Origin of the sequence: Pseudalkalibacillus hwajinpoensis, from assembly GCF_039851965.1 — a bacterium.
GTDB lineage: Bacteria > Bacillota > Bacilli > Bacillales > Guptibacillaceae > Guptibacillus > Guptibacillus hwajinpoensis_E.
In genome coordinates this window covers 690,373-805,715 of record NZ_CP156674.1, presented here as the reverse complement: position 1 = coordinate 805,715, position 115,343 = coordinate 690,373, and the positions used below count along the sequence as shown (strand labels likewise).

The 115,343-nt window shown below is 41.0% G+C and carries 117 protein-coding genes, 1 pseudogene, 1 riboswitch and 1 other annotated feature (1 of these 120 running past the window's edge); of the genes and pseudogenes, 76 read left to right on the top strand and 42 right to left on the bottom strand.

Annotation, left to right across the window (positions count from 1 at the left end; genetic code table 11):
- Position 1 precedes the first annotated feature (1 nt).
- On the top strand, positions 2-142 hold the full coding sequence (locus ABFG93_RS04090) for a hypothetical protein (RefSeq protein ID WP_347550865.1): 141 nt from the start codon (positions 2-4) through the stop codon (positions 140-142).
- 346 nt (positions 143-488) lie between these two features.
- Here ABFG93_RS04090 and ABFG93_RS04085 read toward each other — a convergent pair whose 3' ends face one another.
- The gene (locus ABFG93_RS04085) at positions 489-1,247 is read right to left on the bottom strand and encodes a DUF3891 family protein (RefSeq protein ID WP_347550863.1); all 759 of its coding nucleotides are present in this window, start codon (positions 1,245-1,247) and stop codon (positions 489-491) included.
- 220 nt (positions 1,248-1,467) lie between these two features.
- Positions 1,468-1,932, bottom strand: coding sequence for a protease complex subunit PrcB family protein (locus ABFG93_RS04080; RefSeq protein ID WP_347550862.1), 465 nt, complete (start codon positions 1,930-1,932; stop codon positions 1,468-1,470).
- Positions 1,933-2,133: 201 nt separating this feature from the next.
- Here ABFG93_RS04080 and ABFG93_RS04075 point away from each other — a divergent pair, with 201 nt between their 5' ends.
- From ABFG93_RS04075 to ABFG93_RS04050, 6 genes are all read left to right on the top strand, one after another.
- On the top strand, positions 2,134-2,352 hold the full coding sequence (locus ABFG93_RS04075; protein ID WP_347550860.1) for a hypothetical protein: 219 nt from the start codon (positions 2,134-2,136) through the stop codon (positions 2,350-2,352).
- A 224-nt stretch (positions 2,353-2,576) separates the two neighbouring features.
- Positions 2,577-3,095, top strand: a complete 519-nt coding sequence (locus tag ABFG93_RS04070) for a hypothetical protein (protein ID WP_347550858.1) — start codon at positions 2,577-2,579, stop codon at positions 3,093-3,095.
- A gap of 441 nt (positions 3,096-3,536) precedes the next feature.
- Positions 3,537-3,728, top strand: a complete 192-nt coding sequence (locus tag ABFG93_RS04065; RefSeq protein ID WP_347548066.1) for a hypothetical protein — start codon at positions 3,537-3,539, stop codon at positions 3,726-3,728.
- Positions 3,695-4,891, top strand: coding sequence for a group II intron reverse transcriptase/maturase (ltrA, locus tag ABFG93_RS04060; protein ID WP_347550857.1), 1,197 nt, complete (start codon positions 3,695-3,697; stop codon positions 4,889-4,891). Before ABFG93_RS04065 ends, ltrA begins: the two co-directional genes overlap by 34 nt.
- 646 nt (positions 4,892-5,537) lie before the next feature.
- Positions 5,538-6,002, top strand: coding sequence for a pyridoxamine 5'-phosphate oxidase family protein (locus ABFG93_RS04055; RefSeq protein ID WP_347550855.1), 465 nt, complete (start codon positions 5,538-5,540; stop codon positions 6,000-6,002).
- A gap of 102 nt (positions 6,003-6,104) precedes the next feature.
- Positions 6,105-6,731 (top strand): TVP38/TMEM64 family protein, encoded by a 627-nt coding sequence (locus ABFG93_RS04050; protein ID WP_347550853.1) that lies wholly within the window; start codon positions 6,105-6,107, stop codon positions 6,729-6,731.
- Between the two features lie 155 nt (positions 6,732-6,886).
- Here the strand turns inward: ABFG93_RS04050 and cotJC are convergent, their stop codons facing one another.
- From cotJC to ABFG93_RS04030, 4 genes are all read right to left on the bottom strand, one after another.
- A complete protein-coding gene (gene cotJC / locus ABFG93_RS04045; protein WP_347550852.1) occupies positions 6,887-7,456 on the bottom strand; it encodes a spore coat protein CotJC in 570 nt (189 codons plus the stop codon).
- Between the two features lie 21 nt (positions 7,457-7,477).
- On the bottom strand, positions 7,478-7,744 hold the full coding sequence (locus ABFG93_RS04040; RefSeq protein ID WP_347550850.1) for a spore coat protein CotJB: 267 nt from the start codon (positions 7,742-7,744) through the stop codon (positions 7,478-7,480).
- 2 nt (positions 7,745-7,746) lie between these two features.
- The gene (locus ABFG93_RS04035; protein ID WP_347550848.1) at positions 7,747-7,956 is read right to left on the bottom strand and encodes a spore coat associated protein CotJA; all 210 of its coding nucleotides are present in this window, start codon (positions 7,954-7,956) and stop codon (positions 7,747-7,749) included.
- A 110-nt stretch (positions 7,957-8,066) separates the two neighbouring features.
- Positions 8,067-8,261 carry a hypothetical protein gene (locus tag ABFG93_RS04030; protein ID WP_347550846.1) on the bottom strand — a complete coding sequence of 65 codons (195 nt, stop codon included), beginning with the start codon at positions 8,259-8,261 and terminating at the stop codon, positions 8,067-8,069.
- A gap of 196 nt (positions 8,262-8,457) precedes the next feature.
- On the opposite strand from ABFG93_RS04030, the gene addB reads away from it, so the two are divergent.
- The 8 genes from addB (at position 8,458) to ABFG93_RS03990 (ending at position 25,039) form a co-directional block, all read left to right on the top strand.
- On the top strand, positions 8,458-11,964 hold the full coding sequence (gene addB, locus ABFG93_RS04025) for a helicase-exonuclease AddAB subunit AddB (RefSeq protein ID WP_347550844.1): 3,507 nt from the start codon (positions 8,458-8,460) through the stop codon (positions 11,962-11,964).
- The gene (addA, locus tag ABFG93_RS04020) at positions 11,945-15,670 is read left to right on the top strand and encodes a helicase-exonuclease AddAB subunit AddA (protein WP_347550842.1); all 3,726 of its coding nucleotides are present in this window, start codon (positions 11,945-11,947) and stop codon (positions 15,668-15,670) included. Before addB ends, addA begins: the two co-directional genes overlap by 20 nt.
- Positions 15,671-15,746: 76 nt before the next feature.
- Positions 15,747-16,907 carry an exonuclease SbcCD subunit D gene (locus ABFG93_RS04015; RefSeq protein WP_347550840.1) on the top strand — a complete coding sequence of 387 codons (1,161 nt, stop codon included), beginning with the start codon at positions 15,747-15,749 and terminating at the stop codon, positions 16,905-16,907.
- A gap of 18 nt (positions 16,908-16,925) precedes the next feature.
- Positions 16,926-20,282: an SMC family ATPase gene (locus ABFG93_RS04010; protein WP_347550839.1), complete on the top strand. Its 3,357-nt coding sequence runs from the start codon at positions 16,926-16,928 to the stop codon at positions 20,280-20,282.
- 484 nt (positions 20,283-20,766) lie between these two features.
- On the top strand, positions 20,767-21,417 hold the full coding sequence (locus tag ABFG93_RS04005; protein WP_347550837.1) for a hypothetical protein: 651 nt from the start codon (positions 20,767-20,769) through the stop codon (positions 21,415-21,417).
- A gap of 23 nt (positions 21,418-21,440) precedes the next feature.
- Positions 21,441-22,592 carry an efflux RND transporter periplasmic adaptor subunit gene (locus tag ABFG93_RS04000; RefSeq protein ID WP_347550835.1) on the top strand — a complete coding sequence of 384 codons (1,152 nt, stop codon included), beginning with the start codon at positions 21,441-21,443 and terminating at the stop codon, positions 22,590-22,592.
- A gap of 85 nt (positions 22,593-22,677) precedes the next feature.
- Positions 22,678-23,550: a fumarylacetoacetate hydrolase family protein gene (locus tag ABFG93_RS03995; protein ID WP_347550833.1), complete on the top strand. Its 873-nt coding sequence runs from the start codon at positions 22,678-22,680 to the stop codon at positions 23,548-23,550.
- Between the two features lie 64 nt (positions 23,551-23,614).
- A complete protein-coding gene (locus ABFG93_RS03990) occupies positions 23,615-25,039 on the top strand; it encodes an NAD-dependent succinate-semialdehyde dehydrogenase (protein ID WP_347550832.1) in 1,425 nt (474 codons plus the stop codon).
- 52 nt (positions 25,040-25,091) lie between these two features.
- On the opposite strand, the gene ABFG93_RS03985 is transcribed toward ABFG93_RS03990, so the two are convergent.
- Entirely contained in the window at positions 25,092-26,291 is a 1,200-nt protein-coding gene (locus ABFG93_RS03985) for an ornithine--oxo-acid transaminase (RefSeq protein ID WP_347550830.1), read from the bottom strand.
- Between the two features lie 162 nt (positions 26,292-26,453).
- On the opposite strand from ABFG93_RS03985, the gene ABFG93_RS03980 reads away from it, so the two are divergent.
- The 6 genes from ABFG93_RS03980 to asnB all read left to right on the top strand — a co-directional run bounded on the left by ABFG93_RS03980 (position 26,454) and on the right by asnB (position 34,432).
- On the top strand, positions 26,454-26,804 hold the full coding sequence (locus ABFG93_RS03980; RefSeq protein ID WP_347550828.1) for a DUF1516 family protein: 351 nt from the start codon (positions 26,454-26,456) through the stop codon (positions 26,802-26,804).
- A 322-nt stretch (positions 26,805-27,126) separates the two neighbouring features.
- Positions 27,127-27,273, top strand: coding sequence for a hypothetical protein (locus tag ABFG93_RS03975; protein WP_347550826.1), 147 nt, complete (start codon positions 27,127-27,129; stop codon positions 27,271-27,273).
- Positions 27,274-27,284: 11 nt separating this feature from the next.
- Positions 27,285-29,984: an EAL domain-containing protein gene (locus tag ABFG93_RS03970; protein WP_347550825.1), complete on the top strand. Its 2,700-nt coding sequence runs from the start codon at positions 27,285-27,287 to the stop codon at positions 29,982-29,984.
- Between the two features lie 139 nt (positions 29,985-30,123).
- Entirely contained in the window at positions 30,124-31,467 is a 1,344-nt protein-coding gene (locus ABFG93_RS03965; RefSeq protein ID WP_347550823.1) for an FAD-dependent oxidoreductase, read from the top strand.
- 1 nt (position 31,468) lies between these two features.
- A complete protein-coding gene (locus ABFG93_RS03960; RefSeq protein WP_347550821.1) occupies positions 31,469-32,467 on the top strand; it encodes a class I SAM-dependent methyltransferase in 999 nt (332 codons plus the stop codon).
- A 117-nt stretch (positions 32,468-32,584) separates the two neighbouring features.
- Positions 32,585-34,432 (top strand): asparagine synthase (glutamine-hydrolyzing), encoded by a 1,848-nt coding sequence (gene asnB, locus ABFG93_RS03955; protein WP_347550819.1) that lies wholly within the window; start codon positions 32,585-32,587, stop codon positions 34,430-34,432.
- Between the two features lie 140 nt (positions 34,433-34,572).
- Here asnB and ABFG93_RS03950 read toward each other — a convergent pair whose 3' ends face one another.
- From ABFG93_RS03950 to ABFG93_RS03940, 3 genes are all read right to left on the bottom strand, one after another.
- Positions 34,573-35,976 (bottom strand): ammonium transporter, encoded by a 1,404-nt coding sequence (locus ABFG93_RS03950; protein ID WP_431522043.1) that lies wholly within the window; start codon positions 35,974-35,976, stop codon positions 34,573-34,575.
- A 23-nt stretch (positions 35,977-35,999) separates the two neighbouring features.
- On the bottom strand, positions 36,000-36,341 hold the full coding sequence (locus tag ABFG93_RS03945) for a P-II family nitrogen regulator (RefSeq protein ID WP_347550817.1): 342 nt from the start codon (positions 36,339-36,341) through the stop codon (positions 36,000-36,002).
- A 242-nt stretch (positions 36,342-36,583) separates the two neighbouring features.
- Entirely contained in the window at positions 36,584-38,323 is a 1,740-nt protein-coding gene (locus tag ABFG93_RS03940; protein ID WP_347550815.1) for an alpha-glycosidase, read from the bottom strand.
- Positions 38,324-38,628: 305 nt separating this feature from the next.
- Between ABFG93_RS03940 and ABFG93_RS03935 the strand changes: the two genes are divergently transcribed.
- From ABFG93_RS03935 to ABFG93_RS03920, 4 genes are all read left to right on the top strand, one after another.
- Positions 38,629-39,912, top strand: coding sequence for an extracellular solute-binding protein (locus ABFG93_RS03935; RefSeq protein ID WP_347550814.1), 1,284 nt, complete (start codon positions 38,629-38,631; stop codon positions 39,910-39,912).
- Between the two features lie 96 nt (positions 39,913-40,008).
- On the top strand, positions 40,009-41,292 hold the full coding sequence (locus tag ABFG93_RS03930) for a carbohydrate ABC transporter permease (RefSeq protein ID WP_347550812.1): 1,284 nt from the start codon (positions 40,009-40,011) through the stop codon (positions 41,290-41,292).
- A 1-nt stretch (position 41,293) separates the two neighbouring features.
- Positions 41,294-42,136, top strand: coding sequence for a sugar ABC transporter permease (locus tag ABFG93_RS03925; protein WP_347550810.1), 843 nt, complete (start codon positions 41,294-41,296; stop codon positions 42,134-42,136).
- Positions 42,137-42,359: 223 nt separating this feature from the next.
- Positions 42,360-43,400: a LacI family DNA-binding transcriptional regulator gene (locus tag ABFG93_RS03920; RefSeq protein WP_347550809.1), complete on the top strand. Its 1,041-nt coding sequence runs from the start codon at positions 42,360-42,362 to the stop codon at positions 43,398-43,400.
- Positions 43,401-43,418: 18 nt separating this feature from the next.
- Here the strand turns inward: ABFG93_RS03920 and ligD (ABFG93_RS03915) are convergent, their stop codons facing one another.
- The 4 genes from ligD (ABFG93_RS03915) to ABFG93_RS03900 all read right to left on the bottom strand — a co-directional run bounded on the left by ligD (ABFG93_RS03915) (position 43,419) and on the right by ABFG93_RS03900 (position 46,995).
- A complete protein-coding gene (ligD, locus tag ABFG93_RS03915) occupies positions 43,419-44,309 on the bottom strand; it encodes a non-homologous end-joining DNA ligase (RefSeq protein ID WP_347550807.1) in 891 nt (296 codons plus the stop codon).
- Complete coding sequence (gene ligD, locus ABFG93_RS03910; RefSeq protein ID WP_347550805.1) at positions 44,276-45,178, bottom strand: non-homologous end-joining DNA ligase; 903 nt, start codon at positions 45,176-45,178, stop codon at positions 44,276-44,278. Before ligD (ABFG93_RS03910) ends, ligD (ABFG93_RS03915) begins: the two co-directional genes overlap by 34 nt.
- Entirely contained in the window at positions 45,175-45,996 is an 822-nt protein-coding gene (locus ABFG93_RS03905; protein ID WP_347550804.1) for a Ku protein, read from the bottom strand. Before ABFG93_RS03905 ends, ligD (ABFG93_RS03910) begins: the two co-directional genes overlap by 4 nt.
- A 129-nt stretch (positions 45,997-46,125) precedes the next feature.
- Positions 46,126-46,995, bottom strand: a complete 870-nt coding sequence (locus ABFG93_RS03900) for an SDR family oxidoreductase (protein WP_347550802.1) — start codon at positions 46,993-46,995, stop codon at positions 46,126-46,128.
- 145 nt (positions 46,996-47,140) lie between these two features.
- Here ABFG93_RS03900 and ABFG93_RS03895 point away from each other — a divergent pair, with 145 nt between their 5' ends.
- The 5 genes from ABFG93_RS03895 (at position 47,141) to ABFG93_RS03875 (ending at position 52,077) form a co-directional block, all read left to right on the top strand.
- Positions 47,141-48,301, top strand: coding sequence for a histidine kinase N-terminal domain-containing protein (locus ABFG93_RS03895; RefSeq protein ID WP_347550800.1), 1,161 nt, complete (start codon positions 47,141-47,143; stop codon positions 48,299-48,301).
- A gap of 38 nt (positions 48,302-48,339) precedes the next feature.
- A riboswitch (TPP riboswitch) is annotated at positions 48,340-48,442 on the top strand.
- 135 nt (positions 48,443-48,577) lie between these two features.
- Positions 48,578-49,270 carry a thiaminase II gene (tenA, locus tag ABFG93_RS03890; protein ID WP_347550798.1) on the top strand — a complete coding sequence of 231 codons (693 nt, stop codon included), beginning with the start codon at positions 48,578-48,580 and terminating at the stop codon, positions 49,268-49,270.
- Entirely contained in the window at positions 49,267-49,845 is a 579-nt protein-coding gene (locus tag ABFG93_RS03885) for an ECF transporter S component (protein ID WP_347550796.1), read from the top strand. The genes tenA and ABFG93_RS03885 overlap by 4 nt, the downstream gene beginning before the upstream one ends.
- A gap of 11 nt (positions 49,846-49,856) precedes the next feature.
- Positions 49,857-51,305: an ABC transporter ATP-binding protein gene (locus tag ABFG93_RS03880; protein ID WP_347550795.1), complete on the top strand. Its 1,449-nt coding sequence runs from the start codon at positions 49,857-49,859 to the stop codon at positions 51,303-51,305.
- Positions 51,283-52,077: an energy-coupling factor transporter transmembrane component T family protein gene (locus ABFG93_RS03875; RefSeq protein WP_347550793.1), complete on the top strand. Its 795-nt coding sequence runs from the start codon at positions 51,283-51,285 to the stop codon at positions 52,075-52,077. Before ABFG93_RS03880 ends, ABFG93_RS03875 begins: the two co-directional genes overlap by 23 nt.
- Positions 52,078-52,149: 72 nt before the next feature.
- Here ABFG93_RS03875 and ABFG93_RS03870 read toward each other — a convergent pair whose 3' ends face one another.
- Complete coding sequence (locus ABFG93_RS03870; RefSeq protein WP_347550792.1) at positions 52,150-52,281, bottom strand: hypothetical protein; 132 nt, start codon at positions 52,279-52,281, stop codon at positions 52,150-52,152.
- 87 nt (positions 52,282-52,368) lie between these two features.
- Positions 52,369-53,223: a DegV family protein gene (locus ABFG93_RS03865; RefSeq protein WP_347550790.1), complete on the bottom strand. Its 855-nt coding sequence runs from the start codon at positions 53,221-53,223 to the stop codon at positions 52,369-52,371.
- A gap of 317 nt (positions 53,224-53,540) precedes the next feature.
- Between ABFG93_RS03865 and ABFG93_RS03860 the strand changes: the two genes are divergently transcribed.
- Positions 53,541-54,350 (top strand): YitT family protein, encoded by an 810-nt coding sequence (locus tag ABFG93_RS03860; protein ID WP_347552751.1) that lies wholly within the window; start codon positions 53,541-53,543, stop codon positions 54,348-54,350.
- A gap of 615 nt (positions 54,351-54,965) precedes the next feature.
- Here ABFG93_RS03860 and ABFG93_RS03855 read toward each other — a convergent pair.
- Entirely contained in the window at positions 54,966-55,226 is a 261-nt protein-coding gene (locus ABFG93_RS03855; RefSeq protein ID WP_347550788.1) for a NifU N-terminal domain-containing protein, read from the bottom strand.
- 65 nt (positions 55,227-55,291) lie between these two features.
- Positions 55,292-55,750 (bottom strand): GNAT family N-acetyltransferase, encoded by a 459-nt coding sequence (locus tag ABFG93_RS03850; RefSeq protein ID WP_347550786.1) that lies wholly within the window; start codon positions 55,748-55,750, stop codon positions 55,292-55,294.
- A 147-nt stretch (positions 55,751-55,897) separates the two neighbouring features.
- On the opposite strand from ABFG93_RS03850, the gene ABFG93_RS03845 reads away from it, so the two are divergent.
- Together ABFG93_RS03845 and ABFG93_RS03840 are read left to right on the top strand one after the other, a co-directional pair.
- Positions 55,898-56,566: a diphthine--ammonia ligase gene (locus ABFG93_RS03845; protein WP_347550784.1), complete on the top strand. Its 669-nt coding sequence runs from the start codon at positions 55,898-55,900 to the stop codon at positions 56,564-56,566.
- Between the two features lie 46 nt (positions 56,567-56,612).
- A complete protein-coding gene (locus ABFG93_RS03840) occupies positions 56,613-57,194 on the top strand; it encodes an SGNH/GDSL hydrolase family protein (protein WP_347550782.1) in 582 nt (193 codons plus the stop codon).
- A 41-nt stretch (positions 57,195-57,235) separates the two neighbouring features.
- Here ABFG93_RS03840 and ABFG93_RS03835 read toward each other — a convergent pair whose 3' ends face one another.
- The 3 genes from ABFG93_RS03835 to ABFG93_RS03825 all read right to left on the bottom strand — a co-directional run bounded on the left by ABFG93_RS03835 (position 57,236) and on the right by ABFG93_RS03825 (position 58,539).
- Positions 57,236-57,454 (bottom strand): DUF3813 domain-containing protein, encoded by a 219-nt coding sequence (locus tag ABFG93_RS03835; RefSeq protein ID WP_347550781.1) that lies wholly within the window; start codon positions 57,452-57,454, stop codon positions 57,236-57,238.
- Between the two features lie 2 nt (positions 57,455-57,456).
- Positions 57,457-57,597 (bottom strand): hypothetical protein, encoded by a 141-nt coding sequence (locus ABFG93_RS03830; RefSeq protein ID WP_347550779.1) that lies wholly within the window; start codon positions 57,595-57,597, stop codon positions 57,457-57,459.
- Between the two features lie 102 nt (positions 57,598-57,699).
- Positions 57,700-58,539: a Cof-type HAD-IIB family hydrolase gene (locus ABFG93_RS03825; RefSeq protein WP_347550777.1), complete on the bottom strand. Its 840-nt coding sequence runs from the start codon at positions 58,537-58,539 to the stop codon at positions 57,700-57,702.
- A gap of 246 nt (positions 58,540-58,785) precedes the next feature.
- On the opposite strand from ABFG93_RS03825, the gene ABFG93_RS03820 reads away from it, so the two are divergent.
- The 3 genes from ABFG93_RS03820 to ABFG93_RS03810 all read left to right on the top strand — a co-directional run bounded on the left by ABFG93_RS03820 (position 58,786) and on the right by ABFG93_RS03810 (position 60,508).
- Positions 58,786-59,106 (top strand): hypothetical protein, encoded by a 321-nt coding sequence (locus ABFG93_RS03820; RefSeq protein WP_347550776.1) that lies wholly within the window; start codon positions 58,786-58,788, stop codon positions 59,104-59,106.
- A gap of 241 nt (positions 59,107-59,347) precedes the next feature.
- Positions 59,348-60,115, top strand: coding sequence for an esterase (gene yjfP / locus ABFG93_RS03815; protein ID WP_347550774.1), 768 nt, complete (start codon positions 59,348-59,350; stop codon positions 60,113-60,115).
- Positions 60,116-60,211: 96 nt separating this feature from the next.
- Positions 60,212-60,508, top strand: a complete 297-nt coding sequence (locus ABFG93_RS03810; protein ID WP_347552750.1) for a metal-sulfur cluster assembly factor — start codon at positions 60,212-60,214, stop codon at positions 60,506-60,508.
- A 91-nt stretch (positions 60,509-60,599) separates the two neighbouring features.
- On the opposite strand, the gene ABFG93_RS03805 is transcribed toward ABFG93_RS03810, so the two are convergent.
- On the bottom strand, positions 60,600-62,267 hold the full coding sequence (locus ABFG93_RS03805; protein WP_347550772.1) for a LysM peptidoglycan-binding domain-containing protein: 1,668 nt from the start codon (positions 62,265-62,267) through the stop codon (positions 60,600-60,602).
- A 127-nt stretch (positions 62,268-62,394) separates the two neighbouring features.
- Here ABFG93_RS03805 and ABFG93_RS03800 point away from each other — a divergent pair, with 127 nt between their 5' ends.
- Genes ABFG93_RS03800 through ABFG93_RS03785 form a run of 4 tightly spaced genes read left to right on the top strand, consistent with a single transcriptional unit; the run spans position 62,395 to position 64,844 of the window.
- A complete protein-coding gene (locus tag ABFG93_RS03800; protein ID WP_347550770.1) occupies positions 62,395-63,654 on the top strand; it encodes a molybdopterin molybdotransferase MoeA in 1,260 nt (419 codons plus the stop codon).
- Positions 63,651-64,151 carry a molybdopterin-guanine dinucleotide biosynthesis protein B gene (mobB, locus tag ABFG93_RS03795; protein ID WP_347550768.1) on the top strand — a complete coding sequence of 167 codons (501 nt, stop codon included), beginning with the start codon at positions 63,651-63,653 and terminating at the stop codon, positions 64,149-64,151. Before ABFG93_RS03800 ends, mobB begins: the two co-directional genes overlap by 4 nt.
- A 1-nt stretch (position 64,152) precedes the next feature.
- Positions 64,153-64,614, top strand: a complete 462-nt coding sequence (locus ABFG93_RS03790) for a molybdenum cofactor biosynthesis protein MoaE (protein WP_347550767.1) — start codon at positions 64,153-64,155, stop codon at positions 64,612-64,614.
- Positions 64,611-64,844 carry a MoaD/ThiS family protein gene (locus ABFG93_RS03785; RefSeq protein ID WP_347550765.1) on the top strand — a complete coding sequence of 78 codons (234 nt, stop codon included), beginning with the start codon at positions 64,611-64,613 and terminating at the stop codon, positions 64,842-64,844. The genes ABFG93_RS03790 and ABFG93_RS03785 overlap by 4 nt, the downstream gene beginning before the upstream one ends.
- Positions 64,845-65,197: 353 nt before the next feature.
- Here ABFG93_RS03785 and ABFG93_RS03780 read toward each other — a convergent pair whose 3' ends face one another.
- The gene (locus ABFG93_RS03780; RefSeq protein ID WP_347550764.1) at positions 65,198-65,887 is read right to left on the bottom strand and encodes a Crp/Fnr family transcriptional regulator; all 690 of its coding nucleotides are present in this window, start codon (positions 65,885-65,887) and stop codon (positions 65,198-65,200) included.
- Between the two features lie 108 nt (positions 65,888-65,995).
- Entirely contained in the window at positions 65,996-66,802 is an 807-nt protein-coding gene (locus tag ABFG93_RS03775) for an undecaprenyl-diphosphate phosphatase (RefSeq protein ID WP_347550762.1), read from the bottom strand.
- Positions 66,803-66,974: 172 nt separating this feature from the next.
- Between ABFG93_RS03775 and ABFG93_RS03770 the strand changes: the two genes are divergently transcribed.
- Positions 66,975-67,163, top strand: coding sequence for a YjzC family protein (locus ABFG93_RS03770; RefSeq protein ID WP_347550760.1), 189 nt, complete (start codon positions 66,975-66,977; stop codon positions 67,161-67,163).
- A 54-nt stretch (positions 67,164-67,217) separates the two neighbouring features.
- On the opposite strand, the gene ABFG93_RS03765 is transcribed toward ABFG93_RS03770, so the two are convergent.
- Positions 67,218-67,397 (bottom strand): YjzD family protein, encoded by a 180-nt coding sequence (locus ABFG93_RS03765; RefSeq protein WP_347550758.1) that lies wholly within the window; start codon positions 67,395-67,397, stop codon positions 67,218-67,220.
- A 309-nt stretch (positions 67,398-67,706) separates the two neighbouring features.
- Here ABFG93_RS03765 and ABFG93_RS03760 point away from each other — a divergent pair, with 309 nt between their 5' ends.
- Complete coding sequence (locus ABFG93_RS03760; RefSeq protein ID WP_347550756.1) at positions 67,707-68,429, top strand: alpha/beta hydrolase; 723 nt, start codon at positions 67,707-67,709, stop codon at positions 68,427-68,429.
- Here ABFG93_RS03760 and ABFG93_RS03755 read toward each other — a convergent pair.
- Entirely contained in the window at positions 68,426-69,175 is a 750-nt protein-coding gene (locus ABFG93_RS03755; RefSeq protein WP_347552749.1) for an NAD(P)/FAD-dependent oxidoreductase, read from the bottom strand. The two genes, ABFG93_RS03760 and ABFG93_RS03755, sit on opposite strands and share 4 nt — an antisense overlap.
- Before the next feature lie 34 nt (positions 69,176-69,209).
- Positions 69,210-69,620, bottom strand: a complete 411-nt coding sequence (locus tag ABFG93_RS03750; protein ID WP_347550755.1) for an FAD-dependent oxidoreductase — start codon at positions 69,618-69,620, stop codon at positions 69,210-69,212.
- A gap of 81 nt (positions 69,621-69,701) precedes the next feature.
- Here ABFG93_RS03750 and ABFG93_RS03745 point away from each other — a divergent pair, with 81 nt between their 5' ends.
- From ABFG93_RS03745 to ABFG93_RS03730, 4 genes are read left to right on the top strand one after another with little or no spacing between them, the layout of a single operon-like run.
- On the top strand, positions 69,702-70,610 hold the full coding sequence (locus ABFG93_RS03745) for an NAD-dependent epimerase/dehydratase family protein (RefSeq protein WP_347550753.1): 909 nt from the start codon (positions 69,702-69,704) through the stop codon (positions 70,608-70,610).
- 29 nt (positions 70,611-70,639) lie between these two features.
- Positions 70,640-71,194 carry a DinB family protein gene (locus ABFG93_RS03740; protein WP_347550752.1) on the top strand — a complete coding sequence of 185 codons (555 nt, stop codon included), beginning with the start codon at positions 70,640-70,642 and terminating at the stop codon, positions 71,192-71,194.
- Positions 71,195-71,233: 39 nt separating this feature from the next.
- Entirely contained in the window at positions 71,234-71,416 is a 183-nt protein-coding gene (locus tag ABFG93_RS03735; RefSeq protein WP_347550750.1) for a ComZ family protein, read from the top strand.
- Positions 71,417-71,428: 12 nt separating this feature from the next.
- Positions 71,429-71,572, top strand: coding sequence for a hypothetical protein (locus ABFG93_RS03730; protein WP_347550748.1), 144 nt, complete (start codon positions 71,429-71,431; stop codon positions 71,570-71,572).
- 31 nt (positions 71,573-71,603) lie between these two features.
- On the opposite strand, the gene ABFG93_RS03725 is transcribed toward ABFG93_RS03730, so the two are convergent.
- Positions 71,604-71,918, bottom strand: a complete 315-nt coding sequence (locus tag ABFG93_RS03725) for a YppG family protein (RefSeq protein WP_347550746.1) — start codon at positions 71,916-71,918, stop codon at positions 71,604-71,606.
- A 184-nt stretch (positions 71,919-72,102) separates the two neighbouring features.
- On the opposite strand from ABFG93_RS03725, the gene ABFG93_RS03720 reads away from it, so the two are divergent.
- The 3 genes from ABFG93_RS03720 (at position 72,103) to ABFG93_RS03710 (ending at position 75,576) form a co-directional block, all read left to right on the top strand.
- Positions 72,103-73,041, top strand: coding sequence for a beta-ketoacyl-ACP synthase III (locus ABFG93_RS03720; RefSeq protein WP_347550745.1), 939 nt, complete (start codon positions 72,103-72,105; stop codon positions 73,039-73,041).
- Between the two features lie 88 nt (positions 73,042-73,129).
- Positions 73,130-74,368: a beta-ketoacyl-ACP synthase II gene (gene fabF, locus ABFG93_RS03715; RefSeq protein ID WP_347550743.1), complete on the top strand. Its 1,239-nt coding sequence runs from the start codon at positions 73,130-73,132 to the stop codon at positions 74,366-74,368.
- A 461-nt stretch (positions 74,369-74,829) separates the two neighbouring features.
- Positions 74,830-75,576, top strand: a complete 747-nt coding sequence (locus tag ABFG93_RS03710) for a YjbA family protein (protein WP_347550741.1) — start codon at positions 74,830-74,832, stop codon at positions 75,574-75,576.
- A 34-nt stretch (positions 75,577-75,610) separates the two neighbouring features.
- Here the strand turns inward: ABFG93_RS03710 and trpS are convergent, their stop codons facing one another.
- Positions 75,611-76,600 (bottom strand): tryptophan--tRNA ligase, encoded by a 990-nt coding sequence (trpS, locus tag ABFG93_RS03705; protein WP_347550739.1) that lies wholly within the window; start codon positions 76,598-76,600, stop codon positions 75,611-75,613.
- A gap of 60 nt (positions 76,601-76,660) precedes the next feature.
- Positions 76,661-76,891: a binding site (T-box leader), on the bottom strand.
- Between the two features lie 51 nt (positions 76,892-76,942).
- A complete protein-coding gene (locus tag ABFG93_RS03700; protein ID WP_347550737.1) occupies positions 76,943-77,311 on the bottom strand; it encodes a DUF3899 domain-containing protein in 369 nt (122 codons plus the stop codon).
- 453 nt (positions 77,312-77,764) lie between these two features.
- On the opposite strand from ABFG93_RS03700, the gene ABFG93_RS03695 reads away from it, so the two are divergent.
- The 6 genes from ABFG93_RS03695 (at position 77,765) to ABFG93_RS03670 (ending at position 84,249) form a co-directional block, all read left to right on the top strand.
- Positions 77,765-79,453: a peptide ABC transporter substrate-binding protein gene (locus tag ABFG93_RS03695; RefSeq protein ID WP_347550736.1), complete on the top strand. Its 1,689-nt coding sequence runs from the start codon at positions 77,765-77,767 to the stop codon at positions 79,451-79,453.
- 177 nt (positions 79,454-79,630) lie between these two features.
- Complete coding sequence (gene opp3b, locus ABFG93_RS03690) at positions 79,631-80,560, top strand: oligopeptide ABC transporter permease (RefSeq protein ID WP_347550734.1); 930 nt, start codon at positions 79,631-79,633, stop codon at positions 80,558-80,560.
- Positions 80,560-81,588, top strand: coding sequence for an oligopeptide ABC transporter permease (opp3C, locus tag ABFG93_RS03685; RefSeq protein WP_431522042.1), 1,029 nt, complete (start codon positions 80,560-80,562; stop codon positions 81,586-81,588). Before opp3b ends, opp3C begins: the two co-directional genes overlap by 1 nt.
- Positions 81,589-81,599: 11 nt before the next feature.
- Positions 81,600-82,670, top strand: coding sequence for an ABC transporter ATP-binding protein (locus tag ABFG93_RS03680; protein WP_347550733.1), 1,071 nt, complete (start codon positions 81,600-81,602; stop codon positions 82,668-82,670).
- A complete protein-coding gene (locus ABFG93_RS03675) occupies positions 82,663-83,595 on the top strand; it encodes an ABC transporter ATP-binding protein (protein ID WP_431522041.1) in 933 nt (310 codons plus the stop codon). Before ABFG93_RS03680 ends, ABFG93_RS03675 begins: the two co-directional genes overlap by 8 nt.
- 249 nt (positions 83,596-83,844) lie before the next feature.
- On the top strand, positions 83,845-84,249 hold the full coding sequence (locus tag ABFG93_RS03670; RefSeq protein WP_347550731.1) for a hypothetical protein: 405 nt from the start codon (positions 83,845-83,847) through the stop codon (positions 84,247-84,249).
- Here ABFG93_RS03670 and ABFG93_RS03665 read toward each other — a convergent pair.
- Positions 84,246-84,782 (bottom strand): HD domain-containing protein, encoded by a 537-nt coding sequence (locus ABFG93_RS03665; RefSeq protein WP_347550730.1) that lies wholly within the window; start codon positions 84,780-84,782, stop codon positions 84,246-84,248. The genes ABFG93_RS03670 and ABFG93_RS03665 overlap by 4 nt on opposite strands.
- A gap of 189 nt (positions 84,783-84,971) precedes the next feature.
- On the opposite strand from ABFG93_RS03665, the gene ABFG93_RS03660 reads away from it, so the two are divergent.
- Complete coding sequence (locus ABFG93_RS03660) at positions 84,972-86,180, top strand: putative glycoside hydrolase (RefSeq protein ID WP_347550728.1); 1,209 nt, start codon at positions 84,972-84,974, stop codon at positions 86,178-86,180.
- Between the two features lie 28 nt (positions 86,181-86,208).
- On the opposite strand, the gene ABFG93_RS03655 is transcribed toward ABFG93_RS03660, so the two are convergent.
- Positions 86,209-86,382 carry a hypothetical protein gene (locus ABFG93_RS03655; protein ID WP_347550726.1) on the bottom strand — a complete coding sequence of 58 codons (174 nt, stop codon included), beginning with the start codon at positions 86,380-86,382 and terminating at the stop codon, positions 86,209-86,211.
- A gap of 156 nt (positions 86,383-86,538) precedes the next feature.
- Between ABFG93_RS03655 and ABFG93_RS03650 the strand changes: the two genes are divergently transcribed.
- Positions 86,539-87,102, top strand: a complete 564-nt coding sequence (locus tag ABFG93_RS03650) for a GNAT family N-acetyltransferase (protein ID WP_347550725.1) — start codon at positions 86,539-86,541, stop codon at positions 87,100-87,102.
- A 33-nt stretch (positions 87,103-87,135) separates the two neighbouring features.
- Entirely contained in the window at positions 87,136-87,264 is a 129-nt protein-coding gene (locus ABFG93_RS03645) for a hypothetical protein (protein WP_347550723.1), read from the top strand.
- A gap of 33 nt (positions 87,265-87,297) precedes the next feature.
- On the opposite strand, the gene ABFG93_RS03640 is transcribed toward ABFG93_RS03645, so the two are convergent.
- On the bottom strand, positions 87,298-90,363 hold the full coding sequence (locus tag ABFG93_RS03640) for an efflux RND transporter permease subunit (protein ID WP_347550721.1): 3,066 nt from the start codon (positions 90,361-90,363) through the stop codon (positions 87,298-87,300).
- Between the two features lie 11 nt (positions 90,364-90,374).
- Positions 90,375-91,577, bottom strand: coding sequence for an efflux RND transporter periplasmic adaptor subunit (locus ABFG93_RS03635; RefSeq protein WP_347550719.1), 1,203 nt, complete (start codon positions 91,575-91,577; stop codon positions 90,375-90,377).
- A 287-nt stretch (positions 91,578-91,864) separates the two neighbouring features.
- On the opposite strand from ABFG93_RS03635, the gene spxA reads away from it, so the two are divergent.
- Positions 91,865-92,260 carry a transcriptional regulator SpxA gene (gene spxA / locus ABFG93_RS03630; protein ID WP_347550717.1) on the top strand — a complete coding sequence of 132 codons (396 nt, stop codon included), beginning with the start codon at positions 91,865-91,867 and terminating at the stop codon, positions 92,258-92,260.
- 55 nt (positions 92,261-92,315) lie between these two features.
- On the opposite strand, the gene ABFG93_RS03625 is transcribed toward spxA, so the two are convergent.
- Positions 92,316-92,993, bottom strand: coding sequence for a TerC family protein (locus ABFG93_RS03625; RefSeq protein ID WP_347550716.1), 678 nt, complete (start codon positions 92,991-92,993; stop codon positions 92,316-92,318).
- A 265-nt stretch (positions 92,994-93,258) separates the two neighbouring features.
- Between ABFG93_RS03625 and mecA the strand changes: the two genes are divergently transcribed.
- The 6 genes and pseudogenes from mecA (at position 93,259) to pepF (ending at position 98,990) form a co-directional block, all read left to right on the top strand.
- On the top strand, positions 93,259-93,942 hold the full coding sequence (mecA, locus tag ABFG93_RS03620; RefSeq protein WP_347550714.1) for an adaptor protein MecA: 684 nt from the start codon (positions 93,259-93,261) through the stop codon (positions 93,940-93,942).
- Positions 93,943-94,094: 152 nt separating this feature from the next.
- On the top strand, positions 94,095-94,340 hold the full coding sequence (locus tag ABFG93_RS03615) for a competence protein CoiA family protein (protein ID WP_347550712.1): 246 nt from the start codon (positions 94,095-94,097) through the stop codon (positions 94,338-94,340).
- Complete coding sequence (locus ABFG93_RS23005; RefSeq protein ID WP_431522040.1) at positions 94,264-94,722, top strand: competence protein CoiA family protein; 459 nt, start codon at positions 94,264-94,266, stop codon at positions 94,720-94,722. The genes ABFG93_RS03615 and ABFG93_RS23005 overlap by 77 nt, the downstream gene beginning before the upstream one ends.
- A gap of 119 nt (positions 94,723-94,841) precedes the next feature.
- Positions 94,842-95,241: pseudogene (tnpA, locus tag ABFG93_RS03610) on the top strand (IS200/IS605 family transposase).
- A gap of 11 nt (positions 95,242-95,252) precedes the next feature.
- Positions 95,253-96,368: a transposase gene (locus ABFG93_RS03605; RefSeq protein ID WP_347550710.1), complete on the top strand. Its 1,116-nt coding sequence runs from the start codon at positions 95,253-95,255 to the stop codon at positions 96,366-96,368.
- A gap of 807 nt (positions 96,369-97,175) precedes the next feature.
- Positions 97,176-98,990, top strand: coding sequence for an oligoendopeptidase F (gene pepF / locus ABFG93_RS03600; protein ID WP_347550708.1), 1,815 nt, complete (start codon positions 97,176-97,178; stop codon positions 98,988-98,990).
- A gap of 41 nt (positions 98,991-99,031) precedes the next feature.
- Here the strand turns inward: pepF and ABFG93_RS03595 are convergent, their stop codons facing one another.
- From ABFG93_RS03595 to ABFG93_RS03580, 4 genes are all read right to left on the bottom strand, one after another.
- Positions 99,032-99,211, bottom strand: a complete 180-nt coding sequence (locus tag ABFG93_RS03595) for a hypothetical protein (RefSeq protein WP_347550706.1) — start codon at positions 99,209-99,211, stop codon at positions 99,032-99,034.
- A 124-nt stretch (positions 99,212-99,335) separates the two neighbouring features.
- The gene (locus ABFG93_RS03590; protein ID WP_431522039.1) at positions 99,336-100,256 is read right to left on the bottom strand and encodes a ClpXP adapter SpxH family protein; all 921 of its coding nucleotides are present in this window, start codon (positions 100,254-100,256) and stop codon (positions 99,336-99,338) included.
- Positions 100,253-100,651 (bottom strand): globin, encoded by a 399-nt coding sequence (locus tag ABFG93_RS03585; protein WP_347550705.1) that lies wholly within the window; start codon positions 100,649-100,651, stop codon positions 100,253-100,255. Before ABFG93_RS03585 ends, ABFG93_RS03590 begins: the two co-directional genes overlap by 4 nt.
- A 118-nt stretch (positions 100,652-100,769) precedes the next feature.
- Complete coding sequence (locus ABFG93_RS03580) at positions 100,770-101,342, bottom strand: CYTH domain-containing protein (RefSeq protein ID WP_347550704.1); 573 nt, start codon at positions 101,340-101,342, stop codon at positions 100,770-100,772.
- A gap of 141 nt (positions 101,343-101,483) precedes the next feature.
- On the opposite strand from ABFG93_RS03580, the gene ABFG93_RS03575 reads away from it, so the two are divergent.
- The 4 genes from ABFG93_RS03575 (at position 101,484) to ABFG93_RS03560 (ending at position 104,374) form a co-directional block, all read left to right on the top strand.
- Positions 101,484-101,864 carry a hypothetical protein gene (locus ABFG93_RS03575; protein ID WP_347550702.1) on the top strand — a complete coding sequence of 127 codons (381 nt, stop codon included), beginning with the start codon at positions 101,484-101,486 and terminating at the stop codon, positions 101,862-101,864.
- A 26-nt stretch (positions 101,865-101,890) separates the two neighbouring features.
- Complete coding sequence (locus ABFG93_RS03570) at positions 101,891-102,532, top strand: GTP pyrophosphokinase (RefSeq protein WP_347550701.1); 642 nt, start codon at positions 101,891-101,893, stop codon at positions 102,530-102,532.
- A 19-nt stretch (positions 102,533-102,551) separates the two neighbouring features.
- The gene (locus ABFG93_RS03565) at positions 102,552-103,352 is read left to right on the top strand and encodes an NAD kinase (RefSeq protein WP_347550699.1); all 801 of its coding nucleotides are present in this window, start codon (positions 102,552-102,554) and stop codon (positions 103,350-103,352) included.
- A gap of 128 nt (positions 103,353-103,480) precedes the next feature.
- Entirely contained in the window at positions 103,481-104,374 is an 894-nt protein-coding gene (locus ABFG93_RS03560; RefSeq protein ID WP_347550697.1) for an RluA family pseudouridine synthase, read from the top strand.
- Here ABFG93_RS03560 and prpE read toward each other — a convergent pair.
- A complete protein-coding gene (prpE, locus tag ABFG93_RS03555) occupies positions 104,358-105,092 on the bottom strand; it encodes a bis(5'-nucleosyl)-tetraphosphatase PrpE (protein WP_347550696.1) in 735 nt (244 codons plus the stop codon). The two genes, ABFG93_RS03560 and prpE, sit on opposite strands and share 17 nt — an antisense overlap.
- Before the next feature lie 96 nt (positions 105,093-105,188).
- Positions 105,189-106,373 carry an FtsW/RodA/SpoVE family cell cycle protein gene (locus ABFG93_RS03550; RefSeq protein ID WP_347550694.1) on the bottom strand — a complete coding sequence of 395 codons (1,185 nt, stop codon included), beginning with the start codon at positions 106,371-106,373 and terminating at the stop codon, positions 105,189-105,191.
- A gap of 252 nt (positions 106,374-106,625) precedes the next feature.
- On the opposite strand from ABFG93_RS03550, the gene mgtE reads away from it, so the two are divergent.
- The 4 genes from mgtE (at position 106,626) to fabI (ending at position 110,971) form a co-directional block, all read left to right on the top strand.
- Complete coding sequence (gene mgtE, locus ABFG93_RS03545; protein ID WP_347552745.1) at positions 106,626-107,966, top strand: magnesium transporter; 1,341 nt, start codon at positions 106,626-106,628, stop codon at positions 107,964-107,966.
- Positions 107,967-107,998: 32 nt separating this feature from the next.
- Positions 107,999-109,846, top strand: a complete 1,848-nt coding sequence (locus ABFG93_RS03540; RefSeq protein WP_347550693.1) for a monovalent cation:proton antiporter family protein — start codon at positions 107,999-108,001, stop codon at positions 109,844-109,846.
- A gap of 105 nt (positions 109,847-109,951) precedes the next feature.
- A complete protein-coding gene (locus ABFG93_RS03535) occupies positions 109,952-110,104 on the top strand; it encodes a hypothetical protein (RefSeq protein WP_347552921.1) in 153 nt (50 codons plus the stop codon).
- 90 nt (positions 110,105-110,194) lie between these two features.
- Positions 110,195-110,971, top strand: a complete 777-nt coding sequence (gene fabI / locus ABFG93_RS03530) for an enoyl-ACP reductase FabI (RefSeq protein WP_347552744.1) — start codon at positions 110,195-110,197, stop codon at positions 110,969-110,971.
- Positions 110,972-111,023: 52 nt separating this feature from the next.
- On the opposite strand, the gene ABFG93_RS03525 is transcribed toward fabI, so the two are convergent.
- A complete protein-coding gene (locus ABFG93_RS03525) occupies positions 111,024-112,019 on the bottom strand; it encodes a CotS family spore coat protein (protein ID WP_347552743.1) in 996 nt (331 codons plus the stop codon).
- Positions 112,020-112,498: 479 nt separating this feature from the next.
- Here ABFG93_RS03525 and ABFG93_RS03520 point away from each other — a divergent pair, with 479 nt between their 5' ends.
- The 3 genes from ABFG93_RS03520 to ABFG93_RS03510 form a co-directional block, all read left to right on the top strand.
- Positions 112,499-113,638, top strand: coding sequence for a glycosyltransferase family 4 protein (locus tag ABFG93_RS03520; RefSeq protein WP_347550692.1), 1,140 nt, complete (start codon positions 112,499-112,501; stop codon positions 113,636-113,638).
- A 102-nt stretch (positions 113,639-113,740) separates the two neighbouring features.
- Positions 113,741-114,757 carry a CotS family spore coat protein gene (locus ABFG93_RS03515; RefSeq protein ID WP_347552742.1) on the top strand — a complete coding sequence of 339 codons (1,017 nt, stop codon included), beginning with the start codon at positions 113,741-113,743 and terminating at the stop codon, positions 114,755-114,757.
- A 3-nt stretch (positions 114,758-114,760) separates the two neighbouring features.
- On the top strand, positions 114,761-115,343 hold the 5' portion of the coding sequence (locus ABFG93_RS03510; RefSeq protein WP_347550690.1) for a hypothetical protein. 185 nt of this gene lie beyond the right edge of the window; 583 of the gene's 768 nt are visible here — the first part of the coding sequence; the start codon lies at positions 114,761-114,763; the stop codon falls past the right edge of the window.

Sequence of the window (115,343 nt, the reverse complement as noted above, 5' to 3'; positions counted from 1 at the left end):
GATGAGAAGCGAGACGAATTACCGTATGCTTGCCTTTGATAAATTCAACGCTGAAACGAATTGGTCTGAAAACAATCGCCTTTTTAATTATTCTGTTGCCACTATTGGAGCCTTTATCTATTTATTATCTTTATTTATCTAATGCCTGTGCATACAGTTGAACTGTAGTAAGGAGCATATAAAGAGGAACTTCATCATTGTGAGTGAAGTTCCTCTTTATATGCTCCTCTGGTATTGATTATTTTAGCCGAAAAGAAAAGGGCACTTAAGATGATCCTGGACAGAACACCGATTACGAGGTTATGAGTAAAGAGATCAGAGAACAGTAACAACTGTGACTACCATAACAACTGCATCTGATTTTGGTAACCGATGTAAATTTATTAGTGATGACCAGTCAAACGTTCCAATTATCTAAGTATTCCTCTCCTTCTGAGAAAGGATGAATTATACGCAGATATGTCAAATACTCTGCTATCCATTAGATTTCAAGAGTTGAACTGGAAAGTGCGTGTTTCATAAGAAGTAGATTGATAGGCGTTGGCGATCCCCTTGGATTTAATCAAGTCGTTCGAAACCTGCTTGATTTGAACCTCGAAGGTGTGTCCTTCTGGAAATAGGGGATGGGAGAGGTTGATGGATTTTTCATTATGCCAGTGAGCTACTACCTTTTCATTATGGTGTAGAAAATGAAAATGCTGCGGAAATCCATCCTTATACCATTTTATCTCGTCTTCCTGTGCAACACCTGGCTCCTGAAAACAGGCAAATAAAGAGAGATCATCACAGAATTGAAGAAGCTGATAGTGGAAAGTAAGAAGAGGATCTGAGATGTCGAAATGCTTTTCTAGATCCTGTTGACGTCGCTGTTCCTCTTCATAGAAAGCTAATGCCTGATTTGCGTTAGCCCCATTAAAAAAGGACTGGTAATGCTTGCTGCATAGAAATGACCCATAAAACGTTTGTTTCTTAACTTCCTCAATGCCTTTTCTATAAAACGTCAATTTTGGTGCTAGAGGGAAATCTAGAAAGGAATAAGGCGCCTGCTGGCGATCATTCCAAAAAGGCACTTCATCAAGGTCAATCCATCCGCGATCATGATGCTTAATCGCAAAAAGAACCTCTTCACGATACCGTAAATCAGGCCAATAATCCATCTTCAACTCCCGCGCAAACTGCCCAGAAAGCAGCGCATGATCATGTTGTTTAATCATCACTACAGAATTCCCATGCTCATAAACAATCATCAAAATATCCCCTTTCATGAAAAGCGTAATTGCCCGTTTAGACCCGAATAGCACTGGAGACAACCAAAAAGAATACGTCTTTTGTGTTCCTTTTGGTTGTTGAAGTGCTCGAGAGTCTGGGCAAAGAAGCTGGACAAAAGAAAAGCGTAATTGCCCTCTTAGATCCAAAAAGCTCTCATGTTATTTGTAAACGTTATTATTGGATTCTAAACAAAAGAGCTTATTCCTTTGTAGGAGAGCTCTTCTGAATTTCTTTAAATTTCACTCTAGCATTCGTCAGATCAATGCGCGCAATGGTAATTGGCTTTGTAATAGCCTGGGTAACCATATCATCTTTCTTAGGGTCTGTATTATAGAAGGAAACGACCAATTGATTTCCTTTTTTGACAATGGTATCGATCGCAACCGAATAACCACCTGTAGGCATTTCGCCCCTTGTAATAATAATATAGAGATCATCCCCTGAAGGCACAGTGAATGTTGATTTCTCAAGCCACTTTTGCTGAACGGTAGTCTTTATATCATTTGGAGCATTCTCCATTTGAACGGTTTCAAAAGATAGTTTTTCTTCCATGTCTTCCCCTCCGCTTCCCGATGAATCGTTTGAGGATGAATTCGCCGAATTGTTCCCACAGCCTGCAAGGACAATCAGTAAAATCGATAATATAACCATGAATGTACGCAACCCTATTTTCCCCTTCCTTTACTAATAAATAGGTTAGCTTTATAGCTAAATTAGAATCAAATCAGTTAAAACAGTTGATCTGTAATTAAGTTTAGCGAATTTTATTAGGAATGGAAAGGGCGTGATTATATGGTTGCTTCGTAATATTGGAGGGTAATTGTATAATGTAGACAAAATGCAGCAATGAAAGGGAGTCATATTATGAAGAATGAAATGGTTGCCTTTTTAAAAAGTGTTGAAGAACCCGTTACAACGAGAGAGATCATGGAATTTTTATCTAGGAAAGGGTACAGGCCTGACGAAGCAGAGCTTGTTCGGACTATCAAAGATATGCCAGATGGGATGGTGAAGAAGGAATATGACGCATCCGTAGTCGATCCCTCTTCTTCGGTTGTTTATAAAGTGGGTCCTGAGGCTTAACTTATTTTTTTCGAAAGAGATCTACAAAATAGAGACCTGCAATCAATAAGAAAACAATTCCTACCCCGTATAGAATATCTATTATGAATGACATATGATGACATCCTTCCCAGGTGACCTTAAGATCAGTGTAGCAAATCAATTATGAATCACAACTTTTTCGATTGTTCGGATTCGGAAATGATATAATAGTGGCATTGAATTTAGGATGGAAGGATGTCACCATGAAAAGAATCAAGTTTAACAGCTCAAAATTCATTATACTTTTCTTTGTAGCTTTTATCGTAGTGGGTGCGGCTAACGTGCTTATGAGTGATGGGGAGATGAATACAAGTGAATATGTATTGAGCGAAAAACAAAAAAATGTTGTTTCTCGTTCAGAAACACAGCCGAAAATACCGGTTGGGGCCCTTGTTAATAGCGAGCTTGCAGATGGTAAGATCACGTTAACTGCGAAAATTAAATATGAAGGTAAAGACTGGACAGAGATATCAGTTGTGGAAGATGTTTTGTTAGACTATCAGATATCAGATCAAAAAACAGATGAAGTCCTTATTCCTTATACGTCACCTGTTCCTTCAGTAGAGAAAAAGGTTTCACAGGATGAGATTATTGAAGGAGAATCACAGACCACTGAACAACTTAACCCAGGCGTTTATCAGGTAGAAGTGGAAGTTCCAATTGTCATAGATGATCAGAAAGAGATCTTCTTGTTTCGGATACCTGTTGAAATACGCCCATGATCTACATAATTGCACTTACTTAAAACTTTCCTAGTTGGAAAGTTTTTTTCGTTGTGTGCCCGGCATGTGCATACGCTATAGGGTTCAAGTCCCGAACGGCAAAGGTCATTGTAGCCGTTAGCCAAAGGCAAGGGTGTCCGAGGCGACTCGGAATCTGAAGGAAGCCAGAGGCAAATCTCTGACCCGAGGAACACGAATCTCATACAAGGCTGTCATTTTTGGATGAGATGGCAACACACATCGAAGTCCAAATGACCAAAGGAAATGACAGTAAATGAGGCGGGTAAATGGAGAGGAAGTTTGTGCACTTACCCGGGGAGGTCTGACGGTCACGCCATACACCTATGGTAACTGTCTTCAAGAGAAGTCACGGAACCATCAGAAGTCAGCCGAGGTCATAGTACCGTTCCAAACTCGAGATGGTACGGGAAGGACCGAATCATGAATAGAGAACAGGTTCTACCGAAGTACGCATCGTTCGATGACACAGAACATTTCAGCTCAACATATGAGGTAGGAGTGAAGTCTCTGAGGGCATATGGAGCGTGGAGAATTGGTGCCACACAAGGAAAGAAACCTGTCACGTGGAGGAAGAAAGCATGTTGGAAAAGATACTTCATCGGAACAATTTAAACGAAGCCTATCGACGAGTGGTCCGAAACAAAGGGAGTCACGGCGTTGATCACATTCCCACGTCTGAACTGAAATCCCAGATCTCGGAGTCCTGGAATGAGATTGAAGCCCAACTTCTGGATGGAACCTATCAACCGTCACCCGTCCGTCGTGTCGAAATCCCGAAACCGAACGGAGGCAAACGAAAGCTAGGCATTCCAACCGCCATGGATCGCTTCATCCAACAAGCTATCAACCTTTATCTTCAACGGATCTACGATCCGTCGTTTTCCAACTCAAGCTACGGGTTCCGACCAGGAAAACGAGCACACGATGCGGTCCGAAAAGCCCAAGAATATGTCAATGACGGATACCGGTGGGTGGTGGATATCGATCTGGAGAAATTCTTTGATCGCGTTCACCACGACCGACTAATGCGCACATTGAGTTGTCGGGTTAAGGACGGTCGCATCCTTCGAATCATTCGGAGATACCTACAAGCTGGGGTTATGGAGAACGGCCTAACACAGACGAACCAAGCAGGGACACCGCAAGGAAGTCCTATAAGTCCACTTCTATCAAATATCGTGTTAAATGAACTGGATAAGGAATTGGAGTCAAGAGGTATTCGTTTCGTTCGATACGCCGACGATTGTCAGATTTACGTAGGCTCAAGAAGAGCAGCCGAACGAATCCTTCGAAATATCAGCCAGTTTATCAAGAAGAAATTAAAACTAAAAGTTAATAAGGAAAAGAGTGCGATTGACCGCCCGTGGAAACGAACGTTCCTTGGGTTTAGTTTCACGCTCCACCGAGACTCGAAAATCAGGGTCGCGAAACAATCAATCCAACGAGCAAAACAGGAACTTCGACGCTTAACATCACGAAAGTGGAGATTAGCGATGTCCGATCGAATCAAGAAATTAAACAAATTCATTGTAGGGTGGCGAAACTATTTCCAGCTCGCTGAAACGACATCAACTTTTAGAGAATTAATGGCATGGTTGAGAAGGAGATTACGAATGATCCGGTGGAAGGAATGGAAAACACCTAAAACAAGAAGGAAAGAACTCCTTTCATTAGGTGTTACAAAAGCGAAAGCTTTTGAATGGAGCAACACAAGAAAAGGCTACTGGCGAATTGCCAGTAGCCCGATCCTCCACCGTACCTTCAATGACAAGTAGTGGCGTCAGTTAGGATTAAAATCGTTAGAAGCACGTTAGATTTTCATGAAACCGCCGTATACGGATCCGTACGTACGGTGGTGTGAGAGGTCGGGGGTTAGTCACCCCCTCCTATTCGATTAAAATTTTCTCTATTAATAATTTTTAGATGATTGTAATTTAACATATTTGTCTTTTGGAGAGTTTAGCATGTGCAGTTACGAAAGTGATGATTGAATAACGAGTGCTACTGAAGGAGATGAGCCCCTTATTTACAGGACACAAGCTATTGGTGCTAAGCAATTTGAGATTGCTCTTGATTTCACTCATTTTAATCTTCTACTCTAGTCGAAGTCAGGCTTGTGTATTTACCCGATAGTTAACCAACTGACTTGAATTTGATGGTCAACTAATTAAAAACAAAATATTTCAAAATAAATATTAGTTTTGAAGTTTGGTTTTCTGGTGAGCGGGAATAGTTCTTACAAAACCCCCTAAGTAAGTTTTAATGTGATTTTCCCCCTTTTGTCCGTGCTCAATGAGCACGGTCTTTTTTTGTAGGCAAACTTCGAGTTAGTCCAATGTAAAAGGGGTTTTCTAAAGCGTTTCCATTAAGCGGTATTCATGGTAGTCTTTTAGGAGAGAGTAGTGATAAGAGATCGAAAGGATGAGTCGTTTGGCTAAAAAGGATAAGGTGACAGAATTAACGGATGAACTTGAAGCGTTTTTTGCAGGAGAGAGGTTAGTGATGCTTTCTACGATTGATTATGAAAGTGACACCCCGAATGTATCTGCAATATCATGGGTGAAAAGTTTCGATAAGAAAAATATTCGTTTTTCAGTGACTTCGAATTCACGAACTGTTCAAAATGTGATGCGTCATCCTGGAGTGGTGTTAACGATCATAGGACTTGAAACAGTTTACTCCATACAAGGGAAGGCAACAATCATAGAAGAAGCGATGAAAGGCGTTTCGCTCAAACTTGCGAAAATCAATGTAGAGATAGAACAGGTAATGGAAACGATGTTCTGGGGAGCAAAGATCACCTCCGAGCCTCGATATGAGAAGACCTATAATAAGAAAAAAGCGGAAGAGCTTGATGCCGAAGTCTATCAGGCATTAATGAAGTAGCTTCTCTCTTTCTAATAACTATTAATTATGCTTTAATAAGAGAAATAAGCATTTTGTGCTGTCACTCTGACGTACGCACCAGGAAACGAGGTTGAATCCCATATGGAATGGGAAATTATCAAAGATTTTCTGAATGAAGAAACGATAAGAGAATGGCTTAGCCAGTATCGAGCGCTTGGCCCTTTGCCAGGAATTCTGCTACCAATGCTTGAAGCAGTAATTCCCATTCTGCCGTTATTTCTATTTGTGGCTGGCAATGCAGCTGCATATGGATTCTGGTTTGGCTCCTTATTGTCATGGTTCGGGGCTTCTCTTGGCGCATTGCTTGTTTTCGTGGTGGTCAGAAAGCTTGCGAGGCAGCGATTCATGCGTATCGTAACAAAACATGCCAAAATCGAAAAAACGCTGCGATGGATTGAACGACATGGGTTTGGAATGGTCTTTCTTCTTCTCTGTTTTCCTTTCACACCTTCTTCGTTAATTAATGTTGTCGCAGGGTTGTCGAATATAAGCATAAGAAGTTTCGTTCTTGCTGTTCTCCTCGGAAAAATGGTCATGATTTCAATAGTATCATTTATTGGACATGATGTTTTTTCTTTAATCCATCGACCCCTTGAAATGGTGCTCATTCTACTTGCGATCGTTCTTCTGTGGGGGGCAGGGAAGTACATTGAATTAAAACTGAACCAGCGTACCAGGAAGCAGCAAACGGAGGACCAGGCTAGATAAGGTTAAAGAGTTAAAGCCATGCCAGTAATCGGCATGGCTTTTGGTTTATGGATGTTGGTTATTTTTTTCCGATATTTCACAGGAACACCAAGAACGTGTTCCAGTTCAAGAGTTCCAATATCTCCATTTCTAAACGCTCGTCTTCGCTTTTCTAATTAAAATATCCTTTTTTTATCTCTTTCTTCTTTTAGTATTTCAACTGCTTCTCTGAAGCGCTGGGAGTGGACTACTTCTCTTTCTCTTAGGAAGGCAAGGGAGTCGTTTAGGTCGGGATCGTCTGATAGGTCGATGATCCATTGGTAGGTGGCGCGTGCTTTTTCTTCGGCTGCGATGTCTTCGTAAAGGTCTGCGATTGGGTCACCTTTTGCTGCGATGTAGCTTGCTGTCCATGGGACGCCTGCTGCGTTGTGGTAGAAGAGTGCGCTGTCGTGATTGGCGTAGTGTGCCCCAAGGCCTGCTTCTTTCATCTGGTCTGCGGTGGCATCTTTTGTAAGTTTGTATACCATCGTTGCGATCATTTCCAGGTGAGCAAATTCTTCGGTTCCAATATCAGTTAGCAGGCCGACTACTTTATCAGGAATAGTATAGCGCTGATTTAAATAGCGGAGCGCCGCAGCTAATTCGCCATCTGCGCCACCGTATTGCTCAATAAGAAACTTGGCGAGCATGGGATTGCATGTGCTTACCTTAACGGGATATTGTAGCTTTTTCTCATAAATCCACACGGTGACTCATCCTTTCTAGGGCTAAACTTGCCACGGCCACGGGGCATCGTCCCAGTTCCATGGGTAATTGGAATAACTATTTCCATACTGCTGCAGTGGGCCATACTCTTTCTCGTAGCGCTTTTTTAATTGTTTTTTCATCTTCGCGTACTCGTTAAATTGCTTAATTGCTTCATAATCATCAGGGTGAGTATCAAGATAGAGAGTCAATTCAACAAGGACAAAATCAACGACCTGCAGTTCTTCTAGAAGAGCATAGTAGGCTTTTGGAAGCTGTTTTTGCGCCATAATTACTCCTCCCGTTTGGATTGATATGGATCATAAAGTGCTTTCCAGAGGGTTCCCTTATACAGAGCTTCTTGTGCGGAAAATTGTTCAAGTCCAGGAGGCTGAAAACCCAAGTAAAGGTTAGGTGGTGTGGAATAGGACTTCACTCTGATCGGCGGACATGGGTCAAAGGGACTGACATACGGCTCGTAATACTTCCTGTTGGTAAACATGCGTAACCTCCTTTTCTACAAATCCCTACTCTCTAGGTGTATGAAGCAAAAAAGAAAACATGTTTTGAATACAAAAAAGCACTTCCGGATTTGGAAGTGCTTTTAAGTGATTACATTTTATTAACAGTATTATTCCACGTAGCAAGCATGTTTTTTAAATCATGGAGGTTAGAAGAAAAAGGGTAATCAGCTGCTACACTTCGTTTCTGACCTTCATCAAGCTTTTCATAACTGTGAACAAATTCCGACATATCCCGTGTCAGGCGGTTTAATTCCCATTTAAACGTTTCAAGTTCTTTTTCCATGGTTAAAACTCCTTTTTAAATAAGTGTTTACTACCATATACCCCAGGACTAAATGCTAAAACCCATGAGTGCTCTTTTTACAATATTTGGTTGTTCTGAATGCGAACGTATTTTCCTATCCATCCTATTCAATTATGCGAAAACATGAGATAATAGGAAATAGAAAATAGGGTTAAGTTAGTAGGAGGCAGATGAAATGACAGTTCAATTTGTCATTGGCAGGTCCGGAAGTGGTAAAACGGATCGATGCCTGATGGAAATTCAAAATGAACTCACCGAACAACCACTCGGTCAGACGATGATTTATCTAGTACCAGAACAAATGACGTTTCAATCTGAATATGAGTTCGTAAATAATCGTGGTTTAAAAGGAATAATTCGGGCGCAGGTTTTTAGTTTTACAAGACTTGCTTGGAAGGTTCTCCAGGAAACAGGAGGCATGGCAAGACCTCATCTAACCTCTGTTGGGACGAGTATGATGCTTCGTCACATCATTGAGGAAAATAAGCAGAAGCTTCGAATCTATCAGCGTTCGTCAGAGAAGAGCGGCTATGTTGAGCAATTAAATGACATGGTGACTGAATTTAAGCGCTATTGTCTTGAGCCAGATGATATTAAAAGCTATGCCGATGATTTGTACACTAATGATGAGCGGAGCTTGCTTAGAGATAAGCTTTATGATCTACATCTCGTTTATGAAGCCTTTCAAAAAGCGATGTTCGGTCACTACCTTGATTCAGAAGATTATTTAGCACTTCTGGCTGAGAAAATTCCTGAATCAAGCTATCTTGATGGGGCCTCTATCTGGATTGACGGTTTTCATAGTTTTACGCCACAGGAGTTACTCGTGCTTAGGGCTTTAATGAAAAAAGGAGTTCATCTCAACTTTACAATCACAATGGATACCGAGATGATCCCTTCTATCATCCATGAACTTGATTTGTTTCATGAGCCTGCTAAGACGTATCAAACACTCTCAGCCATGGCGAGTGAAGAGGGAGCTCTCATTCATCCACCTCTACTTCACTCTTCTCAAAAACGGTACAGAAATTTTGAACTTGCTCATTTAGAAGCGAACTACGGGGAAAGGCCACCTTTTCTTTACAATGGAAACCTTGAGTATATTCATATGAATCATGCTGTTAATATTCGCTCTGAAGTAGAAGCTGTTGCAAGGGAAGCGTTAAGGTTAGTAAGAGATGAGGGATTTCTTTTTCGTGATATCGCGATAATGGTTCGAAATATGGGCACTTATTATGAGCTTGTTGAAACGATATTTGGGGACCACGGCATTCCCATTTTCTCAGATCAGAAAAGAACGATGCTTCATCACCCTTTGATCGAACTCATCCGCTCAAGCCTTGATATTATTCAATACCACTGGCGTTATGAAGCTGTGTTTCGCTGCGTGAAAACAGAACTTCTTTTTCCAAATGATACTGGTGAGAGTGCGGAAGAAGTCAGAGAGCGTATGGACGAGCTTGAAAACTATGTGATTGCCAAAGGAATAAAAGGATATCGCTGGAAAACGGGAGAGCGATGGAAGGCAACCATCTATCGTCAGCTTGAGGATAAAGAGGCGATCACATCTGATGAGCTTCTGAAAATGGAAGAACGACTTAATGAGACAAAGGAATGGGTCTCTGCTCCACTTGAAAAGTTTGAGCGGAATATGAAGAAAGCCAAGACAGTACGTGATATGTGCGAAGCACTTTACTATCTTCTTGAGAATAGTAACGCTGCTGAAAAAGTGGATCGCTTGAAAGAAGCAGCTGAACAATCAGGACAGCTGTCAAAAGCAAGAGAGCATGATCAAGTGTGGGATGCAGTTGTGTCTCTACTAGACGAGACAGTTGAGTTAATTGGTAACCAAAAACTTTCGGTAGAGCAGTTTACGAAATTGCTTGAAGCCGGAATCGAAAACATGAAGTTTGCGCTTGTACCAGCATCGCTTGATCAAGTCGTCATTGGGAGCATCGATCGCACACGCTTTACAAATGTGAGATGTGGCTTCCTTCTCGGAGTCAATGAAGGCGTAATCCCCGCAAAAATTCAGGAAGACGGTCTCCTGAGTGAACAGGACCGTGAAAAGCTAGAAGAACAGGGGATTCAGCTTGCTCCTGGTTTGAAGCGACGTTTATTAGATGAAGAATTTCTTATCTATCACTCCCTGGCAACGCCATCCGATTATTTGTGGATAAGCTGCCCGCTTGCTGATGAAGAAGGGAAAGGGTTACAGCCATCCATCATCATGAATCGATTGCAGGAAATGTTTCCAGAGCTTGAAAAAGGCTTGAAGTTTGCTGAACCGGGTGAGGATGCATTGGAGGAACTTTCTTTTATTACGAATTCTTCCAAAACCATTGGTAGATTAACTGGACAGCTTCGCCAGTGGAATCGAGGCTATCCGATTGATCCCATCTGGTGGGATGCCTACAATTGGTTCGTTCAGAATAAGGATCAGGAAGAAGGAAAGTTGCGGTTAGTTGATAGCCTGTTCTACAGAAATAAAGCGGAGCAGCTGTCTGATTCAACGAGCAGGCAACTATATGGCTCTACGATTCAAGCGAGTGTATCGAGGATGGAAAGGTACCAGTCCTGTGCATTTTCTCAGTTTGCATCTCACGGGCTGAAGTTAAAGGAGCGATCAGCGTTCAAACTGGAGGCGCCAGATATTGGCCAGCTTTTCCATGCTGCTCTTAATATGATGGCTGAAACGATCAAACAGCGCGATTGGGACTGGGGCAAGCTATCATCCAATCAATATTATGAGCTCTCCGGTGATATCGTGAAGCAGCTTGCACCAAAGCTTCAGAATGAAATTCTCTTGAGCTCAAATCGCTATCACTACATCATGCGGAAATTAACGCAGGTTGTTGGGCGCGCATCTTCCGTACTCGGTCAGCAGGCGAAGAAGAGTGGTTTTCAGCCTGCTGGTCTTGAGCTCGGTTTTGGACCTGGTCAGGAGCTTCCGCCAATTCAATTCACGTTAAAAAATGGCTGCACGCTTCAGCTCATTGGGCGTATTGACCGGGTTGACCAGGCTTTCAATGAGGATCAGCTATTGCTACGAGTGATTGATTACAAATCAAGTGGTACGTCGCTTGACCTTTCAGAAGTGTACTTTGGTCTTGCGCTTCAGATGTTAACGTATCTTGATGTGGTGATAACGAATGCGAACATCTGGCTTGGTCGCGAGGCGGCGGCTGCTGGTATGCTGTATTTCCATGTTCATAACCCGATGCTTCAAACGTCAGCACCAGGACAGGCTGCGATTCAGCAGGAGTTGTTCAAAAAGTTTAAGATGAAAGGACTACTCCTTGCTGATAAAGATGTTGTGAGCTTGATGGATAGCGAGATTGGAAAGAAGAAATCGGATATTATTCCTGCCTCTCTTAAAAAGGATGGCAGCTTTTATAAAAACTCATCTGTTCTATCATCTGATGATTTTCAAGCGCTGCGGTCGTTTACACGTAAGACAATACAAACAATAGGCGCGGATATTTCAGATGGTCGAATCGACATTGATCCATACAAAATGAAAGATCGTGTACCTTGTACTTTTTGTTCGTATCGATCATTCTGCCAATTTGATCAAGCGATGGAGGATAATGCATACAGACAAATTCCGGTTCAGGACGATGAAACGATTTTAAGACGAATGAGAGAGGAGGGTGAAGCCGATGGCGAATCTAATGAGTAAACCAGAGGGATCAAGATGGACGGATGAGCAGTGGGAAGCGATTGCGGCTCGAAATCAGGATGTTCTTGTTGCCGCCGCGGCTGGTTCAGGCAAAACGGCTGTGCTTGTGGAACGAATTATTCGAAGGCTTGCGGATGAGCAGGATCCAGCTGAAGTTGACCGAATTCTCGTTGTAACCTTTACAAACGCTGCAGCAGCTGAGATGAGGCACCGTATTGGTGAGGCGCTCGAAGCAAGGCTTAAAGAAGATCCTTCCTCCCTTTATTTAAGAAGGCAGCTATCGATGTTAAACAGAGCTTCCATTTCGACACTTCATTCTTTTTGTATGGAAGTCCTTCGCCGTTATTACTATGAAATTGACCTTGATCCTGCGTTTCGAGTCGCTGACCAAACGGAAGCAGCTCTCCTTCGAGAGGAAGCAATGGAGGAGCTGTTTGAAGAGCATTACAGTCAAGAAGAGAATGAAGCTTTCTATGATCTTGTCGATCGGTATAGTAATGATCGAAGCGATGTGGATCTCCAGCAGCTTGTTGAAAGACTTTATCACTTCTCGTCAAGCCATCCTTGGCCTGAACAATGGCTTCAGGATAGTGTGAAGCAGTACGAGGAAGCAAATAGAGAAAACTTTGATCAGCTGATCTGGGTAAAGGAGTTAATGAAAGATGTTGTTCTTCAGCTTGAAGGAATGAAAGAAATTCAGGAAAAAGCGATCGAAATCGCGGCGGCACCTGGTGGACCTGAACCTTATCTTGAGACGATCGAATCTGAACGAGACATGGTAGCTGGGCTTCTTCTTGCGGCTTCAGACTCCTGGCAAGCGTTAAAAGATGTCTTTGAGACTATTTCGTTTGCTCGATTGAAACCGTGTAAAGGCGATCAATATGACGGTGAAATGATTGAGACTGTAAAAGGCATGCGAGACAAAGTGAAGAAAACCGTTCAGGGGTTGAAAGAGGATCTTTTTCAACGGGAGCCGGCTGACTATGTAGAGGATCTTGTGAAACTGGCCCCCGTCCTCGGCACACTTTCTTCGCTTGTAAACGAATTTAGAGAGCGTTATACGATGTTAAAGAAAGAGAAGAGTCTAGTTGACTACAGCGACCTTGAGCATTACTGCCTCTGGATTTTATTAGACGCGTCTTCTACTCCTGGTAATCCGATTCCATCAAGCGCTGCACGTGAATACCAGACGCAATTTGCTGAAGTACTGATTGATGAATACCAGGATACGAATTCGGTTCAGGAAACGATTCTAAATGCGATTTGTCGGAGTTCTGAAGCAGGTGGAAACCGCTTTATGGTTGGCGACGTTAAGCAAAGCATCTATCGTTTTAGACTGGCAGAGCCTGGATTGTTTCTTTCAAAATACAAAGCGTTCGGACGATCTTCTGATGAGCCTTCAAAACGGATTGATCTTGCTCGTAATTTTCGGAGTCGGGAAGAAGTGTTACATGGAACGAACTTCATTTTTAAACAGATCATGGATGAGCGTGTTGGTGAAATTGAATATAATAAGGCGGCTGAATTAATCCCGGGCGCAGACTATCCTCGCTCTGAGTCAACTTTCCCGGAAGTTCATTTGATTGACCGGAGTGCTGACGCTGATGGTGAAGACGAAGACGTGGAAAAAGTTCAGCTTGAGGCACGTTTAATCGCATCCAAAATCAAAACAATGATGGGTAAAAGTGAAGCTGAACGGGCAAAAGTGTTTGATCGTGATGAGAATAGAATGAGACCTGTACAATATCGCGACATGGTCGTATTACTCCGTTCAACAGCAAGCTGGGCACCAGTTATTTTAGAGGAATTAAAGCAGGCTGGCATACCTGCATACTCTGATCTAGCATCAGGATATTTTGAAGCGACAGAAGTTACGATTATGATGAGTCTTTTGAACGTTATCGATAACCCATATCAGGATATCCCGCTCGCATCGGTCTTGCGCTCACCTATTATCGGGTTGTCAGAGGAAGAATTAGCACTTATACGAATCAATGATAAGCACTCGACTTACTTTTCTGCACTTAAAGCGTATGCCCAAACGGAGTCAGGTAGGCTATCTACTAAACTTAACCGGTTTGTTGAAAACTTGAACCACTGGCGTGAGCAGGCGCGACAGACGTCATTAAGCGAATTGATCTGGCAGCTCTATAGAGAGACAAACTATTATGAGTTCGTTGGTGGAATGCCGGCCGGGCTTCAACGGCAGGCGAACTTAAGAGCATTATATGATCGGGCAAGGCAGTACGAAGCGACGTCGTTTCGAGGACTGTTTCGCTTTCTCAGGTTTATTGACAGGATGAAAGAACGAGGAGGCGATCTTGGAACGGCAAGGGCTCTTGGGGAACAGGAAGATGTTGTTCGAGTCATGACGATTCATAAAAGTAAGGGACTCGAATTCCCAGTGGTCTTTATTGCTGGAATCGCAAAGCAATTCAACCTGAGAGATATGGCAAATCAAATGCTTCTCCATAAGGAGCTTGGACTTGCAACGAAGTTTATTGACCCCGTGAATCGAATCAGCTACCCTACACTACCTTACTTTACGCTGCAAAAGCGAATGAAGCTTGAAGTGCTTGCAGAAGAGATGCGAGTTCTTTACGTAGCTTTAACACGAGCAAAGGAAAAGGTAATCATGGTTGGCACAGTAAATGACTGGGAAAAAGACTTGTTAGCATGGAAGGGGGCCGCAGCTGAAGAATGGCTCCTTTCTGATTATGAACGTGCGCGAGGGAAATCCTATCTCAACTGGATTGGTCCATCGATCATCAGGCATCGTGATCTTTCATCCATTTTAGAAGGGGAAACTGGTGTTCCGTTCCATGATGAAGTATATAACCACGATTCAAGGTGGTCTCTCACCGTACACCCTGCTTCTACGTTTGCGGAAGTGGAAGCGGAAGATGTCCAGAAGCATCGAGAATATGAAGCGCTGCTTCAGAAGAGAGAAATGATCCCTGAAGTAAGCCCCCATAAAGAAGAGGTTGAGAAACGCTTAAATTGGAAGTACGAGCATCTTGCTGCGTCGGAAACAAGGTCCAAGCAATCGGTGACCGAAGTGAAGAGACAGCGAGAGGTTTTTCAGGATGAGCGTAGTGATAATCAGCTTGTTAAAGGTTTCAGTCAGTCGCTAAAAGAACGTCCTCGCTTTCTACAAAGCAAGAAACTAACACCTGCTGAGAGAGGAACAGCGATGCATGTCGTCATGCAGCATCTCAATCTAAAGCAAAAGCATGATTTAGCTTCGATTCGAGAAGTAATTGCAAAGCTTGAAGAGAAGGAGCTCTTAACTTTAGAACAGGCACAAGCCATTGATGTGGGTCAGGTTCATCAATTTACCGAATCAATTCTTGGCGAGAAAATGAGAAACGCTAAAGAGATTTATAAAGAAGTGCCGTTTAGCCTTGGAGTTGATTCCAAATGGATTTATTCTGATTTTAAAGGAGAGAATGAAACAGTCGTTTTACAGGGGGTAATTGATTGCATTATAAAAGATATAGATGGTGAACTCACCTTAGTGGATTACAAAACAGATGTAATTCAAGATCGTTTTTCATCAGAAGATCAGGCGATACAAACGATGAAACGTCGATATACGACACAGCTTCATTTATATGAAAAAGCAATTAATGAAATTTGGAAAATGCCATGTAAAGAAAAAGTTCTCTACTTTTTCGATGGTGGTCGAACGCTTGAAGTTGACTAATGTGCTGGCCGGGCTAAATGTCCGGCTAGTCTTCTTTTACTATTAAATGATGAAATGAACTAAAGGAGTGATACTCATGAGATTGCTTCACACCGCAGATTGGCACCTCGGAAAAACGCTAGAAGGAAGAAGCCGTTTGCCAGAACAAAGAGAGTTTCTTAACGAGCTAACTACAATTGCGGATGACGAACAAGTGGATGCCATTCTTATGGCCGGGGACGTATTTGATACCGTTAATCCTCCTGCAGCAGCGGAAACGCTTTTCTACGAAGCGGCTGTCAAACTGACGAGCAATGGTGAGCGGCCGCTTATTATCATTTCAGGGAATCATGATAATCCTGAGAGGCTAGCAGCCTCCCGTCCACTTGCGAATACGAATGGAATTACGATCATCGGATTTCCAACTAAAGAGGCCGTACAATTAACGGTCAGGAACGGGCAAAAGCTTTCGGTTGCGGCTTTGCCATACCCTTCTGAATCAAGATTAAATGAATGCCTAACGGAAAGTCAGGAAGAAGACGTGCTTCAGATGGCCTATGATGATCGGGTTGAAATGATGTTTCGTGATCTTGCTTCTGCCTGTCCAGAAGATGCCGTAAATGTAGCGATGAGTCATATTTACGTTGCCGGAAGTAGAGAAAGCGATTCGGAACGTCCTATTCAGGTGGGTGGCGCTTATACAGTTTCAGCGAATTCACTTCCTGAGCAGGCGCAATATGTGGCGCTTGGTCACCTTCATCGCCCCCAAACGATTACGAACGGTTCAGCCCTTGCTCGCTATTCGGGTTCGCCACTTGCATATAGCTTTTCAGAAGCGAATCAGGCAAAATCCGTTACGATTATTGACATTGAGCCGGGTGGTCTAGCTCATCACCGAGAAGTACATCTACTATCAGGTAAACCACTTGTTCGCTGGATTGCCGATCAGGGAATGGATCAGGTCTATACATGGTTAGAAGAAGGAAAAGACGAGGATGCATGGATTGATTTGGAAATCCATTTACAAGATACGCTTTCAATTGAAGAAATCCATCTTCTTAGAAGTCGTCATGATGGATTTATACATATCCGACCGGTATTTAATCAAAAAGAGTGGCAGGAAAAAGTGTCATATTCCAGTCTACCAATTGAAGAGTTATTTAAGCGGTTTTACGAACAGCAAACCGATGGGGCAGAACCTGATGATGAGCTTATTCAACTCTTTTTAGAACTCTCCCAATCAGAAGATGATCGGTAAGAAAGGAGGAATGAACAGATGAAACCAATCCGTCTAACAGTATCAGGGTTACATAGTTTTAGAGAAAAGCAGGAAATTGATTTTGAAACACTTTGTCAGGGAGGGATCTTCGGAATATTTGGCCCTACCGGAAGTGGAAAATCGTCCCTACTTGATGCGATGACGCTTGCTCTTTATGGAAAAGTAGAACGTGCAACTAATAACACCCAGGGGATAATGAACCATGCGGAAGATACGCTTTCCGTGTCGTTTACGTTCGCGCTAGGTGAAAAGTTGCGCTATCAAGTGGAACGCAGTTATAAGCGATCAGGGGATGTTTCCATACGTTCTGCTAATTCAAGACTGATTGAAATTGGGGAAGAACATACGGTCCTTGCTGATAAAGATCGAGACGTATCACAAAAGATCCAGGAAATCCTCGGATTAACGATCGATGATTTTACACGCGCCGTTGTCCTTCCTCAGGGGAAATTTGCAGAGTTTCTATCATTGAAAGGGACGGAAAGACGCCAGATGCTGCAGAGACTTTTTCAATTAGAAAAATATGGGGATCAATTTAATCGCCGTCTCAGGGCACGAGTTGACGAGAAGAGATATTATTTGAACGAAGTAACTGCTGAGCAAACCGGACTCGGGGAAGCTTCGAAAGAGAACCTGAAGGATGCCAGAGAGTCACTTCAGAGAACCGAAGAAGCAGCAGAGAAAGCAAAAGTAGACCTGGATGCTGCTGAGAAGAGAAAAGAAGAGGTTTCAAAAAACTGGTCCTTGCAGCAGGAGCTTGTTCAATTGAATAAAAAGAAAGAATCGCTTTCAGATAAAAGTGAAGATATCGAGATGCTTGAAGCTGAAATCAAAAAAGCGTTGGCTGCATCCCAACTGAAACCTTATCTTGATGCAGTTGAAGCTACCGAGATAGAAGCATTAGCAGCAGATAGTCGGTATGAAGAAACAAAACAGAACCTCGAGGAATCAAAGAAGATCTATCTGTCGTCAAGACAGAAATATGACTTGTTGAGGGCAAAACAACAGGAACAGGAGCCGGTCCTGATCAAGCGACTCAATGATCTAGAACGTGGTATGGGTCTTGAGAAAGAGTTATCACGTCTTAAAGGACAATGGAACACGCGTTTAGAGCAGCGTCAATCATTCGAAACAGAGGCGAAAGAGACGAGTGAACGGACAGAGAAAGCAGAGCAGGATTTAAAAGTAGCTAGATCACTTCAGAACGACTTGAACTCTCAGCTGATTGACCTGAATGTGTCTCCTGAAGAACGGAAGCGAATGTCAAGGGCTCAGGGTCTAAAGACGGAATGGCAATCAATAACAAAACAGGCGGAGGAAGCGCTCGGGGAAGAGAGTAAACTTCTTGGAGAACGTGAGCGTCTTGAGCCTTTGATAAACGAAGTGAATAAGCATTTAGAAAAAACAAAAGAAAGTTACCTTGCTTATTTCAAAGCATTGGTCTCTCTTTATAACACCGTTTCCTCCAATAAACTCTCCCTTGATCAGCATATAGCGCGACTGGGGGCTCGCATTCACGAGTCTTATCAAAAGCTAGAGGAAAGTCGCACTCACGCAATTGCTATTCAACTCGCTTCAGAGCTTCATGAAGGAGATTCATGTCCGGTCTGTGGTGCGAAGGAGCACGTTAAGCTTGCGGAAGGTGAAGATCACACTCTTAAGTGGCAGCATCGCATTCAGCAGGATGAACAGATGCGTGATATGTTGAAAGACCAGCTCCAACATGCAAAGCAGCTTCACTATCAACTAGAGCAGCTTTCAGATCGAATGACCGAGCAGGATGAACGTCTGCGTGACGTTCAGCAAAACGATTCAACTGAAGTGAAACAAAATCTTTCCGATGAAGAACGCATTACTGAATTGAAATCACTCATCCAGGACGCTCGTGAACTGGAAGAGAAAATCAAACAGACAGGCAAATCTCTTCAGGAGGATCAGGCTAAACGTTCCGAGCAAACCTACCGTCTTGAGCAGCTCCAACTTCAACTTGATTCCCAGGTTGAGAAGCGTCGTGAACGATCGAAACAGCTAGAAGAAATAGAGAAGACAATCGAACAGGAGCTTTCCTTGAAGATTGAGGAAATTGATCCTGAAAGTAAGAAGATAGAGAAAATGGATCAGCAGGCAAACGTGGTCCGTGAACGTCTTTCAAAAAGCGTTCCATATATTGAAGAGAAAGAAAAACGTCTCAACACTTTGCAGGAAATGGGTCAGAAGCATTCCGTTCGAATAGCAGAGCTTACAAGTTCCCTTTCGGAGCTTCAGGAGCAGATTCAGAAGATGGAAGGTGAGTACAAAGCCATTGCTGGAAATTCAACCGCGGAGGCAGGGTTCAATCAGGTTGATCATCAGTTAAAAACACTTCGGAACCAAGAAAAGGCAGTCTCAGAAGAGTTGAAGAAAGCTGACGAAAGATACCAGCAGACTGAGAGAAAGGCTGCGGCTGACAGGAGTTATTCTAAAGATGTTAAACGCCGTTTACAGGATGCGATGTCAACCTATCAGACAGCTGAAAACGGTTCGATTTTTTCAGGTCGCAACCAGGTAAGGAAAGCAGAAGCTCCTATGGACAAGCGAATCGAGTGGGAGCAGCAAGTAGAAGCGTATAGAAAAGAATGGAATCAAACGGAACATGCTTTGAGCGAGCTTGAGAAGAAGCTTTCCGGGACCAGAACGACTGAGGAAGAGTGGAAAGAATCAATTCAGCAAGCTGATGATGCCAGAATCGTTCGAGAAGAAGCCCTTTCTCTTTATGCAGCGTCGCGTCATCACCTTGAGGATGTGTCGAGAAGGCATGAACGCTATATGGAGCTTGAGCAGAAACGAAAGACAGCAAGCGATGAATTAGAGAAGCTAGGTAAGCTCCAAACAGTTTTCCGGGGAAATAGTTTTGTTGAGTTTATTGCATCCGAACAGCTTGAGCAGGTGAGCCTAAATGCGTCACAGAAACTTGGTGATTTAACATCCCAACGATATGCTATTGAAGTGGATTCGAGCGGAGGCTTTCTCATTCGAGATGATGCCAATGGTGGTGTAAGGAGACCGGTCTCAACGCTTTCGGGAGGGGAAACGTTCCTTACCTCCCTTGCATTAGCACTTGCCCTATCTGGACAAATCCAGCTACGCGGGGCGCATCCCCTGCAATTCTTCTTCCTTGATGAAGGATTTGGAACACTTGATGAATCACTTCTTGATACGGTCATCACCTCTCTTGAGAAACTTCAAAACGAAAGTTTATCAGTTGGAGTGATTAGTCACGTACCTGAACTTAGGGCAAGATTACCACGTAAGGTCATTGTTTCTCCTTCAGAGCCATCGGGTCGAGGCAGTCGAATCGAAATGGAATCACTATAAAGTGAAACTTCCATCAGAGGGGGTTTTTCCTCTGATGGTTAGTTGAGCCAATCGGACCTTTAGGATCAGTTCCCCACCCACGATTTAAGGAGGGGATTACTGCCCCTTAAAGGTGGGATAAAGTGAAACTTCCATCAGAGGGGGTTTTTCCTCTGATGGTTAGTTGAGCCAATCGGACCTTTAGGGTCAGTTCCCCACCCACGATTTAAGGAGGGGATTACTGCCCCTTAAGGGTGGGATAAAGTGAAACTTCCATCAGAGGGGGTTTTTCCTCTGATGGTTAGTTGAGCCAATCGAACCTTTAGGGTCAGTTTCCCACCTAAACGTCATGATTGCCCTACGATTTAAGGTGGGATAATTATAAGAAAGCATATCCTAAAATAGGGTTGTTTCTTCAAAAGTTTTGAAAGATACTGTCAAAATTCGAGAGTTTATGTAAAAATATGAATAGTAGATGAGGTTTTTTTACATAGGAGGAACATGGATGTCGCATTCTATGAGACTAGTTTTAGGAAGTTTTAAACCATTTTCGCATTTTCGCCCGCTTCGGACGGCCTATAAATTGAAAGGTACCTGGTGGCGTTTGGTTTTACTTGGTTTACTTGCGTTTATGGTGATGGGATTAACGTCGTTTATGAATATTAAGTATGCAGGAGAAATGCCTGAATATGCTAGTTTAGCATCAAATGAGAGACTCCTGTTCGTATTAAGTGAAGTGATTACAGATGGTGTGATAGGGGTTCTTGCATTTGTGGTTATCATCCTATTCGCAGCGCTTCTATTCTGGCCATTTTTTCAGGAGGTTGGTTTTAAAAGGCTCGCTTATATACATAGCTATGTAGTATTTATTCTCTTACTTGGCATGCTGCTGCAACTGCCTTTTATTGCGGTGCTTCATGAGACTGCACTGGTGTCACCATATAGTCTCGGAGTGTATGTTGATTTAATAACGAATAACGTATTCTGGCTCTATTTTAGCTACAGCCTCTCGCTCTTTTTAGCATGGGGTACGCTCGTCCAATATGCAGCAATAAAGCAGATAACTACTTTATCTAGGGGCTATACTGTGTTCTGGTCAATCGTACTTAACCTCATTATAGTGGCGGTTGTGGCCTACATAAGGACAGCATTATAATGAAGAAGGTGGAGGTTCAAGCTGTGAAACGTAAGTCACTCTGGATTAGTATCAGCGCTGGTCTGCTTCTTATCCTTTTTGTAACGGTTAACACGCTCCTTATTCAGCGGGTATTAGCAGATGATAAGAAGCTTGAGACAGTTACTGTTAAAGGAGAAACCTATCAGGAGCTTGTCACTTTTGAAGGTGTTCTTATTCCTGAATTAGAGGAGTCCTACTATTATCAATCATCACGCGGTGAAATTTCTGACGTTCTTGTAACTGAAGGGGATGAAGTCTCGTCTGGAACCTCCCTCTTTGAATATGAAGAGATAGAGCGAGTGGATATGTCTAATCTCAAAGCTCAGTTGAACAAAGCTGAGACTGCAGTCTCTGTGCTCGAAGATCAGCTTGACGATCTTTCGATGCAGTCTTCACGTATTGAGTCCAATTCAGATCTTGATGATGAGCAGAAACTTCAGTTACTGCTTGATGTGGAAGAACAGGTGAGAGATACAGAATATAAGAAGAGATTGGCAGAGCTTGATGAGAAAGAACTTGAACGTCAGATAGAAGAAGCGGATACGGAGCAAGTTGATCTTTCTGTTGATTCCTCGATTAGTGGTATGGTGAAAGAAGTTAACCGTACACCTGATGATGGAGAACCGGTTGCAACTGTATTGTCAAATGTGCTTACGGTACAGGGATCCGTTTCCGAATTGGATTATCCAACGATCGCTGCTGATCAAGAAGTCATTGTTCGCTCACCAGCTTATCCCGGTCAACCTGTTACGGGAAGAATAACCATAGTTGAGACTCGTCCATATGAAGTAGATGAAGAATCAGGACTTAGTCTCTATCATTTTATTGTGGTGATGGAAGGGGAGTCAGAAATGGCTTCTGGTACTCATGTAACGATTGAAGCACCACTTCATCAAAACGAAAATGCCCCATCAGTACCAGAAAAAAGTATTATCCAAAAAGATAAGATGAGCTATGTTGTCGTATTTGAGGAAAAGAAGCTATACCTCAGAGAGATTGAAACAGGACGAGTGGAGGATGGTATGGTAGAAATTCTCTCCGGTCTTGAGCTAAAAGAAAAAATATTATCAGATCCGAAAGAAGCGTTTACTGAACTCCTTTCTGAGAAAGGCGATATAGAAGAACCTGAAGAGCTTGATCCAGGTAAAGGATAAGATAAAGACCTGTACATTGTGCAGGTCTTTATTATAAAGAGAATTAACGGAATTTTCATATAAAAATAATGAGGAGTGTATGAATATGAGATTTATCTCATTTCGATTAAAAGAAGAAAAACGTTTTGGAGTCTGGCTTCAAGAAGAGGAAATTGTAATCGATTTGCATAGCTATTACTTGGACCGGGAGGAGAGGATCAATACATTGCTTGCGTTTATCCAGTCAGGTAAGCAGGTGAATGAAGAGTGGCAAGAAATCTCGTCAACCTACCATATTCCTTATCACGATGTCGTCCTTGAAGCACCAATCCCTCGCCCGGCTAAAAACGTGTTTTGTGTTGGGAAGAACTATCGAGACCATGCGATTGAAATGGGGAGCGAGAAAGATATTCCGGAACACCCTATGATTTTCACAAAAGCCCCTACCACTGTAAGTGCACCGCATGAGGTGCTTACTTTTCCGAAAGATATGTCAGAAGCGCTTGATTATGAGGGCGAACTTGCCGTCGTGATCGGCCAGGAAGGTAAGAGAATTGCGAAAGAGGATGCGTTTGATTATATTTTTGGATATACGATCGTGAACGACTTGACCGCACGGGATCTTCAGAAAAAACACGGTCAATTTTTTGTTGGAAAAAGCCTTGATGGTTCATGTCCTATGGGACCTGCGATTGTGCACGCATCTGCGATTGAAAACCCTCATCAGCTCACACTAACAACCAGAGTGAATAAGGAGCTAAGGCAGAATGGGAGTACTTCAGATCTTATTTTTGATATTCCAGAGCTTATTCACGTTTTATCAAAAGGAATGACACTTGAGCCTGGTGACATTATTGCAACCGGGACTCCTGCAGGCGTAGGGAAAGGCTTTAAACCACCGAAATATCTTACAGATGGTGATGTCATTTCCATTGAAATAGAAGGAATTGGCACGCTTCAAAATGAAATAAGAAAGTGATAGTGTTTAATTACTGCTAATAAAAGGAAATGGTATGGAGACAATCGACTAGGAGGGTTCATGAATGGAAAAGTATCATTACATTAATGGGCAATGGACTGGAAATGATCTTGAAAAGCTTGAGGTGAAAAATCCGGCAACTGGTGAGCTGGTCGGAACGGTACCAATCGGTGGAAAATCAGAAACCAAAAAGGCAATTGACGCGGCACATAAAGCGTTTCCTGCATGGTCAAGCCTTACCGCATATGAGCGGTCTTCATACTTAAAGAAACTTCATAGCCTAATGCTCGAACATGAGGGAGAGCTAGCAGAACTTATGACGAAGGAAATGGGTAAGCCACTCCATGAGTCAAAAGGAGAAGTTGCGTATTCTGCCTCTTTCGTTGAATGGTTTGCGGAAGAAGGCAAGCGCGTTTATGGACGAACTATTCCTCCGCATAAGGAAAAACGAATGATGGAAGTACGGAAGCAGCCTGTGGGCGTTGTTGGTGCGATTACGCCATGGAATTTCCCGGCAGCGATGATCGCAAGGAAGCTTGCGCCGGCGCTTGCTGCAGGGTGTACATTTGTTGTTAAGCCGCCTTCCGCAACTCCCCTTACAGCTGTGCGCTTAGTGGAACTATGTGAGGAGGCAGGCATTCCGAAAGGCGTGGTTAATCTTGTTACCGGTAAATCTTCAGAGGTTGCCGGCGAGCTAATGAGTAATCCACATGTGCGTAAGATCACATTTACTGGATCTACGGAAGTTGGCAAGAAATTAATGGAGCAGGCAGCTGAAACTGTGAAGAACATTTCACTTGAACTGGGTGGCCATGCTCCGATCATTGTTCTTGATGATGCTGATATTGACAAAGCAGTTGAGTGCGTCATCGCCTCCAAGTTTAGAAATGGTGGACAAACGTGTATATGCGGGAACAGGGTGTACGTTCAGGAGAAAATATATGATGAGTTTATTACTAAGTTCATCGATAAAACGAAAGAACTTAAAGTCGGTAATGGTCTTGAAGAAGGAACAGACATTGGGCCAATGATTGATAAAGACGGGTACGATAAAGTCGAAAAGCATGTGCAAAATGCGCTTAGTCAGGGAGCTGAATGTGCGCTTGGCGGAGAAGGATATGAAGAGAACGGTTCTTACTTTTATCGCCCGACGATAATAAAAGATGTTACACCAGGTATGCTAATTATGAATGAAGAAACATTTGGGCCGGTTGCACCTATACAGAAAGTTTCCACTGATGAAGAAGCTATTAACTATGCGAACCAGACGCCATTTGGTCTTGCCGCATATGTATTCAGTGAAAACGTTCGTAGAGGAAACCGCGTTGTAAATGGTCTGGACTACGGAATAGTTGGCTGGAATGACGGCGTGCCATCTGCAGCGCAGGCACCATTTGGTGGTATGAAGCAAAGTGGTATCGGTCGCGAAGGTGGACATGAAGGAATTGAAGCATATCTTGAAACAAAATACGTATCGATCGGACTTTAATACAGAGGAAGAGCCACGCTGGTTTTAAACCAGCATGGCTCTTTTTTAGTTGTTAGGATTGAACAGATAACACATCCGTAATTTGCTCAATTGCCCAGTTTAAATCATCTTCACTGATAATTAATGGTGGAGCAAAGCGGATCACCGTTTCATGTGTTTCTTTACAAAGAAGACCTTTTTCCTTTAGCTTTTCGCAATAAGGACGAGCGGCCTCATGAAGTTCAACTCCTATAAACAGGCCTTTTCCACGCACTTCTTTAATAACGGGGTTAGAAATCTCTTTTAATTTGTCCTGGAAGTAATTTCCTAGTTCGAGAGAACGATCAGCGAGCTCTTCTTCCTCTAATACTTCAAGGGATGCGACGGATACAGCACAAGCCAGCGGATTACCACCGAATGTTGAGCCATGCGATCCTGGGGTAAAAACACCGAGTACTTCATGGTTAGCTGCTACACAGGAAATCGGGAATACGCCACCACCGAGGGCTTTTCCAAGGATGTACATATCTGGTTCAATATTATCCCAGTCACATGCAAAGCGTTTTCCGGACCTGCAAAGGCCGGCCTGAATCTCATCTGCTACAAAAAGTACATTTTGCTCTTTACAATATTCATAAGCTTCTTTAAGGAATCCTTTTGGAGGAATTTTGATACCGGCTTCGCCCTGGATCGGTTCGAATAAGAAACCGGCCGTGTTTGGCGTAATCGCATTTTTCAATGCTTCGAGATCACCATATGGAATCAGTTTAATACCAGGAAGCATTGGGCCAAATCCACGCTGATATTCCTGTTCAGACGAAAGTGAGACAGCGGTCATTGTACGTCCATGGAAGTTTCCTTCACACGCAATAATTTCAGCTTTGTCTTTTTCCACACCTTTTACTTCATATGCCCACCTGCGCATTGCCTTAACGGCTGTTTCAACTGCTTCTGCGCCTGTATTCATTGGAAGAACCATATCTTTGTTCGTAAATTCTGAAACTTTACGATAAAAAGGTCCCAGCTGATCATTGTGAAAGGCACGAGATGTTAATGTTACCCGGTCAGCCTGATCTTTTAGTGCTTGAATAATTTTCGGATGTCTGTGGCCCTGGTTTACGGCTGAATATGCGCTAAGCATATCCATATAGCGATTCCCCTCAGGGTCTTTTACCCATACACCTTCTGCTTCTGCAATCACGATTGGCAGTGGATGATAGTTGGGTGCACCATACTGCTCTGTCATTTGAATAATGTCCTGTGTTTGTACCATATTACTCCATCACTCCCATCTATTTGTTAACACCACCCTTTTATTATAACAATGAAATCGCTTGCTTCCTATCATTTGACATAAATTAAGATGAAATATTCAGAAATCATCCTGGTTGATTCATGTTAAAATAAGGATGAATTCATATAGGGGGAGACAATTATGCTTCACGCACATTACACAGCCTGGTTAATAACACTGGTGTTGTTTGTTATTAGTTACTTTTTAATGAGAGCTGGTAAGGGAAAAGCTCAGAATATGATTCATATGATTTTACGAGTTTTCTATATTCTGACCGTAATATCCGGAATGCTACTTGTAGTTGGCTATAGTTTCTGGGGACCATCGATTGTCAAAGGGGTTGTAGCTCTATGGCTACTTTTCTCAATGGAAATGATTCTCGTGAGGGGGGAAAAAGGAAAAATAATCTGGCCGTTCTGGCTACAATTTTTATTTGCATTTCTCACTGTGTTTTTCTATGGGTATTCTGTACTGCATTTATACCAGCTATAAGTCCCGAAACCACCAGGTCAGCTGGTGGTTTTTTAGAATTTTATGAGAGTGTTTTTCTTGTTCGTTCCTTTTGGTGGATTGGTTGAGTAAAAGGTCATATTTAAAGATGTGGCGTTACATAAGGAGTTTCCTTATGAATTCTTCGGAAGGCAAGGATTTTATATGTAACGGATTAAAAATTCTTCCTTATTTTGCCGATAACAGGAGTAGGGTAAATTGGCATATTTATGGGATACGTGTATTCCTGCAACTTACTTTTTGATATTATGTACATAACTAAAGGTTGTTACTTAAAGGCGTTCTAGAATGAGGAGTGTTTAGCTTGAAAACATTTTCAATCATGATTAATCATGATCGCCAGCTTCAAGAATGTGTTGCTTCACATCCAGAACTGTTTCAGGCTAATGCCGTACTCATACAACTATTTACTTTAGAGGTGAAAGAGACCAAACGGAAAAAGTCTTACTAGCTTTAAGAGAAATGGTTCCTGAAGCGGTCATAGTTGGCGCTACTGCATCCGAAGCTTATTTTAATGAAGAGAGTATTTCTGAGGGGATCTTCGTATCATTTACGCTATTTCAACACGCAGAAATCCGTGCTTTTAGTTGTGAAAATAATAACGATCCTCTGGGTGAACTTCCATTGCAAGAAGGTGGGATGACTCTTTTGTTTAGCACTGGTATGCACGATCTGGATGCATACTTACCTCAAGGGATGTCACTTGTCGGCGGAATAGCTTCTTCTCATCATAATGAATCGTTTATTATAGCCGATACGAAGGTGATTGGAAATGGTATAGCTGGTGTTCAAATGATAGGAGTCGAATTGGACTTCGATGTTTCTTCTAATACCTTCTGGAAACCTGCAGGAAGAACGTTTACTGTAACAAAATCAATGGGTACGAGAGTGTTTGAGATAGAGGGATTTAGCGTGCACAGCTTTTATGAAAAATACCTTGGTCGAGAAGTAGCAATGAGGCTCCCTGAAGCGGCTGCTCATACGCCTCTTCTTCATAAAGCGAACGGAAAAGCAACACCAATATCGGTTCATAAAATGCACCATGATGAATCAATCACTATTGATTCCTATCTGAAACAAGGAGATGAGATTCAATTTTCCTATGGTGATGCATCGCAACTCCATACCTCTTATCAAGAAACATATGAACGGTTAAATACAAAAGGCTTCAATAGTCTTTTTTCTTATTCTACTGCAACCGCGAAGAAGTTGTTTTCGAATGGAATCGACCTTCCATATAGTCAATTTGAAAAGCATTGTTCTGTCATTTCCATCGTATTAGGGGAAGAGGTTTTCTCGAATGGTCGAACGCTTCAATATTCGAATAATAGTACGGTGATCGCTCTTCTTAGTGAAACAGGAACACCGAAGACGATTTATCAGGAACAACCATTACACAATCAGGAGATGAAGGACTTGGATGGTATAATGGCACTATCGCATTTAATTAAAGCTTCTACAGAAGAACTCGAAACGTTGAATATGAGTCTTCAACAGTCCGAGCAGCGTTTTAAGTCTTTGTTTGAGCAAAATCCGAATCTTGTATATTCTGTAGATGTTTACGGGAAAATCACGAGTGTTAATCCAGCTCTTAAATCGTTATTGGGGTATACATCGGAAGAGGTTATGAGTAAGCATTCACTTCAGTTTGTTGCTTCTACAGATGTGCAAAAAACACGGGATAAGTTTTACCAGGCTTTTCAAGGTGTCGCGCAAACATATAATACCCATCTTATTCATAAATCGGGTGCTCATGTTTTATTTTCAATTACCAACATACCTATTATCGTAAATGGCGAGATTACCGGGGCGTATGGAATTGGGAAAAACATTATGAAACAGCGAAAAGCTGAAGAAAAGATCGCACATTTGGCTTATTATGATGTGCTTACTGAGCTTCCGAACCGCTTGCTTTTTGAAAATTTGTTAAATGAATCGCTGAAAAACACTGATGAAAAGCTGGCTGTTATGTTCATTGACCTTGATCGATTTAAATTGATTAATGATAGTCTTGGACACCAGCGAGGTGATCACATTCTGAAGAAAGTTACGAACCGGATTAAAGAGGCGACTAAGGATGATGCCGTCCTTGCTAGATTCGGTGGTGACGAATTCACTGTGCTCCTTCCGGGATTGAAAGAAGAGAAGGATGCACTTATGCTTGCGAAACGTGTGATTGATCAATTAAAGGCACCGATCGTCTTTGAAGATGTTGAATATTTTATGACAGTTGGAATCGGCATTAGCATCTTTCCTTACGATGGATTTGATCTTGATGCGCTAATGCGTAATGCTTATATTGCCCTTGATCGTGCGAAGCACCAGGGAGCAAATCACATCGAATTTTATACCGATGAGATGACAGATCAGGCTTTTGAGCGCCTGGAGCTTGAGAGTTATTTGCGGCGAGCTCTCGAAAAAGAAGAGCTGACCCTGTTTTACCAGCCACAGGTTAATCTGGATGAACAGAAAATTTATGCGTGTGAAGCATTGATTAGATGGAATCATCCAAAGCTTGGACTTGTGTCACCGGCACAGTTTATTCCATTAGCAGAAGAAACGGGCTTAATTGAGGAAATTGGGATGTGGGTGCTAAATGAGGCTTGTATGCAAACAAGCAAGTGGCAGGCATTAGGATATGAGGATTTATCAATTAGCGTGAACGTGTCAGGAAGACAGTTTCAAAGTGATAAATTCGTAGAATCTGTCAGGGATGCGCTTTTAACATCTGGCCTTACCCCTCAATCCCTGCATCTAGAAGTGACGGAAAGCACAACGCTCGTTAACACGGATTATAGCATCTCAATGTTGAATGAGTTACGAAAAATGGGAATTAAAGTGTCAATCGATGACTTTGGTACTGGTTATTCTTCTCTTAGTTATTTGAAAGACTTCCCATTAGACATACTGAAAATAGATCAGTCTTTTATTCGAAACCTTCAGGAAAACAACGCAGATGCAGCGATCGTAAAAGCCGTTATCACAATGTGTGAAGGCTTAAATCTCTCCATTGTAGCAGAAGGAATAGAAACAAAAGAACAGGGGGAGATTATTAGAAGGTTTGGATGTAATTTTGCGCAAGGATTCTTCTATAGCAAGCCCCTAAATAAGGATCGTTTCGAAAAGCTTCTCCTTTCAAAGCAATTTCCTTTAGCAACTTAATAGGTCCCTAGAAAAACCGGCTGAAGCAGCCGGTTTTTCTAGTTGGATGTGGTTCATTCAGAAGCACAGCCGATGCGTTCTCACTGGTTTAATACGGGTATGGAAGGGAATAAGAATGTATTGAATGAGGTGATAAGACATGTATGATGTCATGATTATCGGGGGAGGCATATCCGGCCTCACGCTCGCTGTTAAGCTCGGTCAATGTAATGTGAAAACGCTCTTAATTGAAAAAGATAAGAAAAGCGGTCTCATTTACAAAGGGGAGCTGCTTCAGCCTAAAAGTTTAGAGGTGCTTGACCGCATCAACACCCTTGATGTCGTGAAGGAAAATGGGTTTATCTTGCCGTCTATACAATTTCATGAATATACCCAAAAACAGGATGGATCAATGGAACGATTGAGCGTGAATGAATTTCGATATGACTTGATTGATTCACCATATAATACGTCGTTAATGATTCCCCATGAACGACTGAAAGAGCTTCTTTTCATTGAAGTTTCTAAATATGATTCGGTCGATTATATTCAACCCGCGAAATTTACTGGTTTTACAGAGGATCCTCCTCACGAGAAAAAAGCAATTATACAAACAAAGGAAGGCGAACAAGAAATTCATGCGTTCTTCTATGTTGGGGCAGAAGGTAGAGCTTCTCCTACTAGAACTTCGATGGAAGTGGATATGAAAAGCACAAAGTACAATCACCATTTTTTAACCGTTTCATTTCCTCGGCCAGAATCTCTTAACCAATCTACGATCATCACAACGCAGAATAAGTTTGTAGGCCTTTTTCCACTTCCGAATAATGAAGTAAGAAGCGTTCTTTTAATCAAACCAGGTGAATTTAAAACAATGCGAAAGGAAGGTCTTGAGTCTTTCTACCGTGCTTATTGTGAATTAATGCCTGAACTTGACGGATACGTCCAGCAAATCGATACATGGAAAAAGATCCAACTTATGATTCCAGTCAGACATAACGTATCTAGTTATGTGAAAGATAACATTATTCTAACTGGAGATGCGGCGCATAGCGTTCATCCAATGGCTGGTGAAGGTATGAATTTAGCGATTCAGGATTCAGATGTCCTTGGGGAGCTTTTATGCTGGATGTTCAAGAAGAACAAGACTGAATGGAAGCATCTAAAGTGGTACGAAAAGGTAAGAAAGCCACGTGCAGAGTATGTCTCGAGGCTCAGTCATCAGGCCGCATTGCTTTACTCGTTTCCTTATCGTCCATGGCAGAAGCTTCGTATAAGAGGTGTCAAACAAACGGAATACTCACCGGTTCTTCATTACAAACAGATGCTTAATACCTCCGGACTTGGAATTTGGAAATTTAACTTAATTGATCGGATGAAGCAGGCGGGGATTTTACCTGTAAAGGCCGGTGTAAAACAAATTTCGGAAAAACGAGAAAGCAAGGTTATGTTTACAAAAGATGATGATTATCCATGGTATCGCAAATGGGACGGGAGGAAATAGTATGAAGGAATTGAAGAAAATCTGGCGTGCGAGAAAGTGGATGAAAAGCAATGAACCTTTTCTCTATGCCTGGCACGCGCATGTTGGTTATGTACATGATCTATTTGACGAGTTTGAACATGGTACAACCGTCTCAAGTGTGGCTTTAAAGCGAGACATGAATGAGCTTCTTTTAACACGATGGGTAGACGTCGGAGTTGCAATCGGTCATATGAAAATGGACCCGACTGGCCTGGTCCGCTCCAAGAAACATATGGTAGAATCGATTTCAAAAAACAGTGATCAATCTGTAGGGATCTTACTAAAAGAGATGATGGAGTTACATATTCCTATTCTTCTTTCTTATGCAGATTTACTTAATCAAGATAATTATGCCTCCTATAAGGATGAGGATTACGGCGGAACAGTAGCAGCTACGTCCAGTTTTATTGAAAGGTTTGCATTCCCAAAAATCCACCAGTGTATTAGGAATACAAATGCGAAATCCGTTATTGATTTTGGGGCAGGATATGCTGGCTACTTATCCAGGATTGGAGCAAAGCTTGAAGGGATGAAACTGGTTGGAATTGAAAAGAACAGGTCAGTGTGTCTCGAAGCAGAAGATAACATTCACTTTCCACTCAAGTCCCCAATCTCACTTTATCCAGATGATATGATGACGTGGGGGTGGGATGGAGAGCCGTTTGATCTCGCTATGATGAACAACTTACTTTACTATTTTGCTCCAAAAGATCGGTATCGCCTTTTTCAGAAAGCAAATGAAGTTACAAGTGACGATGGAAGCCTGATTATTATTACGCCGTTGCACGAATCCAAACACGGACATGCGTTTTCAGCAGCATTTAACAGCTTCATGAGCGCCCATGATAATCTCTTTCCTCTGCCAACTCGAGCAGAATTGGAAATACTGGCATCAGATACAGGTTTTGAACTGAAGCAGTTGAAACCGATTGTTAAAGAAGGTGCATGGTACTTTGTGCAATTCCAAAAGACATCCTAAGAGACCTGTAACGGGTTTCTTTTTTTTTTGTGGTCATCATTCATACTCATTAAAGTCTGCACAAAACTTGGGCGGATGCATAGAGTGAACAGAGAGCATCGATGGGAGGGAGAGCTTTTGTGTGGAATAACAGGGTGGGTTGATTGGAAACAGGACCTGACTGGAGAAGAGAAAGTCATCAAGGGAATGGCTAATACTTTATCAAAACGTGGCCCAGATGCATCTAATTGCTGGATTAGTAGGCACTGCGGGTTTGGTCATACTCGTCTAATCGTTGTTGATCCTGCTGGTGGTAGTCAGCCGATGACACGAAAGCACGAAGAAGAAAGTTATACCATCTGTTATAACGGTGAATTATACAATACGGAAGATTTAAGAAAAACCCTTCTTGCAAAAGGATATTCGTTCCAGTCACATTCAGATACGGAAGTTCTCTTAACGTGTTATGTCGAATGGGGAGAGGCCTGTGTGGAACATTTAAATGGCATCTTTGCATTTGCGATCTGGGATGAGCGACGTGATTATTTGTTCCTCGCTCGTGATCGACTTGGCGTGAAGCCCCTTTTCTATCGACAATGCGGGAGCTCCCTTCAATTCGGTTCTGAGCTGAAGGCTATCCTTGCACACCCTGATGTGAAGGCCCAGGTAGGGAGAGAGGGCCTACAGGAAATCTTCGGTTTAGGTCCATCGCGGACGCCGGGGCATGGTGTTTTTAAAGGAATTAACGAGCTTCGACCAGGGTTTGCGATGAAGTTTGAGCGAAGCGGTCTGAAAGTCTGGCGCTATTGGAATGTAAGAAGTGAAGAGCATACAGATAATTTAAGTACGACTGTTGAAACCGTTCGAAACCTTGTTAAAGATTCAATTAAAAGGCAGCTTGTTGCGGATGTTCCTGTTTGTACCTTTCTTTCAGGTGGGGTAGATTCAAGCGCCATTACCTCCGTAGCTCAGTCGACTTTTAATGAGGAAGGAAAAGGGACGCTTCGTTCGTTTTCAGTGGATTATGCTGAAAATGATAAGTATTTTGAAAGTAGCGAGTTTCAACCGAATTCAGATGCCCCTTGGATTAAAAAGGTTTCTTCAGAGCTTTCTACTAATCATACGAACTGTGTCATTGAAACTGAAGAACTCGTTCATCATCTGAAAGAGGCGATTGATTGTAGAGATCTTCCTGGAATGGCGGATGTTGATTCATCGTTACTATGGTTTTCAAAGGAAATTAAAAAGCATGCAACCGTAGCACTTTCTGGAGAATGTGCAGATGAGATTTTTGGTGGCTATCCCTGGTTTCATAAGCCTGAGCTTCTTGATCACGAACAGTTTCCATGGATGCGTTCAACTCTTGAACGACAAGCTATGCTAAAGAAAGATGTACGCAACAAATTGAAGCTTGAGGATTATGTGACAGAGCGGTATCGAGAAACGGTTAGTGAAACGCCAGGTCTACCTGGTGAAAGTGAAATAGAGGCAAAACGAAGATCACTCTTTTATTTGAACTTAAATTGGTTTATGACAACTTTGCTAGAGCGTAAAGACCGCATGAGTATGGGGGCGAGTCTTGAAGTAAGGGTTCCTTTCTCAGATCATAGAATTATAGAGTATGTGTGGAATGTCCCCTGGGAAATGAAGATGCTAGATGGAAGAGAAAAAGGTTTGCTTCGAAGGGCGATGACAGGTACACTTTCGCATGATGTTTTGTATCGAAAGAAAAGCCCTTATCCTAAAACGTATCATCCTGCTTATACAAAGGCCGTGAAAAGCTGGCTTCAAACGACGCTTCAAGATAAACAGGCACCAATACTGGATTTGATTGATCGGAACATTGTTCAGGATATCATTGATACAGAAGGGAAAGCCTTCAAAGTACCTTGGTTCGGACAATTAATGGCAGGGCCGCAGTTGATTGCCCACCTGGCCCAAATTAATTACTGGCTGGATCATCATAACGTCAATCTTGTTGATTAAGAAAAAGGTCTGAAGCTGGTTAGCTTCAGACCTAATTGTTTTTGTTTATCAGATACAGGGCCGAATCCTTCAGTTGCTTCACCCATCAATCTGAATACTAAGAACGTATTCATATCTATGGGCTCCAGCGCTTTTCTGACCTAACGGGCCCCTTCCGCTTTTCTGTTATTTTCTAATTTGGCTTGTTCTAATCCATTTAGTCGGTCGACGAGTCCGTGACCGAAGACAGAACCGGATGAAGGGCTTTCGTTGTTGTTTAGGATTCCACCTCTTAATTCGTAAGCAGTTGAACCATGCTCGGCGAAATCAAGTCCCTGGATTTCTTCTTCACGTGATACACGGATCGAAGAGAAGCGTGTATAGATGAAAAGGAAAATACCAACTGTACCAACTGTCCATGCCATAACGGCAAGAATTCCGATCGCCTGGACAAGTAGTAAGGAAACACCGCCGCCATAGAAAAGTCCGCCTTCCACTGCGAAAAGTCCAACTGCAAGAGTCCCCCAGACACCACATACTCCGTGAACCGCAATTGCGCCAACAGGGTCGTCGAGTTTCACACGACGGTCAATTAATTGAACAGCTTCAATCAGGATAACGCCTGAAATAAGTCCAATGAACAGGGCTCCGACTGGTGAGACGTTTGCTGTTCCAGCTGTAATACCAACCAGACCAGCAAGTGCTCCGTTTAACGTAAGAGATGCATCAATTTGCTTGTAACGAATATACGAGTAAAGTGCACTTCCAATGACACCGCTTGAAGCAGAAAGAAGTGTTGTTGCTACGATCGTAGGGATAAGTGCGTCGCTAGCTGAAAGCGTGCTCCCTGCATTAAATCCAAACCAACCAAACCAGAGGATGAAAACACCTAATGCACCGAGTGGAATGTTGTGGCCCTGAATAACGTTTACTTTCCCATTTGAATATTTTCCAATACGACCTCCGAGGAACGTCACAGCTACTACTGCACCAATTGCACCGGTCATATGAACAACAGTCGATCCAGCGAAGTCGGTGAATCCGAGCTCAGAAAGCCAGCCACCGCCCCAGATCCAGTGTCCAACTACTGGGTAAACAAAACCAACCATTGCTATCGTTACAGCGATATAGCTGATTAGCTTCATTCGTTCAGCCACTGCCCCTGAAATGATCGTTGCACATGTCGCAGCGAAAACCGCCTGGAAGACAAAGAATCCAATGTTTTCAGATTGTCCAATTAAGAAGAAGCCATCACTTCCGATAAATCCGCCCGCCGATGAACCAAACATCAAACCGTACCCGATGACGAAATATAAAACAGCTCCAATCGACATCGTTAGTAAGTTTTTCATTAAGATATTAAGCGCATTTTTTGAACGAGTAAATCCAGTCTCTACCATTGCGAATCCAGCGTGCATAAAGAATACAAGAAAAGCTGCGATCATCACCCAGACGGTATCCATGGATTGACTTAATGCAGTAAGTGCTGATTCATCTCCAGCTGCAAAAGCTGGACCACTAGAGAGGAAGAATAGTGCGACAAACAAGCTTGTTATCTTTTTCATTATTCTCATCATCCTTTTTCGAATTATTTAAACGCTGTAAGTCCATGTTCGCCAGAGCGAATACGAATGACATCTTCAACAGGGTATACAAAAATCTTTCCATCTCCAATTGCACCGGTTGCACATACATCTCGTATATTCTTCACAACGTGATCGAGCAGATGGTCATCGAATACAAGCTCTACCTTAATCTTAGCCTGGAGAGAGACTTCGAAATGACTCCCTCTGAACACGCCGGTTTGTTTCTTCTGTAATCCGCATCCAGCTACCTCGGATACTGTCATGCCTGTGATGCCTTCATCCCTTAATCGATCCTTTAAATCCTGGAAAGCTTCAGGGCGAATGATTGCTTCTACTTTTTTCATTTTAGACCCTCCATGTCAGTTTTTCTAACATTTCCTTTTTTCTATATCCTAATGTTATGCTGTGAAAACAGTAAATTCAAGTTTATTTTTAGAAAATTTAAAAAACTATGTTAGAAAATATAACAATTTAAAAAGAACAAGAGGTTATCAAACTAGTAGGGGTTTGAATGGTTGCGTTTTCAGAGGGGAAAGAAGGGAGAAATAGAAAAAACCTCTGGATTTATTCCAGAGGCTTCTCCTCGTTAACCATTTGATAAAATCGCAAAACCATATGCTTCGAGAGTTAATGTGAAGTTTTCGATTTTACTCTTTCCAAACAGGCTGATGACCTCGCCTGAAAGGTGAGATGATATATCTACATTTGCTGATTTTTCCTGACTATTAATGAAGAAGAACAAGGTTTCTTCTTTCGTTTCTTTCTTAAACTGAATCACATGATTATCTGTAGAAATCAAATCAAATGACCCGCTGTTACCAAAAGCAGGGCGTTTCTTTCTCAAGTCGATTAATTCCTTTATAAACTGGAATAACTCCAGGTCCTGATTCTCTTTATCCCAGATCATGCAGTGACGACAACCGGGATCCGCTCCACCTGTCATCCCGATTTCATCACCATAATAAATACAAGGCGTGCCAGGAAAGGAAAACTGGAGAAGATACATTAGCTTTACAAGCTCTTTTTGATCATTTGCTAATGTTAGCATCCTTGGTGTGTCATGACTACCGAGCAGGTTGAATGCAGCTTCATTAACGTTTTTAGGATAAGAATGAAGAAGAGAAGTCATGCGGTTGGCCATCGTTTTAATCGAAATGGTATCATGTGCAAAATGATCGAGAAGGGCGGAGGTCATCGGGTAATTCATAACTGCATCGAATTGATCCCCCTGCAGCCATGGCATTGAATCATGCCAGATTTCTCCAAGAATATAGAGCTCAGGCTTAATTTGTTTCACTTCTCTTCTAAAGTCTCTCCAGAACTGGTGATCAATTTCATTTGCTACATCTAGTCGCCAGCCGTCAATATCAAATTCCTTCACCCAGTACTTCCCTACATTTAGAAGATATTCTTTTACTTCAGGATTCTCAGTATTTAATTTAGGCATCGATGCTTCAAAAGCGAATGTATCATAAGATGGAATGGGTTTTAATTCGATCGGGTACGATCGAACATGAAACCAGTCTCGATAGCGCGAGTTCTCTCCATTTTTCAACAAATCTTGAAACGGTTCAAAATAATAGCCGCTATGGTTGAAAACAGCGTCGAGCATCACCTTAATTCCACGTTCATGGCAGGCACCAATCAATTGTTTAAAAGTTTCTTTGTCTCCAAATTGAGGATCAATCTCCATATAATCAATCGTATCGTATTTATGATTTGATTGGGCTTTGAAAATCGGAGTGAAATAAATACCGTTCACGCCAAGTTCAGTTAAATAATCAAGATGGTTCATGACCCCCTGGAAATCACCACCAAAGAAATTATCTTGAGTTGGGGGATATTCGCCCCAGGGAAGGGTGTCTTTAGGATTTAAAGAAGGGTCCCCATTTGCAAATCGCTCAGGAAAAATCTGATACCACACCGTGTCTTTTACCCACTCAGGAGCTCGGAAGACGTCGACGCTGTTTAAGAAAGGAAAACTAAAAAAGTCATTGGTATCGGAAGGAGCCTCTGTAAAAAAACCCTTCTCAGTATAATAGAAGTCTTCATTCGCATCTTCTAAATAAAAACCATATCTCATTCGGCGATAGGACGGCTTTACTGAGATCGTCCAATAATCAAAAAGCGAGTCAGAACCACTTCGTTCCATTGGTGCTTTCATTGATTGCCAGGCATTATTCTTCCAGTCATATGGATCACCGTAAATGAGAGAAACAGATGAGAGATCATCTTTTTTTGTTTTTAATCGTAAGTGAAGTGTTTCCGCATTATACGCATAAGCATAGTTATCCTTTGGACGGTGATAAATAGCTTCTTTCTGCATCGTTTTCAACCTCCTCATGCAATCGCTTGCATTTTATAGTAAAAGAAAGATGGTCACATCAAATGGTGGGATACTGCGTTTCTTATTGTCAACTTTCTATATAAATGTAGAAGAAATATGATGGATAGTCAAATCTTAAAACAAGAAGGAATTTGATATTTTAAAAAAGTTTAAAAAACTTTGTGCAAACGGTTGCGAAAATACCGGTGGCATGTATAATAAGTTATAGAAAGTCAGTGCAATCGTTTTCACTATAATCATGAAAGCGCTTGTACCACTATCGTAAAATTTGAGGGGGTTAACACATGAAACGTTTTTTTACTTTGTTTCTAACACTTGTCCTTGCAATTGGGGTACTTGCAGCTTGTGGACCACAAAACACAGAAAATGCTTCTAACAGCAGTGAAGGCGGCAACGAGGGTGATGCGGAGGCAAATAAACCTGAGAAGCTTGTTGTTTGGGAAGATACAGATAAAGGGATCGCACTTGAACCCGCAATTGCAAGCTTTGAAGAAGAATATGGTATTAAAGTAGAATTTAAAGAGCTAGGTATGGCTGATGAAATTAGAGAACAGATTCGACTTGACGGTCCCGCTGGAACAGGTCCTGACGTTATTACTCTTCCACATGATCAGATTGGACAGGCTGCTGTTGAAGGACTTATTTCTCCAATTGAGGTTGATCAGGCAGTTACTGATACGTTTACTGACTCTTCTATTGAAGCAGAAACATATAATGGTGAGCTTTATGGACTACCAAAAGCAACTGAAACACCAGTTTTTATTTATAACAAAGCTTTGATGGATAAAGCTCCTGAAACAATGGATGAAGTATATGATTTTGCTACTGAGTTTACAAAGAACAAGCAATATGGATTCCTTGCACTTTGGGATAATTTCTATTTTGCAAACGCTGTACTAGCTGGTTATGGCAGTTATGTATTTGAGCGTACAGATGAAGGTCTAAATCCGCAGAAGCTTGGACTAAACAATGAAGGCGCTGTAGAGGGTGCACAATACGTACAGAAGTGGTATGCAGAAGGTCTTTTCCCTAATGGACTTATCGGTGAAAACGGTGGCTCCACAATGGATGGTCTCTTTAACGAAGGAAAAGCGGCATCTGTAATGAACGGTCCATGGGCTTTCCAGGGCTATAAAGATGCTGGTATCGATATTGGTGTTGCACCTATGCCTAAACTTCCGAACGGTGAGAATTTCGAAACATTCATCGGTGTAAAAGGCTGGCACGTAAGTAATTTCTCAGAAAATAAAGAGTGGGCTACAAAGCTAGTTGAATGGATCTCAAACGAAGAAAATGCAAAAATTCGCTATGAAAAAACTGCTGAAATCCCTCCAGTTAAAGCACTAATTGAAGATCCTGTTATTGCTGATAACGAAGGAGCAAGTGCAGTAGCAATTCAATCTCAATACGGTGTTCCAATGCCAAACATACCTGAAATGGCAGAAGTATGGGAGCCGGCAGCATCTGCGCTTCAGCTTGTAGCAACTGGTAAGCAAGAGCCAAAAGCAGCGCTTGAAGAAGCTACGAAAACAATTAAGTCTCAAATCGAACAGAACCACAGCAACTAGAGTTTTGAAAAATTCAAAGCGGTACTCCGGAAACGGGGTACTGCTTCTCACTTTAAAGGTAGAAAAGTGAGGGGAAGAAAGGGGATTGCCATCACGATGGAGGCAACTGAACGTCAAACGAAGCATCGAAAAACAGGACTCGCTTTATCACTGATACCGGGGTTCGGTCAGTTTTATAACAAGCAGGTTCTAAAGGGGCTCATGTTCTTTATTCTTACAGTTTCCTTTGCAGTTGCTTTTGCTGACTTAATCAATATCGGATTATGGGGGATTGTAACACTCGGAGAAGAACTACCGCGAGATCACTCCATCTTCCTTTTAACTCAGGGAATTATTGCTGTCCTGGTTATCCTTATCGGGCTTGTGATCTACTTCTTAAATCTTAGGGATGCATACTTGAACGGAAGAAATCGTGATCTTGGCATTCCTCTAAATTCTGTTAGAGAACAATACCGAAATGTTTCTGAACAAGGCTTTCCATATTTAATGTTAACACCAGGATTTTTCCTTTTAATTTTCGTTGTTATTTTCCCAATTTTATTTGTTATCTTACTTTCTTTTACGAATTACGATCTTTATCACTCTCCACCAGCTAATCTTGTTGACTGGATTGGGGTTCAAAATTATATTGATATATTTAAACTGGACATTTGGCGCAACACATTCCTCGATGTGTTCTCATGGACAATCGTTTGGACATTTGTTGCAACAACGGGACAAATTGCCATCGGTATCTTCCTGGCCGTCTTAATGAACCAGAAAGACCTTAAATTTAAAGGCATCTTCAGAACTATTTTTATCCTGCCCTGGGCTGTACCTGCATTCGTTTCTATTCTTGTTTTTGCAGGGATGTTCAATGAAACTTTTGGTGCGATTAACAATGACATCTTAGCTGCTTTCGGTATCGACGCGATTCCATGGCTTACAGAGCCATTCTGGACGAAAGTTGCTTTAATACTCATACAGTTCTGGCTTGGATTCCCGTTCATCTTTGCAATGGTAACGGGTGTGCTTCAATCTATTCCAGATGAATTATACGAAGCTGCGACAGTGGACGGCGCTAATATTTGGCAGAAATTCAGAGGCATTACGCTTCCGATGGTCCTGTTCGCAATTGCACCAATTTTAATTACGCAGTATACATTTAACTTTAATAACTTTAACGTGATTTACTTGTTTAATGGAGGTGGACCTGCTGTATCAGGTCAAACGGCAGGTTCTACTGATATTTTGATTTCATGGATTTACAAGCTAACCTTTACATCCGCACAATATGGTAAAGCTGCTGCCATCACAATGATTCTTTCCGCCATCGTTATCGGTGTTGCATTGTGGCAGTTTAGAAGAACGAAATCATTCCAAGAAGAGGATATGATGTAATATGAGTCCAAAAATGCAGAACACACTACGTTTAACTTTGTCCTATATTGCCATTGCGATCGCTTGTGTCATTATCCTGTATCCAGTTCTATGGATAATTGGTTCATCGTTTAACCCGGGTGATAGCTTATCAGGTTCATCGATTATTCCGAAAGATGCAACACTAGAACACTATAGATCTTTATTTAATACAGCAGAGAGTGACTACCTGCTCTGGTACTGGAACACATTGAAAATTTGTATCATCACAATGGTGCTTGCTGTTGCGATGATCTCCTGTATGGCTTATGCATTTTCGCGCTACCGTTTCGTAGGCCGGAAAAATGGATTAATGACATTCTTAATACTTCAAATGATTCCTAACTTTGCAGCGTTAATTGCGATTTATGTACTGGCTTACATTACTGGATTATTAGATACCCACTTTGCGCTCATTCTTGTTTATGCTGGTGGACTGCTTCCGATGAACACATGGCTTGCAAAAGGGTACTTTGATACAATTCCGAAAGAGCTTGATGAGTCAGCAAGAATTGATGGAGCAGGACATTTTCGCATCTTCTGGCAGATTATACTACCGCTTGCGAAGCCTATTCTTGCCGTAGTGGCGCTGTTCAGTTTTATTACACCATTTACTGACTTTATCCTCGCACAGGTTATTTTAAGAAGTGAAGAGAGATTCACGCTAGCTGTTGGATTATACAAGATGATTTCTGATCAGTTTGGAAATGAGTTTACCACGTTTGCAGCAGGATCGGTTTTAATTGCCATTCCAATTTCTATCTTGTTCCTTTCGCTTCAACGTTACTTTATTTCTGGCCTTACAGCAGGGGGAACGAAGGGATAATCAAAGAGCAACACTGATGGAAGTTTCCCATCGGAAATGGAGAGAGAAGTTTAAGAGGGAAGATACTCTTGGTGCTTCTTTCTCCTTTTTATATGAGATGTCTTTTTAAATAGAAATCGTTTAGAATGGTTAATTATAAAGAATCGTAAAAACCTGTAGAAGGTTTTAGATGTGTCTATAAACTTTAAGGATAACCGTAAGAGAGTGGATAGGAGGAATAGAAGTGGCAGTAACCATTAAAGATGTAGCTAAGCTTGCAAATGTTGCACCTTCGACGGTATCGCGTGTGATTGCGAACAATTCACGAATTAGTGAACAAACGAAGCGCCGTGTTCGTGAAGCGATGGAATACCTTGGCTATCATCCGAATTATAATGCAAGAAGTCTTGCTAATCGAAGCACACAAACAATCGGGCTCGTAATGCCGAGTTCAGCGGATAAAGTTTTTCAGAATCCGTTTTTCCCTGAGGTACTTCGGGGCATCAGTACGAAAGCACATGAGAAAGATTACACGATCTATATATCTACAGGATCAAAGGAAGAAGAAATTTTAGAAGGTGTAATGGGGATGGTTCATGGGAGACGAGTCGATGGGATCGTAATGCTTTACTCAAGAATTGACGATAAAATCATGACGTTTCTTGAAGAACAGAACTTTCCATTTACTGTTATTGGTAAACCATTAGCCAACCCAGATTCCATTACTCATGTGGATAATGATAACTTCCGAGCAGCAAAAGATGTGACAGAGCACTTTATTAGTAAGGGACACGAACGCATAGCTTTTGTTGGAGGAAATCTGGATCTGGTTGTAACCGTCGACCGATTGAGTGGGTATGAAAAAGCACTTCGAGAAGCCAATATTCTTCATAATGATGACTATGTTGTTCATGTAGAGTTTCTAAAAGAAGGTGGACAGGAAGCGGTGATGGAATTGTTCACCCTTGAGGAACCGCCAACAGCGCTTGTTGTAGCCGATGATTTAATGGCTCTTGGGATTATGAGTAAGCTTGATGAAATGGGACTTTCTGTCCCTGAGGATGTCTCAATTATAAGCTTTAACAATGTGATGCTGGCTGAGTATGCAAGTCCGCCATTAACTTCAGTTGATATTAATATTTTTCAACTCGGGTATGAGGCGGTTAACTGTTTGCTTGAAAAGATTCACGATCCTGATTCAGGAAACAAAAGAGTCTGTGTGCCACATAAAGTCGTTGAACGCTGGACAGTGAAAACGCTTACCGAAAATGAGAAAGTGAAGTAGCCACTCCTATGAGAATGGCTACTTTTTTAACTTGGACAGCCACTCAAGGATTGGTTGGAAAGGTTGTTTCTGACGTGCGTCTTCTAAGTGACGAAAAGGACATGAAGTGCGTTTGATAACTTCCTTCATTGTAAACGTTTTAGGTAATAGTTCTTCTGTTAATTCGTCCCATTCAATTGGTGCAGCAACAAGGCCATCTTGATTTCCTCTGGCTGAATAAGGAGCTATGATCGTTTTTCCTGCAGCATGCTGGACATAATCGATATAGAGTCGTCCATGGCGGTTCTTTTTTAACCTTTCAGTCGTAAATGATTGTGGATCCGTTTCGACTAAATAGTTTGCAATAAAAGCAGTGAATTGCTTCGTATCTTCATACGTAAATGTATCAATTGGAAGTGGAATATGAATTTGCAACCCTTTATTACCGGATAGTTTAAGAAACCCAGTTAATTGAAGACGATCAAGGACGAGCTTAATTTGTTTTGCAGCGTTTGCAGCAAGGTAGAACTCATCCTGTGAGGGTGGATCAAGGTCAAATACAATTTCAAAGGGCATGTGGCTGTCATAAGGCGAGAAAGGAATATGAAATTCAATGGCTGCTTGGTTTCCTAGCCATAGAAGGGAAGGTAAATCAGAGCAAATAATATGATTATTGTCATCCATATAAACTGTATCAATATACTCCGGTGCATAATCAGGGCAGTTACGCTGATAAAACGCTTCTCCATCTACACCATCAGGAAATCGAATAACGGTTAAGGGTTTTTTTTGTAAAAAGGGCAGCATGAGAGGTGAGATAGTAGCTAAATAGTGTAGGTAGTCAGCTTTTGTAATACCAGGCCAAAGGTATTTGTCAGGGTTTGAAATACTAACCTCTATATCGTTAACGATGATTGAATGGTTTCCCACGTGCAATCCTCCCAGGGTTTTTGGAAGCAAAACCGTTTAAATCTTGGGTGCCTTAACATTTCATTGTAAAGATCCAGATATTCTAGTTCCAATACAATGCCTGGCTTTACGTAAGAAAGGCTCTGCTTTTCCTTTGATGTATTTCCTTTGATAATTTCTAATAATGCTCCTCGCTCTTCGGAACTTAACCCGTGGGAAAAGCGGGCAATTTCATATATTCCTCCTGATCGTTTCACCGCAGTATGAAAATAACCATTTCGATGATCATAAGCGTTTAAAAAAACGGTCGCGCTTTTCCAATTCTTGATCTTCAGCCAGTTTTCCGTTCTTTTCCCTTCTCTGTAAAGACTGTTATGCTTTTTACAAACCACTCCTTCCCCTTTATAGTGCTGGACAAGTTCCCATAAGCCGTCTATTGTTTCATGCATGTGAACCATCGCAATGGATCTATTATCAGGAAGTCCTTGTAATACTTGTTGTAATGCCTTTTTTCTTTCATGCAATGGAGAGGATAGAAGTAGCTTCTTCTCAAGTGTAAGCAGATCGAACACCATAAAGGTAATCGGTTTCTCCTTACGTTTATGAAGGGACTCAAAATCAGCACAGTACTCATTTTTAAGAATACAAATTTCTCCGTCTAAACAACAGGGAATGATGTTGTATGTGACAAATAGGGAGGATAGAGCGTCGTGTAAGATTTGAAATCTTTTGTTCAGATGATGACCATTTCGGCTAGTTATCTGAATCGTTTCCCCATCCCAGTCCAAAATCGCTCGATATCCATCATATTTCACTTCGTAAATCCAACCTTCGCTACCAGGAAAAGAGGAGGACAGGGTTGGAAGCATTGGAAGTAAAGACCTAGTCATTTCGCGACCTTTTTCTTTCTAGGGGCTGCTTTTTTCTTTTTCGCCGGTTTAGGAGTAGAGTCGAGACTTGCTTGTAGGGCGTCCATCAAGTCTGCGACATTCCGTTTTGGTTTTTCTTCAACCACTTTGATTTCATCACCGGAAATTTTGCTTTCAATCAAAGCCATGATCGCTTCCCGTCGTTCGTCTTTGTAGTTGGAAGGCTCAAACTTTGTTGTTAGCTGTTCGATGAGCTGTTTAGCTAACTTCTTTTCTTTGTCGCTTACTTCTAGCTCTTCTGGTAAATCGGGGACGTTATCGATGGCTCTAACTTCATCAGGGAAATACATGGTTTCAAGCATTAATCCTTTCTCATACACTCGAACCGCTGCCAGATGCTCTTTGGAGCGAATTGTAATCTTAGCAAGTCCGATCCTCCCGGATTCCTCCATAGCTTGTTTTAACAGCATGTAAGGTTTATTGCCGTTATCATTTGGCCCAATAAAATAAGAGCGGTTGAAATATACAGGATCGATGTCAGTCAGTTCAATGAAGTCTACAATTTCAACTGACTTATTTTTTTCGCGTGCAAGTGATTCGATTTCATCTTTTTCCATAATCACAAACTTACCCTCTTCATATTCATAACCCCGAACAATTTCATCTGATTCTAACGAGCGATCACAATTGGGACAGCGCTTTTCATACTTTATTGGCGTGTGGCACTCCTGGTGAAGGTACCGCATTTTAATATCCTTATCTTCTGTAGCCGCATAAAGTTTGATTGGAATATTAACAAGTCCAAAACTAATCGCTCCTTTCCACATCGTATGCATCATGATCATCCTCTCAAAGTTAACTTTCCATTAGTTTCTCACCATCGTTTAAAACCATAATAGAAAATAGTGGAAGAGGCATATTGAGCGACTCTGTATTATACATAAAAAAACCTCCTTGAGAAGGAGGTTTTAAGACGTCACATATTGCCCGCCGTTAATGTGAAGGGTTTGGCCAGTCATGTATGAGGATCCGTCTGAGCCAAGCAATACATAAGCTGCGGCCAGCTCTTCCGGTTGCCCTGGTCTTCCCATTGGGGTATTCGTACCAAAATTTTTCACTTTCTCAGCAGAGAATGTGGAAGGAATAAGCGGTGTCCAGATTGGACCAGGTGCCATGCTATTTACACGAATGCCTTTGCCTACCAGTGATTTCGCAAGGCTTCTTGTGAAAGCAGTTATGGCGCCTTTCGTACTGGAGTAATCAATGAGCTGCTCGTTTCCTTCGTATGCTGTTACAGAGGACGTATTGATGATCGCACTTCCTTTCTTGAGGTGTGGAAGTGCGGCTTTTGTTAAATGAAACATTGAGAAGACATTGGTGCGAAAGGTTTTCTCTAATTGTTCAGCCGTTATCTCCTCCAGTCCTTGTTTAGGATGCTGTTCTGCGGCGTTATTAATTAACACATCAAGTTGCCCATAGTGCTCGATTACCTGGTTAATCACACTTGAGCAAAAAGCTTCGTCACCAATATCTCCCGGTAGAAGAAGACATTCGCTGCCCTCATCTTCAATTTGCTTTTTGGTATTCTCAGCATCTTCATGCTCATCGAGGTAAACAATTGCAAGCTTTGCTCCTTCTTTCGCATATGCGATAGCGGCTGCTTCACCAATACCACTGTCGCCTCCAGTGATAAGTGCTACTTTGTTCGATAATTTCCCTGAACCTTTATAATCGTTATCCTCAGTCAGTGGAGAAGGGTTCATTTCCTTCTCTGAACCTGGTTGGTGATTTTGATGTTGGGCGGGTTGGCCGTTAGTTTGTCTGAATTCAGGACGCATAAGTAATCTCCTTTCGGTAATGTGTATATGAAAGGATTTACCAATTTTTCTTGTTTTCAAACCTGAAATCGTAAGACCATGTGAGGAAAAACGTAATACGTGATAAAATGAAACAAACTTACCAGTAGTCAGTGAGGCGAATGTCATGAGTAGTAACCACTTAAAACAAAATTTTGAAGAGCAGCTTGCCACGTTTCTCGAACGTTTTCAGCCTGAAATTGTAAATAGGTGGCTTGCTATTGCGAGACTTTCACCGGATGATCCCTATTATGAAGAAATAATCAAAAATGGAAAACGAACAGTAGAATTAATCACAAAGTATATTCGTAATCAGGATGAAAGCTGGATTAAAACACTAACAAAGAAAATTGCAAGTGAGCGAATTGAGGCCAATGTTAATATTGGAGAATTAGTAGCCAATATTAATTCAGGAAGATCAGTTGTCATCTCGGTTCTCAATCAATCAGAATTTAATCGAAACGAGCTTTCGAAAGCCCTTGAAATCATAAACAAATACTTTAATGCGTATTTGTATCATTCCGTGACAGAGTACACGAATCTTAAAGATAGCATCATTCAGGATAAAAATAAATTCATCCAGGAGATGCATAGTGATCGATTAACAATCCTTGGGCAGCTTGGAGCAAGTTTCGCTCATGAATTTCGAAATCCGTTAACCTCTATTAAAGGATTTTTAAAGCTGCTTGAGCATAATCAAGCGATGAATAAAGAAATGTGGCAACACTACTTTGCAATTATCAATGGAGAAATGGAAAATCTTGAAAAAAAGGTTAGTCAATTTCTATATTTATCAAAAATGCGAGGTATTGATGATAATCCGTTACCTGCAAATGTAAGCGACTTGCTAGCTTATACAACGGAAGTTCTTTACCCAAGGCTGTTGGAATCAATGATTGAGGTGAAAACAACCATTGAACAGGATTTAATGGTATATGGGGTAGAAGAGCAGTTAAAACAGGTTATCCTTAATATCATGATCAATTCTATTGAAGAATTGAATGAAAATCCTGTGAAAAACCGTCTGATTGAAATCAATGGCAGATGCGATGGTCAGCTAATAGTCATTGAAATTACTAATAATGGCAAGTTGATACCAACTCATCTTATAGATCGCATATTCGATCCCTTCATTAGTACAAAGAATCTTGGAACGGGACTTGGTTTATCGGTATGTAAGCAGATTATTGAAAAACATAAGGGTTTTATTAATGTTCGGTCAAATGAAACCAAAACGACTTTTGTTATCAAACTTCCGGTTATGGTTGACAATGAGTGGAAAGCATAGTAGTTTATAAACTATATTACATGAATTAAAAGCTTTTTAATATCCACTAGGGGAGTCATTTACGTGACTGAGACAGGATTGCCTGGACCCTTTGAACCTGATCTGGTTAGCGCCAGCGGAGGAAAGTGGAGACGGATGCAATCGCAGCCGCTCCATTTTTGGAGCGGCTTTTATATGTCTTTACATATAAAAGGTGATACCAAAAATGACGGAGATCGCATTCACTCTCCTTTCCCTCTTCATCAGGCGGATGAAAAGCGGAGAGGAGTTTTTTATATGTCATTTACGCAAGAGCTAAGAGAGGAAGCTGCCCCGATTTTTGAGGCTATTTTTGATCATCCTTTCGTACGAGGGATAGCTGCTGGGGAATTAGAAAAGGATCAGCTTGTTCACTATGTTAAGCAGGATTTTGAGTATTTAAACACGTTTATGAAAATCTATGGTATGGCTGTTTCAAAGTGTGAAACAAGAGAAGAAATGGCGCTATTTAATGAGCAAATTTCCTTTGTCCTCCATAGCGAAATTCACCCACATAACAACTTATGTCGCGCTGCTGAAGTAACTTATGAGGAGCTTCATGGGTTTCCACTTGCTCCGACCGCACATCATTACACAAGGCATATGCTTGAGGCAGCACATTCAGGAACTCTCGGTGAAATTGTTGCGGCTCTCTTACCATGCCCGTGGACGTATCTTGAAATAGGACAGCGTTTAATGGAAGAAGTCCAGCCTGATGAAACCCATCCTTTTTATGATTGGATTACTTTTTACGGAGAAAAATCGATGGAGCCTGTAACCGATCAGCTAAGAAAAATGCTTGATAAATGGGCTGAAACTGCACCAGAGAATGAATTAAAAAGGATTAAGGAGTATTTCATGATTAGCTGTCAGTTGGAATATGGGTTCTGGGAAATGGCTTATACTGTTGAGCAGTGGCCGGTTGAAATAGGAAGGGGAGTAAAAACATGAAACGCTTAAAATTGTCCGATATTTTGATAACAATCGTAATTGCGCTTGTCTTTGGCATTATTTATAAATTATGGGGCCCGGTTTACAACGTATTTAAACCATTTGGGCTTCATATCGGCGACCTCATTTACGGAATGTGGTTTATTGCCGGTACGGTAGCTATGCTTCTTCTTCGTAAGCCAGGTGTAGCTCTCCTGGCAGAGACTGCTGCTGCCTCTGGTGAATTTTTAGTTGGATCAGAGTACGGATTATCTGTTCTTTTATATGGCGTAGTTCAGGGGCTCGGAACGGAATTGATGTTTGCCCTATTTGGTTACAAGCGCTATACAGCATTTGTAGCAGCGCTTGGCGGTATTGCGGCAGCTGTAGGATCGCTCGTGATGGATGCGGCGTATGGCTACGTTATGGACCTTGCACTCTGGAATTTATTATTACTAATCGGTGCTCGTTTATTAGGAGGATTGCTGCTAGCTGGGATTCTAGCTTACTTCCTAGTTGAAGCATTGGAAAAGACTGGCGTTACAAGTCTGATTCGACCAGCAAGTGACGAGGACTATAAAGCGCTTGATCGTTGAGGAGTGATTGTATGAAAGCAGGCGTTACGAATTTGCGCGTAAAATATGCAGGTGTACCAACATTATTGTTTGAGGATTTATCTCTTAATATCTCTCAAGGCGAGAAAGTGCTATTTCTCGGACCTAGTGGATGCGGGAAATCGACGTTACTTCAAATACTGTCAGGATTAATCCCGAATGCCGTTCCAGTACCAATGAAGGCAGATGAAGCGATCATACCCGAATCCACTGGGGTCGTCTTCCAGGATCCCGATGCACAATTTTGTATGCCATACGTAGATGAAGAAATTGCGTTTGTGCTAGAGAATCGAGCAGTGCCTCAGTCTGAAATGAAGGGACTTATTCAGCACTATTTAAAGAAAGCGGGTCTTTCGTTTAACGATCCCCATATTGAAATTAGTACGCTCTCGCAAGGGATGAAGCAGCGCCTCGCAATTGCTTCTATGCTTGCACTCGAGCCTGAAATGATTTTCCTTGATGAACCAACAGCACTACTCGATCCAGAAGGAACGACAGAAGTCTGGACTACCATAAAAGAAATTAAAGCGAAACAAACCATGATTATTGTAGAGCATAAAATTGATGAGGTGATTGACTTTGTCGACCGGATTGTTTTGTTTGATGGGGAAGGGAAGATTCTTGCTGATTCAGACCCAAACACCATTTTTTCATTTTATAAACAGCAATTAAAGAATTATGGCATTTGGTATCCGGGTGTCTGGGAAGAGCATGTGAGTGAAAATGTTATCCCGCAAGTAAATACAGGGGGGATGGTTTTATCTATCCATAATTTAAAAGGTTATCGTGGAAAAGTTCCTAAAATTGATGTGCGTGAGATCACGGCGAATGAAGGGGAATGGATCGCGATAACGGGTGAAAATGGAGCGGGAAAGAGCTCCCTTCTATTAAGCTTGATGAGCGTTATGAAAACTACCGGTCATAAAATAATTTATGGCCAGGAGCTAAAAACGGTAAGTGATGCGCGTCAGCAATTTGCATTTGTTTTTCAAAATCCAGAATTTCAGTTTGTGACCAATTCAGTTTATGAAGAGCTTGCATATTCCCTTGAGATTACTGGTGATCCAGAAGTTAACGAAAAAGTGGTATCATGGCTGCATTCGTATGAATTGGACCACGTGAGCACCCTTCATCCTTATCAGCTTTCTACAGGGCAGAAGCGCCGCTTAAGTGTTGGAACAGCGATGTTTGGCGATCAACCCGTCTTGCTTTTAGATGAGCCAACATTTGGTCAGGATGCAAGGAATACCTTTAAGCTGTTACAGCTTTTTGAAGAGTTAAGGGCAAATGGAATGTTGATCTTAATGGTTACGCATGATGAGCATATCGTTAAGAATTATGCGACTAGAGAATGGGTGGTCGATGCCGGAATTCTTGTACAGGATCGTTGCTCAGATCGAATAGGGGAGGTTGATCGCCATGCAATGGACTCTTCAATATGAAGAAACGTGGCTTCATCGCCTGAACCCAGCGTTCAAGCTTACTTTCTTTCTACTCATATTTCTACTGTTGTTATTTATTCATAACCCCAATATGATTGTGAATATCACTGTAGTTCCCCTTATACTCGTATGGTTTGCGACAGGGCATAAGAAGAAACTGCTGCTGATTATGATGATCCCTTTCCTGATTCTATTTTTCTCAAGTGCCTCAAGTATGATTTTCTTTGGACAGGGGTCAACAACATGGTGGAAGTGGGGTCTCATTCATATCACTGAAGAAAGCTTTTATCGAGGGCTTCACATTGGGTTTAGGGCGCTGAATTTTGCATTGCTGGGATTGTTGTTTGCATTAACAACAAGACCTGTATCTCTTTTCTATTCACTCATTCAGCAGTTAAAAGTTCCACCGCGCTTTGCCTATAGTTTCATGGCGGCTGTCAGGATTCTCCCAGTGATGATGGAAGAATTTCAGCAACTGAGAGCTGCACTTCTGATAAGAGGAGTAAAAAAGAAGAAAGGCTTTGCTCGGATCATGCAATCTGTGAAGCTATATGCCGTTCCGCTCTTATCACAGAGCATTAGAAGAGCGCATCGAATCGCTGTTGCAATGGAAGCAAAGCAATTTAGTAACGAGAAACGGACGTATTACTACCAACAAAGTGTTTCAAAACGAGATCTTTATTTTGTGCTGTTTATAACAGGAGGTCTTGCGCTTGCCACCTGGATTGGCACGACATATCCTTATTTCGCGATAACTGATGTAAGACAATAAGACCCCGGCTCATCCGATGAACCGGGGTCTTATTATTTATCCAACAATTAAGGGTGGGGTGGAAGTTTTACTTTATAAATGATCCGAATCTTTTGAATACTGATGTTTTCCGCCTTCTCGATTTTCTTCTTTTAACCTGTTTTTCACCATTCGTTTTGCATTGTGGTCAACAGGTTTCTTATTGTTATCTTTTGTGGATGACATCGGTAGCCCTCCCTTAGCAATAGAATCTAACGCATACTTATAGGATGCACGTTTCAAACTAATCCTATGTAGGGAGGAAGTTTTTCCTTATTTATTCAAGAAAAACAGGGCAAGCGTTCCTGGGCCGGAGTGAGATCCAATGGTGGCGCCAACTTCAGTAATTATGAAGTTTTCACTGCCGTATGTTTCTTGAATCACACTTTTCAGTTTCTCAGCACTTTCGAGGTCATCACCATGCGAAATCCCGATGAGCTGAGACTGCAGGTTAACACCGCGTTCCTGCATGATTTCTACCATTCGTTTATATACTTTGTTTTTGCCACGGATCTTTTCGATGGGAACGAGTTTTCCATCTTCAACGTTCAATACGGGTTTGATTTTAAGCATTCCACCAATGAATGCCGATGCTCTACTTACTCTTCCACCACGCTGAAGAAATTCAAGGTCGTCAACGGTAAAAATATGTTCCATATGTGTGAGGTAGGATGTTGTTAAACTCTGAAGAATCTCATCAACTGATTTTCCATTTTCAGCAAGCTTTGCTGCATGAATTGCCATTAGTCCGTACCCAAGTGATGCGGCTTTCGAGTCAATGATCTCCATTTGAACGTCAGGAAAATCTCCCTGAACTTCATTCTTAATGACGGCTGCAGATTGATAGGTGCCTGAAATACCGGAGGAGAGCGCAATGTAAATAAAAGGCTGTCCCTGCTCTGCATACTTAACAAACGTTTCTCGTATCCTTGCTGGGGGGATCTGAGAGGTCTTTGCCATCGTACCTTCTCGAAGCAGCTTGTATAATTCTTTTGCCTGAATGTCTTCTCCATCATAGTATTCTTCATCTCCAACAATGACCATAAGAGGCATAATCTCAAGGTTGTGTTTACCAACCAGGTCCTGGGGTAAATCTGAAGCGCTGTCAGTTATAATTTTAACATTCACGGACAATCTTCCTTCCCATTTTTATTAGATATGTATGTAGAATCAGCACTGTTTTCTTAAAGTTTATCCCGTCCACAGGTGAAAATCAATCCTTTACAATATTGTAAGTGAAAAAGAGTTGACGTACTATGGTTAGTTTGTTTAGATAAACATGGCTTAGTAGTAGGGATCAGTAGAAATCCTCCTTCTTAAGAACTTTACGATTGAACCTCTATGCTTTGTTATGTATAATGATGTCTTCGAACTTATACAGTAAATGATCCTTATCAATTAAGAGGGTGTTAGAAGTGGAAGAAGTAAAAAAGATAATTGTTATTATGTTAGGTGCAGTTCTTGGAGCTGTCTCGCTTAACTTGTTCCTGATTCCTGCTAATGTGTATGCAAGTGGGTTTACTGGAATCGCGCAGCTTCTTTCAAGTGTGCTAAGGGATTATACCCCAATAAATATTTCTACAGGTATTGTCTTGCTGTTATTAAATATACCTGTCGCAATCCTTGGTTGGAAGAAGGTCGGGAAATCCTTCACGTTATATAGTGTCATTAGCGTTGGTGCAACTACATTCTTCCTTGGAGTGATACCGATTCAAGCTTTATCAGAAGATATCCTGCTGAATGCCGTATTCGGTGGTGTCATCACTGCAATCGGGATTGGCTTTACATTAAAATGGGGTGCTTCAACAGGGGGAATGGACATCGTCGCCATGATTCTCTCTAGAATGAAGGACCGACCAATTGGAACGTACTTCTTCAGTTTGAATTCTTTAATCATTCTTACTGCAGGTATGCTTTACGGCTGGGAAAAAGCTCTCTATACACTTGTAACGCTATATGTATCTTCACGAGTGATTGACGTTATTCACACGCGACATGAGAAACTGACAGCTATGATTGTCACTGCAAAAGGGGATGAACTGCAAAAAGCCATTCACGATCGTCTCGTTAGAGGGATTACCAAACTCCCTGCAAAAGGAGCTTACCGCGGAGAAGACAAAGAAATGCTCATGATCGTCGTCACACGTTATGAACTATACGACCTAGAGCACGTCATCCACGACATCGACCCAACCGCATTCACCAACATCGTCAACACCACCGGAATCTTCGGCTTCTTTAGAACAGATGGTTAGTTTGAAAAGCGGAAGTGACCGAGGGTCTGGCCACTGCAGCTTGATCTCACGAAAAGCGAAGACGAGCGTTTAGAAACGGAGATATTGGAACTCTTTCACAGGAACACGTTTGTTGTGTTCCTGTGAAAGAGTGAAATATCGCAGTTTCTGCGAGTCATAGCTAGATACGAAAAGCGGAAGAGGGCATTTAGACTCGGCAGGCACTGGAGCCTTTCAAAATGAACACGGGCTTTGTGTTCAGGTTGAAAGGTGAAGTGTCCGAGAATCTGCCCCTGCAGCTAGACACGAAAAGCGGAAGAGCCCGTTTAGCCCCGACAAGCGCTGGAACCCTTCAATTTGAACACGACCTTTGTGTTCAGGTTGGATGGTGAAGCGATCGAGGGTCTGGGCTCAGCAGCTAGACACGAAAAGCGGAAGAGGGCGTTTAGACTCGGCAGGCACTGGAGCCTTTCAAAATGGACACGGGCTTTATGTTCAGGTTGAAATGTGAAGTGTCCGAGAGTCTGCTCCCTGCAGCTAGACACGGAAAGCGGAACGGGCGTCGTTTAAATCCGCATGATGTTGGAGCCCTCTAAACAAAAAAGTTCCCCGAAATGGGGAACTTTTTTTCATTATTTAAGCATTGTTAGTAATTGTTTCTTTCACTTCAGGAAGCAAATTATCCCATTCAGCTTCAGGGATTTTGTTGATTGTAATGAAGTCCTGGTAACCAAATACATTATCAACACCATCTAATTTAAGTAATGCTGCTGCCAGTGGATGGTCCGGATTATCATTTTTCTTAAATGAATGACTTGAAGTACCTTCAAATAGCTGCTGATCAGCTGTGATTTTAATAGCATTTGGGTTTGGTGTGTGGTCTACGCGTAATTCCATGTCTTAAACGCCTCCTTTCTCTACCATACTTAGTGTATCAGAAACATCTCCAACAGCAAACGAAATTAAGAGGAGAAGGTGAAGCCGTATCGTTTTGATACAATATCGTGGAAACCAAGCGAATTGTACAAATGCTTTGTTACTGCATTATTAATGCCTGTTTCTAACTCTATTCCCTTGATTCCCTCATTCTCAGCCCAGTAGATCACATGAAGGAGGAGCTTTCGTCCAATGCCCCTATTCCTTGCATCCGGGTCTACAAACAATTCGTTCAACCATATGTATGGTCCACCGCTTGAAAGACTAACGCCAATATTAAAGAAAGCGATACCAAGAAAGTTATCATCAGCCTCAGCCACAACGATTCGAGACGCTGATTGTTCCTCAAGAGCAAGTTCGATTCCTCTTACAATTTTATCATAGCTACCATCGTGTTCAGAACGTGTAATCTGTTTCATCAATAATCTTGAAACTTTTGCAATCACTTCTTCGTTTGTTTGGCTCGATAGCTGGTATACATCCATTACCGTTCCACCTCCGTCATACTGTTTCGACTTTATTCATAAGAATCCCTGTTGGTTTTTCTTGAAGAAAATATTAAATAATTTCTAGATATTTGAAACATTCAGCTATTTTCATTCGTCTATAAGAGTAGGAAGGAGCCATACAAAATGAAACTCCTCTTTTCATGGAGCACTGGAAAAGATAGCGCTCTGGCTTTATACGATTGTTTGAATGATCCAGGTCAACTCATAACAGGTTTATGGACGACCATTAATGATCACAATGACACCATTTCATTTCATGGTGTCAGCAGGCATCTAGTCAAAGCACAGGCAGAAGCAATCGGTCTTCCTCTAACGCTAACAAATTTACCAGAAAACTGTACAAATACGCAATACGAAGAACTTATTAAAAAAGTTCTTGTGTCTGTTAAAGAAAACGGGGTAACCGGTGTTGCCTTTGCAGATTTGTTTTTACAAGATATTCGGGACTACCGTGTGAAACAAGTTAATGATATTGGGCTAAAGGGAATATTCCCTTTATGGCAACATTCAACCATACGAACAGCCCATCGGTTTTTAGCGACGGGTTTTAAAGCCGTTATAACCACCGTTGACAGTACTAAAATTGATCCTAAATGGATTGGGAGAGCGTATGATGAAGAGTTTTTGCGAGATCTTTCAGCCAATGTGGATCCCTGCGGGGAGAATGGGGAATTTCATACATTCGTTTATGCCGGCCCAATATTTAAATATTCTATTCCATACGTTATAACACATGAGGTTAAAAATGGTCCATACATAACAGCAATATTGACATGTGGTTTAGAGGGGTGATTTCAGGCAATCACAGACGATGGTTAAATAAGGGGGTAGGTAGCGGATGCCAGTATTGGTGTGTTTTGGAGATTGTTTAACGGCAGGGGAAGTGGATGATAAAGGAAATGAGCGTTTGACTTCACGTATTAGAAGTGCGCTTGATGAATGGATTGTCATCAATGCAGGGTCGTCCCCTACTACAAGGGAAGGGGTTTCAAGATTTCAATCAGATGTTATGAGCTATCAACCTGATTATGTAACCATTTTCTTTGGGACACAGGAAGCGTGTCTTGATCATGGATCTGAGGTGAAGGAATTCGAAAGAAATATAGAGTATATGGTCAATAGTCTTCCTCCAGAAAGGGTCATACTTATTTCGCCTTCTCCAGTGATCAACGAAGAAAATACCAAATTAACGAATCGAAAAATTGAAGGGTATGCTGAAAGAATCAAACATCTTTCAGAAACATTTGGAACACGTCATATTGATTTATGGCATCTTATTCAAGACCATCGCAAAAGCAAAACGCTTTATGAAAATGACGGTGTTCAACTAAGCGGGAAAGGTTATAAGCTTATCACACAGGAAGTTCTGCGATCACTCGGAAAAAAAACAACCTTTAAACGGATAATTAAGCTATTTTAAGAAAGAAACCCGGCGTAGGCCGGGTTTTCTTTCTGAGAAAATTAAAAGGGTTTATTAGACGTTTCATGGCTTAGTTCCTGAACAATTTCCTGGTAAGAAGTGAGCTGTTCTTTCTCGGCACTGGTGGACTGGTGAAAAGCAGCAGAAAGGTTATTTACGGCCACATTAATCTGTTGAGAAAGATCCTGATGTCCATCTGCAGCCATTTGTTCCGCTTTTTCGACCGCTTCTCGAGCCAGTTGAAAATGACGGTTAGCCATCCTTATTCACCACCAGACAAATTCTCTTGCTGCTGTTGTTTGCGCTGGTTACTCATGCTCGTTAAATCATGCTGATCCATCTGGCGAACTGCGCGATCTGCGCCTTCTTTAACCATTCTTTTTGTTTTGCTATTCTTTGCCATGATGATTCCCCCCCTTTCATTAGATAGGATGAGTCCATTGAACCGTTATTATGCGACCTGTCTTATTATTTTTCGTAAAATAGGTATATTAAAAAGACAGCCTTACGATAGCTGTCTTTTGTCCTTTATTGCGATATTTAGTCTCTCTTCAAGAAAAGCTGCGAGTCCATCTTGTTCATTTGTTAGCGTAATCTCATTCGCAATGTTCTTTAGTTGATTGATGGCATTCCCCATGGCAACACCAGTGCCTGCGTACTCAATCATTTCAAGGTCATTGTCTTCATCACCGAATGCGATGATACGATCCTGTGGGACATTAAAATGATTCGCAAGACGCTTCAAGCCAACAGCTTTATTTAATCCAGCTCTTACAATTTCAATAACATTTAGCGGGGCAGTCCAAACTCGATGCTCGATCATTTCAGCGTGATGCTCCTTTAACATCGTACGCAGGTTTGCTAACTGCTCTTCATGGGGGTGGATGAGAAGTGACGTCGGGTCAACTTTTAAATTTGTATGAATTTCTCCCGTATAAATAGAGGATTGATCCATAATCATATTCTTCATAATAAGCTCATCATGCTGGTGAAGGTAAACATCATCAAGCACTTCAACCATTATGTTTTTAACATTGATTTCACTACAAGACTCTATAATCGATTTTGCTGTTTCTAATTCCATCGGGGAATGGAACGTTCCAAAAGAGTGATCGAGAGGGTGATGAACATAAGCCCCATTGAAATTAACAATTGGAGAATCAAGCATCAATTCGTTATAGTAACGTACACTCGCGCGATAGGGTCTCCCTGTTGCAATCGCAACATGATGTCCCTGTCTTTTTGCTTCAAGAATGACCGATTTTGTTCGTTCGGAAATATTTTTTTCATCATTTAACAACGTTCCATCAAGATCAATTGCGATTAGATGCGGTTTAGTTGTCATAAAAGCTCCTTTGAAAAGTGTCTTTTAAGTAGCTCTCACTTGAGTCTACATTCTTATTGTACAATGCTCGAGATTATGTGTCTATTTCTCCTGCACTTATATATGGAAATAATACAAAGTCAGCATTCCATCACTTTCACTAAATTAAAAAAATCACAACCATGTTAAAAGGAAATGACAATCGTTTGAGGAATAATGAAGAAGGGTAAAACATTACTATTATTCCATTGGAGGTGTCAGTCGATTATGACTAAAAAACAAACATTGCTTTTATCAAGTATAGCTGCTGCAAGTACAATCGGCATTTCATCCTATCTGTTAAAGGATCAGGAGAAGAGAGACAAGCTTAAAACAAAGGCAAACGATTTCCGTAAGCAGGTTTTCAAGAAATTCAGCGATAGTTTACCAATTGAAAAAGCAGGAAATCCTACCACACCGGATCAAGCTGATGATAGTGGTGACAGTAAAATGGTTTACGAAGGTTCTCAATTTCCAACTCAGTATTATAATAAGCTAGAAAACATGAAAAGTGTTGAAGAAAGCAATGAGGAACAGGTAAAGAAATAAATGAAACTCCCATTAGAGGCAGTTTTCGAACATTCCCCTCTGATGGGTAGTTCAACCAAATTGTCAGTATAAGTTTAAGCATGCAAGCATAGCTTGCATGTTTTTTTTATATTGGTAATCATTAAAGCTTTCTTGAAGAGTTCTGAATATTTACCTTGAATTCTCAGTTGCGCCAAATTTTTCATCGGCCGGGTTGAGTGGTACGATAGAGTAGAGCAATACATGGTAAAGGAGCCTGTACATGATTACAATCGAAAATGAACAATTCGAAAATATCTCTGTTCTGCACGTCGTTCATGCAGATGGAGCAAATGAAAAGCTTCCTCTAGTAATGTTTCAGCATGGTTTTACAAGTGCAAAGGAGCACAATCTGCACATTGCTTACTTACTTGCAGAAGAAGGTTATCGCGTCGTATTACCGGATGCAATTCATCATGGAGAACGATTAAATGATTTATCAGAGAAGAAACGTCAATATGTGTTCTGGGAAATCGTTATTCAGAGTCTCAATGAATTAGATCGTATTCGACAGCATTATGTTGATAAAGGCCTTGTTCAAGAGGACCGAATCGGCATGTCGGGTACCTCAATGGGGGGGATTTTAACATTTGGTGCACTTACCCAGTATCCTTGGATTAAAGCGGCTGTATCATTAATGGGATCACCATCTTATTTCAAGCTTGCAAATGCGCAAATACGCTACTTGAAGGAAGAAGGATTCAGTCTCCCGATTTCCGAAGAAGAGATGAAGAAACAAATCGAAGGCTTGCAATCTTATGATCTTTCCCTCCAGAAGGAGAAGCTGAATAGACGCCCGCTAATGATGTGGCATAGTACGGTTGATAAGGTTGTACCTTATACACTTACATATGACTTTTACAATCAGATTTCTCCCCTTTATGAAGGTAGTGAGGAGAACCTTAAATTTATTAAAGATGAAACGTCTGGTCACAAGGTTTCAAGAGAAGCTGTTCTTGCTCTTGTAGATTGGTTTAAAACGCATCTATAAAATGAAGGCTTTTCGGTTTAACTTGAAACTTAGTTTGTTATAATGGTAGATGGAAGTACATGCAAGAAAGGAGAGATTGAAGTGACAGATCAAGAAATGAGAGATAAATTGTTTGAAGCTCTTGAGAATGTAATTGACCCTGAGCTTGGTATAGACATAGTAAACCTTGGCCTAGTTTATGAAGCCGATCTTAACGATGAAGGTGTCGCACAAGTCGTTATGACATTGACTGCAATGGGTTGTCCTCTAGCAGGAACAATTGTAGCTGATGTTAAGCGCGCCTTATCGGACGTCGAGGAAGTTAAAGATGCAGATGTAAACATCGTCTGGAACCCACCGTGGTCAAAAGACAATATGTCTCGCTACGCGAAAATTGCGCTTGGGATTACGTGATAAATAATGAGAAGGAAGAGGGAGTACCCTCTTCCTTTTTTCTTTTTAAAAAGGGATAAAATTTCAGTGTTTTTAAAGTGGTGAGCTGTTCTTATTCAGTACGTTCCACAATTACCTTATCTTTAATCATACTCCAAATTGCCGGGTCTTCCATCCCAAGACGCCATAGCGCAACGCCTTGAACTCCGAGAGCATTTGCTAAGCGAATTTTTGCTTCAATGCTTTGCTGATTTTCAAACCAGACTTCGTGTTGATTTCCTTCCTCATCTTCATATTTGAAGAAAGGTGTTTTTCGTTCTTCGTTAAATTGCACTTCAGCATTATACTTTTTCTTTAACTTCATGGCCATATCATATGTCACGTAAGTGCTTTTTCCAGTATCAAGATTAAAATCAAATCCAAATACGGAAATAGCGGATACCAATTTCTCAGGAGGAATTCGCGTTTTGGCATAAGTCATCACTTTCTCCATCCAGCCTGCTGTTACTGCAGGACCTGGAGGACTTCCTGGCCAGCCGAACTCGTTATATAGCATAACGATGAATTGATCGACTGCTTTACCGATTTCCGCATAGTTAAATGGATCGGAGAACGGGTTTACGAGCTCATCTGAAGCACGTGATGGAACGCTTGCTGAGAAGAAATACCCTTTTTTTCTGAGCTCTTCTCCAATTGTTTGGTACAAAAGCGTTAATTTATCTGAATCCTCGATATAAACATCCTCAATGTCAATGTCTACACCATCAAAATTGTATTTCTCTATTAATTTTACTAAGTTTAGTGCAAATGCTCTCCGGTTTTCTTCACTGGATACAAGTGTCTGGACGACTTTCTTACTCGGTTCTGTGTCGCCTTTTTTATATAAAAGATTATGAACTACTGGCAATATTTTAATATTTTGATCATGAGCGAGCTGTACGAGTTTTTCAATCTCCCGATCAGTGAACTTACCGAATTTCTCTATTGTAGTTGGGTTTGACTGACTGATTCGAAATAAAAATAGTGCAAGCTGGGATAGTTCTGAGCGGTTTGATACAAACGACTTATAAGACGAAGGAAGTGACGGGCCCTCTTCAAGCGTATAATAACCAACAATCCTAGATAAAGGTTTGTCATCTCCATACGCCTTAAATTGAACAACACTGTCAGAGATCCATCCATCTGTACCGTCGTACAACTCGACTTTGTACCAGTTTCCGCGAATCCCTTTTACCCCAAGTTTAGCCCCGGCTTTCATTTGAGTAATGCTGTTATATCCTTTGCCGGGCCCTGTACGGATGTTCGCTCGGTCAGTTTTTACAACCACTTCAGTGTAAATAGGAATTTTCAGCGTTTGGCCGATTGTTAATGCGTCAGATGAAAGGTTATTTAGTACGATAATGCTTTTCGTAGTTGTGTTAAAATTGGTAGCGATCGAATAAAGGCTATCTCCAGCTTTAACCGTATAATCTGTTCGCATCATCCTCTGGCTACCAGGGACATCAAGCTGCTGCCCGACATAAATAAGGTTGGATTGTAGCTGATTCATTTTCTTTATTTCATCTACAGGAGCATGAAAGCGTTCAGAGATCGATAGCAGTGTATCTCCCTGTTGAACCGTGTAAGTAGCAGATGAAGGGATTCGGAGCATCTGACCTACATAAATAATATTGGAATTAAGCTGGTTTGATTGTTTAATATGATCAACAGACCGATTATGAGATTCTGCAATTGTAAGTAGCGTATCTCCAGGTTTTACCCGATATTGACTTAGAGACATGATCATCACTCCTTTCCATATAAGATGCATCACTAACAATCTATTCAGCTGAAGGTTTAATCATTCATGTCTGGTAGGGATCTTTGATACAATAAAGATGAAAATCATAATAGATGGGGATGAAGTCATGATGGAGAGAAGAAAGCCAATCACAGTTCAAGAAGCAATTGAAAAGGTGATGGCGCTTTCGTATGAGGGCGCAACTGAAATGGTTCCACTAGAAGATAGTGATGGTCGCCATCTTGGCGTAGATCTAAAAGCCGATCATGATGTGCCACCATTTGATCGATCACCTTACGATGGTTTTGCCATTAAAGCGGAAGATACATATGAAGCAAATAAAGATTCACCGATAAAGTTAGAGGTTATTGAAGAAATTGGTGCGGGGACAGTGGCATCAAAAGTACCGGAGAAGAATGAAGCGGTTCGGATTATGACAGGTGCACCAATTCCTGAAGGAACAAACGCGGTCATCATGCTTGAACTTGTTCAAGAAATGATCGAAGATGGAAAAAAGCTGATTCAAATTAAACGAAAAGTGAACAGAGGAGATAATCTGTCGTTACGAGGTGAAGACACAAAGGAAGGAACTGTTTTAATTCAAAGAGGTTCAAGAATAACACCGGGAGTTAAAGCTTTGCTTGCCACATTTGGATATGCTAACGTGCCTGTAGCTGTTAAGCCAGAAGTCGGTATCTTTGCAACTGGAACTGAGTTATTAGATCCTGAGGAAGCGCTTGAAGCCGGTAAAATTCGCAACAGTAATTCACCGATGATTGAAGGGCAGGTCAAATCGGTTGGTGCAAAGCCGATTTATTTAGGTAAGCTAGACGATGATTTTGAAACGTGCTTCTCCTCGGTCCAGGAAGCACTTAAGAAGGTTGATATTCTGATTACAACAGGTGGCGTATCCGTTGGAGATTACGATTATCTACCTGCGATTTATGAAAAGCTTGGCGCGACTGTCTTATTTAATAAAGTTGGTATGAGACCGGGAAGCGTAACGACCGTGGCCGAATGGAATGGAAAATTATTATTTGGACTTTCAGGGAATCCATCAGCTTGTTTTGTTGGCTTCGAGCTTTTTGCAAGACCGATATTGAAACGAGCGTTATTTTCAAAAGCACCTTATCGCTTGCAAAGTAAAGGAATACTATTAACCGATTTTCCAAAACCTAATCCATTCACACGATTTGTTCGTTGCAGGACAGAGGAAAGAGAAGGACGCATTTATGTGAAACCTACAGGGCTTGATAAATCTGGTAGTGTAACGTCGCTTGCTGAGGCTAATGCATTTGCCGTTCTTCCAGGCGGCACCCGTGACTTCAAAGCGTCAGACCTTGTTGATTTACTAGTACTTCGAGATGAAGGGTCAGAATATCTGTGAATACACCAATTCTTCAAGTGATTGGCTATCAAAATAGTGGAAAAACGCTTTTTCTAGAACGATTTATTAAAAAAGCCACGGAAATCGGCTTGCTAGTCGGTGTTATTAAACATCATGGGCACGGGCAACCAGATCTTTATGATGAAACGAAAGATACAGGACGACATCGTATAGCGGGTGCAAAGGTGACAGGTGTAAGCGGTGGAGGGATGCTGTCTTTACAAGCTACAATGGTTGGAGACTGGGAACTTGATCGATTACTAAAGCTCTATCAGGCTTTTGAGCTTGATCTTATTCTTGTTGAAGGCTACAAAGAAAAGCCACTTCCTAAAATCGTTATGCTTCGTAGTAAAGAAGATAAGCGTCTTTTAAAAATGGAAAACATTCGTTATGTGATAACAGGTGAGCAGATGGATACCGGAGTTTATCCGAGTTATCTAACTGAAAAAATGGATGTGTGTATTTGCGATCTATTAAATGAACTGAAGGGAGAATGAAATGACTTATTTTAATATCACCTCAGATGAGATCAATGTGAATGCTGTCATCGACAGCGTTATTCATCCTGAAGCAGGTGCCATTAATTCCTTCATTGGTACAGTGAGAGAGTTTACTGGTGAAAAGCAAACCGTTTCGCTTCAATATGAGGCGTATCCATCGATGGCTGAAAAACAGCTGAGACGGATTGGTGAAGAAATAAATGAAAAGTGGCCTGGTGTTAGAACGTCAATTGTTCATCGAGTAGGCAAACTGCAAATAAGTGATATCGCGGTCGTAATTGCTGTAGCATCTCCACACCGAGCAGAAAGTTACGATGCAAGCCGTTATGCGATTGAACGGATCAAACAGATTGTACCTATTTGGAAAAAAGAGTACTGGGTGAATGGTGAGGAGTGGGTCGGTGACCAGCTTGAGAAAACACCTTATCCAGAAGGGAAACCAGAGGGGGAGACCAAATGATTACGGTACTATTCTTTGCGGGACAACAGGAGTTAATCGGGCAGGAAAAGGTAGAACGAAGCGAAACAAATATTAGCATAGCGGTGCTGAAAAAAAAGCTAATGGACGAGTATCCAAAACTTTCGCTTACTAATACGATGACGGCCATTAATGAAGAATATGCGGAAGAAGATCGATTGGTAAAGGAAAACGATGTTGTCGCATTTATTCCACCGGTTAGTGGTGGATGATATGAGAAACACCCGGTGAGGGTGTTTTTTTGCACTTTAAGAATGTTTAACCTTTTTAAAGGACTAAAGTATAAGAAAAACTATGGCTTCCGCTAGGACTTGGCGGCAAGCCAAGTTTTTCTAATTTTAGAGAGTTCCAATAGTGGTACAGCGCCTGTTAATTAATGGGCCATTTCCCTTGACTAGAGCATGGTCCCTCGTTTTATTGCACTTTTCGATGGGCTCTTCCGCCTTTCGTGTCTAGCTATGACTCGCAGAAACGGAGATATTACTCTTTCACCGGAACACAAAAAGCGTGTTCCAGTTCAAGAGTTCCAATATCTCCGTTTCTAAACGCTCTTCTTCGCTTTTCTTTATAACCTACAAATTGTAATTGGGCAGTCTTCGCAGTGGAAGACGCAGCGGAGGAATTCGAGGTCGTGGATGGTGATTTTGCTTTCGGTAACGGATACTACGTCGGCTTTTTTTAGTTCGCTAAGAATGCGGTTGACGTTTTCTCTTGTTAAGCCGCAGAAATTCCCTAATTCTTGGTTTGTTAAAGGGAGGTCGATTAAGATTGAGTCGTCTCTGTTGATGCCGTATGTGTTGGATAATCGGATTAATGTAGAGTAAAGGGCACCTTTTTTCCCGTGTAGGAGTAAATCGCGAAATTTTGATTGGTTTTTACGGAAATTTTCGCCCATGAATTTCATGAATTCAGTTGCAAGCAAGGCATCGCTTGATAGGTTTTTTTCAAGAAGAGTTTGCTTTACATACAAGGCAGAGACGTTATCAATGGCCCATGCATTGGCAGAGAAGTTTAATTGTCCTGTATAAAGAGCAAGCTCACCAATCAGATCACCGGGTTTACAAATTTGGAGTGTTAATTCTCTTCCTTCAGATGTAAGTTTGTTTAACCGAACGTTTCCAGTTTGAATAAGAAGGAGGCGATCTGCTTTCATAACATCCATGTAGATTGCTTCGTCCTTCTGGAACGAGATTGTCTCGCCAGCTTCAGCTATCCATTTTTTTAGTGCGTCTGTTTTGATGGTTTCTTCTTGCAAGTTCAATCCTCCATAATTCCTGAGTATTCATTATTATCACATGTACCCTTTCCATATCATCACTGCGTTTACCTGTTTATGAAGACATAAAAAAACCGGCTGAGCCGGTTAAAAAATGAGGACAAGTGCACCTGCGATAAAGCAGTAGATGGCGAAATAAATTAAGTTGCCACGCGCCATAATATTCATGAACCATTTTAAAGAAAAGTAAGAAGCTATCAAAGATAATAAAAATGCTACTATGTAGGGAATTAGCAGGTCATTAAATCGAGGATCAGATAAAAGGTCGTCAAAACCTAATAACATTGTTCCAACACTGACCGGTATAAAAAGAAGGAAGGAGAAGCGTAATGCTGTCTCTTGTTTCATACCTATTCCCATTGCTGCTACGATTGTAGCACCTGAGCGGCTAATACCTGGAATTAAAGCAACTGCTTGTGCTAATCCTACAATGATGGCATCTCTAAAATTAAGTTCAGAGTCGCCTTTTGAGCCACGAAGGTTACGAATGAGCCATAGTGCGATACCTGTAATGATTAAAGTAGCCCCAACAATTTTAATTCCTTTAAGCTGCTCGCCAATAAAATCTTCAAACAAAAGTCCAAGTACAGCAGCAGGTATAGTACCGATGAGGAGGTACACAATGAACATAAAATCACTTTTCGAGCGCTGATCTCGTGATACGACGTAACTGAGTCCATTTGAAGTAAGACGGACAAGATCACTGCGGTAAATAATCAGAACAGCGATTAATGAAGCGAAGTTCATAAGAATTTCAAAACTTAACCCTTTGATTTCTAGTCCGAATAATTCCTGTGCAATAACGAGATGTCCACTTGATGAAATCGGAATAGGTTCAGTAAACCCCTGAAGCAGTCCGAGTAATGCGTATTTTATTAATTCCCACAGTTCCATGATGATGGCTCCTCCAATTATTGTTACAAAATAAATTGACACATGTATCCATTAAACACCAATGATTCCAATTTTGTAAAGGGGGATTTTCTGGCCCTATTACATAAAAAAGTATTCGATGTTGAATGCTGATAAAGGGGGCGAAGTTTCAAGATACAAAGGAGGCGGACAAATGGGCGGAGAAAATCGTCAATTCACTGTAGGACAGAAAGCACCTAACACTGGAGTTTACATTGAAATTGGTGAAACAGGCGGCATGGTCCAGGATCCAAAACAAATTGAGCTTAAAGCCGGAGATGAGTTTCCGGAATGTACGAATCAAAATCGAAAGTGGTCTAGAAAGCCGAAACCACATCATTAAACTTTTGTAGATGCAGAAACAAAGAAACAAGCGCCTGACGACAGGCGCTTGTTTCTATTGCTCAGCTGGATCGGATATTAAACTTTCACCAACCACCATTGCTGCAGCAGCAAGAATAATCCCGAAGAGAGATGCAGATGCAAAGTTATAATGCCCACCTTGCATGGATGCAAGTACATAGAAAATCATGTTGCTAAGTAGAAATCCCCAGATAATTGCCCAAAAATAGCGCACAAAAATTCACCTCATTTGTAAACGTATTCTATCAATTATCATACCATAAAGTAAATGGATTCGGCATCTACCAAATTAATTTATGGCTATAAACAGCCTGATTTAATACATAAATGAATGAAAGAAAAGCTATACCGGATTCAATAATTCATAAGTAAAGCATGGAAACAAACCATATAGCAGGCATTCACTAGATGGGCAGTAATAGAGAAAGAAATACGAAATTCCTTAAATATAGGCACTTCACCCATTCTTTCAAATGCTGTTTGCATAGGTTATACAGAAAGTGTTATGAGGCGAGGGGAGAGTATGTGTATTCGTAAACGAGCCTATCAATTAGACGGGGAGTGGACGATCGTTCTTGTCCCCGAACGGCCTAACGGGTTTGGCATTTTTATTATAGGTGGTCTAGTCCATTTTGTTGATTCTGAGTCCAGTTTCTGGCTACAAAATCACACGCGATCAAGAATGATTGAGGAATTTCTTGAAGCAGGATATACCATTTATACAAGTAATTTATATGGACGGCACTGGGGCTCACCAAAAGCCGTTAAATTAACTGAGCGAATTTATAACCTGGTGCATAAACAAGAAATCTTAAATCCAAAGGTTCACATCCTTGCTGAAGGGATGGGGGTTCTTGCTGCGAATGCATTTCTTAAAAACAAATATAGCCAGGTAAGATCGGCTGCCCTGTTGAATCCGTGTTTTGATGTGAAGAATTTAGTTCACCATGAACAGGAGCACCGTCTGTTCTATAAACGATTGATTCGAGAGCTAGCGATAGCGTATGAAGTCGAACGTGAAAATGTTCTAAAAGAAATAGAGGATTGCCGTATAGAGGTGACTTCGGCTCCCATCAAAGTGTGGCATCACAACAAAAGTCCATATTCCCTGGAGCAAATTAGACAGTTTGAACGTGTTCAGGAGGAATACGGGTTTCCGATAGATCTTGCATTATTAAGCGATAGTTATCACTCTCTAGGACAGAAAATGATTCGATTTTTTCAACTTCATGAAGGGAGACTTTAGCGATCAAGTCTAGTGATGTTCATGGGTGGGTGATAGCCGTATAGGATGAGATCTTTTAGTAATTCGGCACCAAGCATGCTATATACCGTGCTGTTTCTTCCATATACAAGCATGAAATACACTCCTTTATATTTAGGGTGTTTTCCAATGTAAGGAAGCCCGTCTTTTGTTGAACCAAAGACAGCGCTCCACTCGTAAGCAATAGATGTTCGTATTCCCGGGAACATGTCATGGAGTTTGTTAAGCAACTTTGGACCCTTTGTTTTTAATTCATCTTTTTTATTGACATTGGAATCCATGCCCCCGATTAATATCCGGTTATCAGCTGTTGTTCTTAAGTAATAATAAGGACGGTCTGTTTCCCAGATAAGCGATCGATTGTGCCAGCCAGGAAAAGTGTCAATCGGTTCAGTTGCGATTGTGAAAGTGCGCTCAATTAGAGCGCCTTTTATTTTTGCAAACTCCTGTGTTCTATAAACCGTTGCATAAACAACCTGATTCGCTTTAATTTCTCCCCTGTCTGTTTCAAAGAATAACCCTTCCTTTGTGAACCTATGCGAAAGGATCTCGGTATTCTCATAAATATCGACCCCTAATTGAGAAGCGTTTTTAGCAAGAGCTTGTGTAAAACGATAAGGGTTCATTTCAGCCTCTGATTTTGTATGTATTCCGCAAGGTGCTGTAAAAGAGTATCTATTCTCAATCATAGCCTTATCAAAATAATTAGCCTGAAACCCAAAACCCATATTCAATTAAAGCTTCATATTCCTCTCTTAATTTTTATGTATGACCCTCATGACCCGCATAATAGAGGTTTTCAGCCCTATTGAAATGAACTGATTCAGGTAAATAAGTGGCGTACTTTTCAAGTTCATCAAGCGCTTTGTAACAAAGCTTGTAAAAGTAAACAGCTGTTTCTTTTCCAAATCGATCAATTAAGTCAATCAGCATCGCGTCATTTGAAAATTGAAGGAGTCCGGTATTAGCTGCTGTACTTCCAATCCCGATGCTGTTCTTTTCAATTAAAATCGTTTTTACATGATAGTCTGCAAGCATTCTTGCCATTAGCGTCCCAGATATACCGCCACCTATAATGAGCACATCACAGCACTTCGAAGCAGAAAGCTCAGGAAATGAAAGTGGAGAAGCTACTGTTATCGGCCAGAAGAGATTCCCATTATAAAGTTCCATTATGAATGTTTCCCTCCATTAAGTAATAATGATTAGAATGGTCCGTTTCCTTGAAAGCATTCGTTTGTAAGGAGGATGAAAATGAAGAAAGTGTTAATTACCGGTGCACTTGGTTTTATTGGTTTTCATTTAACTGAGCTACTTCTTAACCGTGGTATTGAAGTAGTGGCAGTTGATGCAAGAATGGATCCTCGAAGGGAACTTGAATATGAAGCAAAAGAACTTACATTTTTGCGAAACTCAAATTATAATCAGGTTTCGGTTCTTCTACAAAATGAATCATTGGAAGAGCTAGGACACGGCTGCGATACAATTTTTCATTTAAGTACACCTGGTGAACACAGAATGCGCCCACAAAGAAGAGTGGAAGAAGGAAGAGAGGTAATGAAAAGGGTCATGCAGGGAAGCTACGGTAAACTACTTATTTACCTATCTTCATTTGAAGTTTATGGGAAACGATACGGGAGTATTACGGAAAGGACACCGCTTCATCCTGTAACACATAACGGAAGAGTGAAGGCTGCTGAAGAGGCGGTTCTTGCAACAGCCGAAGAAGAAATGGTGATCAAAAAGCTTCGGGTTCCGCTAGTCTATGGACCATGGCAACCAGGAAACTACGTTTATCAGCATTATTTTCTAAAGGGAGATTTAATATCAACCTACAAAAATGAAGGTGAAATCTTTCATTACGACGCGCTTTATGTGGATGATGTTTGTGAGGGGCTTTATAAAGTTGCTAGCCGAAGAGAACTATCTGAAACAATTAATCTGTCCAGCGGGAGAGAAGGAGAATGGCAAAAAGGAGTCGAATGGTGTATAGAAGAGCAACTTAATTTAGAAAAAGAAAAAACAGGACAATGCGCGATCTCCACTCGGGAATGTAGTAAATTTAGTTTTAAGAATCTCACTTCTATCCAAACGGGTCTAGAAAAACAACGTCAACACGTTGAAATGATGAAGAAACTTGATGCTAAGATATTCAACGGGTAAACTGACTGAAACAGAAGGGAAGATGGATTATGATCGAAAAGACGCTTGGAAACTACGATGTACATGACTCCTCTCACGGACTTCAGGCTTTAAAAGAAACTAGGGAAAAGCTGCTTTCGATGGTAATTGAGGTTGAATTTCAGGAGCTTCACTATCGCTATTCAAGCTTTCCTACAGTAGGAGCGTATCTCCTTCATATTGCTCAAATTGAGCTGTGGTGGGTGAAAAATGCGCTTATGGGCGAAGTTGTTACGGAAGAGGAGAAAAAGCATTATTATTTTCAAGAGAAACAAATCATATCGGCTCCAGATGATAAGGAACTTTCCTGGTTTCAAGCAAGACTTGCGGAAGTGAGAGAATTGACTAGATCATTTTATAACAATCTCTCAGATGTGGAATATCGGAAGCCCGGCCCTGAGGTAATGATGAACGGTGAGTCACATGCCTATTCGCCTGAATGGATCATTAGTCATCTCGTTGATCACGAGGCCTATCATAGAGGACAGGCAGCAATGGTATTGAAAATGGTTTCAGGTCAGCGCGAAGATTGGGAGCATTTCAATACACCGTATTTATCGTTATAATAGAAGGGAGCCTTTAAGGCGAAAGTGTAATAGGAGTGAATGAACATGGAACAGAACTTGAAATTTATGCAGATTGCAATGAAGTACCTACCTGAAGCGAAACAGTCGCTTGGTGAACAGGAGATCGAACTCGATCTCGAAAAGATGCAGCCGCTTTTACAATTATTTCTTAAGGCGATGGAAGATGCCTATGAGCTTGGAAAGCAGGACGCACAGGAATAAGGAGAGGAATATATGGGCCGAAAAGCTTTCTGGATCTGGTTTGTCCCACTTAGTGGCCTTCTAATCGGCATACTGATTGGTAGTTTTAGTTTAATGGTCATATCAGGCGTTTTGCTATTTGTTAGCGCTGGGAGTATGTTATTTTTTTCTAAGTAAGTGGAAAAGACGTGATCTCACGTCTTTTCCACTATTTAATGAATAAATTTAGCAATGATCCCATTTGCTTAACCATTGGACTGAATTGCTGTACCGTGTTTATCATTTGACTTGCCGAATTCATCATTTTAGGCATATCGTAGTTACCGTTTTGTTTTTTGAATTGATGTAAAAATGTCGGTCCTCCTGGATAGTGCTGATATGGAGGATAAGGTTGCTGGTAATATGGCGGTGAGTAGTATGGTGGCTGGAGCGGTTGGTGAAATGGCTGCTGAAACTGCTGGTAGGGTGGATTAACTGGTTGTTGATAGAAGTGATACGGCGGCTGCCCATTGTAAGGATACATTCATGAATCCTCCTTCACGATTAGATTAGATACTACCAGTTTATGACTAAGGATTAGCAATGGTGTGGGTCACCTTTAAGTTTGATCGGTAGACAAACGCCCTGTTATAGATTAAAATTAGTACCAGATACTAAAGATTGGTTTTAAGTTAGTTAGAAAATATCCTATAAAGGGGAAATTCAAGATGAACGCAGGGTTACTAGGCGTTGGCCATTATGTTCCAGAACGAGTATTAACAAATCACGATTTAGAGAAAATGGTTGATACATCGGATGAATGGATCCGCACACGAACAGGAATTGAAGAACGACGAATTGCAGATGATGATATGAACACATCTGATATGGCTTATTTAGCTTCAAAAAAAGCGATAGAAGATGCCAATATAAAAGCGGAAGACCTGGATCTTATTCTCGTTGCCACTGTTACTCCCGACTATCCATTTCCATCTGTCGGCTGTTTACTACAGGAAAAGCTTGGGGCAACAAACGCGGCTGCGATGGACTTAAGTGCTGCATGTGCAGGGTTTATGTACGGTATGATAACAGCGGGACAATTCATTAATAATGATACGTATGAGAATATCCTGGTGGTTGGTGTTGAAAAGCTTTCAAAAATCACTGACTGGGAAGATCGTAACACGGCAGTATTATTCGGAGATGGTGCAGGTGCTGCGGTTATTGGGCCTGTAACAGAAGGGCGAGGGATTCTTTCTTTTGAACTGGGTTCTGATGGATCAGGAGCGAAACATCTTTATCAGGAGCCAGCTGGCTTTATGGCGATGAACGGTAGAGAAGTGTTTAAATTTGCAGTGAGACAAATGGGGCAGTCTGCTATCAATGTCATTGAAAAAGCAGGACTTACGAAAGAGGATGTAGACTTCCTCATACCTCACCAGGCGAATATTCGAATTATGGAAGCTTCAAGGCAACGTCTTGAATTGCCTATTGAAAAAATGGCAACAACTGTGAAGAAGTATGGAAATACTTCATCTTCAACGATCCCAATTGCGCTTTCCGAAGCTATGAAAGAAGGACGTGTGAAAGAGGATGATGTGGTTATTCTTGTTGGATTCGGTGGCGGTTTAACTTGGGGAGCGGTTGCTCTTAAGGTAGGACGTTAATTCAGGTCACCCTTAAGGAGAAAATCCCTACTGCTGCAAGAGCATATATTTGAAAAACTGTAATGTTGGAAAAGGAGAGCTGGTAGAAATGAAAAGACGTGTAGTTATTACCGGGCTTGGGACTGTTTCCCCGCTTGGAAATTCTGTTTCGGAAACATGGACGAATATTATAAATGGGGTTTCTGGAATTAACCCATTAACAAGACTTGATAAAGATCAATTCGTAGCGAAGGTATCTGGTGAAGCACTTGAGTTTGATCCAGAGCAGTTCATGGATAGAAAAGATGTTCGTAAAATGGATCGCTTTACTCAATTTGCAGTCGCAGCTTCCCAAATGGCTGTCGATGATGCTGGATTGAAAATTACAGACGAAAATGCGGAAAGAGTTGGCGTATGGATCGGGTCTGGTATCGGTGGAATGGAGACGTATGAATCTCAATTCCGTACATTTATGGATAAGGGAGCAAGAAGAGTGAGTCCATTTTTCGTGCCAATGATGATTCCTGATATGGCTTCTGGTCAGGTTTCAATTATGCTTGGTGCAAAAGGAATTAACTCATGTACTGTAACAGCATGCGCTTCAGGTACAAACTCAATTGGTGATTCCTTCAAAGTCATTCAGCGCGGCGACGCTGATGTAATGATTACTGGGGGCTCTGAAGCTCCTATAACAAGCATGAGCGTAGCTGGATTCGGATCGATGAAAGCACTATCTACTAATCCAGATCCTGCTTCTGCAAGCCGTCCATTTGATGCAAATCGTGACGGGTTTGTTATTGGTGAAGGCGCAGGGATTTTTGTTATTGAAAGCCTTGAATCTGCAGAAAAACGTGGAGCGAAAATCTATGGAGAAATCGTAGGGTACGGTTCAACTGGAGATGCTTATCACGTAACGCAGCCTGCTCCTGAAGGAGAGGGCGGTGCCAGAGCAATGAGACAGGCAATTGATGATGCTGGTCTTTCTCCTTCGGATATTGGATATATTAACGCACATGGTACAAGCACAGATTACAATGATAAATTTGAAACAGCAGCCATTAAGTCTGTTTTCGGAGAGCATGCCTATAAGCTAGCGGTAAGCTCAACAAAGTCTATGACCGGTCACTTGCTAGGTGCTGCAGGTGCGGTTGAGGGAGTTTTCTGTGCAAAAGTGCTTGAAGAAGGAATTCTGCCTCCAACGATTAATTATGAAACTGCAGATCCAAACTGCGACCTTGATTATGTACCAAACAAGGCGAGAAAAGCTGAAGTGAAAGCTGTTATGAACAATTCACTTGGTTTTGGTGGACATAACGCAACGTTAGTATTTAAGAAATTTACGAAGTAAGGAAAAAGCCCCCGGATGAGGGGCTTTTTTTGTTTGGATTTCAAGTTGGATAAAGATTGTTCAACATTCAAGAGTTCCAATATCTCCGTTTCTAAACGCTGTTCTTCGCTTTTCGTGAGATCTAGCTGCAGTGGTCAGACCCTTGGTCACTTCACCTTCCAACTCGAACACAAAGAACGTGTTCAATTTGGAAGGTTCCAGTGCCTGCCGGGTCTAAACGACCACTTCCGCTTTTCATGAGATCTAGCTGCGACTCGCAGAAACGGAGATATTTCACTCTTTCACCGGAACACAAAAAGCGTGTTCCAGTTCAAGAGTTCCAATATCTCCGTTTCTAAACGTTCGTCTTCGCTTTTCTTGTCATATTAATCTTTTCTGAAGAATATGCTTATCATGGAATATTTTGACTTGGTCCTGACTATACTGTTTTTACAAACAGTAGCGAAGTGAGGGGTAGCCAGATGTTGTATTTGCGAGATGTTTGGGTGAATTGGTTTGAAGGTGAGGAAAACGGATATAACGTTTGTGATTTTCATGAGTGGAGAAAAGATGATTTTATTGAATTGTTGGATCAGGTGCCTGTTATTAAAGTAGAATCCTTGCTGTATCATTATATTGAGAATGATTTAACTGAACTTCCAGAAAGCCTTCTTAGCGATGTATTTCAGCAGAGTTACATTCGTAAAAATAACGAACGATCACCTCTAGAGTATTGCTTCCTGGCTACGGACGGCAGAGGTGTGATTGTAATTGATACACTTGGATATAAAATTCCGATTCGTAAGAGCAGAGTTATTCCAAGGCAGGAAAAGGCTGTTTATGAAATGGTTGCTGATGTGGAAGCGACTGTTTATCCGTTTGAAGAAGATCAGCCAGTGAAGGAGCACCATATTCTTTCTCCTGGGCCTGAAATCATGATGGGTTTAACGAGAAAGGAGAGACAGTTAAAGCAACTGCTGTTTATGGCTCTTGATCAGCTTTATTCCAGCGGTAATTCAGCGGAAATCAGATACTGGTTTACGGAGTGTCAGCCGAAGAAATATATTCAAATTCAATGTATGGAAATGGACGAGGCATGGGAAGGGCTTTACAGGGAAGTAAAGGCTGGCTGGTCGAGGAAACATGAACAAATCTGTGAACGAATTATTAAAGGTCAACCATATTTCGAGAAAATATGGGAACTGGAAAAAGGGACACACGTTAATTAGATAACAAAGAAGGCTGCCTTGGCAGCCTTCTTTGTTATCTTTTTTTTCTTTCAAGTCCCATTGCACGTTCTGCTTTTGCAAGCATTTTTGAAGCTTTACGGTTAGCTTTCTCAGCACCCAGATCAAGAATGTCATCCAACTCTGAGGAAGAAATAAGTTCGTTGTAGCGATCCTGAATTGGTTTTAGTGTTTCGGCAATTACTTCACCGAGCTCCATTTTGAAATCTCCGTAACCTCTGCCTTCATATAAGGCTTCAATTTCTTCAACAGATTTCCCTGAACAGAGTGAGTAAATCGTTAACAGATTTGAAAGAGCTGGTTTGTTTTCTTTATCGAAACGAACAACGCCTTCAGAATCTGTAACAGCGCGCTTCACCTTTTTAATAATTGTGTCTGGTTCATCAAGCATTGAAATGAATGAATTCTTATTAGGATCCGATTTACTCATTTTTTTCGATGGGTCCTGAAGTGACATAATGCGTGCACCGACTTTAGGAATGCTAGGTTCTGGCATTACGAAAATGGTGGTAAACTTACGGTTGAAACGTTCGGCAAGGTTGCGTGTCAGTTCAATATGCTGTTTTTGATCATCTCCAACTGGAACTATTTCCGTACCATAAAGCAGAATGTCAGCAGCCATTAATGGAGGGTAAGTGAGAAGCCCTGCACTTACGGCTTCCTTTCCTGTTGATTTATCCTTAAATTGTGTCATCCGTTCTAGTTCTCCAATATACGAAACACACTGTAACATCCAACCTAACTGGGCATGTGCCGGAACCTCTGATTGGATAAAGAGAGTGGACTTTTCAGGATCAATTCCTGAAGCTAGGTAAAGTGCTGCAAGGCTTTTAGAATTTTGTTTTAGTGCCTTTTTCTCCTGTGGTACGGTAATCGCATGCTGATTAACAACACAGAAATAACATTCATTGTCATCTTGTAGGTCTGTAAAATGCTTCATTGCACCTAAATAATTTCCTATTGTTAATGAACCGCTGGGCTGAATACCTGAAAAAATTACGCTCATGTGTGTTTCCCCTTTCAAATTAAATACGATAGAACACAAAAATGGTCCATTCATCCCAATGCTAGGGACGAATGGACCGTGGTGCCACCCTGCTTATCCAGTAAGACCGGATCACTTATGGTTTCATGACGAAACCTGTAGTGATAACGTGATTGCTCACGCCTCTGCCTACTGACTGGTTCAGCAAAGGGGCTCAGAAGTCCATTCCAACATGTGTGATACCTGTTTACACCCCCCACAGGCTCTCTAGTAATCACAGCAAATTGTACTACTCTTCTTCATAGCCGTTCTGTATTCTATTAACATTCAGTATATCTTATTTTACGCCATGGGTGCAAGAACTCAGGTGGCAATCACAATGGCAATGATGACAGTGATAATTATCCAGAATCCTCCAGCAATAAGAAGGGGATACGTAATCGGATTGTTGTAATTAAGCTGGTAGCCTAATTCAGTTTTATCTTCCTCTATCATTTGATGCTTTGTATTGCTTCTAAAGTATCGCTTAAAGGAATATACAATGCCATCGAAGAAGCCCGTTTGAACAACATGGAGAGAAGCTCCCATCAGAAGCATTCCAAGCGAAATCATAAAGAGTAGGTCTGACACCGATCGCATCCCTAGAGCTTCATCCGATGTGATCGTAATAATAATTGAGATAACAAGTGATAGGATGATAAGTACTCCTGACTTAACTGTAAGTGATTTCATATAGACCCCCATTTTCTTTATCTTTCTAAGTATAAAAAAAGAATGCCCTTAGAACAATAGAAAAACGTAGTTAATCATTTGTAAAGTAGATTCACATTGCTTTACATTTCTGAATCTTTTGTAATATGCATAGGGTATTCAATAAATTTAACTACATACTTTCAGGTAAGGGGACTAGATAGCTTTTCATACATTACAGTGTAAAAACCAAAATTTACCCATAATGCAGAGAAATAATACTGGGACTTTAGATCTATTTTCTGTTATCCAAACGTAATCCTGGCGCGGTTTTTGTAAAATTGCGTAAAAAAATCGTATGCAAAATAGTTAGAAAACTTGTATAATATGAGTTGTGAGACAAATGCGTCAATTTAATTGTTAGAGAATTTGATGAATTTCTCTCACACGAACATTTAGCTTTATAGCTACATATTTTAAGGGAGGTCACAAAGCATGAAGAAATCAAGATGGACACTAGTCCTATCTCTTGTGCTTGTATTGAGCGTATTCCTGTCGGCTTGCGGCGGCGGCTCAAACAACGGGGGGAACAATGGTGGCGGAGAGGGCGACGGAGACTCTGCTTCAGAACAAGTAATGAATTTATACGCTACTGCCGAGATTCCATCAATGGATACTACGCAGGCGACTGATTCTACATCATTTAACGCTATGAACCAGGTTTTCGAAGGTCTTTATCGCCTTGATGAAAACAATGAACCAACATTAGGCGTGGCTGCTGAAGAGCCTAAAGAAGAAGAAAAAGATGGTGAAACTGTTTATACATTCACAATCCGCGACGACGCTAAATGGTCTGACGGTTCTAATGTAACAGCAGAAGATTTCATCTATGCATGGCATAAAGCGCTAAACCCAGAAACTCTTTCTCCATATGCTTCTATGTTTGGTACTGCAGGTATCAAAAATGGAAGCGCAATCATTACTGAAGGAGATCCTCTTTACGGTAAAGTAGAAGAACTTGGCGCAAAAGCAATTGACGAGAAGACACTAGAAATCACTGTTGAAAATAAAGTGCCTTACTTTAAATCATTGCTAACTTTCGCTACATTCTATCCACAACCGAAAGCATTTGCTGAAGAGAAAGGCGAAGAATTCGCACTTGAAGCGGATACTATGCTTTACAACGGACCATTCGTATTCTCTGAATGGAACCATGGTGAAGGCTGGAATTACAAAAAGAATCCTGAATACTGGGATGCTGATGTTGTAAACCTTGAAGAAATCACAGTTAAAATTGTTAAAGATACTGCAACGAGTGTTAACCTTTACGAAACAGGAAAAGTTGACCGTGCTACACTAGACGCTGACTTTGTTGATCAGTTCAAAGGCGGGGAAGATTTCTCCACTATTCTTGAACCGACAATGTTCTTCCTTCGTTTAAATCAAGGTAACGAAGCGCTTGCTAACAAAGACATTCGTAAAGCACTATTCCTTGCATATGACCGTGAAGGACTTGTAAATGTTCTGCTAAACAACGGATCTGTGGCAGCGAAGTATTTCGTACCAAAAGAGTTTGTTAAGGGCCCGGACGGTGCTGACTTCCGTGAATTTGCTCCAGAAGGCTTCTATGCTGAAGAGGGCGAAGAAGAAGCAAAAGCAGCATGGGAAGCTGGACTTAAAGCTCTTGGAACAGATTCTGTAGAACTTGAATTTCTAACTACAGACACTGAGCTTTCATCTACAATCGCTGAATATGCAAAAGAGCAGTTCGAGTCTAAACTTGATGGTCTTTCAATTACAATCAACAAGCAACCTTGGAAGCAATTCCTTGAACTTGAAGATGCAGGCGACTTTGATATCTCAACTGGTGGTTGGGGACCTGACTATCCAGATCCAATGACATACCTTTATATGTTTGAAACTGATGGTGCATACAACCGCATGGGTTACTCAAGCGAAAAGTATGACGAGCTAGTTTCAGGTGCTAAAACCGAGACAGATGAAGCGAAACGTTGGGAAATGATGCAAGAAGCTGAAAAAGTACTATTGGAAGAGGACATTGCGATTGTTCCTACTTATCAGCGTGGACTTGCTATCATTCAAAAGCCTTACATCAAGAACTACTATGTACACTCATTCGGTGCAGATGCATCTTACAAGTGGATTAAGATCGAAGGTAAATAATTTCAGTTTTTCAGGAGAGTATATGTCATCCTGACATATACTCTCTTTTTTACCTGTAATAAGAAAATTGTCGAAATTGATACAAGTAATTCAAATAAATAGAAAATTACAACTAGTGATATTCCATTTTTCGACTTATAATAAATAAGCAGGTATCTTTTGAGGAGGTTGGTTGTAGTGGGACGTTATATTGGTGGAAGGGTATTATCAATGATTATTACCTTCCTAATTATTGCTTCGCTAACGTTTTTTCTAATGAAGCTTCTCCCTGGTACACCTTTTAATAACCAGGAAAAGCTGACTGATACACAAATTGTGCAGTTAAATGAAAAGTATGGCTTAAATGATCCAGTTCCTGTTCAATACTTCAATTATATGAAGAACTTACTCGTTGGTGATCTAGGTGTATCCTTCCAGCAGGATGGCCGAGAAGTATCGACGATTATTACCGAACGAATTGGGCCTTCAGCTTATTTAGGATTGCAGTCACTTGTTGTTGGAACAATAGTTGGTTTATTCCTCGGCATTATTGCAGCCTTAAGACACAACTCATTCCTTGACTACGGTACGATGGTAATTGCCGTACTAGGTATTTCAATTCCAAACTTCGTAATCGCTGGCCTGATGCAATACTGGCTAGGTGTTAAGTGGCAGCTGCTTCCAGTTGCGTACTGGGAAGGTTTCGCTTATACGATCATGCCGACGATTGCAATTGCTTCCATTGTTGTAGCTACCATTGCCCGTTTTATGAGAACGGAAATGTTAGAAGTTCTTGGACAGGACTACATTACAACAGCGAAAGCGAAAGGCTTAAGTAGCACAGCGGTTGTTATTAGACATACAATCCGTAATGCTTCTATACCTATTATTACTATTATGGGACCACTGGTTGTAAGTCTAATGACAGGTACCCTTGTAATTGAGCAAATTTTCGTTATTCCAGGACTTGGAGAAAAATTCGTTAACTCGATTTTGACAAACGATTTCCCGATTATTATGGGTACAACGCTTTTCTTTAGTATTTTATTTATTGTAGTAATTTTACTGGTGGACATTATGTATGGTATTGTCGATCCTCGAATTCGTTTAGCGGGAGGTAAAGATTAATGAGCATGAAACAAGAGAAACTACATGACATTTCAGACGACATGTTTCAGCCCGCTAATATTGATTCTTCTGAAAATGAACAGATAGCTCGCGAGAGTACGGGCTTCTGGAAAGATGCTTGGAGAAGACTAAAAAAGAATCCTGGTGCTATTACCGGTCTGATTATTATTTTGGTTATTATTCTATTAGCTATAGTCGGCCCTGGAATGAATGAATACTCATATTCGGATCAGGAGCTTACAAGAGCAAAGCTACCAGCTAAAGTACCTGTTCTTGAAAATGTTGATTTCCTTGGTTTAAATGGTGTTGATATTCGAGGTACCGATCAATATGAAGCAAAAGGCTATGAAGATGAATACTTTTGGTTTGGTACTGATGAATTTGGCCGTGATCAGTGGACACGTGTATGGCAAGGAACGCGTATTTCCCTTTTCATTGCAGCAGCTGCAGCATTCATTGACTTTGTAATCGGGGTAGCCTATGGCGGTATTTCTGCTTACTATGGCGGCCGTGTCGATAACATTTTGCAGCGTATCATTGAGGTTCTCGTTGGTATACCTAACCTAATTCTCATTATTCTCTTTATCTTAATCTTTGAGCCAGGGATATTCTCGATTATCCTCGCCCTGTCTGTTACCGGCTGGATCGGGATGTCGCGGATTGTTCGTGGACAGGTATTAAAGCTTAAAACTCAGGAATTTGTGCTTGCTTCAAGAACGCTTGGTGCTACAAGTGGACGCGTTATTGGTAAACACTTAATTCCAAACGTACTTGGTCAGATTATAATTACAACAATGTTTACAATACCAAGCGCAATTTTCTTTGAGGCATTCCTAAGCTTTATCGGGCTTGGACTTCGACCTCCTGAAGCATCACTTGGTTCTATCATTAACTCTGGTTTTAAGAGTTTACAAATCTATCCGCATCTAGTGCTATGGCCATCGATTATCATATCGTTGATCATGATTGCCTTTAACCTTCTTGGTGATGGCCTTCGAGACGCATTTGATCCAAAGCTACGTAAATAGGGGGGATTAGAATGGAAAAAATTCTAGAAGTGAACGATTTGCATGTCTCCTTTGATACGTTTGCTGGAGAAGTCAAAGCAGTTCGCGGAGTAAACTTCCATTTAAATAAAGGTGAAACTTTAGCAATTGTAGGAGAGTCAGGATCAGGTAAATCTGTAACGTCAAAAGCGGTTATGGGTTTGATTCCGAATCCTCCTGGGCGAATTAAGCAGGGAGAAATCAAGTTTGGTGATCGAGACCTTGCGCAGATGTCCGAAAAAGAAATGCAGAAGATTCGTGGTTCTGAAATCTCAATGATTTTCCAGGATCCAATGACATCTCTTAACCCAACCATGACTATTGGAAAGCAAATCATGGAAGGACTTATCAAACATCAGAATATGAGCAAATCTGAAGCAAAGGAACGTGCTATTGAGCTTTTGAAGCTAGTAGGTATTCCAAACGCTGAGGGAAGAGTCACTGAGTATCCACACCAATTTTCAGGTGGTATGAGACAGCGGGTTGTCATCGCTATTGCTCTAGCCTGTAATCCACGTGTGTTGATCGCAGATGAGCCGACAACGGCACTTGATGTTACAATTCAAGCTCAGATTCTTGAATTATTGAATGATTTGCAGGAAAAAATGGGAACATCCATTATTTTTATTACTCATGACCTTGGTGTTGTAGCAAATATTGCTGACCGAGTTGCGGTTATGTATGCTGGAAAAATTGTTGAAACAGGAACTGTAGATGAGATCTTCTATAACCCGCAGCATCCGTATACATGGGGATTGCTTGGTTCTATGCCTAGCCTTGATTCTACGGATGAAGAACTTATCGCGATTCCTGGTTCACCTCCGGATCTTCTTGATCCTCCGCCAGGTGATGCATTTGCACCTCGTAATCCATATGCAATGAAGATAGACACGGAAATGGAGCCCCCGTTGTTTAAGGTTTCAGATACACATTATGCTGCAACATGGCTTTTGCATGAGAAAGCTCCTAAGGTAGAACCACCTGCAGCAATTAAAAAACGCATGCAAGGAATGGCTCCAGATGAGCCGATCATTGGCGCGAAAGATGGTGGAAGTAATGTCTAGTCAGGAAAAACTTCTTGAAATTAAGAACTTGAAACAACATTTCAAAGTAGGTAAAGGAACAGTGAAAGCTGTAGATGGATTAACATTTGATATTTATAAAGGTGAAACATTTGGACTAGTTGGTGAGTCTGGTTGTGGGAAATCTACAACTGGACGTACAATTATTCGTCTTTATGATGCCACAGACGGTGAAGTTATTTTTAATGGTGAAGATGTTCATGGGAAAAAGTCTGCAAAGGAATTGAAGAAATTCAACCGTAAAATGCAGATGATTTTCCAGGATCCATATGCATCACTAAATCCACGTATGACTGTTGCGGATATCATCGCGGAGGGTATTGATATCCACGGTCTTGCTTCTTCTAAGAAAGCACGTATGGATCGTGTTCACGATCTGCTTGAGACAGTTGGACTTAACAAAGAACACGCGAACCGCTATCCTCACGAATTTAGTGGTGGACAAAGACAGCGTATCGGTATCGCACGTGCTCTAGCAGTAGATCCAGAGTTCATAATTGCTGATGAGCCAATTTCTGCACTTGACGTTTCGATACAAGCTCAGGTTGTTAACCTTATGAAGAAACTTCAGCGTGAAAAAGGATTAACATACCTCTTTATTGCACATGATCTCTCTATGGTTAAATACATTAGCGACCGAATTGGTGTAATGTATCGTGGACAAATCGTAGAGCTAGCTGAAAGTGAAGAGCTTTATAGAAACCCTCTTCATCCATATACACAATCACTACTTTCAGCGATTCCGCTTCCTGATCCTGAGTATGAACGTTCAAGAAAACGTAAAATATATGACCCTGAGAAGCATCTAGCAGAAGGTGGAGAAGAACGCATTCTTCGTGAAGTGACAGAAGGGCATTGGATTGCTTGTACAGAAGAAGAGTACAATAAATACAAGGTAACAGTTTAATTAAAAACAGGCTGCATTTCAATTGAAATGCAGCCTGTTTTATTTTTTATCACGGTATTTCAGCGCAAGATAAGGTATGTAAAGAATAATAGATAATACCAGAACATACTTAACATAAAGGGATAAGTCTTCTGGTATCGAATAATCTATTAAGATTAAAGCCGCAAGTGAAATTGTTAAAATGAGCAAAGTCAATCGTAGACAGTTCATAGTATCTCCTTAAGTACAAAAGAATAGAGGGGGAAATAGATGATTTTCTATACTTACAATCCTGAGTTTGATGAAGAAACATTGGGATGGATTCGAGCTGAAAATGCGAAACGAAGTATGAGGAGTCTTTCTCCTAATTCTATCATTTATTTATTTGAATCTGAAGAGCTTACGGTAGGGTACTTGTGGTTAGAAGTGGAAAAGAATCGAGTTGAGATGGTTGAATTTCATTTTAATGGATCTAACGCTAAAAAATGGGCGTTGTATGATTTTGCAACAAGGATTGCTAAAAAGCAGGAGCAGGACTATTTTGTTATAAGAGTTCAAGAAGAAAAAGAGCTGGATGAATTTATTTCAAAGTGGGGAGGAAAGGCAATGGAAAGGGATGGAAAGGATGTAATAATCAAAATCCCTTTCCTAAAAGACAGGGTTAAACATTTTTAAACACTCTGTTGCCATTCATTTTGATTTTTCATACTTTGCTCCACTAATTTGTCAAGATTAGCAAGCTCAAAAATCGCCTCTTCTTCAGTCATCGTTTTATAATGGTGCTGACCACCTGGTTCTTCGTCTGCCTCGTCTGCCATGGCGACAACCTCCTGGAGCTCACTTCGCTTAACCGTTCCAAGAAAGTAGGAATCTGTGTGAAATAGAATAGCGACGGCAATTTCTTTTGCTGCGACTGGATTTTCACCAAGTCGGATAAGCATTTTGTGTGCTCGCTCTGCCCCTTTTATTGCATGAATATCATTTTGTTTATATAAAGTATAGTCCCATTTTCCATTACGGAACCACGTATAGTGTCCAATATCATGCAGTAGTGCCGCTTTCGTAGCAAGATCAGGATTGACTGTGGTTTCCGTTGCAAAGTAATAGGCGTGGCGGGCGACGGTAATCGCATGAGCCAGTCCAGCTCGCTTCAAGTATTTTCGGGCAAAGGGAAGTTGAAAGATATCTGTGAGAGTTACGTTTCTCATGGTTTACTGCCTCCTAACATTACGAAAATTGTTTTTCTAGAAATCATACCATGACTAGTAAAATAAATCAATTCCATCTGTTCACGAAAAAGACATAAAAAGACATAGGGAATTTTACTGGAAGTTCTTTCAAACACCGAGTATTCATCTTATAATAGAGAAGGCAAACTAATAAAGGAGAGAGAAGCTGTGCGTAATTTAAATGTTGGGGTGAAAAGCCTGCTCGCGGCTGTATTACTATTTTCTGTGTTCGGACAAACAGTACTAGCAGAAGATGCATTATCAGCGGCCAATCACAATGGATTTGAGTTAGAGAACAAAGAACTGACCTTACCTGATCGGTTACCTAGGTTCGTATATGATTCAGGTCTTGATTTTGAATACCCAGATGCGGTGAGAGGAATTTATGTAACAGGACATTCTGCCGGGGGGAGTAAATTTACGCAGCTTGCAGATTTCGTTGAGTCAACGGAACTAAATGCAATGGTTATCGATATTAAGGATGATTTTGGAAACCTTACATATGAACCAAAGAAAGATTCTCCATTAGCTCAGTACGATATAGGGAAACCTTACATAAAGGAACCGCGTAAGGTACTGGAAGAACTTGAAAAACGTCAAATTTATCCAATTGCTAGAGTAGTTGTTTTTAAGGATACCGTTCTAGCAGAAGCAAGACCTGAACTTTCCTATAAGGATGGCGGCTCGATATGGAAAAATGGACGAGGTGAAGCGTTTGTGAATCCATTTAGCGAAGAAGTATGGGACTATAACGTACAAGTTGCAATTGAAGCTGCTAAAATGGGCTTTAAAGAAATTCAATTTGACTATGTTCGTTTTCCTGAAGGATTTGAAACACGTGATGACAAGTTAGAATACACGATGGGTAAATACGCAGATATGGACATGAACGATACACAAAAGCGAGTACAGGCAGTAACTGACTTTGTTGCTTATGCGAATTCGAAACTAGAACAGTATGATGTAGAAGTATCCGTAGATATCTTTGGATACTCAGCAACAATTCCTGAAGCACCTGGAATTGGTCAAAACTTCTCGAAAATTTCTAAAAATGTCGATGTTATTTCATCAATGATTTATCCAAGTCACTGGGGTTCATATTTTGGCATTAGCAAGCCGGATTTAGAGCCCTATAATCTAGTAAATGAGTATGCTAAAGTAGAGAATCAAGTATTAGATGAGCTTAAAGAAGCGCCAACCAGTCGTCCTTGGCTTCAAGATTTTACAGCTAGCTATCTAGGTAGTGGAAACTACTTGAATTATGGAAGAGCTGAAGTGGAAGCCCAGGTTAAAGCATTGAAAGATAATGGAATTGATGAATTCCTACTCTGGAATGCGGGCAATACGTATTCTAAAAACGTAGACTATACGCCGTAAAATCAAAAGACCGCCAACAGGCGGTCTTTTAATCATTTGAGAGAGTTCTCCAATTCTTTTGACTGCGAACTACAGGGTCTTTAAATTTATTTCGATCTTTACTGTATAACCATTTTCCAGAACCATTCATAAAGAAGGCTAGAAATGCTGTAAAACTGATGAGAAGTATAGCAAGCATAACAAACTCAACAATAAATGACATGGTTAGACCCCTTTTTGTAAGACTTTTCTAAATTATACTGAATGTTTAGATAAATAGAAAGAGGGAAAATAAGTTGTGGTAGAAATGGCCTGTATCTATAATACTGAACAAATATGTTATACTAATAATGATGAATTAACTAAAAGGAGTAGATCAATGAACTGGTATGAGAAGCTGAAGCAATATTTCCCAATTGAAGAAATGAAATCAAAAGAGCACATGGACTTGCTATTAAATGAAAAGGGTGACATTTACAACAAGGACGAAGGACCGCACCATGTTCTAATGTATGCTGATCTTCCTGATTTCATATTTGTGGATTATATCTTTGTTTCCAGGGATGCCAGGGGTCAGGGGCTAGGAAAGAAACTGATTGATCAATTAAAAGAAAAGAACAAACCAATCATCCTGGAAGTTGAACCTGTGGATTATGGAGAAACAGATACTAAAAAAAGACAGCGCTTTTATCTGAGAGAAGGATTTAAGCATGCAAAATCAATTGGTTATCGCAGACGATCTTTAGCAACCAATGAGATTAATGAAATGGAAATTCTTTATTGGTCACCAAGTAAAGCTGGCGAAAAAGAAATTTACGAAGCCATGAGGCATACGTATCAAGAAATTCATACGTATAAAGATAAACAGCTGTATGGCGCGGCCTATCAGCCTGTCGAAGAGGTACTGAGCCTTAATGAAAATCAGGATTTAGTAGAAGAGTAAGAAGATTGTTTTCTGTTAGGAGGGACCCTTCTTATGAAAAATCGTGAAAAGAAGAAGAAAAAGAAACGTGATTGGTTGAAGGATTTGCTTAAAAAACGCTGGAAAACCTGGAAACCTCAATCGTCGAAAGAACCCGCCTCAAATACGAAAACTTCTGCATAAAAAAGAAAGCCTCGGAGGCTTTCTTTTTTATTTTTATTCTATTATTTCTCTTTTTTTATCCAATCGCTTCTGGCGTCTGAGATCGATTAAATAGTAAACGACAGGAATAAATACTAAGGTAATGAATGTCGCAACGCTAAGGCCGAAAACAATAACGATTGCCATCGGTTGTTGGATTTCTGTCCCTTCCCCAAACCCTAGTGAAAGGGGAACAAGTCCAAGAATCGTTGTGAGTGTAGTCATAAGTATCGGTCTTAACCGAATTGGACCTGCTTCTAAAATAGCCGATCTTGTATCCATACCTGTTGCGCGGAGCTTATTAATATAATCCACGAGTACAATCGCATTGTTAACGACAATTCCGGTCAAAATCAGCATACCAACAAGAGAACCGACTCCAAGTGGTTGGAAGGTAACTAGTAGTCCGAATATAATTCCAATTGCCGTAAGAGGCACTGAGAACATGATAATGAACGGATATAGAAATGATTCAAATTGTCCTGCCATCACCATGTATACCAAAACGATAGCTAAAGCCAGTGCACCAGAAAGCTTGAAGAAGGCATCATTCATTTGTTCATCCTGGCCGCCAAAGGTGATTTTATACGCATTGCCCGGAAGCGGTACGTCTTTGACAAGATTTTCTCGAATTTCGTCTGTTACAGTGCCGAGATCCCTGTTTAACAGGCTTGCGGTCACTTCTACCTGTCTCAGGCGATCCGTGCGTGTAATTTCAGATGGCCCGAGTCCGCGCTCAATTTCAGCGACAGCAGATAATGGAACTTTTTGACCTGTTTCAGTATCAATTAATAGGTTGGATAGCGCATCAAGGGAATCTGTGTATTTATCTTCCACTGTGAGACGGATATCGAGCTGATTTCCATTACCTGCAAGATTGCTGGCAACAAGACCTTTCGTAGCATTCGAAATGGCAGTGGAAATTTGAGAGCTACCAATTCCATAGCTTGCTGCTTTTTCTCGATCAATTAGAATTTGAACTTCAGGGTTATTTGATTCAATGCTCGAAGTGGGCTCTCTCACGCCATCGACTTCAGAAATGCTTTCGATAACATCGTCCGAAAGTTCTTTCAGGACGTTAAGGTCAGGTCCGATAATGTTAATCGAAATAGGATCAGCACTGAAGCCTGAATCACTCGCTGATACTGAAACATCTACATTTGGGATGTTGTTTACTTTTTCACGAATCGTTTCGGCAACTTCAAGGTCGGATAGTTCTCGTTCATAAATAGGAACGAGCAAGACACTGTAAGTTGCCTGGTTTGTCTGACTTCCTGCACCGAGACTAAAGTTATCTGTTCCACCAGCTGTCAGGTAAGATAGTTCGACCTCAGGTACATCTTCAAGTGCCTTATTGATTTGATCTGTTACATTTTCAGTCGCATTTAGTGAGCTTCCAGCAGGGAGCTGCGCTGAAATATTTACAAAGCTCTGATCCTGAGCGGGTAAAAACTCTGTACCAATAAAAGGAGTTCCTGCCGCTGATACAAACAGGAGTAAGATCGTAAACCCTGCTGTTCTTTTCGGATGATTTAACGATTTATCCAAAATACGCCTGTACCAGTTATTCATACGGTCGAACTTAAGTTGGAAAATGGATTTCGATTCGTTCCGATTCATCAAAAGGGAAGAAAGTAATGGAACGATGATTAACGCTGTGAAAAGTGACGCAAGTAGCGAAAAGGTAACGGCAAGTGCGAGCGGCTTAAATAGCTGAGCAGCGAGTCCAGTTACGAACACAATAGGTAAGAAAACCACTACTGTTGTTAAGGTAGAAGCAATTATTGCGCTCCCTACTTCTTTTGTACCCTCAACAGCTGCATCTTTCAGAGATTTGCCTTCCTGTCGCAAACGGTAAATGTTTTCTAAAATCACAATCGAGTTATCTACCATCATACCGACCCCAAGTGCGAGTCCCCCGAGTGTAAGAAGGTTAATGGTTTGACCTGAGAAGTACATCAGAATAAAGGCACCTACGATGGAAATTGGAATAGAAAGGCCAATGATTAACGTACTTCGAATATTTCTTAAAAAGAGATAAAGAACTAAAGCGGCCAGCAGACTTCCGATAATAATGTTCCAAACAACCGCATTAATGGATTGATTAATAAATTTCGCCTGATCGAATACTGTTTTAATTTCCAAACCTTCTGGAAGAGAAGGCTGAATTTCTTCTAATTTTTCATTAATCTGTTTCACAACCTGTACCGTGTTGGCCCCTGATTGTTTTTGAATCGAGAAGCCAATTGCCGGTTCACCATTCAAGTAACTTGCTTGAACAGCGGGCTTCATCATTTCTTCAATCTCCACAAGCTTACTTAATTTAACAGTACCATTAGATGTTGGAACGGAAAGGTTTTTTAAGTCCTCTACAGATTTAAATTCCCCAGTTACTCGTAATGGGAGATTCTTGTTTTCCGTCTCAATTGATCCACTCGGAAGGTTGAGGTTCTCAGAACCAATGAGCTGCTGAAGATTTGTTAACGTCACACCATATTGACTGAGCTTGTCCGGATCAGCAGTTAAGCGTATTTCTTTTTCTAGTTGACCTTCAATCGTGACGGCTGCAACGCCTGGTACAGAATCAAGAGCCGGTTTAATCTGATCTTCAATAATTTGTTTAACTTCAGTGAGATCTTCTTCAGAACCTGCGACCCCAAGCTGCATAATCGGAATATCACTTGGGTTAAAGCGGAGTACCTTTGGAACAGGCACTTCAGAAGGCAATGAATCTCTGACATCATCTATCTGTTCTCGCATATTTAATGTTGCAAAATCCATATCGGTTCCCCACTCAAATGAAACGAGTATAAGCGCCCCTCCATTCTGAGAAACAGATGAAATACTTTCGACATTAGGGAGAGTACCCATAACGTTTTCGAGAGGGGAAGCCAGCAGATTCTCTACTTCCTCCGGGCCAGCGCCATCATATGTAACCGTAATCGCTGCAACAGGGAATGTAAGGTCTGGGAAGAGATCTACCGGCATGTTGCGCAGTGATACGGTTCCTATAATCAAAATGAAGATAATGACCATTCCCATAGCAATCGGGCGAAAAACGGAAAGCTTAGCTATATTCATATCGACTCAACTCACTTCTTTACCTGGATTTCGGATGAGTCGTTCAAGCGGTCTTTTCCTTTTGTAATCACCTGGTCACCTTTGGAAAGACCACTTGTAACCTGGATATTATCGTTGGATTCTGCTCCAAGCTCAACCGTTACTTTTTTTACTTTCTCTCCCTGTGGAATGTAAACATACGTGTTCTCTTCTCCGTAAATAACCGAATCTTTTGGTATGACAATGGCATTCTCAATCACATCTGTTTGAATAACAGCTGTCGCTTTCATACCGCCTTTCACTGCCAAATCGTTATTTGGCATCGGAATCTCAACAAGGAAAGAGCTGGTTTGTTCATTGGCAGTAGGTGGAATTGCATTAAGCTTTCCGTCAAATGTTTCACTAACTCCATCAAATGTAATTTTAACGTCCTGGTCTTTATTAAGTTGAGTAATCTGAAAGCTATTGACCTGGAATGCAGCGACAACTGGATTTAAATTAACAACAACGGCAAGTGGAGTACCAGGCGCTGCTGTAGCATTTTCCTCGGTGTTTATTTGAGAAACGATCCCGTTAATAGGAGATTCGATCGTTGTAGCATTCAGGACGTCTCTCGCTTGATTGAGACTGGCCTTTGTTTCAGATAGCTGTGTTTCTAGCTGCGTAACGTTCCCGTTCGACATAGATGGGACCTGTGCGGCAGCCTGGGACAATTGAGCCTGCTTAATCGTTACTTCGAGGCTTTCTTTTAACACATCAACTGCAGTCACTTCCTTTGAGTCGAGCTGATTGAGAAGCTCCTTAGAGCGTTCAAGAGAAGCATTAAGTTCACCCTCAAGCTTCTTTAATTCCTGTGCGCTTTTTTCAGCCTGGCTGGATAGTTCTTTCGCCTGCCTGACTGCTGATTCGAGCTCCGTAACTGCATTAGTAAGCTGATTTACATTCTCTCTTGCAGTTGTATCATCCAGGGCCGCAATAAGATCGCCCTTTTCAACCGTGCTGCCTACCTCTACATTTATTTCTCTTACTTTAAGAGGGGAGGGGGCTGTTAGAGGAATTGTAACGCCAGGGGTAGCCTGTCCTGTTAATTCAAGCTCGTCCGTTAAATTCATTTGTTTAACGGAGTTTGTTTCAACTAGTATCGGTTCATTAGCAGTTTCTTCATTAGTAATCTCTTCAGTTGTACAAGCGCTTGCAAAGACAAGCATACCTACAAGAAAGAGTGCTCTTTTCATTTCATTCACCTCAGAATTAGTGTATCTCTTACGAATGGTATCATGTGAATCAATCTTTTTTGTTATAAAATTCAAACATTTTTAAACAAATCGGGTTTGGATAGAATGGAATGGGGTATATAGGAGTTAGAAGTAATGATATTTTATTGTATACCTATGGTATAACTTTCTTGTAAATTTTGTTACCCCCTATTTATTTTATATGAATTGTAGTATAATACAAATTGTGAAAAGATAATTTTTCTAATGTAATAATGACGTTCACTTATAGAAAGGAGCAATTCCTTATGGTAACACTTTATACATCTCCAAGCTGCACTTCTTGCCGTAAAGCAAAGGCCTGGTTACAGGAACATGAGATTCCTTATACAGAGCGGAACATTTTCTCAGAGCCTCTAACGATTGAAGAAGTAAAAGAAATTCTTCGTATGACTGAGGATGGAACAGATGAAATTATATCAACTCGCTCAAAAACTTTCCAGAAATTAAACTTGAATTTAGATGCGGTTTCTCTTCAGGAATTGTTTGAGCTTATTAGCGAGCATCCTGGTTTGCTTCGCCGTCCAATCATTCTGGATGAAAAGCGCCTGCAAGTAGGGTACAATGAAGACGAAATTCGTCGTTTCCTACCACGTAAAGTTCGTACTTTTCAACTCCAAGAGGCCCAGCGCCTTGTTAATTAATAAAAACTTCTACAGGGGTTCCCTGTAGAAGTTTTTTTGTCCGGAATATTCATTTTTAATGAATAATGATGATATTTCCTCGAACCTTCCTAATGAACCAACCTCCGACTATAACAAGTATTAGAAAAGCGGTTTGCGTTATGAATTCCATGGTGGGGTACATATAGTAAAAGTGTTTTAATTCAGCAGCGTTTGTAAACATTCGACCAGCTGTAAGAGAAAGAATGCCTGCCCCAATATAAATGAATAGTGGAAAACGATCAAGTGCGTGCATGATCATGCGACTCCCCCATACGATAATAGGAATAGAGATCAGTAAGCCGAAGACAACGAGTGGAAGCCTGCCTTCTGAAGCACCTGCGATTGCAAGAACGTTATCAAGGCCCATAATTAAATCTGCCATGACAATCGTCCTAATTGCCCCCCAGAAAGAAACCTTTGGTTGTATGCTTTCATTACTTTCACTATCGATCACAAGCTTAAATGAAATGTACAGGAGAAATATCGCTCCAATTAACAATAAATACGGCAACATTAATAAATAGACAGCAACAATTGTTAATGCTATTCTAAGTCCAACAGCTATGGCTGTACCAATGAGAATGGCTCGACTACGATGAGAATCAGGGAGATTTCGACAGGCAAGTGCAATTACCACAGCATTATCTCCCCCGAGTACAATATCAATGCCGATGATAAAAAGTACTGATGTGATCGTCTCTACATTAAACAAGGAATCCTCTCCCGTTTATTCAATTTTTCACGTCATGACAGGAGCGCTTTGGGGCAAGCTATACACATAAATAAATATATCGTGTATATGGTGTATTATGAGTGAAAAAATCAAACGTTTTTTTATTTCCATTCTTTGTTCGTTTATCATAGAATGGAAGTAGAAGAGAAAAGCGGTTAGTGTACGCCGCTTAAGGGAAAGAGGAAATTAGGAGTATCCCAGAGGGAATAGCCTTCCGGTTAAAAACAGGAGGGAGAGAGAACAAATGGAAATCGAACGCGTTAATGCAAACACTTTAAAATTCTTTATAACGTATAGAGACATTGAAAATAGAGGTTTTGATCGAGAAGAGATCTGGTATGACAGAGAACGAGGCGAAGAATTGTTTTGGGAAATGATGGATGAAGCGCATCAAAGAGAACAATTTTCACTGGAAGGTCCTCTATGGATACAGGTTCAGGCTTTAGAAAAAGGTCTTGAAATCATCGTAACCCGTGCACAGATGTCAAATGACGGTTCCAAACTTGAACTGCCTATTTCTGAAGAAAAGCAGCTTGATCTGCCGCTTGATGAGAATATGGATAAAATTTTGGATGACAAATTTACGATTCAAAATAATTATGAGCCAGAAGAAGAGCTTGAACCACTTGAAGGTGAGGAACTTTCCTTTATGATTGGCTTTAGGGATTTTGAAGATGTGATTTCGTTATCACACAGATTCGATCCAGCTGGAGTTGAGAATGGGCTTTATCATTTTGAAGACCGGTACTATCTTCACGTTGTCTTTGATGAAACATTAATTGAAGAAGAGCAAGACAACCGACTCAGCCAGCTGTTAGAATATGGATATGAAACAGATCTAACACTTCATCGCATTCAAGAATACGGTAAGGAGATTCTCTCTGAACAAGCTCTAGAACAACTCCGCGGGCACTTTCCACTCTTATAAAATTTCGCCGATTTCATTTGGGAATCGGCTTTTTTATGTCTTTTTACAAGGTTTTCTTACCGCTTTTCAAAAAAAAGAAAATTGTTGAACCGTTGTAGAGGATTTCTAAAGTGGTAAGGAGAATAAAAGAATCATGAAAGAGAGGTGTTGTGATGTTAACAGCGATAACAAAAGAAGGAATATTATTAAATCTCGCAGACACAAACGGTGGGCTTAATGAGCTTCGTAAGCTTAGAAGTACGCGAGAATATTTTTGCCCTGCCTGTGGTTCCAGGGTCATTATGAAACTAGGGGAGAAGAAGATCTGGCACTTTTCTCATCATGGAAAAGTACCTTGTCTTACGAATTCAGAAGTGGAATCACTCTATCATCTGCAGGGAAAAACGTCAGCTTTATGAATGGCTAACAAGAGAAAAGCGGCGAGTTAAGCTTGAATGGTATCTCTCTCGAACAAGACAACGTCCTGATCTTCTGCTCCCGGAAGTCCACCTCGCCATTGAATACCAGTGTTCCTCGATAAGTAATCCTTTATTAAAACAAAGAACGGAGGATTATTCAGCATCAGGTTTAGATGTTCTCTGGATTCTCGGAGCTAAACGTTTGAATTCTAAACATCGCCCAATCCACTCCATTAGTGCGATGGAATGGTCTGCTGCCACCCTCTATAACTGTAAACTTCGCCTCCATTGCTATTGCCCTATTGATAAACGCTTCGCCTCAGTAACTCTTCTTTCAAGTTTAACGTTTTTCCGAAAGAAGTCTCCCTCTTCAAGCCTGTGAAGGGCGAAGCCCAACGGTAAGGGGGAAATGAATTTCGGTTGAGCGTTAGCCCAAAGGCATTTTGCTTTTTATCCTAATATGGTATATTCAGTCTTATAAAGTGTAAGGACTGGTATACAATGAAATTAGATAGTAATAACCATTCAGTGTTCTTGATGTATTACCATCTTGTATTGGTTGTAAAATATCGAAGGAACGGATATTGATGACACGATTTCAGACTATGCAAAAGAAAAATTTGTATCCTTGAGTGAAAAATACAATATTACATTGGTCGAGTGGAACCATGACATTGACCATGTTCATATTTTGTTCAAAGCACAACCTAATAGTGAATTATCAAAATTCATCAATGCATACAAAAGTGCGAGTTCGAGACTTATCAAAAAAGAGTTTCCTCTCGTTCGAAAAAAGCTATGGAAAGAAATGTTTTGGTCACGAAGTTTTTGCTTGTTGACCACAGGCGGTTCACCGATTGAAGTCGTAAAAAAGTATATCGAAAATCAAGGGATGAAGTGAGGTGATTTGATATGGCTAAACAAAATAAAGCGTATAAGTTCCGAATGTATCCAACAGATGAACAGGCATTAGTAATTCGTAAAACCTTCGGTTGTGTTCGTTTTGTCTATAACAGGATGTTGGCAGAACGAAAAGAAACGTATGAAAATCTGAAAGAGGACAAGGAAGCGTTAAAAAAGGCGAAACATCCTACTCCCGCCAAATACAAAAAAGAGTTCGAGTGGCTAAAAGAAGTGGACTCTTTGGCGTTGGCAAACGCACAATTAAACTTAGATAAGGCATATAAAGCCTTCTTCAAAGGGAATGCCAAGTTTCCAAAGTTCAAAAACAAGCGTCACAAACAAAGCTATACAACGAATGTTGTGAACAGAAATATTCAGATATTGGGTGGTCATATCAAATTGCCTAAACTGAAAATGGTGAAACTCAAACAGCATAGAGAAATTCCATCTGAGCATATTATTAAGTCTTGCACGATTTCGATGTCTTCATCAGGGAAATATTACATTTCGATTCTGACAGAATATGAAAAAGAAATTGAAATCAAAAATATTCAAAATGTTGTCGGGCTAGATTTTGCAATGAATGGGTTATTTGTCGATAGTGAGGGTAAGAAAGCCAATTATCCTAAATTTTTTCGTCAAATGCTTGATAAATTAGCAATCGAACAACGTAGATTGTCTCGCAAAAAGAAAGGTTCTTCAAATTGGAACAAGCAACGCATTCGGGTAGCAAAACTGCAAGAAAAAGTAGCAAACCAACGTAAGAATTTCCTCCTCCATCACAAATCAAAAGAATTAGTAACTGAGTTTGACGCTGTTGTGATTGAAGATTTAGACATGAAGGGCATGTCACAAGCACTCAAGTTCGGAAAAAGTGTCGCTGATAACGGGTGGGGTATGTTCACTTCTTTCTTACACTACAAGCTAAAAGAACAAGGGAAACAACTTATCAAAATAGATAAATGGTTTCCATCTACTAAGACTTGTTCGAATTGTGGTTCTGCAAAAGAAATCAAATTATCCGAACGCACCTATCAATGCACCTGCGGGCTAAGTCTCGATAGAGATGTCAACTCCGCACTCAATATCAAAAAAGAAGGCATTCGCTGGTTAGCAACTGCCTAACCTAGTGTAAATATAAACTCTTGGAACAAGAGGGTTAGCTTGGTCCATTTCGTCAGCTAGTAAAAGTGGCGATTACCCAAGAAGCCACCACTTCAACCAACCCGTAAGGGTGGTAAGTGGCGGGTAGTTCACCGCCTACTAAAGTGATTTGTTCCACTTCCTATTATCAAATTTCTTCGACTACTTTTTCTGAACTTCTCCAAACCTCAACTCCAATGAAAGTCCCAATACAATTTTATTCTATTTGGTTAAAGCAAAAGCAAATCTGGCGAAACAGCCCAGGTGAAAAATCGTATGCTTATTTTTATTTGCGGAAGCGACTGTATTCCGAAGGCGCTTCGATTCGAATGTTTCCTACTGAGGCAGGAATCCCTTCACCTGAAAACTTCTGGTTCGAAACCCCACCCTACCTCTGGCAAACCTGGATCCTCATCTGCTTTCTTCGAAGTATTTCCTGCGGACAATCCTTTACTATTGATTCGCTCTGCACCTCATTTAAACATCTGATTTCAATTAATTTAGTTAAAGTGAGTCCAAAAAACAGAAGGAGTTCAGAGAGCTTTAAAAGGTTACCTGACACAACTCGTCAGGTTGAAAGTGCTAAAAGAATGGGATAATGACTATTATGAAAAGCTTTATCAGCCCCAAATCATTAAAAGAGTAGATCAATGTGTTAAATTAGATTCTGAAATTTTGCATAGACTATAATAAGGCGCAATGTTTGTCGAGCGAAATTTTAAGAATAATTTGGAGAATATGGTACGATAAACTAGTGTAACGCAATCAATTGATGGAGGTGTCTTATTAATGGAAGAGACAAAAGTAAACGCTCTGCCAAAACGTGATGAAATTCCTGTTGAAGATACGTGGGATTTAGAGGCGATTTACGAGGATGATCAAAAATGGGATGACGAATTCAATGAAATCAAAGGACTTCTTCCTGAAATGGAGCAATACAAAGGGAAGCTTGGTGAATCAGCTGATACACTTTACAATGCCCTACAAAAGCAAGATGAATTAACAATCAAATTAGGTAAACTATATACATATGCCCATATGCGCTATGATCAGGATACGACGAATTCTCATTACCAGGGTCTAAATGATCGCGCTGCCAATTTAGCTACGGAGGTTAGCAGTGAGCTTGCATTTGTCGTGCCAGAAATTCTTAGTGTTCCTGAAGAGAAAATCCAAACATTCATGAAGGAAAACAAGGATCTTTCCTTATATGCTCATGCGCTTGATGAAATCAATCGTCAGCGTCCGCATGTCCTTTCAAAAGAAGAGGAAGCAATCCTTGCAGGCGTAAGTGATGTTACGAACAGTTCAAGTAATACGTTCGGTATGTTAAACAACGCGGATATGAAGTTTCCAACGATTAAAGATGAGAACGGTGAAGAAGTGGAAGTAACGCATGGCCGTTACATCCGTTTCCTTGAAAGTAGTGATCGCCGCGTTCGTAAGGATGCATTTAAAGCGGTTTATGAAACATATGAGAAGTTTAAAAATACGTTTGCGAGTACGCTGAGCGGAACAGTGAAGCGGGACAATTACTATGCTAGGGTTCGAAATTATGACTCTGCAAGACAGGCAGCCCTCGATAATAACAATATTCCAGAAGACGTTTACGATAATCTTGTGGAAACCGTAAATAGTCGTTTGGACCTGCTGCATCGCTATGTAAAGCTCCGTAAAAAGGCTCTGGGTCTAGATGACATTCATATGTATGACTTATATACACCGCTCGTCCCTGAAGTGAAGATGGAAGTCTCTTACAAGGAGGCAAAGGACTATATTTTAAAAGGATTAACACCTCTTGGCGAAGAGTACGAAGGTATTCTTGAAGAAGGATTTTCAAATCGCTGGGTCGATGTTCAGGAAAATGCAGGTAAAAGGAGCGGAGCTTATTCTTCCGGAGCGTACGGTACGCGTCCGTATATCTTAATGAACTGGCAGGATAATGTGAATAATCTCTTTACGCTTGCCCATGAGTTCGGGCATTCCGTGCACAGTTATTACACAAGAGAGAATCAACCATATCCATATGCGAATTATTCTATTTTTGTAGCAGAAGTAGCATCTACAACAAATGAATCTCTTTTAAACCACTACTTGCTTGAAAATACGACGGATAAGAAAGAAAAGCTCTACTTACTCAACCATTATCTCGAAGGTTTCCGCGGTACCGTATTTAGACAAACGATGTTTGCAGAATTTGAGTATGAAATCCATAAGAAAGCTCAGAATGGAGAGCCATTAACACCGGATCTTCTTTCCTCACTTTATTATGACCTAAACAAAAAGTATTTCGGAGAAGAACTTGTGATCGATGATGAAATTGCGCTCGAATGGGCACGTATTCCTCATTTCTACTACAATTATTATGTATTCCAATATGCGACTGGGTTTAGTGCAGCAGCATCTCTTTCTAATCAGATCCTTGAAGAGGGCGAGTCAGCTGTTATACGCTACATCGACTTCTTAAAAGCTGGAAGCTCAGATTACCCGATTGAAGTATTGAAGAAAGCAGGAGTGGATATGACATCTTCGAAACCAATAAGCGATGCGCTTAATGTCTTTGAATCCATCCTCGATGAAATGGAAAGTCTTCTATTTGAATAAGAAATAAGAAAATGCCTTCTCCGTCTATGGAGAAGGCATTTCTATTGATCGAATCCACGGAACTGATTTCGTTGGTTGATCACGCTTACAGTAACAAGAATGGAAATAAACAGGATGGCGCCTCCAACGACTGTTGGAATAAACTTAAGAAGCCCCATTAGAAAAATAATGAAGCTTATCACAACAAAGACAATACTGATTATTAGTAAAAATCGCGGCATTATTTTCTCCTCCTCACCTTAAAGATATGATATTTAACCTTATATAGAACGCAAAAAGAGCCTGGTTTATGCCAGGCTGCTGTTAGTTATCGTTATGATAAAAGTGAAAAGTGAAAAGTTCCGCTTATGCTTTAACCGCACGCCAGAATGAACCGTGCTTTGCAGGTACTTTCTCAACTTTTTGTTTTAAAGCTAATTTCTTCATAGCTGCATCCGCATCATCGCAGCTCAAGTCGTAAACAACGGCCACTTCTTTTGTTGCAACAAACTGATAGCGACTCATGAATTCCTCAAGCGATGGAAGAGGTTCTGGCACTGGTTCAGTATTCAACATTTCCGTCAAAATTCTGACGTACACGTCATAGTCATAAAGACCGGTGATTTTAAGCCCTTCTTCTTCAATGTTTTCATTGAAGAACACAAGTGTTGGCAGTTCAGAAACATCCATTTCAGTTGATATCTTTAAATCGCACTGAAAGGCTTTGACAGCGGCCTTAGAATGCAGGTCTTTATGAAACTCATGCACATCAAGACCGGTTTCTTTAGCGGCTTGAATCAGGTTTTCTTCCTTTGTCATGTTCTGTTTCTGGATAAATAGCTGTTCTCTCATTTTCCTTAGAAAACGGTAGCCAGGTAATTTACCCTGCAGTTCTGCAGCCTTAATGGCGATTGAGGCAATGTATGGTGTATCCATTGGATCTTCATACCATAAATCCCCATCACAGGACATACCTGAACGAGTTGCCGTTCGTTCCCATCGTTCAGCTACGTCTGCGTGTGTTTTGATTCCTTTATTTTTTCTTTTGAAAGAATTAAATGTCTGGATATTACCCCCTACTAAATGTCTTAAACGGAAGGTGTGTCCATATTCAAGGTGCAATTTTTTAATAATAGGTTCGAGCCCCCAACAGTCAGGACAGAGCGGATCAATGAATGAATAAATTTCAATAGGCTTGCCCTTTTGAGATGTGACCGAACAGGCTGTATCGGATTGTCCATTTGGACTGTAAGAATCGCAATAGGAACCAGTTACATTCGATGTCAATTCGATTCTCCTTTCTCTTCCGGATCACCCGTGTTAACCATATGATGGGCAGTGAATGTTAATCGTGTTAAAAGGTGTTCTTTAAATTCTTCATCTAGTTCTACCTCATCCATTGCTTCCTGCATGCATGTAAGCCATGCAGTTGCTCGTCTGGGCGTAATTTCAAATGGCAGGTGTCTCGCTCTTAACATAGGATGTCCATGTTCTTCAGAATATAGAGGAGGACCGCCAAGAAATTGAGTAAGGAATTGAGTTTGTTTTCGTGCGGTTTCAGTTAAGTCATTTGGAAATATAGGTTTCAAATCAGGATGATGTGAAACTCGATTATAAAAAGCAGTCACTAGGCGTTCTAACGTCTGTGATCCGCCAAGATGTTCATACATATTTTGCCTCATAGTACTTTTCCCCTTCGGAAGATAAAACCCTTATTTCATGTCTTATTTTAGCAACCTCCCTACATAACAGCAAATAATCCGATTTGAAATCTCTGGCAAACAAAAAGAACAAAGCAACTTAGCCCTGTCCTTGTGTAGCAAGAAAGAAACGAAAAATCTTGTTATTCGCGCTTCGTTCCGGTATATGGTGATTGTGTAAAAGAGAGTGGAAAGCTCGCTTTCCCGCTTCATATTCCTTTACTTCAAATTCAAGCTCATAGTCTTCTCGATCAAGGTACTCACTATGATCTAATACAAGCAGTCCTGAATCTATCGTAACTTCTGCTCTATGCGTTGTTAAGCTTCCAAGGTGAAACAGGGGAGAGTGAATTCCGAGGTTCTTGATCTGATCAAACACGTCTCCATCCGGCAGTTGATTCGTTGTTTTAATTGAATCAAACTGGGCAACTGTAATGGCTTGATGAGTTTCAAGTAATCCTTCTGAAGCCGGTTCCTTTAGCGTGAGAACAAGCTTATCATGCTTTGATCTTACTCTTAGTGCAGCGCCTTTTTCTCGAAGGAGAAAGTCTTTTGAATCAAAATAGTCGTTTGTTTGGGTTTGGATGTCAGTTAGCCTGTAGGCGTCAAGAAGATTGTCATACTCTTCTTTTGTAAGCATATTCTTAAATTCAATTTCAACTTCCTGTGACATGAGCGAGTCCTCCAATATCGTTGTCCTAAATGAATTATGGCATATGTTCGTATTCAGGACAACAACGATGAAATGCCCCCATGCATTGTGATAAACTAATAAAGGAAACATATTGGATTGAATGAGAGAGGAGAGGTAGTTGTGCCAGAACAATACTACATCATTACAGGGGAATTATCAGAAGAGACGCTCACATTTGGTTTGAATGAAAAAGCTAATCTTTCTACATATAAAGCGACAGGGAATATGCTAGTGGATTCTGATTCATTATCATTTGTTTATTTGCTAGACGGAGGCGAAGGATATACCTATATACGCTTTCAAGAAGAAGTCTGGCCAATGCTGAACAACGTTTTAGAGAAAGACCTGAAAGTAGTTGTGACATCTGAAGCTGAAGAAACTCTTGAGCTTATCGAAATAAAAGAGGAACTCACCTACTTAGTTGAGAATATTAAAGATAACTCTAATTATGGAGAAGTAATGAATCAAGCTGTTGAGAAAGCATTTTTGACAGCTTCATAATAGATATCGTTGTTGGTGGTGGTTGGATGAAAAATTGGGAAGAGTTTTTAGCGCCATATAAACAAGCCGTTAATGAGTTGAAAGTAAAACTTAAGGGGATCCGTGAGCAGTTCGAAAAAGCGGATGACCATTCCCCAGTGGAGTTCGTGACGGGAAGAGTAAAGCCTATCCCAAGCATTCTTGATAAAGCAAAACGAAAAGAGATTGATCTGGATCGCCTGCAGGAAGAAATGCATGATATAGCAGGAGTAAGAGTGATGTGCCAGTTTGTTGAAGATATTAACAAAGTCATTCATCACCTTCGCGGACGCAGGGATTTTGATATTGTCGAGGAACGGGATTACGTTACCAATCAGAAAGAGAGCGGGTATCGTTCTTACCATGTTGTGGTGCAATATCCGGTACAAACGATAATGGGTGAGCAGATGCTCCTTGTTGAAATCCAAATCCGCACACTTGCGATGAATTTCTGGGCTACGATTGAGCATTCTCTTAACTATAAATACAATAAAAAGATTCCAATGGAGGTGCAAAAGCGCCTTCAGCGAGCAGCAGTGGCTGCATCAAAATTGGATGATGAAATGTCAGAAATTCGCGTTGAAATAAAGGAAGCTCAAAAGGTATTTATGCAGAAAAAAGAAAAAGAAAAAAGGCAAGGCGAAAACTAAAGCAGACGAGGTGCCTAAAGTGAAATTTGCGGTAAAGTCCAAAGGGGATCAAACCTCCAATCAGCTTCAACAGCGGATTAAAAATTACCTGCGCGATTTCGATCTTGAGTATGATGAAGCAGAGCCTGATATTGTGATTTCGGTTGGAGGAGATGGAACACTTCTCCACGCTTTCCACCATTATCAGGATCGATTAGATGAAACAGCTTTTGTAGGTGTACATACGGGTCATCTTGGTTTTTATGCCGATTGGACACCCGAAGAGGTCGAGAAGCTTGTAATTCATATCGCTCGAACACCATTCCAAATTGTTGAATATCCGTTATTGGAAGTGACTGTTCGCTACCAGAATAGTTCAAAAGAAAATAGGTATCTTGCTCTTAATGAATGTACGGTGAAAAGCGTAGAGGGCTCATTAGTGATGAATGTCGAGATCAAAGGGGATCTTTTTGAAACGTTCCGGGGTGATGGTCTTTGCATTTCTACCCCATCAGGAAGTACGGCGTATAACAAGGCCCTGGGTGGCGCGATTATTCATCCGGCCCTCCCTTCCATTCAGCTCTCTGAGATGGCTTCAATTAACAACCGTGTATTCCGAACAGTGGGTTCACCGCTCGTATTGCCACAGCATCATACCTGTTTGCTCAAGCCTGTGAATGATGCTGATTTTCAAATCACTATTGATCATCTTTTCTTACTCCAAAAAGATGTCAAATCGATTCAATACAGGGTGGCAGAAGAAAAAGTGAGGTTCGCGAGATTCAGACCATTCCCATTCTGGAAGCGAGTAAAAGAGTCTTTTGTCGATGATGAATATTAAATGAGAGCAGTACCGTTCACACACTGAACCGTGCTGCTTTTTATTGTGAAGCGTCTGATTTTGTGTCAGAAGTGAAATTTTAAAAAGTACGATTTTAATCAATTGATCGGACGAAGGGATGGAGCATCATGACAGCATTTAGCATGAAATGGACCGTAAAGACAGAGGAAGCTGGTATTCTTGTAAGACAGTATCTTCTAGAAGAGAAATCCCTCTCCAGAAGTGTTCTAACCGATATTAAATTCAAGGGGGGCAGTATTCGTGTTAATGGCGAAGATCGAAATGTGAGAACCGTGTTGCAGGAGGGGGATCACGTGCAAATTACTTTTCCTCATGAAGAAGTGAGTGAGAGTATGATACCGCTTAAAATACCACTTAGGATTGTATATGAGGATGAGCATTTTCTACTTGTGAATAAGCCGCCATATTTGCCAACGATACCCTCGCGACATTCGGAAGGCTCGCTTGCACAGGGTGTATTGTTTTATTATCAATCGTTAAATTTGAATCGCACAATTCATACCGTTAATCGGCTGGACCGTGATACGTCGGGTTTGGTAATGTTTGCGAAGCATCGATTTGCACATGACCTTTTGTCACGGCAACAGCAGAACAAGCAGATGAAGCGCGAGTATCTAGCCATTGTTCATGGAAATGTAGAAGAGAAGGAAGGGGAAGTAGATGCACCGATTGGTAGGAAAGAAGGAAGTATTATTGAGCGTACCGTTCGACCTGACGGGCAGTATGCTCTCACACGCTACAGAATGGTTCAAATGCTTGAAGATGCAACGTTACTTGACCTGTCCTTGCAAACAGGTAGAACGCATCAGATACGTGTTCACATGGCGTCAATCGGACATCCGCTTCTAGGGGATGATCTATACGGCGGGCGCAAGGACGTTATTACGCGCCAGGCTCTCCATAGCGCAAAGCTTGAATTTTATCATCCGTTTCTAGAAAAAACGCTCCGCTTCGAAGCGGAGCTTGAACATGATATGAAAACTCTTATTCAAACGACTTGAACTTTTCTTCAACGTAAGGCATGGAAGAACTAACGGAAGTCGTTTTTAACTCCGGATAGCTTAAAGCGGTCAGGTTTCCTCCAAAAACACAGCCCGTATCAATGTTAACAGTATGATTAAGCCAGCGTGGTTCAGAAACCGGAGTATGCCCGTAGACTACTATTGATTCACCACGGTACTCACTAGCCCAATCTCTTCGAACAGGCATCCCGTTCGGATGGGATTCACCGGTGATATCACCATAGAGCACGAATGTTGTTACTTTTTTCCCTGTTTGGCCAACGAGATGCTCTGGAATTCCAGCGTGAGCAACAATTAGATTACCATCATCAAGAACTAAATACAGGGGAGCCTTTTCATATAGCGTGATAAAGTCTAGTTTTATATCATTTCTCTCAATTAAAGGAAGTTCGTTTAATTCTGCAACGGTAGTTTCCAGTCCGTGTTTTTGTTGAACCTTCCTGCCAATCATATAACGATACAGCTTATTGCAGTGGTTACCTGGGCAATAATACGCCTGATTTTGCTGGATCAGCTTTGTAACAACGCGGATGACGGAAAGAGAATCAGGGCCCCGATCGGTTAGATCGCCAAGAAACACAAGTTTTCTTCCTGAAGAATGGATGGGCACGCCGCTTGTCCACTCATAATCAAGCTGCATCGTTAATGTGACCAATTCTTCATAACAACCATGTACATCACCAATAATATCCAGCACCGATATTCCTCCTTTGCCTGTTCTTTTAACTATTCCCAATTGGGGAAAAAAGTATCAGCTTGCTTCTCGAAAGAAATAACCTGCCGGATCGGCAGGTTATTCAAACATATATGTTTTTGTTCTCGATCGAACGTTTAAGACGAGACCAACCGCAATCATATAAGTTAACAATGCACTTCCTCCATAGCTTACAAACGGAAGTGGAATCCCTGTAATCGGAAGGATCCGGACAGTCATGCCGATGTTTTGGAAAACTTGGAACGTCAGCATGCCAATGACACCTGCACAAAGGTAGCTTCCAAAAGATTCGTTACTTTCAAGTGCAGTATGTATCATTCTGTAGACGAGGAGGAAGAAGATCGAAATCGTAATACTCGCTCCAATAAAGCCGAATTCCTCGCCAATTACTGCGAAGATAAAGTCGGTATGCGCTTCAGGGAAGTAAACTGTACCGTCAGCATAGCCTTTTCCTTCAAGTTTACCAGAGCCAATAGCTAGGATGGCTTTCGTTGCTTGATAACCAGCGTCGGTATATTCTTCAGGTGCAAGCCACCCATAGAAACGGGCAAGCTGATATTCATCAAGAAGATATTCTTTGAAGAATGCCGGGAACTTAAAGAAGATAAATACGAACGCGGAAATGCCTGCGACACCTACTAAAGTTAAGAGAGAAAGCAATCTCCAGCGCACCCCTGATACGAGCGTAATACTAATAACGATGGCAGTAAATACCATTGCAGTTCCAAGGTCAGGCTGTGCCATAACGATAAGTAGAGGAAGTGCAGCAACACCAAAAATCTTACCGAGTAAAAGCAAATCAGTTTGAATGGTTTTGGTTGCGTGTTTTTCATGATGGTTCACTGATGTTGAAGCGATTGTAATAATTAAGAAAATCTTCATAAACTCGGACGGCTGAACGCTACCGAGTCCGGGAAGAACGAACCAGCTCTTTGCACCATTTGTTACTGGTGCGACTTGATAGCTTCCTATGTACTCTGGCATAAGGGCAAGTAAAATTAATAGAAATACGCCAAATCCGTATAAGTACCATGACAGCTGCTTGAAGCGATCGAAATCAATTACAAGAGTGAGAGAGAGAACGAAAGCTCCTATAAAATACCAGGTTAGTTGTCTTCCAGCAAAATTAAAATTTTTCAATTCTCCAGGAAGCGAAGCCTGGGCACTATAGATGGACACGGTGCTAATGCACATTAAGAGAAATATAAAGAACAAAAGAGTGAAATCTATTTGTTGCCACGGTGTTTGATTGTCATTGTTCATGATATAATCCTTTCTAAAGAAAAGCGTTACTTCGGAGTGATCACATTTCCTATCTTATCTGAAATCCTTCCGTTTGCAAATCGGTTCTTGTATTTATTTTTGACAAAATTACTACACACCGACTAAGATAGGAAGGTAATTTTACTTATTGACTCATTAAAGAAAGTCTATATTGATTATCTTTCAGGTTTAACCATTCACTTTGTTATTAACATCAGGGAGGTGTGCAGAGTGGCTTATCAAGAACAAGATATCCAGGCACTGTACGATGCATTAATCCATCATTTAGATCATGAGAGAATTGATCAATTTCGTGAATTATTTCTCGACATTCACCCGTACGAGCAGTCGAAGTTTTTTCTAACTGTATCTGAGGAAATCAGGCTACTTGTGTACACCTATTTATCTCCGAGAGAAATGGCTGAGATTTTTCAGAACTTTGACATTGAAGAGCAGGAAGAATACATCTCAGAAATGGATCCAACATATGCTGCTAAAATGCTTGCAGAAATGTATGCTGATGATGCGGTTGACGTACTTAATGAACTGAACCCTGAACAAATCGCGAGCTATCTGACGATCATGGACGATGATGCAGCAGATGAAATTAAAGAACTGCTGCATTATGAAGAGAAAACTGCTGGTAGTATCATGACAACAGAATTTGTATCCATTAGAGCGCACCAAACGGTGAAGCGTGCGATGCAGATTCTAAGGCAGGAAGCACCTGAAGCTGAAACCATTTACTATATATTCGTATTGGATCAGCAAAAAAGGCTGGTTGGCGTCATATCTTTAAGAGATTTAATAATTGCTGAAGAAGATATGCTTATTGAAGAAATTATGAACGAGAGAGTCGTCTCCATTTCGGTTGGCGAAGACCAGGAAGATGCCGCGCGAATTATGAGAGACTATGATTTCCTTGCTCTCCCGGTACTGGACTTCCAGAACCATCTTCTTGGAATTATAACACATGATGATATTGTCGACGTTATTGAAGAAGAGGCATCGGAAGACTACTCAAAACTAGCAGCCCTCTCCGATGATGGGACGCTCGACCGCAACCCATTTTCATCTGCTCGGAAAAGATTGCCATGGCTCATCATCCTCCTGTTCCTAGGAATGATGACGGCGAGCTTGATCGGTCAATTTGAAGAAACGCTTGATAAAGTCGCGCTGCTCGCCGTATTTATCCCGCTTATTGCTGGGATGGCAGGTAACACAGGAACTCAGGCGTTAGCTGTTGTCGTTAGAGGACTTGCGACAGGCGATTTTGAAGAAAATAGCAAGTGGACGCTCATTGTAAGAGAAGCCGGAACCGGACTTATTACGGGTGCGACATGTGGTATTCTCGTTACAATTATTATCTTTTTGTGGCAGGGGACCTTTTTCCTTGGGATGCTCGTTGGATTTTCGCTATTATGTACTCTAATAGTCGCAACACTTGCAGGTGCACTTGTTCCACTTTTGATGCACAAATTGAATATTGACCCGGCTGTTGCTTCGGGTCCATTTATTACGACGATCAACGACATCATTAGTATTCTAATCTATTTTGGAATGGCAACTGCTTTTATGAGCCATCTCATGTAGAGAATAATGCTGTCGTTTGAAGGAGGAAAGACATGGAACATGGTGCATCCGTATCATCACTAGTCATTGTAGTTGTTATCGCATTTCTAATTCCATTTATATTACACCGCTTTAAGTTAAACTTTCTTCCGGTTGTTGTTGCAGAAATCATCGCCGGAATTTTTATTGGGCAGAGTGGTTTCAACCTGGTTGATTCCGATACGTGGCTTGAGACGCTTTCCACCCTCGGGTTTATCTTTTTAATGTTCCTTAGTGGGCTTGAAATCGATTTCTCGGTATTTGCAAATAAAAAGAAAAAGGTGAAGCTTCCAAGCGGTAAGATTGAACCGAATCGTGTTCTTATCTCGTTTATCGTATTTTTAGCTGTGTTTCTTGTATCTTACGCACTTTCCCTACTATTTGTCGTGCTTGGTTATACAGACAACGCCTTTTTCATGACATTGATCATTTCAACCATTTCTCTTGGAGTTGTTGTTCCAACGTTAAAAGACGCAAACGTGATGAAATCGAGTATCGGTCAAACGATTCTGCTAATCGCAGTGATTGCTGACCTTGCGACAATGATTCTTCTCGCCATTTTCGTTTCTTTGAATTCTGGCGGAGAAGGAAACATGTGGCTGCTGCTGATTCTATTTGGAGCTGGGATTCTCCTGTATTTTCTAGGAGCTTATTTCAGACACCTTTCCTTTATTGAAACGATGTCTAAAGGAACGATTCAGATTGGCACAAGAGCTGTTTTTACATTAATCATTGTTCTAGTAGGGATATCAGAGACTGTGGGTGCTGAAAACATTCTTGGAGCCTTCCTTGCAGGAGCGCTAGTCTCGTTACTATCCCCAAATACAGAACTCGTGCAAAAGCTTGATTCGTTTGGATATGGTTTTCTAATTCCGATTTTCTTTGTAATGGTTGGTGTTGAGCTTGATATCTGGTCGCTTTTCCAGGACCCGAAAGTCCTTGTACTCATTCCACTACTACTTGTTGCCTTATTCGTATCAAAAATTGTACCAGTTCTTGTACTAAAAAAATGGTACGATATGAAGACTGTTTTTGGATCAGGCTTCCTATTAACATCGACGTTATCTCTTGTGATCGCTGCAGCTGAAATTGGTGAGCGGATTGACATTATTGATGACCAGCTTTCATCTGCTTTAATACTTGTTGCTGTTATTAGCTGTATTATTGCACCAATCCTCTTTAAGAAGGTTATGCCGAAGCCGGAGGAGCGTTCACACGCAAAGAAGCTTGCCATTATAGGAGCAAATCAGATTACGCTACCAATTTCGCTTGAATTAAATCCTGATAACTATGTCACATCGATTTACCATACGAAACAGGAAAAGGTCGATTCTGAAAAGCAAAATAGCCGATTCAGCGTTATCGAGCTTTCGGATTACAGTATTGACACTTTGAAAAAAAGTGAAGTTTTTGATGCTGATATTCTATTGATCTCATCCGGTGATGACGAAACAAATTCGGATATTGCTGTATTTGCAAAAGAGTATGGTACAGAACGGGTCATCGCACGAATTGAACTGACTGAAGTCGCAGATCAGCTTCGTGATCTCAATATCGATGTTTTTTCTGTTTTCTTCTCAACAAAGGCATTGCTTAAAGCGCTTATTGAATCTCCAGGCGTTGTGAATATCTTTACAAGAGAAGAAAATGCGCTGTATCAAATTAATATGAATAACGTGGAATACAATGGTGTGCCGCTGCGAAGCTTCCCTTATCTCGGGGATACCATTATCGTTCGAATATTCCGCGGTAAAGATTCCATTGTGCCACACGGGGATACAGAGCTTCGTATCGGCGATAGACTGATTGTGACCGGTAGTAGCACAAGTGTGGATGAAGTTCGCTCGCTATTGAGCTATTAAACAAACCTCCCTTTCTCAATTTAGAGAAGGGGAGGTTTTTCTAATACATAAATCCAGGAATCAGGGTGATACTTCATACCATAAGCAAAGAGAGGGAGTGTTGGTGTGAATATTGAGGAACCAAAAGTCATTTGCCCTGCATGTCATCGACAATTTGATATGGAAGAGACGATCACAGCTCAGTCAAATCAAAACATCATTTTTGAGTGCCCTGCATGCGGGTATGAGAAGCGCAATATTCAAACAAGCAAAGGCTGAGGAAATCCAGATGATACAGGTTCTGAAAAACGTGTTATAATTAGTACGTGGTGCTAATAACTAATAATAAATTCGAGGAGGAGCATGGATATGAACCTGTCTCTTGAAAACCGTACATATGTTGTCATGGGTGTTGCGAATAAGCGCAGCATTGCATGGGGGATTGCACAGGCGCTTAGTAGTGCCGGTGCTCGATTAATCTTTACTTACGCAGGTGAGCGTCTTGAAAAGAACGTTCGGGACCTTGCTGGAACGCTAGAGCGTGATGATTCAATTATTCTACCGTGTGACATTACGAATGATGAGGAAATCGATGCAACATTTTCTCAAATTAAAGAAGAAGTTGGCGTGATCCACGGACTTGCGCACTGTATCGCATTCGCGAAAACAGAAGAGTTGAAAGGGGAATACCTTGAAACAACTCGTGAAGGTTTCTTGCTTGCGCATAACATTAGCTCGTATTCCCTAACTGCAGTATCGAAAGCAGCACGTCCACTTATGACAGAAGGTGGCAGCATTCTAACGATGACATATCTCGGTGGCGAGCGAGTCGTGAATAATTACAACGTCATGGGTGTAGCAAAAGCTTCACTTGATGCAAGTGTCAAATACCTTGCGAACGATCTTGGTAAAGACGGGATCCGCGTTAATGCGATTTCTGCAGGCCCAATCAGAACGCTTGCAGCGAAAGGGATTGGCGATTTTAATTCAGTGATTAAAGAAATTGAAGAGAAATCTCCAATGCGTCGCACTGTTACAAAGGAAGACGTTGGTAATACAGCGCTATTCTTGATGAGCGATCTAGCTGGTGGGATTACTGGTGAGATGATTCACGTAGATAGCGGTTATAACATCATCGCAACATAACGAAATGAACCACGGCTAATGAACCACGGCTAATGAGCCGTGGTTTTTCTATTTATAGAAATTGAGATAGCTGTTCTGTTTTTCGGTTTTCATATTCAAATGCAGCCATTAATTCTTCAGGCATGATCTCATTTTTTCTTCCAAACCGTTCACTTGCTGTTTCGTATAACTCATATGGAAAAAGCATATCGATATACATCACTTGCTTTTGTTCAGGAGTCAGTGGGGCTCCCTCTTCATAGGAAGCTAGCATATGATCAAATAGGGCCTGGTTCCATGTCCCGGAGTCTCCCATTAGCGGAATGATAACTTTTCGTAAATCTCGAATCGGCAGGTCAAAGGTTGTTGTGTCAAGATCGATGATCCAAATCTGGTTCTCAGATAGGAGGGTGTTACCTGTACCGTAATCCTGGTGGCAAAGATTAGGTTGTTTCTTGCATTGCCTAACCCACTCAGGGTAATGAGACTCCTGGAGTTTCTTAAGGGTTTCTCTACCAGAAGCAATAAATGGATCGATTTCCTTTAAATAAAGGTGGCAAAATGGATCATCTGGTGATTTCTGAGCAATTAGTTTCCATGTCTCCATTTGCTGACAACGTTTAATATAGTGCTTTGGCCATTTACCAAGCTTTGTGAAAACCGGCGCTGCAGGTGGGGGTGTGTAGCCGATTGATTCAGTATGGTAATCCGCAAGACCTTTCATGATCCAATGGAGATCTTCAGGGACGGTTAAATTGAATGGTCTGCCTTCAATCCATTCATAGACGACAAAAAGAAATGGACCATGTTTCGTATACAGACTTCCATCTTTATTAGGAATAATCCCTGGTACACGCATTCCTTTTTTTGCTAGGTAATCCTGTGCATGGATGGAAAACAAGGCTTTCTTTTCCGGACGATGGATCCGCTTTAAACACTTTGGTCCCTCATCGGTCATGAATTTCCATACAAGCGCCATTTGTCCTCCCTGGATCACTTCAACGCTCTGTACATTTACATTCCAATTTACAAGCAAAAGTTCTGCTAATTTAATTAGTTTTTCTTGCATTTCGGGTGTGAGGACGTCCCCTTTATTTCCTTCATCTTCCTCATTGATTAAATCTCCTATGGCTAAATGATTAATCAATTTCTCTTTATTTTCAAATTTATGATTAGAAGTTGCGTCGCTTGATCGGAATATGACTTGATTGTTTCTTGGAATATCATTCAGTGAAGCTTTTTTATTCTTCTGCCAATTTTTCAAACCCTTCACCTACCAATTAAGTCTTTTCATATTACGATATGGATATTTGTATAGGGATGACACACTACTTGAACATTCTTAACAGAAATTAGGTGCATGTAGGCTGTGGAATAAGCCCTTTTTAGGAAAAGGGATTGGGATTTCGCACAACCCGGAATTTCCCTCCGTATCATGCTAATAGAACGTTTCCTACTGTTTTACTTTTTGTATGTCTAGTTGGATGAAAAACTTACTTATAGATGATGAGAAGAAAGATTCTTCTTAGGATTTAAAGGAGGGTGAAAATGAATATCGCGTTAATTGCAACAGAAAAATTGCCTGTACCAGCAATACGAGGTGGTGCAATTCAGATCTATCTTGAAGCCGTTTCTAAACGATTAGCTAAACACCATCACGTAACCGTTATCTCAATTGAGGACAGAGATCTAAAACAATCAGAAACGATTGATGGGGTTCAATTTGTACGAATCAATCAAGAGAACTATGTGGCAGATGTGAAAGCTTTAATTAAAACCAAAAGCTTTGACGTCATTCATGTATGCAATCGCCCATTGTGGATTGAACAACTGAAAGAGGCATCACCGAAGAGTAAATTTATCTTAAGCGTTCATAATGAAATGTTCGCTGAGGGGAAGATGACTGAAGAAGATGGAGTGAAGTGTTTATCACTCGTTTCGAAAGTCGTAACGGTGAGCGATTATATTGGTATGACAATAACCAATCGTTTTTCTTCAGCTAAAGGTATGGTACAAACGGTTTATTCAGGAGTAGACTTAAGTACTTATCACCCAAGATGGACTACGGAAGGGAAAAATATACGACAATCAGTTCGATCTCAGCTCAATTTGATCGATAAAAAAATCGTACTTTTTGTAGGCAGACTTAGTAAGGTGAAAGGACCGCATATCCTTTTGCATTCTTTACCACAAATTATCGAGCAACATCCTGATGCTCATATGGTCTTTATAGGTTCAAAATGGTTTGGAGAAAATAATGTTAATAATTATGTAAAGCATCTATATACACTGGGGGCTATGTACCCGGATAACCTTACTTTCATTAAATTCGTAGAACCTAAAGATATTCCAAAGTTATATTCTATGGCAGATGTCTTCGTATGTTGTTCACAGTGGCAGGAGCCCCTTGCCAGGGTTCATTATGAAGCGATGGCGGCAGGTCTTCCAGTACTCACAAGTGATAGAGGTGGGAATCCGGAAGTGATTGATGAAGGCAGGAATGGTCACATTATTCATCAGTTTGATCAACCTGAAGCCTATGCACAAATTATTAATTCCTTATTTTCGAATGAAGGGAATCGTGAACGGTTAGGTAAAAATGGTCGGAGGCAGGTAGAAGGTCAGTTTGGATGGGACCGAGTAGCAGGTAATTTAAGGACAGTCTACGAGACTGCTGCGAAACGTTAAAGAAAGTGAGGGAGAAATCACGTGGGAGAAGAATTTAATCTGGATCAAGATCTTGAAGAACGTGAAGAAGGCTTTACAGCTCCCGTTCCTCAACTCGAGGAGTTGCAAAAAGTTCTTAGTTTTTATCCAATAGAAGTTAAAGATATTCGATTACTTTTCAGTAGAAGTGGAAGAACGAAGTGGCATGTACAGACAGACAAAGGTTCGATGATATTAAGACAGGAATTTATAAGACCTGAAAGGATGCTTTACATTGCTGGTGCTCACTGGCACCTTCAACAGAATGGTTTGCCAATAGCCAAACTTATTCCTACGAAAAATAATGGGTTGTGTCTTTCTGGTGATGATCATGCCTATGTGCTTTATGAACATTTTGATGGGGAGCCGATGCTTTATTATGATAAGGAACAGGTTAAAAAAACAATGGAATTCATTGGCCATTTTCATCACGCATCAAAGGGATATATCCAGCCAGAAGGCAGTAGAAAAAGAAGTCGAATTGATAAGTGGCATAAGCTCTATAGATGGAAAATACAGGAGCTTGAAGGCTATCAAAAACTAGCAGCAAATTATGTCGATGATCCATTTTCTCTCCTGTTTCTTGAAAATGCAGATCGTATGCTCGTTCGAGCAAAAGAGTCATTAGCGGAACTTGATCGTCCAGAATTCAAGAAATGGACGAAAGCCGTTTTCGAATCAAAATTATTTTGTCAGCAGGATTTCACAATGGCGCGTATGATTGAAAAAGACAAGATAGCATTCATGAAGGATCTTCACTCTGTTAATGCTGATCTGCCCTGTCGTGACATTCGAATTCTATTGAATAAAGTAATGAAAAAATTAGCTGTCTGGGATCATGAACTGGCTACTGATATGTTAAAAAGTTACGATCATGTTCATCCGTTAACGGAGGGAGAATATCGTGTCATCTGGTCTGACTTGAAATTTCCACATCTTTTCTGCGCAATTGCACATAAATACTATCTCAGTCAGAAGCGATCATGGTCGGATGAAAAATATATGATGCATATTCGTAATATTGTAGCAGTCGAGAATTCGAAGGAAGACTTTCTAACTCACTTTGATGATATATTTAACGAAATTAAGGGAGGTAACTAATAAGTGGCACACACCTCGCAACATGACATCGAATCCATTCCTAAACTTGATTTAGAAGAATTTCAATTTTCTCCACCTGGTTCGATGGGATGGAGCTATGCTGAATATGAAAAAATCGTTGATAGTGACGAATTGGAGTTAGAGGTTAATACAACCTCCAAGGTTTCTCATCCTGATGTACCAAAAAAGACGTTGAAAGAGCTTCCAAATGGGTTGGTTGATAATTCGGTTGAAAGTAAAGCTTCAGAAGAAGCTTTGTCTACTAGTCAAACTCCCTCAAATGAAGCTTTTGAAGAAGAAAAACTTTCTCAAGCTGTCGAGTCTGATACAGAAATGGAAGAACACCAGCAAGTAAAGCAGTCAAAATTTTATTCATTAAATGTGAAAACAATCAATAAACCTCTTCAATTATTCAACGAAAACTTCAAACCATATAATAGTGCTGCACAAACCGTGCCAAAGAGACAGAAAGAAATAGATGAAGCAACGGAAAAACCAGAACTTAAAGAAGAGACTACAGATCCTCAAGAATTAGCTTTGGATCAAAAGATTGAAAGCGAGAATGGACCGATCACAATAAGCGAAC

What these genes read in the sequence shown, in the direction of transcription:
- ABFG93_RS04090 (WP_347550865.1), top strand. Translation starts at nt 2, where the DNA reads ATGAGAAGCGAGACGAATTACCGTATGCTTGCCTTTGATAAATTCAAC.
- ABFG93_RS04085 (WP_347550863.1), bottom strand. Translation starts at nt 1,247, where the DNA reads ATGATTGTTTATGAGCATGGGAATTCTGTAGTGATGATTAAACAACAT.
- ABFG93_RS04075 (WP_347550860.1), top strand. Translation starts at nt 2,134, where the DNA reads ATGAAGAATGAAATGGTTGCCTTTTTAAAAAGTGTTGAAGAACCCGTT.
- ABFG93_RS04070 (WP_347550858.1), top strand. Translation starts at nt 2,577, where the DNA reads ATGAAAAGAATCAAGTTTAACAGCTCAAAATTCATTATACTTTTCTTT.
- ABFG93_RS04065 (WP_347548066.1), top strand. Translation starts at nt 3,537, where the DNA reads ATGAATAGAGAACAGGTTCTACCGAAGTACGCATCGTTCGATGACACA.
- ltrA (WP_347550857.1), top strand. Translation starts at nt 3,695, where the DNA reads ATGTTGGAAAAGATACTTCATCGGAACAATTTAAACGAAGCCTATCGA.
- ABFG93_RS04055 (WP_347550855.1), top strand. Translation starts at nt 5,538, where the DNA reads ATGAGTCGTTTGGCTAAAAAGGATAAGGTGACAGAATTAACGGATGAA.
- ABFG93_RS04050 (WP_347550853.1), top strand. Translation starts at nt 6,105, where the DNA reads ATGGAATGGGAAATTATCAAAGATTTTCTGAATGAAGAAACGATAAGA.
- ABFG93_RS04040 (WP_347550850.1), bottom strand. Translation starts at nt 7,744, where the DNA reads ATGGCGCAAAAACAGCTTCCAAAAGCCTACTATGCTCTTCTAGAAGAA.
- ABFG93_RS04035 (WP_347550848.1), bottom strand. Translation starts at nt 7,956, where the DNA reads ATGTTTACCAACAGGAAGTATTACGAGCCGTATGTCAGTCCCTTTGAC.
- ABFG93_RS04030 (WP_347550846.1), bottom strand. Translation starts at nt 8,261, where the DNA reads ATGGAAAAAGAACTTGAAACGTTTAAATGGGAATTAAACCGCCTGACA.
- addB (WP_347550844.1), top strand. Translation starts at nt 8,458, where the DNA reads ATGACAGTTCAATTTGTCATTGGCAGGTCCGGAAGTGGTAAAACGGAT.
- addA (WP_347550842.1), top strand. Translation starts at nt 11,945, where the DNA reads ATGGCGAATCTAATGAGTAAACCAGAGGGATCAAGATGGACGGATGAG.
- ABFG93_RS04015 (WP_347550840.1), top strand. Translation starts at nt 15,747, where the DNA reads ATGAGATTGCTTCACACCGCAGATTGGCACCTCGGAAAAACGCTAGAA.
- ABFG93_RS04010 (WP_347550839.1), top strand. Translation starts at nt 16,926, where the DNA reads ATGAAACCAATCCGTCTAACAGTATCAGGGTTACATAGTTTTAGAGAA.
- ABFG93_RS04005 (WP_347550837.1), top strand. Translation starts at nt 20,767, where the DNA reads ATGTCGCATTCTATGAGACTAGTTTTAGGAAGTTTTAAACCATTTTCG.
- ABFG93_RS03995 (WP_347550833.1), top strand. Translation starts at nt 22,678, where the DNA reads ATGAGATTTATCTCATTTCGATTAAAAGAAGAAAAACGTTTTGGAGTC.
- ABFG93_RS03990 (WP_347550832.1), top strand. Translation starts at nt 23,615, where the DNA reads ATGGAAAAGTATCATTACATTAATGGGCAATGGACTGGAAATGATCTT.
- ABFG93_RS03985 (WP_347550830.1), bottom strand. Translation starts at nt 26,291, where the DNA reads ATGGTACAAACACAGGACATTATTCAAATGACAGAGCAGTATGGTGCA.
- ABFG93_RS03980 (WP_347550828.1), top strand. Translation starts at nt 26,454, where the DNA reads ATGCTTCACGCACATTACACAGCCTGGTTAATAACACTGGTGTTGTTT.
- ABFG93_RS03970 (WP_347550825.1), top strand. Translation starts at nt 27,285, where the DNA reads ATGGTTCCTGAAGCGGTCATAGTTGGCGCTACTGCATCCGAAGCTTAT.
- ABFG93_RS03965 (WP_347550823.1), top strand. Translation starts at nt 30,124, where the DNA reads ATGTATGATGTCATGATTATCGGGGGAGGCATATCCGGCCTCACGCTC.
- ABFG93_RS03960 (WP_347550821.1), top strand. Translation starts at nt 31,469, where the DNA reads ATGAAGGAATTGAAGAAAATCTGGCGTGCGAGAAAGTGGATGAAAAGC.
- ABFG93_RS03950 (WP_431522043.1), bottom strand. Translation starts at nt 35,976, where the DNA reads ATGAAAAAGATAACAAGCTTGTTTGTCGCACTATTCTTCCTCTCTAGT.
- ABFG93_RS03945 (WP_347550817.1), bottom strand. Translation starts at nt 36,341, where the DNA reads ATGAAAAAAGTAGAAGCAATCATTCGCCCTGAAGCTTTCCAGGATTTA.
- ABFG93_RS03940 (WP_347550815.1), bottom strand. Translation starts at nt 38,323, where the DNA reads ATGCAGAAAGAAGCTATTTATCACCGTCCAAAGGATAACTATGCTTAT.
- ABFG93_RS03935 (WP_347550814.1), top strand. Translation starts at nt 38,629, where the DNA reads ATGAAACGTTTTTTTACTTTGTTTCTAACACTTGTCCTTGCAATTGGG.
- ABFG93_RS03930 (WP_347550812.1), top strand. Translation starts at nt 40,009, where the DNA reads ATGGAGGCAACTGAACGTCAAACGAAGCATCGAAAAACAGGACTCGCT.
- ABFG93_RS03925 (WP_347550810.1), top strand. Translation starts at nt 41,294, where the DNA reads ATGAGTCCAAAAATGCAGAACACACTACGTTTAACTTTGTCCTATATT.
- ligD (WP_347550805.1), bottom strand. Translation starts at nt 45,178, where the DNA reads ATGACTAGGTCTTTACTTCCAATGCTTCCAACCCTGTCCTCCTCTTTT.
- ABFG93_RS03905 (WP_347550804.1), bottom strand. Translation starts at nt 45,996, where the DNA reads ATGATGCATACGATGTGGAAAGGAGCGATTAGTTTTGGACTTGTTAAT.
- ABFG93_RS03900 (WP_347550802.1), bottom strand. Translation starts at nt 46,995, where the DNA reads ATGCGTCCTGAATTCAGACAAACTAACGGCCAACCCGCCCAACATCAA.
- ABFG93_RS03895 (WP_347550800.1), top strand. Translation starts at nt 47,141, where the DNA reads ATGAGTAGTAACCACTTAAAACAAAATTTTGAAGAGCAGCTTGCCACG.
- tenA (WP_347550798.1), top strand. Translation starts at nt 48,578, where the DNA reads ATGTCATTTACGCAAGAGCTAAGAGAGGAAGCTGCCCCGATTTTTGAG.
- ABFG93_RS03885 (WP_347550796.1), top strand. Translation starts at nt 49,267, where the DNA reads ATGAAACGCTTAAAATTGTCCGATATTTTGATAACAATCGTAATTGCG.
- ABFG93_RS03880 (WP_347550795.1), top strand. Translation starts at nt 49,857, where the DNA reads ATGAAAGCAGGCGTTACGAATTTGCGCGTAAAATATGCAGGTGTACCA.
- ABFG93_RS03875 (WP_347550793.1), top strand. Translation starts at nt 51,283, where the DNA reads ATGCAATGGACTCTTCAATATGAAGAAACGTGGCTTCATCGCCTGAAC.
- ABFG93_RS03870 (WP_347550792.1), bottom strand. Translation starts at nt 52,281, where the DNA reads ATGTCATCCACAAAAGATAACAATAAGAAACCTGTTGACCACAATGCA.
- ABFG93_RS03860 (WP_347552751.1), top strand. Translation starts at nt 53,541, where the DNA reads ATGTTAGGTGCAGTTCTTGGAGCTGTCTCGCTTAACTTGTTCCTGATT.
- ABFG93_RS03855 (WP_347550788.1), bottom strand. Translation starts at nt 55,226, where the DNA reads ATGGAATTACGCGTAGACCACACACCAAACCCAAATGCTATTAAAATC.
- ABFG93_RS03850 (WP_347550786.1), bottom strand. Translation starts at nt 55,750, where the DNA reads ATGGATGTATACCAGCTATCGAGCCAAACAAACGAAGAAGTGATTGCA.
- ABFG93_RS03845 (WP_347550784.1), top strand. Translation starts at nt 55,898, where the DNA reads ATGAAACTCCTCTTTTCATGGAGCACTGGAAAAGATAGCGCTCTGGCT.
- ABFG93_RS03840 (WP_347550782.1), top strand. Translation starts at nt 56,613, where the DNA reads ATGCCAGTATTGGTGTGTTTTGGAGATTGTTTAACGGCAGGGGAAGTG.
- ABFG93_RS03835 (WP_347550781.1), bottom strand. Translation starts at nt 57,454, where the DNA reads ATGGCTAACCGTCATTTTCAACTGGCTCGAGAAGCGGTCGAAAAAGCG.
- ABFG93_RS03830 (WP_347550779.1), bottom strand. Translation starts at nt 57,597, where the DNA reads ATGGCAAAGAATAGCAAAACAAAAAGAATGGTTAAAGAAGGCGCAGAT.
- ABFG93_RS03825 (WP_347550777.1), bottom strand. Translation starts at nt 58,539, where the DNA reads ATGACAACTAAACCGCATCTAATCGCAATTGATCTTGATGGAACGTTG.
- ABFG93_RS03820 (WP_347550776.1), top strand. Translation starts at nt 58,786, where the DNA reads ATGACTAAAAAACAAACATTGCTTTTATCAAGTATAGCTGCTGCAAGT.
- yjfP (WP_347550774.1), top strand. Translation starts at nt 59,348, where the DNA reads ATGATTACAATCGAAAATGAACAATTCGAAAATATCTCTGTTCTGCAC.
- ABFG93_RS03810 (WP_347552750.1), top strand. Translation starts at nt 60,212, where the DNA reads ATGAGAGATAAATTGTTTGAAGCTCTTGAGAATGTAATTGACCCTGAG.
- ABFG93_RS03805 (WP_347550772.1), bottom strand. Translation starts at nt 62,267, where the DNA reads ATGTCTCTAAGTCAATATCGGGTAAAACCTGGAGATACGCTACTTACA.
- ABFG93_RS03800 (WP_347550770.1), top strand. Translation starts at nt 62,395, where the DNA reads ATGATGGAGAGAAGAAAGCCAATCACAGTTCAAGAAGCAATTGAAAAG.
- ABFG93_RS03790 (WP_347550767.1), top strand. Translation starts at nt 64,153, where the DNA reads ATGACTTATTTTAATATCACCTCAGATGAGATCAATGTGAATGCTGTC.
- ABFG93_RS03785 (WP_347550765.1), top strand. Translation starts at nt 64,611, where the DNA reads ATGATTACGGTACTATTCTTTGCGGGACAACAGGAGTTAATCGGGCAG.
- ABFG93_RS03775 (WP_347550762.1), bottom strand. Translation starts at nt 66,802, where the DNA reads ATGGAACTGTGGGAATTAATAAAATACGCATTACTCGGACTGCTTCAG.
- ABFG93_RS03770 (WP_347550760.1), top strand. Translation starts at nt 66,975, where the DNA reads ATGGGCGGAGAAAATCGTCAATTCACTGTAGGACAGAAAGCACCTAAC.
- ABFG93_RS03760 (WP_347550756.1), top strand. Translation starts at nt 67,707, where the DNA reads ATGTGTATTCGTAAACGAGCCTATCAATTAGACGGGGAGTGGACGATC.
- ABFG93_RS03755 (WP_347552749.1), bottom strand. Translation starts at nt 69,175, where the DNA reads ATGGGTTTTGGGTTTCAGGCTAATTATTTTGATAAGGCTATGATTGAG.
- ABFG93_RS03750 (WP_347550755.1), bottom strand. Translation starts at nt 69,620, where the DNA reads ATGGAACTTTATAATGGGAATCTCTTCTGGCCGATAACAGTAGCTTCT.
- ABFG93_RS03745 (WP_347550753.1), top strand. Translation starts at nt 69,702, where the DNA reads ATGAAGAAAGTGTTAATTACCGGTGCACTTGGTTTTATTGGTTTTCAT.
- ABFG93_RS03740 (WP_347550752.1), top strand. Translation starts at nt 70,640, where the DNA reads ATGATCGAAAAGACGCTTGGAAACTACGATGTACATGACTCCTCTCAC.
- ABFG93_RS03735 (WP_347550750.1), top strand. Translation starts at nt 71,234, where the DNA reads ATGAACATGGAACAGAACTTGAAATTTATGCAGATTGCAATGAAGTAC.
- ABFG93_RS03730 (WP_347550748.1), top strand. Translation starts at nt 71,429, where the DNA reads ATGGGCCGAAAAGCTTTCTGGATCTGGTTTGTCCCACTTAGTGGCCTT.
- ABFG93_RS03725 (WP_347550746.1), bottom strand. Translation starts at nt 71,918, where the DNA reads ATGTATCCTTACAATGGGCAGCCGCCGTATCACTTCTATCAACAACCA.
- ABFG93_RS03720 (WP_347550745.1), top strand. Translation starts at nt 72,103, where the DNA reads ATGAACGCAGGGTTACTAGGCGTTGGCCATTATGTTCCAGAACGAGTA.
- fabF (WP_347550743.1), top strand. Translation starts at nt 73,130, where the DNA reads ATGAAAAGACGTGTAGTTATTACCGGGCTTGGGACTGTTTCCCCGCTT.
- ABFG93_RS03710 (WP_347550741.1), top strand. Translation starts at nt 74,830, where the DNA reads ATGTTGTATTTGCGAGATGTTTGGGTGAATTGGTTTGAAGGTGAGGAA.
- trpS (WP_347550739.1), bottom strand. Translation starts at nt 76,600, where the DNA reads ATGAGCGTAATTTTTTCAGGTATTCAGCCCAGCGGTTCATTAACAATA.
- ABFG93_RS03700 (WP_347550737.1), bottom strand. Translation starts at nt 77,311, where the DNA reads ATGAAATCACTTACAGTTAAGTCAGGAGTACTTATCATCCTATCACTT.
- ABFG93_RS03695 (WP_347550736.1), top strand. Translation starts at nt 77,765, where the DNA reads ATGAAGAAATCAAGATGGACACTAGTCCTATCTCTTGTGCTTGTATTG.
- opp3C (WP_431522042.1), top strand. Translation starts at nt 80,560, where the DNA reads ATGAGCATGAAACAAGAGAAACTACATGACATTTCAGACGACATGTTT.
- ABFG93_RS03680 (WP_347550733.1), top strand. Translation starts at nt 81,600, where the DNA reads ATGGAAAAAATTCTAGAAGTGAACGATTTGCATGTCTCCTTTGATACG.
- ABFG93_RS03675 (WP_431522041.1), top strand. Translation starts at nt 82,663, where the DNA reads ATGTCTAGTCAGGAAAAACTTCTTGAAATTAAGAACTTGAAACAACAT.
- ABFG93_RS03670 (WP_347550731.1), top strand. Translation starts at nt 83,845, where the DNA reads ATGATTTTCTATACTTACAATCCTGAGTTTGATGAAGAAACATTGGGA.
- ABFG93_RS03665 (WP_347550730.1), bottom strand. Translation starts at nt 84,782, where the DNA reads ATGAGAAACGTAACTCTCACAGATATCTTTCAACTTCCCTTTGCCCGA.
- ABFG93_RS03655 (WP_347550726.1), bottom strand. Translation starts at nt 86,382, where the DNA reads ATGTCATTTATTGTTGAGTTTGTTATGCTTGCTATACTTCTCATCAGT.
- ABFG93_RS03650 (WP_347550725.1), top strand. Translation starts at nt 86,539, where the DNA reads ATGAACTGGTATGAGAAGCTGAAGCAATATTTCCCAATTGAAGAAATG.
- ABFG93_RS03645 (WP_347550723.1), top strand. Translation starts at nt 87,136, where the DNA reads ATGAAAAATCGTGAAAAGAAGAAGAAAAAGAAACGTGATTGGTTGAAG.
- ABFG93_RS03640 (WP_347550721.1), bottom strand. Translation starts at nt 90,363, where the DNA reads ATGAATATAGCTAAGCTTTCCGTTTTTCGCCCGATTGCTATGGGAATG.
- ABFG93_RS03635 (WP_347550719.1), bottom strand. Translation starts at nt 91,577, where the DNA reads ATGAAAAGAGCACTCTTTCTTGTAGGTATGCTTGTCTTTGCAAGCGCT.
- spxA (WP_347550717.1), top strand. Translation starts at nt 91,865, where the DNA reads ATGGTAACACTTTATACATCTCCAAGCTGCACTTCTTGCCGTAAAGCA.
- mecA (WP_347550714.1), top strand. Translation starts at nt 93,259, where the DNA reads ATGGAAATCGAACGCGTTAATGCAAACACTTTAAAATTCTTTATAACG.
- ABFG93_RS03615 (WP_347550712.1), top strand. Translation starts at nt 94,095, where the DNA reads ATGTTAACAGCGATAACAAAAGAAGGAATATTATTAAATCTCGCAGAC.
- ABFG93_RS23005 (WP_431522040.1), top strand. Translation starts at nt 94,264, where the DNA reads ATGGAAAAGTACCTTGTCTTACGAATTCAGAAGTGGAATCACTCTATC.
- ABFG93_RS03605 (WP_347550710.1), top strand. Translation starts at nt 95,253, where the DNA reads ATGGCTAAACAAAATAAAGCGTATAAGTTCCGAATGTATCCAACAGAT.
- pepF (WP_347550708.1), top strand. Translation starts at nt 97,176, where the DNA reads ATGGAAGAGACAAAAGTAAACGCTCTGCCAAAACGTGATGAAATTCCT.
- ABFG93_RS03595 (WP_347550706.1), bottom strand. Translation starts at nt 99,211, where the DNA reads ATGCCGCGATTTTTACTAATAATCAGTATTGTCTTTGTTGTGATAAGC.
- ABFG93_RS03585 (WP_347550705.1), bottom strand. Translation starts at nt 100,651, where the DNA reads ATGAGGCAAAATATGTATGAACATCTTGGCGGATCACAGACGTTAGAA.
- ABFG93_RS03580 (WP_347550704.1), bottom strand. Translation starts at nt 101,342, where the DNA reads ATGTCACAGGAAGTTGAAATTGAATTTAAGAATATGCTTACAAAAGAA.
- ABFG93_RS03570 (WP_347550701.1), top strand. Translation starts at nt 101,891, where the DNA reads ATGAAAAATTGGGAAGAGTTTTTAGCGCCATATAAACAAGCCGTTAAT.
- ABFG93_RS03560 (WP_347550697.1), top strand. Translation starts at nt 103,481, where the DNA reads ATGACAGCATTTAGCATGAAATGGACCGTAAAGACAGAGGAAGCTGGT.
- ABFG93_RS03550 (WP_347550694.1), bottom strand. Translation starts at nt 106,373, where the DNA reads ATGAACAATGACAATCAAACACCGTGGCAACAAATAGATTTCACTCTT.
- ABFG93_RS03540 (WP_347550693.1), top strand. Translation starts at nt 107,999, where the DNA reads ATGGAACATGGTGCATCCGTATCATCACTAGTCATTGTAGTTGTTATC.
- fabI (WP_347552744.1), top strand. Translation starts at nt 110,195, where the DNA reads ATGAACCTGTCTCTTGAAAACCGTACATATGTTGTCATGGGTGTTGCG.
- ABFG93_RS03525 (WP_347552743.1), bottom strand. Translation starts at nt 112,019, where the DNA reads ATGCAAGAAAAACTAATTAAATTAGCAGAACTTTTGCTTGTAAATTGG.
- ABFG93_RS03520 (WP_347550692.1), top strand. Translation starts at nt 112,499, where the DNA reads ATGAATATCGCGTTAATTGCAACAGAAAAATTGCCTGTACCAGCAATA.